101 protein-coding genes (2 of these 101 running past the window's edge) are annotated in these 115,343 nt (G+C 44.6%); 58 read left to right on the forward strand and 43 right to left on the reverse strand.

The features are described 5' to 3' along the window. The 4 genes from putP to CWO13_RS02935 all read right to left on the reverse strand — a co-directional run. Positions 1-158: the 5' portion of a sodium/proline symporter PutP gene (putP, locus tag CWO13_RS02920; protein ID WP_170960787.1), read on the reverse strand. Its footprint begins 1,369 nt before the window's first position; 158 of the gene's 1,527 nt are visible here — the first part of the coding sequence; the start codon lies at positions 156-158; its stop codon lies off the left edge, out of view. A 150-nt stretch (positions 159-308) separates the two neighbouring features. Next, a complete protein-coding gene (locus tag CWO13_RS02925; RefSeq protein ID WP_102480795.1) occupies positions 309-1,013 on the reverse strand; it encodes a 1-pyrroline-5-carboxylate dehydrogenase in 705 nt (234 codons plus the stop codon). 11 nt (positions 1,014-1,024) lie between these two features. Beyond that, a complete protein-coding gene (gene putA / locus CWO13_RS02930; RefSeq protein WP_108082510.1) occupies positions 1,025-4,162 on the reverse strand; it encodes a bifunctional proline dehydrogenase/L-glutamate gamma-semialdehyde dehydrogenase PutA in 3,138 nt (1,045 codons plus the stop codon). 182 nt (positions 4,163-4,344) lie between these two features. Next, the gene (locus tag CWO13_RS02935) at positions 4,345-5,169 is read right to left on the reverse strand and encodes an AraC family transcriptional regulator (protein ID WP_048660513.1); all 825 of its coding nucleotides are present in this window, start codon (positions 5,167-5,169) and stop codon (positions 4,345-4,347) included. A 478-nt stretch (positions 5,170-5,647) separates the two neighbouring features. Between CWO13_RS02935 and CWO13_RS02940 the strand changes: the two genes are divergently transcribed. The 3 genes from CWO13_RS02940 (at position 5,648) to CWO13_RS02950 (ending at position 9,962) form a co-directional block, all read left to right on the forward strand. Further along, positions 5,648-6,751, forward strand: a complete 1,104-nt coding sequence (locus CWO13_RS02940; protein WP_055319250.1) for a PEGA domain-containing protein — start codon at positions 5,648-5,650, stop codon at positions 6,749-6,751. A 223-nt stretch (positions 6,752-6,974) separates the two neighbouring features. Further along, the gene (locus CWO13_RS02945) at positions 6,975-8,804 is read left to right on the forward strand and encodes a formylglycine-generating enzyme family protein (protein ID WP_108082511.1); all 1,830 of its coding nucleotides are present in this window, start codon (positions 6,975-6,977) and stop codon (positions 8,802-8,804) included. A gap of 423 nt (positions 8,805-9,227) precedes the next feature. Next, entirely contained in the window at positions 9,228-9,962 is a 735-nt protein-coding gene (locus CWO13_RS02950; RefSeq protein WP_048664436.1) for a helix-turn-helix transcriptional regulator, read from the forward strand. Positions 9,963-10,058: 96 nt separating this feature from the next. On the opposite strand, the gene pdxH is transcribed toward CWO13_RS02950, so the two are convergent. Next, positions 10,059-10,694, reverse strand: coding sequence for a pyridoxamine 5'-phosphate oxidase (gene pdxH / locus CWO13_RS02955; protein WP_017061203.1), 636 nt, complete (start codon positions 10,692-10,694; stop codon positions 10,059-10,061). Between the two features lie 167 nt (positions 10,695-10,861). Here pdxH and CWO13_RS02960 point away from each other — a divergent pair, with 167 nt between their 5' ends. The 6 genes from CWO13_RS02960 (at position 10,862) to CWO13_RS02985 (ending at position 20,445) form a co-directional block, all read left to right on the forward strand. Continuing rightward, complete coding sequence (locus tag CWO13_RS02960) at positions 10,862-12,784, forward strand: sensor histidine kinase (RefSeq protein ID WP_108082512.1); 1,923 nt, start codon at positions 10,862-10,864, stop codon at positions 12,782-12,784. A gap of 84 nt (positions 12,785-12,868) precedes the next feature. Continuing rightward, positions 12,869-14,164 carry a sigma-54-dependent transcriptional regulator gene (locus CWO13_RS02965; protein WP_108082513.1) on the forward strand — a complete coding sequence of 432 codons (1,296 nt, stop codon included), beginning with the start codon at positions 12,869-12,871 and terminating at the stop codon, positions 14,162-14,164. Positions 14,165-14,276: 112 nt separating this feature from the next. Beyond that, positions 14,277-15,668 (forward strand): HlyD family type I secretion periplasmic adaptor subunit, encoded by a 1,392-nt coding sequence (locus tag CWO13_RS02970; RefSeq protein ID WP_048660519.1) that lies wholly within the window; start codon positions 14,277-14,279, stop codon positions 15,666-15,668. Positions 15,669-15,727: 59 nt separating this feature from the next. Beyond that, positions 15,728-16,396 (forward strand): transglutaminase-like cysteine peptidase, encoded by a 669-nt coding sequence (locus CWO13_RS02975; RefSeq protein WP_108082514.1) that lies wholly within the window; start codon positions 15,728-15,730, stop codon positions 16,394-16,396. A 5-nt stretch (positions 16,397-16,401) separates the two neighbouring features. Beyond that, positions 16,402-18,312, forward strand: a complete 1,911-nt coding sequence (locus CWO13_RS02980; protein ID WP_048664433.1) for a bifunctional diguanylate cyclase/phosphodiesterase — start codon at positions 16,402-16,404, stop codon at positions 18,310-18,312. Between the two features lie 18 nt (positions 18,313-18,330). Next, a complete protein-coding gene (locus CWO13_RS02985) occupies positions 18,331-20,445 on the forward strand; it encodes a type I secretion system permease/ATPase (RefSeq protein ID WP_102431368.1) in 2,115 nt (704 codons plus the stop codon). 150 nt (positions 20,446-20,595) lie between these two features. On the opposite strand, the gene CWO13_RS02990 is transcribed toward CWO13_RS02985, so the two are convergent. The 4 genes from CWO13_RS02990 to CWO13_RS03005 all read right to left on the reverse strand — a co-directional run bounded on the left by CWO13_RS02990 (position 20,596) and on the right by CWO13_RS03005 (position 27,069). Beyond that, the gene (locus CWO13_RS02990) at positions 20,596-22,266 is read right to left on the reverse strand and encodes a DUF342 domain-containing protein (protein WP_108082515.1); all 1,671 of its coding nucleotides are present in this window, start codon (positions 22,264-22,266) and stop codon (positions 20,596-20,598) included. A 418-nt stretch (positions 22,267-22,684) separates the two neighbouring features. Beyond that, positions 22,685-24,778, reverse strand: coding sequence for a GNAT family N-acetyltransferase (locus CWO13_RS02995; RefSeq protein WP_108082516.1), 2,094 nt, complete (start codon positions 24,776-24,778; stop codon positions 22,685-22,687). Positions 24,779-24,871: 93 nt separating this feature from the next. After that, entirely contained in the window at positions 24,872-25,846 is a 975-nt protein-coding gene (locus CWO13_RS03000; RefSeq protein WP_108082517.1) for a ParB/RepB/Spo0J family partition protein, read from the reverse strand. Between the two features lie 5 nt (positions 25,847-25,851). Further along, positions 25,852-27,069, reverse strand: a complete 1,218-nt coding sequence (locus CWO13_RS03005; RefSeq protein WP_048660527.1) for a ParA family protein — start codon at positions 27,067-27,069, stop codon at positions 25,852-25,854. A 1,261-nt stretch (positions 27,070-28,330) separates the two neighbouring features. Between CWO13_RS03005 and CWO13_RS03010 the strand changes: the two genes are divergently transcribed. Next, positions 28,331-30,310 carry a replication initiator protein RctB domain-containing protein gene (locus tag CWO13_RS03010; protein WP_048660528.1) on the forward strand — a complete coding sequence of 660 codons (1,980 nt, stop codon included), beginning with the start codon at positions 28,331-28,333 and terminating at the stop codon, positions 30,308-30,310. A gap of 381 nt (positions 30,311-30,691) precedes the next feature. On the opposite strand, the gene CWO13_RS03015 is transcribed toward CWO13_RS03010, so the two are convergent. Genes CWO13_RS03015 through CWO13_RS03025 form a run of 3 tightly spaced genes read right to left on the reverse strand, consistent with a single transcriptional unit; the run spans position 30,692 to position 32,973 of the window. Continuing rightward, positions 30,692-31,210 carry a transcriptional regulator gene (locus tag CWO13_RS03015; RefSeq protein ID WP_108082518.1) on the reverse strand — a complete coding sequence of 173 codons (519 nt, stop codon included), beginning with the start codon at positions 31,208-31,210 and terminating at the stop codon, positions 30,692-30,694. Next, entirely contained in the window at positions 31,207-32,139 is a 933-nt protein-coding gene (locus CWO13_RS03020; protein WP_048663996.1) for an ATP-binding cassette domain-containing protein, read from the reverse strand. Before CWO13_RS03020 ends, CWO13_RS03015 begins: the two co-directional genes overlap by 4 nt. A 9-nt stretch (positions 32,140-32,148) precedes the next feature. Next, positions 32,149-32,973 carry an ABC transporter ATP-binding protein gene (locus tag CWO13_RS03025; RefSeq protein ID WP_102433015.1) on the reverse strand — a complete coding sequence of 275 codons (825 nt, stop codon included), beginning with the start codon at positions 32,971-32,973 and terminating at the stop codon, positions 32,149-32,151. Positions 32,974-33,335: 362 nt separating this feature from the next. On the opposite strand from CWO13_RS03025, the gene CWO13_RS03030 reads away from it, so the two are divergent. Together CWO13_RS03030 and CWO13_RS03035 are read left to right on the forward strand one after the other, a co-directional pair. Continuing rightward, positions 33,336-33,530, forward strand: a complete 195-nt coding sequence (locus tag CWO13_RS03030; RefSeq protein WP_048660531.1) for a PA3496 family putative envelope integrity protein — start codon at positions 33,336-33,338, stop codon at positions 33,528-33,530. A gap of 190 nt (positions 33,531-33,720) precedes the next feature. Next, entirely contained in the window at positions 33,721-34,251 is a 531-nt protein-coding gene (locus CWO13_RS03035; protein ID WP_102433014.1) for an NADAR family protein, read from the forward strand. A gap of 139 nt (positions 34,252-34,390) precedes the next feature. Here the strand turns inward: CWO13_RS03035 and CWO13_RS03040 are convergent, their stop codons facing one another. Beyond that, a complete protein-coding gene (locus tag CWO13_RS03040; RefSeq protein ID WP_102433013.1) occupies positions 34,391-35,149 on the reverse strand; it encodes a substrate-binding periplasmic protein in 759 nt (252 codons plus the stop codon). An 88-nt stretch (positions 35,150-35,237) separates the two neighbouring features. On the opposite strand from CWO13_RS03040, the gene CWO13_RS03045 reads away from it, so the two are divergent. The 6 genes from CWO13_RS03045 to maiA all read left to right on the forward strand — a co-directional run bounded on the left by CWO13_RS03045 (position 35,238) and on the right by maiA (position 42,957). Beyond that, positions 35,238-37,622 carry a response regulator gene (locus CWO13_RS03045; RefSeq protein ID WP_108082519.1) on the forward strand — a complete coding sequence of 795 codons (2,385 nt, stop codon included), beginning with the start codon at positions 35,238-35,240 and terminating at the stop codon, positions 37,620-37,622. 327 nt (positions 37,623-37,949) lie between these two features. Then, entirely contained in the window at positions 37,950-38,609 is a 660-nt protein-coding gene (locus CWO13_RS03050; RefSeq protein ID WP_102433011.1) for an HAD family hydrolase, read from the forward strand. 375 nt (positions 38,610-38,984) lie between these two features. Further along, on the forward strand, positions 38,985-40,058 hold the full coding sequence (gene hppD / locus CWO13_RS03055) for a 4-hydroxyphenylpyruvate dioxygenase (RefSeq protein ID WP_108082520.1): 1,074 nt from the start codon (positions 38,985-38,987) through the stop codon (positions 40,056-40,058). Next, entirely contained in the window at positions 40,051-41,181 is a 1,131-nt protein-coding gene (locus CWO13_RS03060) for a homogentisate 1,2-dioxygenase (protein WP_102433009.1), read from the forward strand. The genes hppD and CWO13_RS03060 overlap by 8 nt, the downstream gene beginning before the upstream one ends. A gap of 12 nt (positions 41,182-41,193) precedes the next feature. Continuing rightward, entirely contained in the window at positions 41,194-42,231 is a 1,038-nt protein-coding gene (locus CWO13_RS03065; protein ID WP_107898574.1) for a fumarylacetoacetate hydrolase family protein, read from the forward strand. A gap of 21 nt (positions 42,232-42,252) precedes the next feature. Further along, positions 42,253-42,957 carry a maleylacetoacetate isomerase gene (gene maiA, locus CWO13_RS03070; RefSeq protein ID WP_108082521.1) on the forward strand — a complete coding sequence of 235 codons (705 nt, stop codon included), beginning with the start codon at positions 42,253-42,255 and terminating at the stop codon, positions 42,955-42,957. Between the two features lie 211 nt (positions 42,958-43,168). On the opposite strand, the gene CWO13_RS03075 is transcribed toward maiA, so the two are convergent. From CWO13_RS03075 to CWO13_RS03090, 4 genes are all read right to left on the reverse strand, one after another. Next, positions 43,169-44,098 (reverse strand): carbamate kinase, encoded by a 930-nt coding sequence (locus CWO13_RS03075; RefSeq protein WP_102431585.1) that lies wholly within the window; start codon positions 44,096-44,098, stop codon positions 43,169-43,171. Positions 44,099-44,862: 764 nt separating this feature from the next. After that, complete coding sequence (locus CWO13_RS03080) at positions 44,863-45,612, reverse strand: metallophosphoesterase family protein (protein ID WP_102431584.1); 750 nt, start codon at positions 45,610-45,612, stop codon at positions 44,863-44,865. A gap of 427 nt (positions 45,613-46,039) precedes the next feature. After that, on the reverse strand, positions 46,040-46,882 hold the full coding sequence (locus CWO13_RS03085; protein WP_102431583.1) for an AraC family transcriptional regulator: 843 nt from the start codon (positions 46,880-46,882) through the stop codon (positions 46,040-46,042). A gap of 378 nt (positions 46,883-47,260) precedes the next feature. Further along, entirely contained in the window at positions 47,261-49,246 is a 1,986-nt protein-coding gene (locus CWO13_RS03090) for an acetoacetate--CoA ligase (RefSeq protein ID WP_108082522.1), read from the reverse strand. A gap of 199 nt (positions 49,247-49,445) precedes the next feature. On the opposite strand from CWO13_RS03090, the gene phhA reads away from it, so the two are divergent. From phhA to CWO13_RS03110, 4 genes are all read left to right on the forward strand, one after another. Further along, positions 49,446-50,240 carry a phenylalanine 4-monooxygenase gene (gene phhA / locus CWO13_RS03095; RefSeq protein WP_108082523.1) on the forward strand — a complete coding sequence of 265 codons (795 nt, stop codon included), beginning with the start codon at positions 49,446-49,448 and terminating at the stop codon, positions 50,238-50,240. Beyond that, the gene (locus CWO13_RS03100; RefSeq protein ID WP_108082524.1) at positions 50,230-50,568 is read left to right on the forward strand and encodes a 4a-hydroxytetrahydrobiopterin dehydratase; all 339 of its coding nucleotides are present in this window, start codon (positions 50,230-50,232) and stop codon (positions 50,566-50,568) included. Before phhA ends, CWO13_RS03100 begins: the two co-directional genes overlap by 11 nt. Positions 50,569-50,817: 249 nt before the next feature. Next, complete coding sequence (locus CWO13_RS03105; RefSeq protein WP_102431580.1) at positions 50,818-51,027, forward strand: DUF3283 family protein; 210 nt, start codon at positions 50,818-50,820, stop codon at positions 51,025-51,027. Between the two features lie 96 nt (positions 51,028-51,123). After that, a complete protein-coding gene (locus CWO13_RS03110) occupies positions 51,124-51,840 on the forward strand; it encodes a YebC/PmpR family DNA-binding transcriptional regulator (protein ID WP_017057670.1) in 717 nt (238 codons plus the stop codon). 165 nt (positions 51,841-52,005) lie between these two features. On the opposite strand, the gene CWO13_RS03115 is transcribed toward CWO13_RS03110, so the two are convergent. After that, on the reverse strand, positions 52,006-52,257 hold the full coding sequence (locus CWO13_RS03115) for a DUF2798 domain-containing protein (RefSeq protein ID WP_057622702.1): 252 nt from the start codon (positions 52,255-52,257) through the stop codon (positions 52,006-52,008). A gap of 85 nt (positions 52,258-52,342) precedes the next feature. Here CWO13_RS03115 and CWO13_RS03120 point away from each other — a divergent pair, with 85 nt between their 5' ends. Both CWO13_RS03120 and CWO13_RS03125 read left to right on the forward strand, forming a co-directional pair. Further along, on the forward strand, positions 52,343-53,245 hold the full coding sequence (locus CWO13_RS03120) for a LysR family transcriptional regulator (RefSeq protein WP_108082525.1): 903 nt from the start codon (positions 52,343-52,345) through the stop codon (positions 53,243-53,245). 12 nt (positions 53,246-53,257) lie between these two features. Continuing rightward, positions 53,258-54,133 (forward strand): NAD(P)-dependent oxidoreductase, encoded by an 876-nt coding sequence (locus CWO13_RS03125; protein ID WP_102431578.1) that lies wholly within the window; start codon positions 53,258-53,260, stop codon positions 54,131-54,133. A gap of 72 nt (positions 54,134-54,205) precedes the next feature. On the opposite strand, the gene CWO13_RS03130 is transcribed toward CWO13_RS03125, so the two are convergent. Continuing rightward, on the reverse strand, positions 54,206-55,435 hold the full coding sequence (locus tag CWO13_RS03130; RefSeq protein WP_107898579.1) for an ROK family transcriptional regulator: 1,230 nt from the start codon (positions 55,433-55,435) through the stop codon (positions 54,206-54,208). 223 nt (positions 55,436-55,658) lie between these two features. Here CWO13_RS03130 and CWO13_RS03135 point away from each other — a divergent pair, with 223 nt between their 5' ends. From CWO13_RS03135 to rlmJ, 24 genes are all read left to right on the forward strand, one after another. Continuing rightward, on the forward strand, positions 55,659-57,182 hold the full coding sequence (locus CWO13_RS03135) for a glycoside hydrolase family 32 protein (protein WP_057622708.1): 1,524 nt from the start codon (positions 55,659-55,661) through the stop codon (positions 57,180-57,182). A 225-nt stretch (positions 57,183-57,407) separates the two neighbouring features. Beyond that, the gene (gene fba, locus CWO13_RS03140) at positions 57,408-58,460 is read left to right on the forward strand and encodes a class II fructose-bisphosphate aldolase (protein WP_048660554.1); all 1,053 of its coding nucleotides are present in this window, start codon (positions 57,408-57,410) and stop codon (positions 58,458-58,460) included. Positions 58,461-58,478: 18 nt separating this feature from the next. Continuing rightward, on the forward strand, positions 58,479-59,333 hold the full coding sequence (locus CWO13_RS03145; protein ID WP_107898580.1) for a PfkB family carbohydrate kinase: 855 nt from the start codon (positions 58,479-58,481) through the stop codon (positions 59,331-59,333). Beyond that, a complete protein-coding gene (locus tag CWO13_RS03150; RefSeq protein ID WP_102432310.1) occupies positions 59,312-59,968 on the forward strand; it encodes a hypothetical protein in 657 nt (218 codons plus the stop codon). The genes CWO13_RS03145 and CWO13_RS03150 overlap by 22 nt, the downstream gene beginning before the upstream one ends. 42 nt (positions 59,969-60,010) lie before the next feature. Continuing rightward, positions 60,011-61,456: a sugar porter family MFS transporter gene (locus CWO13_RS03155; RefSeq protein ID WP_048660558.1), complete on the forward strand. Its 1,446-nt coding sequence runs from the start codon at positions 60,011-60,013 to the stop codon at positions 61,454-61,456. A 384-nt stretch (positions 61,457-61,840) separates the two neighbouring features. Further along, on the forward strand, positions 61,841-63,361 hold the full coding sequence (locus CWO13_RS03160) for a catalase (RefSeq protein ID WP_170960789.1): 1,521 nt from the start codon (positions 61,841-61,843) through the stop codon (positions 63,359-63,361). A 113-nt stretch (positions 63,362-63,474) separates the two neighbouring features. Next, a complete protein-coding gene (locus CWO13_RS03165; protein ID WP_107898582.1) occupies positions 63,475-63,936 on the forward strand; it encodes an ankyrin repeat domain-containing protein in 462 nt (153 codons plus the stop codon). A gap of 41 nt (positions 63,937-63,977) precedes the next feature. After that, the gene (sodC, locus tag CWO13_RS03170; RefSeq protein WP_107898583.1) at positions 63,978-64,490 is read left to right on the forward strand and encodes a superoxide dismutase family protein; all 513 of its coding nucleotides are present in this window, start codon (positions 63,978-63,980) and stop codon (positions 64,488-64,490) included. Positions 64,491-64,783: 293 nt separating this feature from the next. Next, the gene (locus CWO13_RS03175; protein WP_107898584.1) at positions 64,784-65,356 is read left to right on the forward strand and encodes a TetR/AcrR family transcriptional regulator; all 573 of its coding nucleotides are present in this window, start codon (positions 64,784-64,786) and stop codon (positions 65,354-65,356) included. A 449-nt stretch (positions 65,357-65,805) separates the two neighbouring features. Further along, a complete protein-coding gene (locus tag CWO13_RS03180) occupies positions 65,806-66,576 on the forward strand; it encodes an SDR family NAD(P)-dependent oxidoreductase (RefSeq protein WP_102285520.1) in 771 nt (256 codons plus the stop codon). A 108-nt stretch (positions 66,577-66,684) separates the two neighbouring features. Next, on the forward strand, positions 66,685-67,230 hold the full coding sequence (locus CWO13_RS03185) for an OsmC family protein (RefSeq protein ID WP_017106464.1): 546 nt from the start codon (positions 66,685-66,687) through the stop codon (positions 67,228-67,230). Between the two features lie 278 nt (positions 67,231-67,508). Further along, positions 67,509-68,978 carry a S41 family peptidase gene (locus CWO13_RS03190; protein WP_017106465.1) on the forward strand — a complete coding sequence of 490 codons (1,470 nt, stop codon included), beginning with the start codon at positions 67,509-67,511 and terminating at the stop codon, positions 68,976-68,978. 321 nt (positions 68,979-69,299) lie between these two features. Beyond that, positions 69,300-69,980, forward strand: coding sequence for a hypothetical protein (locus tag CWO13_RS03195; protein ID WP_107898585.1), 681 nt, complete (start codon positions 69,300-69,302; stop codon positions 69,978-69,980). 45 nt (positions 69,981-70,025) lie between these two features. After that, the gene (locus CWO13_RS03200) at positions 70,026-70,724 is read left to right on the forward strand and encodes an ABC transporter ATP-binding protein (protein ID WP_108082526.1); all 699 of its coding nucleotides are present in this window, start codon (positions 70,026-70,028) and stop codon (positions 70,722-70,724) included. After that, the gene (locus CWO13_RS03205) at positions 70,712-72,010 is read left to right on the forward strand and encodes an ABC transporter permease (RefSeq protein WP_102441055.1); all 1,299 of its coding nucleotides are present in this window, start codon (positions 70,712-70,714) and stop codon (positions 72,008-72,010) included. Before CWO13_RS03200 ends, CWO13_RS03205 begins: the two co-directional genes overlap by 13 nt. Continuing rightward, entirely contained in the window at positions 72,003-72,803 is an 801-nt protein-coding gene (locus CWO13_RS03210; RefSeq protein WP_107898587.1) for an outer membrane lipoprotein-sorting protein, read from the forward strand. Before CWO13_RS03205 ends, CWO13_RS03210 begins: the two co-directional genes overlap by 8 nt. Before the next feature lie 9 nt (positions 72,804-72,812). Then, on the forward strand, positions 72,813-74,105 hold the full coding sequence (locus CWO13_RS03215; protein WP_107898588.1) for a hypothetical protein: 1,293 nt from the start codon (positions 72,813-72,815) through the stop codon (positions 74,103-74,105). Continuing rightward, positions 74,105-75,139, forward strand: coding sequence for a sensor histidine kinase (locus tag CWO13_RS03220; RefSeq protein WP_107898589.1), 1,035 nt, complete (start codon positions 74,105-74,107; stop codon positions 75,137-75,139). Before CWO13_RS03215 ends, CWO13_RS03220 begins: the two co-directional genes overlap by 1 nt. Positions 75,140-75,211: 72 nt before the next feature. Then, positions 75,212-76,033, forward strand: a complete 822-nt coding sequence (locus CWO13_RS03225; RefSeq protein WP_102432138.1) for a LytR/AlgR family response regulator transcription factor — start codon at positions 75,212-75,214, stop codon at positions 76,031-76,033. Positions 76,034-76,248: 215 nt separating this feature from the next. Beyond that, positions 76,249-79,023, forward strand: a complete 2,775-nt coding sequence (locus CWO13_RS03230; protein ID WP_102432137.1) for an insulinase family protein — start codon at positions 76,249-76,251, stop codon at positions 79,021-79,023. A gap of 286 nt (positions 79,024-79,309) precedes the next feature. After that, complete coding sequence (locus tag CWO13_RS03235) at positions 79,310-79,774, forward strand: hypothetical protein (RefSeq protein ID WP_048610107.1); 465 nt, start codon at positions 79,310-79,312, stop codon at positions 79,772-79,774. 275 nt (positions 79,775-80,049) lie between these two features. Further along, positions 80,050-81,849 (forward strand): protein translocase subunit SecD, encoded by a 1,800-nt coding sequence (gene secD, locus CWO13_RS03240; RefSeq protein WP_102432136.1) that lies wholly within the window; start codon positions 80,050-80,052, stop codon positions 81,847-81,849. Positions 81,850-81,851: 2 nt separating this feature from the next. Further along, positions 81,852-82,793, forward strand: a complete 942-nt coding sequence (gene secF / locus CWO13_RS03245) for a protein translocase subunit SecF (RefSeq protein WP_102432135.1) — start codon at positions 81,852-81,854, stop codon at positions 82,791-82,793. Between the two features lie 200 nt (positions 82,794-82,993). Then, positions 82,994-83,860, forward strand: a complete 867-nt coding sequence (rlmJ, locus tag CWO13_RS03250; protein ID WP_048660574.1) for a 23S rRNA (adenine(2030)-N(6))-methyltransferase RlmJ — start codon at positions 82,994-82,996, stop codon at positions 83,858-83,860. A 286-nt stretch (positions 83,861-84,146) separates the two neighbouring features. Here the strand turns inward: rlmJ and CWO13_RS03255 are convergent, their stop codons facing one another. The 3 genes from CWO13_RS03255 to CWO13_RS03265 form a co-directional block, all read right to left on the reverse strand. After that, positions 84,147-85,235 carry an alkene reductase gene (locus tag CWO13_RS03255; RefSeq protein WP_107898590.1) on the reverse strand — a complete coding sequence of 363 codons (1,089 nt, stop codon included), beginning with the start codon at positions 85,233-85,235 and terminating at the stop codon, positions 84,147-84,149. Positions 85,236-85,287: 52 nt separating this feature from the next. Further along, positions 85,288-86,496, reverse strand: coding sequence for an MFS transporter (locus CWO13_RS03260; RefSeq protein ID WP_102432133.1), 1,209 nt, complete (start codon positions 86,494-86,496; stop codon positions 85,288-85,290). A gap of 107 nt (positions 86,497-86,603) precedes the next feature. Beyond that, on the reverse strand, positions 86,604-87,287 hold the full coding sequence (locus CWO13_RS03265; protein WP_108020134.1) for an SDR family oxidoreductase: 684 nt from the start codon (positions 87,285-87,287) through the stop codon (positions 86,604-86,606). Between the two features lie 116 nt (positions 87,288-87,403). Between CWO13_RS03265 and CWO13_RS03270 the strand changes: the two genes are divergently transcribed. The 4 genes from CWO13_RS03270 (at position 87,404) to CWO13_RS03285 (ending at position 89,796) form a co-directional block, all read left to right on the forward strand. Then, positions 87,404-88,339 (forward strand): LysR family transcriptional regulator, encoded by a 936-nt coding sequence (locus CWO13_RS03270; RefSeq protein WP_102432131.1) that lies wholly within the window; start codon positions 87,404-87,406, stop codon positions 88,337-88,339. 108 nt (positions 88,340-88,447) lie between these two features. After that, positions 88,448-88,840, forward strand: coding sequence for a GFA family protein (locus CWO13_RS03275; protein WP_017070209.1), 393 nt, complete (start codon positions 88,448-88,450; stop codon positions 88,838-88,840). A 29-nt stretch (positions 88,841-88,869) separates the two neighbouring features. Then, positions 88,870-89,355 (forward strand): OsmC family protein, encoded by a 486-nt coding sequence (locus CWO13_RS03280; protein ID WP_061015870.1) that lies wholly within the window; start codon positions 88,870-88,872, stop codon positions 89,353-89,355. 96 nt (positions 89,356-89,451) lie between these two features. Beyond that, positions 89,452-89,796, forward strand: coding sequence for a ribosome recycling factor family protein (locus CWO13_RS03285; protein WP_061015868.1), 345 nt, complete (start codon positions 89,452-89,454; stop codon positions 89,794-89,796). 135 nt (positions 89,797-89,931) lie between these two features. On the opposite strand, the gene CWO13_RS03290 is transcribed toward CWO13_RS03285, so the two are convergent. The 15 genes from CWO13_RS03290 to CWO13_RS03360 form a co-directional block, all read right to left on the reverse strand. Continuing rightward, positions 89,932-90,171: an RNA recognition motif domain-containing protein gene (locus CWO13_RS03290; RefSeq protein WP_017057644.1), complete on the reverse strand. Its 240-nt coding sequence runs from the start codon at positions 90,169-90,171 to the stop codon at positions 89,932-89,934. 131 nt (positions 90,172-90,302) lie between these two features. After that, a complete protein-coding gene (locus CWO13_RS03295) occupies positions 90,303-90,566 on the reverse strand; it encodes a hypothetical protein (protein ID WP_017061275.1) in 264 nt (87 codons plus the stop codon). 226 nt (positions 90,567-90,792) lie between these two features. Next, positions 90,793-91,335 carry a DUF3833 domain-containing protein gene (locus CWO13_RS03300; RefSeq protein WP_102432130.1) on the reverse strand — a complete coding sequence of 181 codons (543 nt, stop codon included), beginning with the start codon at positions 91,333-91,335 and terminating at the stop codon, positions 90,793-90,795. Next, positions 91,332-91,907, reverse strand: a complete 576-nt coding sequence (locus CWO13_RS03305; protein WP_108082527.1) for a chalcone isomerase family protein — start codon at positions 91,905-91,907, stop codon at positions 91,332-91,334. Before CWO13_RS03305 ends, CWO13_RS03300 begins: the two co-directional genes overlap by 4 nt. Before the next feature lie 3 nt (positions 91,908-91,910). After that, on the reverse strand, positions 91,911-92,432 hold the full coding sequence (locus CWO13_RS03310; RefSeq protein ID WP_048663953.1) for a DUF2878 domain-containing protein: 522 nt from the start codon (positions 92,430-92,432) through the stop codon (positions 91,911-91,913). Beyond that, on the reverse strand, positions 92,410-93,690 hold the full coding sequence (locus CWO13_RS03315; RefSeq protein WP_061015859.1) for an SAM-dependent methyltransferase: 1,281 nt from the start codon (positions 93,688-93,690) through the stop codon (positions 92,410-92,412). Before CWO13_RS03315 ends, CWO13_RS03310 begins: the two co-directional genes overlap by 23 nt. Positions 93,691-93,795: 105 nt before the next feature. Beyond that, positions 93,796-94,602 carry a DUF1365 domain-containing protein gene (locus CWO13_RS03320; protein WP_102432128.1) on the reverse strand — a complete coding sequence of 269 codons (807 nt, stop codon included), beginning with the start codon at positions 94,600-94,602 and terminating at the stop codon, positions 93,796-93,798. Beyond that, on the reverse strand, positions 94,599-95,870 hold the full coding sequence (locus CWO13_RS03325) for an NAD(P)/FAD-dependent oxidoreductase (RefSeq protein ID WP_102480348.1): 1,272 nt from the start codon (positions 95,868-95,870) through the stop codon (positions 94,599-94,601). The genes CWO13_RS03320 and CWO13_RS03325 overlap by 4 nt, the downstream gene beginning before the upstream one ends. Before the next feature lie 2 nt (positions 95,871-95,872). Continuing rightward, positions 95,873-96,604, reverse strand: coding sequence for an SDR family NAD(P)-dependent oxidoreductase (locus CWO13_RS03330; protein WP_107898598.1), 732 nt, complete (start codon positions 96,602-96,604; stop codon positions 95,873-95,875). Then, the gene (locus CWO13_RS03335; RefSeq protein WP_048660595.1) at positions 96,604-97,035 is read right to left on the reverse strand and encodes a nuclear transport factor 2 family protein; all 432 of its coding nucleotides are present in this window, start codon (positions 97,033-97,035) and stop codon (positions 96,604-96,606) included. The genes CWO13_RS03330 and CWO13_RS03335 overlap by 1 nt, the downstream gene beginning before the upstream one ends. Before the next feature lie 14 nt (positions 97,036-97,049). Continuing rightward, entirely contained in the window at positions 97,050-98,510 is a 1,461-nt protein-coding gene (gene phrB, locus CWO13_RS03340; protein ID WP_108082528.1) for a deoxyribodipyrimidine photo-lyase, read from the reverse strand. Beyond that, positions 98,507-99,454, reverse strand: a complete 948-nt coding sequence (locus tag CWO13_RS03345; RefSeq protein ID WP_048663947.1) for a YbgA family protein — start codon at positions 99,452-99,454, stop codon at positions 98,507-98,509. The genes phrB and CWO13_RS03345 overlap by 4 nt, the downstream gene beginning before the upstream one ends. Before the next feature lie 144 nt (positions 99,455-99,598). Continuing rightward, the gene (locus CWO13_RS03350) at positions 99,599-100,279 is read right to left on the reverse strand and encodes a ChrR family anti-sigma-E factor (protein WP_108082529.1); all 681 of its coding nucleotides are present in this window, start codon (positions 100,277-100,279) and stop codon (positions 99,599-99,601) included. After that, positions 100,272-100,919, reverse strand: coding sequence for a sigma-70 family RNA polymerase sigma factor (locus CWO13_RS03355; RefSeq protein WP_108082530.1), 648 nt, complete (start codon positions 100,917-100,919; stop codon positions 100,272-100,274). The genes CWO13_RS03350 and CWO13_RS03355 overlap by 8 nt, the downstream gene beginning before the upstream one ends. 110 nt (positions 100,920-101,029) lie before the next feature. Continuing rightward, positions 101,030-101,650 (reverse strand): LON peptidase substrate-binding domain-containing protein, encoded by a 621-nt coding sequence (locus CWO13_RS03360; RefSeq protein WP_108082531.1) that lies wholly within the window; start codon positions 101,648-101,650, stop codon positions 101,030-101,032. Positions 101,651-101,902: 252 nt separating this feature from the next. On the opposite strand from CWO13_RS03360, the gene CWO13_RS03365 reads away from it, so the two are divergent. Continuing rightward, positions 101,903-102,289 (forward strand): tautomerase family protein, encoded by a 387-nt coding sequence (locus CWO13_RS03365; protein ID WP_017070218.1) that lies wholly within the window; start codon positions 101,903-101,905, stop codon positions 102,287-102,289. Between the two features lie 104 nt (positions 102,290-102,393). Here the strand turns inward: CWO13_RS03365 and CWO13_RS03370 are convergent, their stop codons facing one another. Continuing rightward, positions 102,394-103,191 (reverse strand): DUF4344 domain-containing metallopeptidase, encoded by a 798-nt coding sequence (locus tag CWO13_RS03370; RefSeq protein WP_108082532.1) that lies wholly within the window; start codon positions 103,189-103,191, stop codon positions 102,394-102,396. 326 nt (positions 103,192-103,517) lie between these two features. On the opposite strand from CWO13_RS03370, the gene CWO13_RS03375 reads away from it, so the two are divergent. Together CWO13_RS03375 and gltS are read left to right on the forward strand one after the other, a co-directional pair. Beyond that, positions 103,518-103,874, forward strand: coding sequence for a YibL family ribosome-associated protein (locus tag CWO13_RS03375; RefSeq protein ID WP_017060971.1), 357 nt, complete (start codon positions 103,518-103,520; stop codon positions 103,872-103,874). Positions 103,875-104,189: 315 nt separating this feature from the next. Further along, positions 104,190-105,416 carry a sodium/glutamate symporter gene (gltS, locus tag CWO13_RS03380; protein WP_108082533.1) on the forward strand — a complete coding sequence of 409 codons (1,227 nt, stop codon included), beginning with the start codon at positions 104,190-104,192 and terminating at the stop codon, positions 105,414-105,416. A 201-nt stretch (positions 105,417-105,617) separates the two neighbouring features. On the opposite strand, the gene norW is transcribed toward gltS, so the two are convergent. The 4 genes from norW to CWO13_RS03400 all read right to left on the reverse strand — a co-directional run bounded on the left by norW (position 105,618) and on the right by CWO13_RS03400 (position 110,435). Continuing rightward, positions 105,618-106,787 (reverse strand): NADH:flavorubredoxin reductase NorW, encoded by a 1,170-nt coding sequence (gene norW, locus CWO13_RS03385; protein WP_108082534.1) that lies wholly within the window; start codon positions 106,785-106,787, stop codon positions 105,618-105,620. Position 106,788: 1 nt separating this feature from the next. Further along, a complete protein-coding gene (gene norV, locus CWO13_RS03390) occupies positions 106,789-108,294 on the reverse strand; it encodes an anaerobic nitric oxide reductase flavorubredoxin (protein WP_108082535.1) in 1,506 nt (501 codons plus the stop codon). 293 nt (positions 108,295-108,587) lie between these two features. Further along, positions 108,588-109,244, reverse strand: a complete 657-nt coding sequence (locus CWO13_RS03395; RefSeq protein ID WP_048663939.1) for an NAD(P)H-dependent oxidoreductase — start codon at positions 109,242-109,244, stop codon at positions 108,588-108,590. Positions 109,245-109,568: 324 nt separating this feature from the next. Beyond that, a complete protein-coding gene (locus CWO13_RS03400; RefSeq protein ID WP_108082536.1) occupies positions 109,569-110,435 on the reverse strand; it encodes a glycerol kinase in 867 nt (288 codons plus the stop codon). 576 nt (positions 110,436-111,011) lie between these two features. On the opposite strand from CWO13_RS03400, the gene CWO13_RS03405 reads away from it, so the two are divergent. From CWO13_RS03405 to CWO13_RS03415, 3 genes are all read left to right on the forward strand, one after another. Further along, the gene (locus CWO13_RS03405) at positions 111,012-112,904 is read left to right on the forward strand and encodes a PTS mannitol transporter subunit IICBA (protein WP_102432117.1); all 1,893 of its coding nucleotides are present in this window, start codon (positions 111,012-111,014) and stop codon (positions 112,902-112,904) included. Positions 112,905-113,088: 184 nt separating this feature from the next. Further along, positions 113,089-114,237, forward strand: a complete 1,149-nt coding sequence (locus CWO13_RS03410; protein ID WP_102432116.1) for a mannitol-1-phosphate 5-dehydrogenase — start codon at positions 113,089-113,091, stop codon at positions 114,235-114,237. Positions 114,238-114,287: 50 nt separating this feature from the next. After that, a complete protein-coding gene (locus tag CWO13_RS03415; RefSeq protein WP_196303849.1) occupies positions 114,288-114,824 on the forward strand; it encodes an MltR family transcriptional regulator in 537 nt (178 codons plus the stop codon). Between the two features lie 298 nt (positions 114,825-115,122). Here CWO13_RS03415 and nagB read toward each other — a convergent pair whose 3' ends face one another. Further along, on the reverse strand, positions 115,123-115,343 hold the final stretch of the coding sequence (gene nagB, locus CWO13_RS03420) for a glucosamine-6-phosphate deaminase (protein WP_008216780.1). Its footprint extends 580 nt past the window's final position; 221 of the gene's 801 nt are visible here — the last part of the coding sequence; its start codon lies off the right edge, out of view — the gene reads right to left on this strand; the stop codon is at positions 115,123-115,125.

The following is a 115,343-nucleotide window of genomic DNA, read 5'->3' on the forward strand; positions in this document are numbered from 1 at the left end:
GAACGACCACCTAGGAAGTAGTCAGTTGAGTTAGATGTACGTTTGTAAGCAATAACACCGATCGCTAGCATCATAATTAGATACGCAATGAACGTCGTCGTTATTGCAAAACTGTTTTCTATCATTTGATAGTCCTCATTTTGTAGAAAGCCTTCCATGCCTAATTCAATGCAAGGCACTCACCGTAAAGGCAAGCAAGTGCATTGAGTTAGGTATTCAGGCTCCAAAGCACTATCAGTTAAACCCAAAGATGGTGAAAACCAAAGTTGGAAAGAACCAAAAGTGCTTAGAGCCAATTTTACTGAAGGTTAGTGAGCTTCGCTTCCAAGTTCGAGCAAGGTCGCGTTACCGCCCACGGCTGTTATATTTATAGTTCGCGTACGCTCGGTAATGAAGCGCAGCGATAGGTGTGGATCATTGGCAACATTCATTGTCGCCAGATCCGTTTCAGCTACTAAACCGACGATTGCACCGTCACGCTTAGCAAGCTGTAAATTGATAGCTTGTGCCGTTTGCGAGTTACCTACGTAACCCACGCTACGTACATCGCAAGACAACAACTGTTGAGCAGCGTCATACGAGGCAACTTGCACCAAGTTAGTTGGCAAATTCGACGACTTAGCTGCGTCTGCAACTAAGGTATTGAACTGCACATCATCACTGCACAATTGAACGCTGTTACCTGCCAATAGCGCAGCAGTAATCAAAGCCATTGCAGTTTGCAGCGCTGGCACTTTCTCTTGGCAATCATCAACAATCACCAAAGCCACACCGCGACCAGCGGCATACAACTCATTGGTTTCGCCCGTAGGACCTGCCATTAGGTGATGTTCAGAAAGCAGCGCAGACGCTTGCTCTAGATGATAAGTCGCCACCGTCGCCAAAGGCGCAGATTGGCTTTCGATCTCTGATTTCAGCGCAAGTACCTGAGCACTCTTGTAATCAAAGTCTGTAAGATTCCATTGTTCCCACGCTAGCAAAGCATCAGAAAAACCTGTCACTTGATGAACCATGATAATGCTCCTTATGCCTTGTCTTGTGATTGAGAGAAATGAACATCAGTAAAGCGGTATAGGTAGTGAGGACCACCCGCTTTAGGGCCAGTACCTGATAAGCCTTGACCACCAAATGGTTGAACACCAACAACGGCGCCCACTTGGTCACGGTTGATGTAGCAGTTACCCACACGAACGTGTTTTTCGATCCAACGGTAAGTTGTCTCGTTACGGCTGTGGATACCCATAGTTAAGCCAAAGCCCGTTTGGTTGATTTGGTCTACCACTTGCGCTAGCTCACTCGCTTTGAAGCGAACAATGTGTAGCACTGGGCCAAACTGTTCTTCTTTCAAGCAGCTGATGTCATCAATTTCAAAAGCACTTGGTGGAACAAAGTCACCATGTTCACAATCCGTACCTAGAGAAAGTTGAGCCACCTTCTTCTGGGTATTGGTCATGTTTTCTAAGTGCGCCATTAGCTTCTGTTTCGCGTTTTGGTCGATAACAGGGCCAACATCGGTTTTATGAAGGTGTGGAATGCCAACACTCAGCTCGTCCATTGCTCCGTGAATCAATCCAACCACGCGGTCTGCAATGTCTTCTTGGATGTAAAGCACACGTAGTGCAGAACAACGCTGACCTGCTGAAGCGAATGCTGAACGAATCACATCACGAACTACCTGTTCAGGCAGTGCAGTACTGTCGACGATCATCGCGTTCTGACCGCCTGTTTCCGCAATAAACGGAACTGGCTTAGCGTTACGAGTGGCTAATGACACATTGATACGCTGTGCCGTTGGCGTAGAACCAGTAAAGGCAACGCCCGCAATCGTATCATGGCTTGTTAGTGCACTGCCGATCTCAGCACCGCGACCTGGTAGTAACTGAATCGTGCCAGCAGGGAAGCCCGCTTCATTCATCAGTTCAACCGCGCGAGCTGCAATCAAGCTTGTTTGCTCGGCAGGCTTCGCCACAACCGTGTTACCCGCCACTAGTGCTGCAGTAATTTGGCCAAGGAAGATAGCTAGAGGGAAGTTCCAAGGGCTGATACAGACGAACACACCACGACCTTGTCGAGAAGCGATTCGTGTTTGGCCATCAAAACCTTTTAGTTCGAAACCTTGTAGGTTGTCCGCTTGTTTTGCGTAGTAACGACAGAAGTCGACTGCTTCACGTACTTCATCAACGCTGTCGTGAATCGTCTTACCCGCTTCTTGATGACAAATCGCCACCAGCTCAGCGAGGTTGTCTTCCATCAGGTCAGCCAACTTATCAAGCGCAGCCGCTTTGGTTTCAACCGAAGTTGTGTTCCAATCAGCGAATGCTGCGTCTGCGCCAGTGATCGCTGCGGAAACATGATCAAGGTTAGCGAAAGCCACCTGACCCACATTAATACGACGATCATAAGGTGCCGTCACTTGCTCAACGTTCTGATCAGCCTTGATCATGCTTTCGGCAAGAGATTCACCGTTGATCACAGGGCCCGCAGTCCATTGATTGTTTAAGAAGCCTTTTACTTGCTCTTCAAACTGATGCGCTTCGCTTTCAATATCAATGTTCACACCGTAAGAGTTCTTACGCTCAGGGAAAACCGCTGGAGGCAGAGGAATCTTAGTGTTGTGCAATGTATCGAACGCCAGAAGCATATCGACAGGATGTTGAGTCAGCTCTGCCACTGGGCAACGCGCATCAACTAGACGGTGGACAAACGAGCTGTTTGCACCGTTTTCTAGCAAGCGACGTACTAGGTATGGCAGTAGATCTTTATGGCTGCCAACCGGTGCGTAGATACGTACCGACTGTTGGTAAGCTTCCATCGCATGGTTGTACAGAGAATCACCCATGCCGTGTAAGCGTTGGAATTCAAAGTCTTTATGGTCGGTCATTACGGCAATAGCAGAAACCGTATGAGCATTGTGGCTCGCAAACTGCGGGAAGATATTACCACGAACGCTTGGGCTCAATAGGTAACGCGCACATGCAAGGTAAGCTACGTCTGTCGCTTCTTTACGTGTGTAAACTGGGTAATCAGTAAAGCCAGCTTGTTGCGACCATTTGATTTCGCTATCCCAGTAAGCACCTTTAACTAAGCGAAGCGGGATCAAATCACCCTGCTCTTTCGCTAGGCGGTTTAGCCATACTAGAACCGGAAGTGCGCGCTTTGAGTAAGCTTGAATAACCAGACCAAATTTACCCCAACCTTTTACAAGGTCAGTGCGGTACAGTTTTTCGAATAATTTAAGAGAAAGCTCTAGGCGATCCGCTTCTTCCGCATCAATCGTAATTGCAACATCGAGCTCTACTGCGCGGCGCAATAGTTGCTCTAGCGTGTCGCAAAGTTCAGTCAGTACGCGGTCTTCGTTCGCCACTTCATAACGTGGGTGAAGCGCAGAAAGCTTGATAGATACCGATGGCGCAGGGCTCGATTTTGAAGAGACATACGTGTCTCGACCTACGGCTTCAATCGCCATTAGGTAATCTTTGAAGTATTTGTTTGCGTCAGCAGTGGTCAGTGCCGCTTCACCTAGCATGTCGTATGAGTAGGTAAAACCTTTGTCACGCATAGACTTACCGTTCTTCTGCGCTTCAGCAATGCTACGGCCAAGAACGAATTGGTGACCCATCACCTTCATTGCTTGGTGCATCGCTTTACGAATCACCGGCTCAGAAAGCTTGTTCACTAAACGGTTAACCGCTTGACCAGCACTCTGCTCTTTAGATGAAAGTCCAACCACCTTACCCGTTAGCATTAAGCCCCAAGTGGATGCGTTAACAAACACCGAATCAGAATTCTTAAGGTGAGACTTCCAATCCGCAACGCTTAGCTTGTCGCGAATCAGCGCATCAGCCGTTGCTGAATCAGGAATACGCATCAAGGCTTCCGCCAGACACATCAGCAAGATGCCCTCTTGAGTATCTAAGCTGTATTCAAGCAGCAGTGCATCGATCATCTGGATAGAAGTCTTATCCGCACGGATAGCCTCGATCAATGATGTCGTTTTCTCTGTGATTTGCTGCTTTTCAGACTCAGAAGGGGTAGCTAGTGGCAGAAGTTGCTCTAGCCATTGGGTTTCATCCACCATATATAATGGTGAGATAAGCGACCATAGATCAGCAAGCGGCTGCTCGTTGAATTCTGGCTTTAACACATCAGTAGCTGTAAACATGCGTTTTCCTTAATCTCACACCCGGAATTAGCCCGGGGATCTCTACAATGGCTGCAGTGTATTTAGAGTATATAAGGATTACTTGTCAAAAACTCCGAGTTTTTTGCTAAAAACTCGCTTTATTAACAAAACAAACACAACGTCACATATGAAACTTTAAAATAATATGCCGTTTTGTTTCACTATTTAACAGAAATTTTCTTTTTGTATTGGGATGGTGACATGCCTTGAAGGCGTGAAAAGGTGTGAGTAAAGGAAGATTGACCGGAGAAACCAGCCAATTCTGCAACCTGACCAAGACTCAGATTACCTTGTTCGATCAAGCGGCGAGAGCGGTCGATACGCTTACCTAATACATACTGGTGAGGAGTAATGCCCATTTGCTCTTTGAATAGCATGTGGAATTGGCTTTCGCCCAAAAACACGCTGCCTGCAAGCTGCGCGACTGAGATCTTATTCGCGAGGTGTTGCTCGATGTAACGATCCAGAGCTTCAAGGTCGAAACGCGAATCTTTGATTGAGGTTTCAAACGCCGAGATGTGTCTTTGCATCAATGCGATCACCGTATCATTACAGGCACGGCTTAATAGCAGATCATCAGGGCTTGCCTGCATCTCTTGTACCAACATATGGATAAGTTTTTGAATTTGCGCGTCTAATTGGAAGTAGACGTTTGATGACTCTAGCTGGTTAATCTTCTCTAGCATCAGAGGGTCGTCGTCACTCGGCACAGGCATGTTAAGTACCAGAATATCCGACTGACCGACCACGCCACCGAAAGCATGATCAGAGCTTGCTGTCACCACACATCCTTGCCCGGGGCCTACAAGATTACCCTTACCGCTGACTTCAAATTCCGCCTGACCTTTTAGACCAATCACCACCTGAGAATAATGGTGATCATGACAATCCATATGCGAAGGCAAGGTAATGATCTCTGCGGGACGAGGGCCAGTAAGGCCTAGCGGAGACAAATCTAGGTTTGGAAAGGGTAAAGGTTTTGGCATGACAGCAAAGTACTCAGGTCAACATAGTAAGAATAATACTCTGAAATCTGCACAAGATGAATTTGTAAATGATCATGAGAGTCATTTCCTGACCTCAAACAAAAGATCATCACCGCGATCGTCTTGATCATGCCTCCGGAAAGATGATCAAGAGTGTATAAACTACGGCCATTGTAAAACCAATCGTTCCGGCAAGTTTAGGGGCTTCACAAGCATGCAAGCACGAAAAACCATGTCATCAATAAATGCTTCACCGCTCTAACATAATGAATAAATTTTCTTATATAGCTCAAATAATTGGCTATAAACCTGTAAAAAGTGTATCCGAAGTACCGAAACTTGGCTTTTGAGTAGATTGGATAGCAATAAAACGGTATAAAGACGGGTACTGTGTTAATTGCTAATAACTAGTGACTCACAACTAGGAAGTAGACACTTTATTAACGAGCCAATTTCAATCTACAAGTTGCAGGGACCTATGACTAACTTTCGAATTTCAGCGCTTTTACTTGCGCTATCCCCTCTTTGGGTATCTGCATCGGTATCAGCTGAAGAACTGAATCAAGTCGATCCCGTTTCAGCTATCGATGCAAAGCTAACAGAGAAAAACTCAGATATTGAGCGTATTTCAGCAACCAAAGTATCGGCGACTGAAAACCTAAAACAACTTCAAAACAAGAACAGCAAGTTGTTACGCGAAGGTGAGGAACTTAAGGCAAAACGCAACAGAGCCAAGTCTGTACTCGACAAACAGTACAGTCGCTTGCTTGAAGATCCAGAAACGGATTTGGTCTCTTTCCAGAAAAGTTACCAAGACGCTTGGGCTGCGGTTAAAGAGAATCAATCGGCTCAGCTCGATAACGAACAAGCGATGAACGAGAGCGAAATTCACCTTTCTCAAATCAAGCAAAAGCAAGCTCGCCTGAATAATGAGCTAGCAAACTTGAGAGAGTCAAAAGTTGAAGCTCGTGTAAAACGTATCGCGACAGAATTGCGTGAAAGTGCGGTTCTTGAAACCAGTTACACCACCACATGTTCATCAACAATGACACTGGGTGAGTGTACTGCACAGGGTAAACACCTGACCAATCAGAAAGCCGTGCAAACGTTCAAGAGCCAATTACTTGAGCAGCTCACAGAAAGCACACTAGCGAAGCAAAACTTGCAAGGTGTTCAACTGAACATCCATGTTCAAGACAGCCAAGCAATCAAGAGTGGTTTCTCTGGTAACAACTCTTACTTCATGCAGATGCAAGCTCAGCTTCAAGCAAAACCTGAAGCAGTTGCAGCATGTAACCTATTGAATGTTTCGACTCGCTACTGCTTAACAGGCAGTGACGCTGCGGTCGTTAAGAAGAGTGACAAACAGTGGGCTAACGTGACGGTACGTTCTGATCAGTACAACGACTCAGTAACCATCAACGGCATTAAGTACGGCAGCACGCCTCTTGAGGTTGCGCTACCAAGCGGTCGTCACCAAGTAACCATTTCAAAACAAGGTTACGAGTCTTACAACCGCACAGTTACCATCAACGGCAGCGACACTATTTGGGTTAAGCTTCTTCCTAGCAAAGAAAGCTAAACACCCTTTCTACATAGAGCTAAGCCGATATAAACGCTTAGCTCTATATCAGATAGCCGTGCCTATTTCACAAAGCTGAATGAACACTCGCCATTTTGTTGATAGTTATAAACTGTATGATCGTTATAACCTTGTATAGTCGTTATAAACAGTAGCTGCAGACGAAATGGCGTTCTCGTTTAGAATATTCGATTAACCTAAATTACGATTGAAGTAGCCCATCATGCGCCAAGGTCTTCCTACTCTACTATTTGCACTTGCTCCCTGCCTAATGACTCCTGCTGTTTTCGCAGAAGCAACAACACCAGCGATCGCACCTTCTGTCACCGATATTGAAAGCTCACTATTCGAAAAGCATACCGACTTAACGGCTGTTGAGAAGAAACTGGCTGACAAACAAAATGAAGTCGACAACCAAGCGCAACAAACGGCACGTCTAACCAAGTTATCAGCTCAAGCTGAGCAAACACTCGCAAAAGCGAAAGCCAGCCTAGAGCAAGATTATACGCGCATGATTGATGAGCCCGATTTCGACATCTCGCCAGCTCAAAGCCTATTCCAAGACGCGTGGAAAACAGTAAAAGAAGGCAAGCTTGCGATTTCAGACTCTGAGCAGAAACAGCAAGGCTTGATGATGGAACTTGAGGCTATTCAAGCCGAGAAAGCGACGGCAGAAGCTTCAATCGCAACCCTAAATCAAGACAAGCTAAGAGCAAGAGCAGAACGACTAAGAAACGAGATCACTCAGACGGAAGAGCAAACCGTGAGCTTTACTAACCGTTGCAGCAGCGATATGACACTGGCGCAATGTTCAGACCAAACGGTGACCTTGGCACTTCAAAAAGCGGTAAAACAGTTCCAACATAGTCTGGTAGATAACGCGACTGAATCGAACACAGTGAAAGAGCACCTTGCGTCTGCTTCGCTGAATATTCACGTTCTGCAACACAAAGTGAAATCCTCTGGCTTCTCTGAAGATAACCGTTACCGAGCGGTGATTGCGGCGAACCTAGAAACACGCCCAGATAAGAACACACCTTGTCGTCTGCTTGGTATTCAATCATCAAACTGTTTCACGCAAAGCGAGCAACAAGCCAACGACCAGCAAAAAGAAGTCGCTTGGGTTAACTTGGTGGTGCGTTCCAATCAATACAACGACAATGTTTCTATCAACGGCGTGAACTATGGCAGCACACCGGTTGAAGTGATGTTGCCAACGGGCCAGCACATGGTCACGATCGAAAAAGAAGGCTACCTTTCTTTCCATCAAGAGCTAAAAATAGCCCGCGATCACAACCTAAGAGCCGTATTACAAGCCAAACAGAATTCATTGAATGTCGGCACCAAATTTGCCGACCCTATGGGTAACGACATTCAGAGCCCAGAAATGATTGTGGTTGGATCTGGTCGCTACCTACTGGGTGAAAACAATGCCAAGCAAGTGACCATCAAACAGCCTTTTGCATTAGCCGCTACGCCTACTCGTGTTCAAGACTTTAAAGCATTCGTTGAAAGCACAGGCTACCAGACAGACGCAGAACTGATGAACACCTGCGATACGTTCGTCAATGCAGAGATCACAACCGTTTCAGACAATGACTGGCAGAATCCTGGCTTTAAGCAAGCAGATAACTCGCCGGTCGTTTGTGTTAGCCAAAATGATGCCAAAGCTTATACTCGTTGGTTATCTAAAAACACAGGCTTCACTTACCGTTTGCCAACGCCACAAGAGTGGGAAGCTGCAGCAAGAGCAGGCCAAGACACCAACTTCTGGTGGGGCAACGAATTCCGCTCTGGCAAAGCCAATACAGGCTGGGCGGGTACACCTTGGTCAAACGTTAGCACATCTCCAGTTAAGTCATTCCTGCCAACGCCAACAGGCTTCTACGACATGGTGGGGAACGTATGGGAATGGACAACCGCTCAGAAAGGCTTAGCGAAAGGTGGCGCGTGGAGCTTCTCTCCTGAAGAAGCGAAAGTGTATAACGAACTGTACGTACCACCTTCAACCGCAGCTAACTATCTAGGATTCCGAGTAGTAAGAGATCTATAGGCTCCCAATCACAGGAGCAAAATCTTAAATATTTACTCTAGGTTCTCAATTATCACATTGAACAGCATTTATAGGGGAATTCCCCCCTTATGCATAAGCACTCCTAGGAGTAGATTCATCGATAGAGTAGTAAGTCACTCTGGGTATCAAATTGATGCCTCAGTTTAATTTACCTGACCCTCGTAAATTAAACTGAAAATCTTCTACATGTCGACAAGGCATATCTTGTCTTTGGCCAGCCCCTCTTCAGGCTGGCTTTTTTTTGCCTGTTTATTACCCTTTATGCCCATCGATTCTCCGAGATTGACACAGTTAGTCAGCAGTCCGTTCAACTGATATTCACCCTTTACTTCTCGTGTAGAGTTCAAACTCAAATGGCCATTGCAGCACTATAAGAAACTGATATCATTGTGATACCTCTGATTGCGAGATAAAACATTGCCAGATCCACTCAACTCCATACATCGTTCTTTATTCGAGCAACTTCCAGGCTGCTGGGGCTGCAAAGATACTGACTCGGTCTTCGTGTACGCCAACCTTGCTTACAACCAATTGATCGGCTTAAAACAGGGCGAGACTTGTACTGGCTTGACTGACTTCGACATGCCCAGTCAAACCACTGAGTGCGCACAAGATTTCAGAGCTCAAGACAAACATGTGATGGATACACGCAGTACCCTTAAGATCCTCGATATTCACCCTTATCCAGACGGACGCTGGCACGCCCATATCTTTACTAAAACCCCTTGGCTTGATGACGACGACAACGTCCAAGGCACCATCTTCTATGGCCAAGAGCTTACCGATACCGCGATCTTAGAGGTCGGTCATTGGGTTTGTCAGGCAACAGGAACAAAAGGCAACCAGGCATCGCTTGCGGGGTCAGAGCCGCGCGTGTCTAAACTGCAAAAGCGGCTGACTTCGAGAGAATCAGAAGTGCTGTTCTTACTGCTTTTCGGCAAGAAACCACAGTACATCGCGTCGACGTTAAACATTTCAATCAAAACGGTCGAAGGTCATGTCGCTAGATTGAAACAGAAGTTTGATGCACGTAGTAAAAGCCAGTTAATAGAGTATGCATTGGACTCAGGATTAGGCTCAGTGATCCCAGAAACTCTGCTCAAAAAACAGATCTCCGTTGTTCTGCACAGTGACTGATTTACTGTTCAACTGAAAATGCAGACAAAAAAATGCCGTTGATAAGTCTCATCAACGGCATTTTTGGATCTGTTAACAGCTAAGCGATCAAGCAACCTAAGGCGCTAGGCGATCAATATCCCAGCTGTTGTCTTGGCGAGAGAACAAGAAACGGTCGTGCAAGCGGTGTTCACCACCTTGCCAGAACTCAATGCTATCGACACGAACTCGGAAGCCACCCCAGAAAGAAGGCACTGGGATCTCTCCTTTAGCAAACTTCTGTTTAAGCTCTAGATACTTACCTTCTAAAATCCCACGAGCTGAGATGCGGCTACTCTGCTTACTTGCAATCGCGGCCAATTGGCTCTCTTTTGGACGTGACGAGAAGTACTTCATATTTTCCATAGCCGTCAGCTTTTCAGCCGTGCCCGTAATATGAACCTGTCGCTCAAGTGGATGCCAAGGGAAGTGCAAACTGATTTTGCTGTTGTGCTCAAGCTGGTGCGCTTTACGGCTACCCAAGTTGGTGTAAAAAACGAACCCGTCTTTATCAACATTCTTCAGCAGAACAATTCGTTGGAATGGCTGACCATTTTCATCAACCGTAGCAACTGTCATGGCAGTAGGGTCCGTCAACTTCGCTTCAATGGCTTGCTCTAGCCATAGATTGAATTGCTCAATCGGGTCTGCGGCCAAGTCTTTACGTCTCAATCCACCCTTAGCGTATTCGCGACGAATATCTGTCAGTTCCATTTGGTTGCTCCTTTCAATTTTTTTGTGATTTTGCGCTGTAATCCTTTGAAACACAAGTCTCAGCCATGGTTTTGTCTCACAGAAGCTGTTCGGTGTTAACAAGATCTCGGTACTCTATCCATCATATTGATAATCTTTATACAAACCGATGACAAGCAGAGATCCAAGTGACCAAAATACTGCCTAACCTAATGACTCCCTTTGTTTTATTCTCATTGTTATTGGGAGCTGCTGGGCTGACTGCAACCCACTTTATGGCAGTACAGTTCCAAGAAAAAATCGTCACTCAGCAACTCAATGAAGCGGCCAATAAAGCCAACCTACAAATTGATTCTGAATTGGACAAATTCAAACAGATCCCGAACTTACTCAGTCATGACCCGCGCTTGCTTTCTTATTTTGACTCATCACCGCAAACAGACAAGATTTCCGCTGCTCAGCTCAATCAATTGCTGTTTGAATGGTCAAATCAAAGCCAGGCCGACACTATATATATCCATGACCCAAGTGGTACTGTGGTCGCTTCCAGTAATTATCAAAAGCCTCGCACCTTTGTGGGTGAGAACTTCTCGTTTCGCCCCTACTTTGCTTCTGCCATTCAAGGTAACAACACACACTACGTCGCACTGGGTGCCCGCTCGAATGTACGCGGTTACTTTCTATCTTCACCGCTGTATGTTGAGAATGACATTGTTGGTGTTATCACCGTAAAAGTGAGCTTAGAGAACCTCGAAAACATCCTAACCAGCGACGAATTTGAGATTGTGGTACTCGACTCTAACCAAGTGGTATTTCTATCAAGCCAAACTCCGTGGCTTTACCATTCATTGTTGCCACTAACGCAGCAACAACAAACGGATATCTCACTTCAACGCCAATACGGTCAAAGCGAAATTTCGATCATCGAAGTATTTCGCTCTTCAAGCTCTCAACCAGAAGCTAACGCTAATCGATCTAACAACCTTCAATCCAACCAAATCCAAAAAGAGCTCACGGCCAACCAGTTATTCAAGCTTGGTACTTTTAATCTTTACCCAGCTGCCGTCAGTAACAATCAGTACCAAGTGGTCGCACTAAAAGAGACCCGGGCTGAGCTTATAAAAGTACTGCAGATCGATGTCATCTTCGTCGTGATTTACAGCTTGGTGATGCTTATTGCTTGGTCATGGCGCCAAACCTACGTAGCGAAAGTGGCGTTGACCCGACTCAACCAAAACTTAGAGCAAACCGTTGATAAACGGACTCACTACTTGAAGCAATCCAATCAACAGCTGCAACAAACCATCTTTCAATACCAAGAGTCGCAATCGAAGTTGAAGCAGACAGAACAAGAGCTAACCCAAACCGCCAAATTAGCCGTTCTGGGTGAGCTGTCAGCCAGCATTAATCATGAAATCAACCAACCACTTGCAGCACTCAGAACCTACAGCGAGAACAGCTTAAAACTGCTTGAAATGGAACGAACCGATTTGGTGAAAAGTAATCTTGAGAAAATGATTGTCCTAAACAACACCATTACCGACATCATCGCGCGACTCAAAGTCTTTACTCGCAAGGTCACCAAAAAAGAGCATCATGTAGCCAACCTGCATCAAGCGGTCAACAACGCCACCAGTATTCTCAGCGCACTGATGATCAAGCAAGGCATCACGCTCAGGTTAAGCACGGTACCAGATGACATTAATATCGCGATTCATCCGACCGAGCTCGAACAAGTGCTGGTGAATCTGATTCACAACGCGACTCAAGCTCTTCAGCAGCAAGCCATAGATCAACAAACCTTGCTCCAACAAACAACAGTTCAACAAACAGCAGACCAACAGGCTATTCCACAGATAGGCGTTGAATGGCAACTGCATGAAGACATGTGTCAGGTGATCATTTGGGATAACGGAATTGGTATGCCTGCCGACAAGCTTGAACAACTTTTTGACCCGTTTTTCACCACTAAGCCTGAAGGTTTAGGGCTTGGACTCTCTATATCTAAACGGATTATTGAAGCGTATCACGGCTCGATCAGTGCAGCCCAGTTGGAGCCGTCAGGCATGGTATTCTCGCTTAATATCCCGTTATACAAAGTTAACAACTGACGCAGAATTGGTATTGTTAACGAGAAAACGAATTTCACATTATTGCTAATCTCACATACAACTAAGGACTCGGCTTTGCACTCTATGCCCAAACTCTATTTTGTCGACGATGAACCCGCTATCCGAGACTCCGTAGAACAAGCCATGCTGATTGAAGGCATCGATATCGTCTGCTTTCCTAATGCTATTGAGGCTCTAAAGAAGATAAATACCACGCAAGCCGGGATTGTCATTACCGATATTCACATGCCGGTGATGGATGGCATTCAATTAACGCAAAAATTACTGAGCCAAAATCCTCATTTTCAGGTCATTGTACTTACCGGGCATGGTGACGTGCAAACCGCGGTATCTGCGATGAAAGCCGGGGCTTATGATTTTCTGGAAAAGCCGTTTGTGGTCGATGCCCTCCTCACAGCAGTAAGAAAAGCCGCAGATAAGCTCGCACTGGTTGAAGAAAACAACCTATTGCGTAAAGAGTTGGCGATGCAAAATCAGGTGGGCCCAAAACTGATTGGTCAATCGCCATCAATGCAGGCATTACGCCGAGAACTGATCACCTTAGACACCAAAACCAACCCACTTCTATTGTTTGTTGGTGATTTAGGGACGGGGAAAAGGGTCACAGCACAATACACTCATGATTTACACAGTCATCAAACTGCGGAACTTTGCCCTGTTGCTGCGTTTAATTTGCCACGCAGTGACGAAGCGACATTTCATCAGTTTGTTTTGCAACTGTTCTTGAAGTATCAAGGTGGAACGATCTATATCCATGAGACAGAAGCATTAACTCAGGATCAATGGCTGTGGTTAGCGAATCTAAAACCCACTCTACTTCGTGAAAACTCATGCAAGACCAATGCAACTTGTATCATTATCGCAACCACAATAGTTCCGACTACAATTACAGGTGAACTGCGCCAATTTAATTTACTACCCTTGGCGCAAAGAACGGAAGATATTGGGTCTTTGTTCAAACACTTTGCTCGCGGTGCAGCAAGTCGCTATCAGTTGCCGCCGCCCGTTATTACAGAAAAAGAGATTCAACGACTCATTGCAACGCATTGGGTGGAGAACATTCGCCAGCTTCGCCAGCATGCCGAACTCAGAGTCTTGACTCAAATTAAGCAGCCGTCGCTCGACAGCGATATTAGTGAGAAAAATGACGATAACGAGCTCGACGTCAGCATTGAGGAACAACAACAGTCGTTAAACCAACGTACCGATAGCTTTGAACAAATTATCTTGATTGAGGCACTACATCGCCATCAAGGTCGTTTAAAAGAAGTACAGCAAGAGCTTCAGGTGTCGCGAAAAACACTGTATGACAAACTAAGAAAGCATCAGCTCGATAAAACCGATTTCAAGAACCGATAAGTCTTAAAAAATATATAAATTCAAAGATTTAAAGGAACAAAATCTTAACATTTATAAGAAGTAAGAATACACTCAATAGGCTTGCACTTTTATTTAGCGAACAAGGACTGTTATGAGTCAGAAAAATTTCAGCAAATTGAACGAGACCGAGCTTGAGTATGTCGACGATAAAACAGCGGCACTACTCCTCAATACGCCCACCAGTGCGCGTATTATGTTGTGGGTGATCGTTCTGTTTTTTATTGCTGCTATTGGGTGGTCTGCTTGGGCAGAGATCGACAAAGTTACCGTTGGCCAAGGCAAAGTGATCCCTTCCTCTCAAATCCAAGTGGTGCAAAACCTTGAAGGTGGCTTAGTTAAAGAGATCTTAGTTAAAGAAGGTCAACGTGTTCAGAAAGGTCAGCAGCTACTGTTGATCGATGACACTCGATTCCGTTCGGACTTCCGCGAACGTGAACAACAAGTGGCGAACTTAACCGCCAACGTGTTGATGCTATCCGCTTCATTAACCAGTGTCGTCATTAACGAAGAGTTCTCTGTTGAAGAGTGGAAAAAAAGCGTGTTGCTTGATTACGGTAAACTCGCCTTTCCACCCAAGTTCTACGAGCTTCAGCCTAAACTGGTTAATCGCCAAAAAGCCGAATATCGTCAAGATCTGAATAACCTAAAAAACCAACTTTCTGTTTTTGATCAACAAGTTGAACAGAAACAGCAAGACCTAGTTGAGATTAAGGCGCGGGTTCGCAACCTAAAACAGAGTTACCAGTTTGCTCGCCAAGAACTGGATATCACCAAACCTCTCGCCGATGAAGGTGTGGTACCACGAATTGAATTACTTAAACTGCAAAGACAAGTGAACGACACTCGCCGAGAAATGACCTCAAGCGAGCTAAAAATCCCTCTGCTACGCTCAGCAATCAAAGAATCCATGCTCAGCCGTATTGATGCTGCCCTGAACTTCCGCTCCGAACAACAAGAAAAGCTCAATCAAGCGCAAGATAAGCTCTCTGCAATGACCGAATCGGCTGTTGGTCTTGAAGACCGAGTAAACCGTACTGTGGTGGTTTCTCCTGTAACTGGCACCGTTAAAACATTGGGCATTAATACTGTCGGTGGTGTTATCCAACCGGGTATGGACATCGTTGAGATTGTACCGACAGAAGACTCTCTCTTGGTTGAAGCGAAAATCGCCCCACAAGATATCGCTTTCCTACGCCCAGAATTGACTGCCATCGTTAAGTTCAGTGCCTATGACTTCACTAAATACGGCGGTCTAGAAGGCGTGTTAGAGCACATCAGTGCCGATACCACTCAAGATGAAGAAGGCAACAGCTTCTACATCGTGCGTGTGCGCACCGAAAAACACAATTTTGGACAGAACGAAGAGTTGCCAATCATTCCGGGCATGACTGCCTCAGTCGATATCATCACAGGCAAAAGAACCGTGCTTGAGTACATGTTGAAGCCACTATTAAGTGCTCAAAACAATGCACTAAAAGAGTAAGGACGTTGGATGTTTGATAACGCCTTTCAGTACGCAGTAAATAGACAAGAGCAGAGGCTATGAAGTCTCGGATTTCGCTATTGCTGCTAGTTCTTACCTCTTTTACCTCTGTGGCGCTCAACAAGAGCGACCAAAGGTGGATAGATGCGGTGACCAAAACCTACGGCGATAGAGCCGGAAAGCGAGTGGCAACGTGGCGTTCAAACATGACGTCATACGACGGATTAAGTGAAAAAGAGAAGCTCAGGTCAGTGAACCAATTCTTCAACCAGATGTACTTTGTCGATGACAACTTACTGTGGGGAAAAAACGACTATTGGGCAACACCACTGGAGTTTTTAGGCAGCAATGCTGGTGACTGTGAAGATTTCACTATCGCAAAATACTTCTCTTTGCTTGAACTGGGCGTCCCAGATAAGAAATTGCGATTAGTGTACGTAAAAGCACTGGAGTTAAACCAATTCCATATGGTGTTGGCGTACTACTCAACACCGAGTGCAGAGCCACTAATTTTGGACAACTTAAACCCTGAAATTAAACGCGGTTCCAAACGCCCAGATCTACGACCGATTTACAGTTTCAACGGTAAAAATCTTTGGCTGATAAAATCGGCAGCGGGCAGCGGTAAATTAGCAGGGAAAGCTTCAAGATTGAGCTTATGGAACGACTTACGTTCTCGTGAGCGCTCTCTAAAATTAAACAAACCCATTATCAATTACGATGAGTAGGTACAATGACTTTATATAAACAGCTTGTGGTCGGGATGGTTGCAGTGTTCATACTGCTGATGACGTCAGTTTTTATGATCGAATTCAATACCACCCGAGGATACTTAGAGGAGCAGCAACGCTCTGAGGTAAGTAATACCATTAATACTGTTGGACTGGCTCTCGCCCCTTACCTAGAAGAAAAAGACAAGGTGGCAGTGGAGTCTGTAATCAACGCCCTGTTTGATGGCAGTTCTTATTCCGTCGTTCGATTGATCTTTCTCGACAGCGGTGATGACATTCTCCGCTCATACCCTGTAAAGCCAACTGGCGTACCGGAGTGGTTTACCAACCTAAACCTGTTCGAGCCTGTTCATGACCGCCGCGTGATCACCAGTGGCTGGATGCAACTGGCAGAAGTAGAGATCGTAAGTCATCCAGGCCCTGCCTACGATCAACTTTGGCAAGCATTCATCCGCTTATTAAGCATCTTTGGCACGATCTTCTTGCTCGGTTTAGTGTCTATCTCTTGGATCCTTAAACGCGCTTTACGCCCGCTCTCGTTGATCATTACTAAGATGGATCAGATCGCCAAGAACCAATTTGGCGAACCTCTAGCTCGTCCAAAGACAAAAGATCTAACCTTGGTTGTCGACGGCATCAACCACATGTCGACTCAAGTTGAACTGGCATTTAAAAACCAAGCGAAAGAAGCTCAAAAGCTGCGTGAAAGAGCGTATATCGACCCTGTATCTCAGTTAGGTAACCGTGCTTACTACATGTCTCAGTTAACCCAGTGGTTAGAAGAGTCTAGCTTAGGTGGTTTAGCGGTACTAAAAGCCGAATTTATTAGTGAAGAGTACGACGAAAAAGGCTACCAAGAGGGTGATGCCTTGGTTCATCAACTGGCTGAACAGCTACAGGCTTCAATTTCATCACCAGATATCACCATCGCCCGTATTTCTAGTGACGAGTTTGGCTTCATTATGCCGAACATTGACGAAAGCGAACTTAAACTTGTCGCGGGCAGCATCGTAAATTGCATTCAAAACCTAGGTTCAGACCCTACAGGTACGGCGAATCCACACATCGCATTAGGTGTGACATACAGCAACACCCGAAAAAACAGTACCGAAATCATGTCGTTGGTTGATAACGCACTCTCAAGTGCCAAGGCGAACCGAGAGCTTGCTTACGGTTACGTAACCGCAGACGATCACGGCGCTGTGATGGGTAAACAACAATGGCGTATGTTGGTTGAAGAAGCGATCATCAACGACCTCATTACCTTCCGTCTTCAGGCTGCAAATAATGCCTTTGGTAAAACGTATCACCAAGAAGTATTCTCTGCGATTGAAAAAGATGGCGTGCGTTACGGTGCTAACCAGTACTTGTACGCACTAGAACAGCTTGAAATGAGCCACATTCTCGACCAATACGTTATCGAGAAGATGATTGAAAAACTGAATGCGAAAGAAGTAACAAGCCCTGTTGCTATCAATATTTCGCCAAGCAGTATTTCTCAACCAAGCTTCATCCGCTGGATCGGTAAGACGCTTGAACAAAATACTTCAATCGCTCACCTGTTGCACTTTGAGATTCCAGAAAACTGCTTCATCAACGTTCCGCACTACACGGCACTATTGTGTAACACCATTCGCAACGCTGAAGCGGTGTTTGGTGTCGATAACTACGGACGTAACTTCCAATCTCTGGATTACATCAACGAATACCGTCCAAGCTATGTGAAGCTAGATTACCTGTTCACACATAACCTGGATGACGAAAAACAAAAGTTCACCTTAACGTCGATCTCTAGAACCGCTCACAACCTAGGCGTCACCACCATCGCGTCTCGAATAGAAACTCAGACTCAGCTAGATATCTTGTCTGATAACTACGTAGAAGTGTTCCAAGGCTTCATTGTTGATAAATAGTTGTAAGGGTTATATCACATGCAAGATCCACTATTGAACTCACTGATCTACGTTAGCCGATATTACGGGTTAGCTAACTCGCCTGAAGCGTTGATCAATGGGCTACCATTATCAGACGGAAAGCTAACCCCTTTCCTATTCCCTCGTTCTGCAGAGCGAGCAGGATTGGTGGCGAAAGAAAACCGTTCCGACTTGGAAAAGATACCTCACCTGATTCTGCCTGCGGTTTTACTACTTAAACAAGGTGAGGCGTGCGTTCTCAACAGCGTTGATTTAGAAAAGCAAGAAGCGGAAATCATTACAGCGGAAAGCGGAATGGTGCCAATCATCATTCCTGTCGAAGAACTGAAAGAACAATTCATCGGCCGCTACTTCTTGGTAAAGAAACAGTTTCGCTATGATGAACGTTCACCAGAGGTTCTAAAAACACGTAAAGGGCATTGGTTTTGGAGTACCATTTGGGAATCAAAAAACATCTACCGAGATGTGTTGATAGCCTCCATTCTGATCAATATCTTCGCGATAGCCGCGCCAATGTTCACACGCTTGGTGTATGACAAAGTAGTTCCCAACCTTGCCTTTGAAACTTTGTGGGTGCTAGCGAGTGGTATCTTTGTCGTGTTCCTATTCGATTTGCTGCTCAAATTGATGCGAAGCTACTTCATTGACGTTGCCGGTAAGAAATCCGACATCCTCATTTCTTCCAAGCTGTTTAGTAAGGTACTAGGGATTCGTATGGAAGCAAAGCCTGCTTCTGTCGGTGCTTTTGCCAAAAACTTGCAAGAGTTCGAATCAATCCGTGAGTTCTTTACCTCAGCAACCATCGGCTCGTTAATCGACTTACCATTCGCGCTGATGTTCTTGGCGTTGATTTGGTTAATGGCCGGAAACCTTGTATTTGTTCCTGTTGTCGGCGTGGTTATTCTGATCATCTATGCACTGTTAATCCAAGGTCCACTGCGTCGTACTATTGAAGAGGGCTCTCGTCTTGCTTCTCAGAAGTACGCGAACTTGATTGAAAGTTTGGCTGGGTTAGAGACGGTTAAGCTGTTCAGCGCGCAGAGTCAGTTCCAATTCCGTTGGGAAGAAGCGGTTGCGCACATGGCAAATTGGAATATCAAAAGCCGACGCATCACAGACAGCATCCAAAACACCGCCGGCTTTGTTCAGCAAAGTACTAACGTAGGTATGATCATTTTTGGTGTGTATCTCATTGCTGAAGGTGAACTGACTATGGGTGGCTTGATTGCTGCGACCATGCTGAGTGGCCGTGCGATTGGTCCTCTTGTTCAACTGTCTTTGCTTTCTACACGTTATAACCAAGCGAAGTCGTCGATGACTCTGATTGAGCAAGTCATGTCGATGCCTGATGAACAAGAAGAAGGCAAACGCTACATTCATCGCCCGATTATCCAAGGTCATATCGCGTTAGACAAAGTGACGTTCCACTACCCTGACTCGCCAGTCGCTTCTATCAGAGACTTAACACTGCATATTAAACCTGGTGAAAAGGTGGCGATCATTGGCCGAATTGGTTCAGGTAAAACGACTCTAGAGCGCCTGATTATGGGCCTGTATAAGCCCACAGAAGGCCATGTTCGCATTGATGACACCGACATGGAGCAACTACATCATGTCGACGTACGACGCAATATAGGCTGTGTACCGCAAGACAGTAACCTATTCTATGGCTCAGTAAGAGACAACATTACCTTAGGTCGTCCATTGGTCGATGACCGTGATGTAATGGATGCTGCGAACCGTGCAGGTGTTACCGCTTTTACTCAGCAAGATCCAGCAGGCTTAGAACGCCAAGTGGGCGAAGGCGGTGGTTTGCTGTCTGGTGGTCAACGTCAGTCAATTGCCATTGCTAGAGCCTTCCTAGGCCGTCCTCCAGTGCTATTGATGGACGAACCGACCAGTGCGATGGATAACCGTTCAGAAATGCACATCAAGCACCAGCTTAACCAATTGCTACCAAGCGAGACGTTAATTCTGATTACACACAAAACATCGATGTTGGACATTGTCGACAGAGTGATCGTAATGGAGAAAGGCTGCATTATTGCTGACGGGCCAAAAGCGCAAGTTCTGTCAGACTTGAAGCAAGGTAAGGTAAGAGCTGCAAGTTAAAGCGCTCATGTGACTTAAAGAATCTAACTAAATCAATATCAGTGACAAGCAAAGGGGGGAGCATCAGCTCCCCCCCTTTTTTTTATTCGAATATATAGAAAACGGTTCGAACCGATCTAGTCAGAATCATTCAGACTGAGAGTCTTTCAATCACAATGAGATATCTTCTTGTTCCATCTTAAATGAACATTGAATCTCGTATTGATTGAACGAGAATACACTGCCACCATGCGTTCGCTTAGTAGTGACCGTCTCATCACCAAACTGGATCGTCACTCGGGTATACACTTTTTCATGAGCCTCTATGGTGCATTCGGCAAGGTTGGTTTCAAATTCCGCTTCGAGGGTATCCAACTGCGACTTAGTATTTTCAATGGCGAGGTTGTTCTTCTCACGTTGCTGCTCAATTTCTAGGGCTTGCTCTTCGCTTCTCTCAGCTTTCGGGCGCTTCTTAAATTCTAACTCTTGGCGGATCACACCCATGGTTTGCTCTTGAGTGTGTTTATAAGTTTCCTTCAGCTCGGCTATCTTTTGTCGGTAGCCATCGTAGCGTGCAAAACCATGTACCTTGGTTGCGGTGTCTCCCTCAACACCTAAGAACACACATTCTATCTTTCCACCGACTTTGGCTTCGCCACCACTGAGCGTGCCATGCTTTTTCAAACTGTCCATCACGATAAGATTGTTACCACAGCGAATGTCATTACTCATACTGTGCACACCAAGTCGAAGGTCACCGGCGGTTTGTAGCTCGGCATTCTGTGCGTAGCTTGCAGTAATGGAACCTTTACTGAATACCTTACAACTTTTTGGCTCACCCTCTTTGGTGGTGTGGCCGATAATACCTTTCGCGACTTTGATATCTCCCTGAGCTTGAACTTCGGCTGATTCAATAAAACCACCCACAGTGACACTTCCGGTCGCCTTGACGATCATCCCCGGCTCGATGTTGCCAGAGACAAAGACATTGCCTTTGAATTTAACGTGCCCAGTTGAGACATCGACGTTGCTGACACATAAGGCGTCATCCACTTCGATGGTTCGATCTTTAATGATGGGCAATCCAGGGTGTGAGGCGAGTAGTAGATTGGGATCTTCAGGGGAGATGTAGGTACCTTTTCCAGGCTTGATTAAACTGTCTTGTCCAGGAAGCGGTGGGATAACTCGACCTTGGACGGTAAAGCCTGCAATGCCTTTGGTTGCGGGGGTACGTTTCATTAAGTGATCATTTTGACCAACGGTAATGGTTTGTCCCAAATCTCGCATGTCGATCTTGCCTTCGTCTTTATTGCGAGGCTTCAAAACTTGGCGAGTAATATCTTCAACCAAAGCGGAAAATTTTGCGTCTTTACCCTTTACGGGTTGTGTCCCCTTGGCGACTGGCTGAGTAAACTTTTCGCCCGGCTTAAGCTTGTTACTCATCATTAATGCTTTTCTGAGCGCTAACTTATTAATTCCTTTTGTTATGTGGGCTTGAGCTAAACAATGAATAATGTCGCTACCACGCAGCGCATGTCCATTATATGGCCCCGTTACCACAAGACTTGCGAGCATCTCATCATCAGATAATTCGACCGTAACATTGGCATTTCGAACTTCTGCAATCAAGATTCCTTCATAAGCTTCCCCCTTACCTTCTTTAGCAAGAGTGACAAAACGCAAAACCTCTTCTTCGAAAATAAAATAGTTTGATGCGTTCAAAGCTTCCAAGGTTGCTGGCAGCGTCTTATTATCAAAGCTTGCGTCGACCACAAACCCAGTTGGCAGACACGCCATCACTTGTTGCTTATCTTCCGACAATGTAACGATGTTATCCCACATTCGAATTGAGTATCCCTAATGACTCAGTTGTTATTCAGTCTATATAATTCGTTCTGCGCTTAGAATCACATTATTAGAATAATCAGCGTCACATCACTTACTTTCGATTCTGCAAACATGACTCATAAATAAGACTGACACATTTTATGATCGGCTTCACCTTTACAAATACATTAGTGAATTTTCCAAGATATTTCGTGCGATTGAATGTTGATACGAGGTTGGGCCAAATAGTAAAGACCAGTAGGTATAAAAGATTAGAGGCTGTAATGGAGAGATAAAACAGAAAGGCTAAAACAGGAAATCCAGGTAAAACCTGATTTCGTTATTGTGTTCCAGTTTACAGTGTAAATCCAAGATTCTAATTTACACTGTAAATCTAATTCGTAGCGGTAAGTCTATTAAAATGATGACCTGTCTATTTACACTGTAAATTTGCTAGCAAAGCATCGACATCTTTACGAAACTGAATCTCTGCTTGTTTACGACCCACAAGATTAAACTGCTCGACACAAATCCCCCACTCTTTCTGTTGAACGACCTTTGCGATAAGTAAGTCAGAAACACTGGCTTCTCGATCGTTACTGAACAAAATCAAATTCAATACGCTGAAGCTAATCGCATCATAACTATTGCCACCGTTTACGTAATTTCTAACTAATTGAGTTTCAAACTCACTAACGGTTTGTACACTCTTTGGCAGCAGTGCGCGCACCATATTGGTTTCAAGTGAAACTAAAGAACCAGAAACAAGAAAACAGTAGCCACGCTCGAAGTGATTTTGAACTTGGTTAATCCAGCTTTGAGAGTTTGAATTAAGTGCCTTAACCATCAAAACCGAATGACAGCCACTTGCCTGATCTCGCTGGTGGCCGAAGTGCACAGCTTCGAACTCACTACCACGCCAAAAAGAAATCAATTCGCTGGTCGCACCAAAACTTGTCGCCAGATAATCTGCTTGGCTGATTTGCTGTGATAGCAGCTTCAGCATCCAACGCCCAATTCCCGAACCTTGATGGTGAGTTGAAACTGCGATGCGCATAACTCGAAGGCAACGACTAGTCGCAGCCTGAGTACAACCAAGTTGGTTTGCGAGTAAAACAGGAGCCAGGTGACCTTGAGGCCTGCGCTTTCCAAGTTGAATCTGAGTGGTCAACTCTTTATCTAAACCGCCCTCCTCCGTCACCAACATACAACCAAGACATTCATCTTTCTGCCAAGCAGCATATAAATGGATAGCTGGATTATTTAAGAACTGCATTAAGTCGTTCGGCGATGTCTGATAATGCGCATCAACGAGAAGAGAAAAACATTGCTGTAGCTGCTCAGGGTTAGCCAAGCATTCTGCTTTTGACAACTCGACCAAGTTTAATTGGTTGCTTTCTTCAGCAGAAAAGCTATCTAACTCATGAACTGCGGAGTCACTTAGCGATACGTCGTTACCAAGCAGGAAGCAATCAAACAACCAAGCTTCTAGTGGATCGTTGTTATTCCAACGAATCGGTTGTTCGAGCTTAAAGCCTTTCCACCCCGGACGATGCTCAGAAAGCCAAGATTCGAACTTGATACCAAACCCTCGTCCACTGCCCTCGTAACCGTGTACCGTGGTTGAAAAAACCATACGGTGATAGATATCGACCATGGATTTAAGCATTGGGATTGGAATTGCAGCCGCTTCGTCAACCAATAACAGATCGCAATCAGGCTTAGATTTAAGTAATTCATCTGGTGCGACAAACCTTAAACTTCCACCTTGATAACCAATGTGAGTCGCGTTAATGACTTCACACGTATCGAGTCGCTGTAACGCATGAGAAAATACCGGCTCAATCGCTTTCACAGACGGAGCGGTAACAATAATATTTAAACCCTGTCGCTCTGCCAAAAGTCCGGCAGCAGCAATACCCAAAGTTGAGCTTTTACCTCGTCCTCGGTCTGCAGTTAAAATAAGTGGGCGTTTTCGATGCCCTGTGACGACTTTCTTAACTAACTCGACGGCCATTTTTTGCTGTTCGAATTTGTCCAAACCATTTTTAAGGCTTTGCTTCTTAGGAAGAGCGCTAGTCGCTTGAGTAACCCCCTCTGCTTCATTCTGTTGTGAAACAGAGATCAGTTTGTCGAAATGGAGTTTTAACCAACGTTGACCAAAGCTCTCGCTATCTTCAGAGCCATCAATTTTTGGCGGCAACACCAACAACAGTCCACCACCGACTAACGAACCGAGCGCGGCACTAAAACCATTCGCATCAAACTGTTCTCTAAAATCACAAACAAGAACTTGGCACTCACGACCAAGCAGTTGTTGGCCTTTTTTTACTGGAACATGAATTACACCTTCAAATGGCGTACCGCCAATCTGGAAGATGCTCGGAGTGCATGAGTCTTGAAGGAAGGTAAAAACAGCAGAGTTTTGCCAATCAAAATCACCTTCAAAGACCACACCGTAACGGTGATCGTTATGTTGAGCAATATTAGAAAGTGTATGCAGAAAAGAGTTGGTTGGGTTTGTCATAGTTAGCGTCCAGATTCATCTAAACACAGTTTATCACAGCCAAATAAAAAGCCGCATAAAGCGGCTTTAGAGTAGGAATGAAAAGTCGTCGACTTAGTCGAGCTTCGATTGTACGAAAGCAAGGATCTCTTCCATTGTCGCATCATCAACTTTCTTAAGGTTCAACGTTAAGTTTGAACCTTTGCGGCTGTATGAAGCACGGCCTTTAATGAGCTCAACTTTTGGAGAGGCTTTCTTTGCTGGCGCTGGTGCCAACTCAAGAATCCAACCTTCCAAAGTTTCTGTCACGTCTTTGGTTAGACGAGTTACGCCTTGAGCTTCACTACGCTGCCAAACAAAACCTTCAGAAGCATCACACTTAGTCAGCAATGTTTGCTGTTGTTCACTCGTCAATCCACCAAACTGCTTGTGCAGTTTAACAATAGTTGGACGACCAAGGTCGCTCACATTTGGGTAAGCTTGTAGCAATTCAAGTGGTAAAGCGGCCGCTTTCAATGCACCACTCACCAAAGCTTCACTACACTGGAACATTTTCGCCAGTGCTTTTTGGTCTTCAGCTTCGCCTTTATCCAGCTTCGCTTGCATCTCTTTACCCTTCTCGTAAAGAGAAAGCGGTTTATGAGCGTTTGCAACATCAGATAAGAACTTAGCATGGTCGCCGTTAATGTTTTCAGCAACATAGATTAGGAACTCTTTGTCAGCCAAAATACATGACATACGACGACGGCTACCATCAAGAACTTCAATCTTACCGTCTTTGTTCTTACGACCAACCGCTGGGTATTGCTGACCACGTTCTTTTAATGTAGTAAGAACATCAGAAAGCGCGTGCTCGTTTAAGAAAGATTGCTCACGAGCATTCTCTTCAAAAACAACCGTTCGAGTTGCGACATCGGCTGCCGGAATACGAACCAATTCAAATGAAACCAACTCTTCGCCCGCAACTGAAAGTTCAATCACTTGAGCCTGTTCTTTGGCAGCAGTTTGCGCTTCTTGAGGCGTTGCTACGCGACGTTTGTTTGCTTTACCAAATAGCTTTGCATTTAAGTCAGATGTTTTAATTGCCATTGTTGTTATCCCTGATTAAGTGAAGGCCAGTTGCTATGTAATACGCGCTCTAATTCTAGAGCACTTTTTTGTACTGCGTCTTGAGCAACAGCTAGAGTTTTCTTACCGCCCTCAAAGTCGCTCACCGTTAGATCGAAAACCGTGCTGTAAGTGTCGGCACAGGTCTCAAAAGCACGGCTTCTTGGAATGGTTGCCATCATGACTTGGTCATTCAACAAGTAGTTCATTTCAGTCAGAACTGACACCTGTTTCTTGTTGTCGTCTTCAAACATGGTTGGCATTAGACGAACAAATTCTAGCCCTTTCCAATCATCCGGGAACATTTCGTAAACCGTTGGTAAGTGCTGGAAGAAGTTAACCGTTGAAGCCCAGTCCAAACGCTTCGCTGCACATGGAATCAGAAGTGCGTTCGACGCGTACATTGCGTTCCACACTAGAGGGTCAACGTGCGGGCCGGTATCAATCATAATCACATCAAAATCATCGGCAATTTTATCGATAAGCTTCTCTTTCAACAGACGAACAATATCAAGAGATTGATCTTGTGAAAGGCTTTGCCACGCTTCAGCGTTAAACATCGCATCTTCTGGGAATGCAGAAATTGTCTTCAGGTTTGGATACTGAGTTGGCAATAGTACGTTCTTACGAAGAAATTCTAGGTCTACGTCTTGGCCTTCAGGCACGTTATCCAACATGATATCGACGGCAGAATAGATACTGTCGTGCTCTGCCCCACTAATTTGTGGATTTAGGAACAGACGCAAAGAGCCCTGTGGATCCAAGTCAATTAGACAGATACGGTAGCGCTTATCTAAATTCAAAGATAAACAAGCAGCTAAGTGAACCGCTGTCATTGATTTACCCGTACCACCCTTCTGGTTTTGTACGTTGATAATCCATGGCTTATTGTCAGCGTGCTGCTTACGTTGGTGGAACTTTGGCACTTCTGCCGCGTCCATCAACATGTGAGCTTCTGTCAATGAAATCGAGTAATGATTGGCGTTGTTCTTTGTAAACTGATGGCCATCAGCTTCAAGCTTAGTGATCGCTTCATCGAGTTTGCGACGCGTTAAACCAGAACGAGTCTCCATCATAGCTTTAGACATTGGAGGGAAATGTTCATCACTTCGCTCTTCCAAAATAATCTCAATTCGGTCAGCCTGAACTTGTTGAGTTTGTTCGGCTAGCTGATAGAGCTTATCAATCGTTTGTTCTCTTTTCATTGCCAGTTTCCGTAATGATTAACTAAGTACAAATTGTACAGCGATTAACAACAAACACAACAAAAACATGAACATACATTTATGAGTGAAATCACATAAAATAGACTGTATTTTTACAGTTTGATGAAACAGCGGCTAAGACAAACACAAAAAATGACCATTTTTATCATGTATAACCATGCTATTTCTGACATACATTTAAAGTGTTACAGCATCACTTATTTACAATGTAAATGGAATTTCAGCAAAAAATCTTCGGAACGATTGAAATACAATCATAGATTACGGTTGGTGTGATTTGCATTCTAATTTATAGATTTTCGAGCCAATAAAAATTTAAAAACGCAGAATGGACAAAAGATTCAAAATAGAAGAGAAGCTTGAATGCCAGAAAACAAGATAAGATTAGAGCGTAACCGGAAGAATGATCATGGAATACGTAACGCGTAAGATAATTAATAACGCCAAATTATGAAGCATGATCAAGGCACAAACTTAGCGATATTGATCCAAGTAACTGCACATTAGAAATGATCAACTTCCGGAAAAATGATCAAGTAAATATCGTTCCGGAAGCATATAATTTAGGAGCTAAGTTACGGACAAATGCTTTTGCAATGGGGATTCAACGCCTATAAGGGCTCAACCATTGAAAATTCAATCTACACAGACCAAGAATACACAAACATGACAATTTCATGATCATGCTTCCTAGTTAAGACGCACCTGTGCTCAATCCATCAAAGCAATTCATTATCAGCGAATACAGACTAAATTTTGTGCTCAATAGGGTGGGAACGATAAAAAAGTACACTCTCTTGATCATTGTTCCGCTAGATTGGGCGTCAGAAGTGTCCACGGAGACAAGTTAAAAGCGAGTTAGAAACCTATGCTGAATTCCGATCTGTGGATAAGCTGTATAAGTATAATGATCATGCTTTCGAACCAATAATGATCATGCTTACAATGACTTAATGATCATCGTTCTGATGTTCTGTGATCATGCTTTCTTAAGTATAATGATCATAGTTTCGAGTCCTTTATGATCATGCTTTCCAAGCTGATTTATTTTAACACTTTAAATTCAGCAACTTAAAAGCAAACTTACGTCCAGATCATTAGATCACTTAATCATTTAAGATCATATTAATCAAAAAGATCAGTTATTTAAAAGCCAATAAATTCTCTTTATTTATGATCATTCTTTCTTTATCATTCAGGAACTATAGTGAAATTACGGTTAGTGTGATACGGATCAAAAATGAAACCAGAAGAGAAATTGTTAATTAAGGCACGAAGCCACAAAGATGGTCATTTATTTGAGGTATCTGAAACAGCCGTTGAATGGATAGAACAATATCAACACTTCAAAGGTGTCACTAAAAGCATAGTTGAGCTTCTTAATCTAATTTCACTTCGTGGGTTTAGCAGCAAAGACGGGTACGTTTCCACCACTGAGATTATTGAATCAACCGATGGTCAAGTCACTCGCGCAGCCTTACAACAAAGGCTAAGAGCGGCAGTAAATATTGGGTTGTTCAAACAAATCCCCGTTCGCTTTGAAGAAGGCCTTGCTGGTAAAACTATGTTGCATCGCTTTGTGAACCCAAACCAATTGATATCGGTACTGGGTGCCACCAGTTTAGTGACAGAAAGCGTGAAGCAAAATGAAAAGCAAAAACGCTCTAAAGCTCTAGCTCAAACCAAAGTAAACAAGCGCTTACTGAACGAGCATGGACTGAATACCCCACCGACAATGAAAGATGAAGCGGATCAATTCATTGTTTCGCCAACCAATTGGGCGGGGATTATTGATCAAGCGTTAGCGCCTCCTAGAACTCGTAAGAGCTACCAGAAATCTATGGTTTCGATCTCCGGTACTCGAGCTGTGATCGAGACACGATCTTCTAAAAATATCATGACAGTTGATGATCTGATGACGCTGTTCGCGTTATTCACGCTTACCGTTCAATATCATGATCATCACCAAGATGATTACCATCTAGACGCTAAACACACGCCGAACAAAACACCACTCTACATCACTGACATTTTGTCTTTACGTGGTAAGAAAGATAGTGGCCCGGCACGTGATTCGATCCGCGACAGTATTGATCGTATCGAATTTACGGATTTCCAACTGCATGAGCTTACAGGCCGCTGGCTTAGTGAGAACATGCCAGAAGGCTTTAAGAGTGATCGTTTCCGATTCTTAGCGAGAACCATTACTGCATCAGAAGAAGCGCCTACAGAGGGCTCTGACGGCGAAATTCGCATTAAACCCAACCTATACATCCTAGTTTGGGAACCTTCGTTCTACGAAGAGCTGCTGACGCGTGACTATTTCTTCCTATTTCCGCCAGAAATCCTGAAGCAACATACCTTGGTTTTCCAAATGTATTCGTACTTCAGAAGCCGTATGGCACGTCGCCATTCTGATTGCATGTTGTTGAGCGAACTGAATCAGAAATTAGCCCGTAACATCGATTGGCGTCGGTTCTCGATGGATCTGATCCGTGAACTGAGAAAACTGGGCGAAGTCGGGGATCAAGAAGATACCTTCCTGGTTAATCTTTGGGGTTATCACTTGACGATCACGGCGTTGATCGAAAAAGGCAAAACGACGGATTATCAAGTAGATATCAAATGTAATGTGGAAGAAGTATTACGATATTCAAGAGCGCGCACTACCAACGCCGGTAAGCGTAATATGGCGCCAACGCTTCCGAACCCACTTCGTAACGAGATGGTGTCTAAGCAGAAGCTGGAAGAGTTGTCTGAGATTATCGATGGTGAGTTTGAGCCAATTCAGCGTAAAGCACCGTCGCCAAGAGGCAAATTGGGACGTCGAGTTAAGCAACGTAAACACTCTGTTGAGATCAACGCTGACGAGATCATGATTACTCTCTCTAAATATACCTCTGCAGAGGCTCTAGAACGCAGTATAACGGCTTTATCCGCTATGACAGGGCACTCACATGCCTCAATCAAAGAAGAGTGCTCAGAGCTCATTGAGAAGCTTGATTGGTTGAGAGTAGGGGAAGAGGTTATTCCATACGAAACACTGAGTCGTTTGATTGAGCTGTACAACGATCGTGATAGCACCAGCAATCGACACTTGTCCATTGAACGTTTGATCTCTGGTTTAGCTGTGCGTCGTAAAGTGTGTAAACAGGTTCACGAAGGTCACCTTGACGAAAACGTGTTCCTTGCGCTCGATGAAATGGCGATTGGCCACTAGTCATTATCCTGTAGCGATAAGCCTGTATTTAGCGCTGATGAATGGATAGTTTTGAACACATTAGGTGCTGATTAAAATCGCACCTAACGCTGACAAAGTGATGACAAAGTAACGCATCCAGTTGATTAATATTTATCCCGAATAGACAACCTTTGTCCTTTCTTATGATTAATAGATTGGCTCATATTTTGTTACATCATACTGAATAGATTTTTGCGAGTTCCTAAGGGACTCGCTTTTTTTTGCCTGAAATTCAGCTAACTATTAAAATTCAATAGCTTACAGAATTAAACGCTGAAGCATGATCAAGGCTAGATCATGCTTTCTACGGATCTAACTTTGATGAGGTCCTGATTTGATGTTTGATCGAGAAGGGCTTGATCAGTGGAGGTGGCGTTGAAGACTACTTTGATCATCGTTTCGGGGATGGGCTGCCATAAAGCGTACATGCGATTCGATCAATCTCTCTGATTCTGCTTTCCAACGTGGTTCTTGCTGTTGGTTCGTAAATTCCAAAGCCAATACACACAAATGTTGTAACCGCTGTGTGCACCACTCTTGTAAGTCCGGTTCTGATTTTGAATCACAGGATACGGCTTGGAGCTTGCTATAGGCAAACATCAGGTATTGGTAGGCCTTTTCTTGATGAGTTGAGTTGCTGGCTTCCTGCGAAGCCAACTTCGGATTCAGTGAGTCCGCGTGGTGGCGATAGAAATTAAAGATTCTAAGGCATCCGTCTAGCCAACATGCGATGCCTTTGCTTTGCTCATCCGTGATCAAGGGCCCCCAGAGAGCATCTGGAGGCGTTAAGATCAAAGGTTCTAACCGGTCCACTTGATCATGCTTTCGGTCTTTGTACCAATCTCCGATCCGATCTAACCAAGTGTCTAGTTCATTCATGCAACGTTATCCCACTGTTTTACAAAGTGATTATCAGCAACTTGTTTGATTTTATGCTGTATTTCACTGCTCTGTTCTCGAATACGATCAGCGTCTATTGAATAGTTTGGCTCATTTTTGACGAGTTCGCCAAACGGCAGATCAGGATCAGGGACGGCAGAGATCAACAGTTTAGTGTATGGGTGTTGAGGATTAGTAAGGATCGACTGGGTTGAGCCCCATTCGACGATCTGCCCTTTGTACATCACCGCCGTCTCTTCTGCGATGTAATGTGCCGTGGCAAGATCGTGGGTTATGTACAAAAAACCGATCCCTAACTCTTTCTTCATTTTCTGCATTAGATTGAGCACGCCAAGTCGAATCGAAACATCCAGCATCGAGGTTGGTTCATCAGCAAGAATAACTTCAGCGCCAACCGCAAGCGCTCTAGCTAGGTTAACCCGCTGTCTTTGGCCGCCACTGAGCTCGTGAGGGTATTTGGCGAGAGTTTCTATGGGTAACTCCACCAGCGTTAATAACTCTTTGAGGCGCTCTGTGAGAGCTTGTTTAGTGGCTACCTGTTTATGGATCTTAAGTGGGCGCGTTAAATGGTGCTCAATGGTGTGAGTTGGATTGAGTGAACCAAAGGGGTCTTGAAAAACCATTTGTACACGGCTGCGATAATCTAAGATATCTTTACGGCTTTTGAGCGTAGAGATGTCTCTGCCTTTGAACAGTATCTCTCCCTCGGTCGCAGGGTAAACCTTGGTCATCAATCGTGCACAGGTGCTTTTCCCGCAGCCAGATTCGCCAACCAGTGCCAGTGTTTTGCCTGCATGTAAGTCAAAACTCACACCATGCAATGCTCTAAAGATCTCTTCTTTGCCAAATCCCCCACCAACAGTGAATTCTTTGACGAGGTTTTTTACTTGAAAAATAGGTTGTGACATAGAGCTCTCCTAGCAAGCTGTCGCGTGAGCATGTTCGTGAATATTAGGGAAAGAACTCCATAGCTTTTGGGTGTAGGAGTGCTGCGGGTTGTTGCGAATCTCGTAGGCTTGATTGACTTCAACGATTTGACCATGGCGCATGATGGCAATGCGGTCACACAGTTGGCTCATTAATGCTAAGTCATGAGTGATAAAGAGGATTGAGAAGCCAAACTCCTCTCTGAGTTGGTGTATCTGCTGCAGAATCTCACGCTGTACGACCACATCCAAAGCCGTGGTCGGCTCATCCATGATGATCAGTTTGGGATTGAGCGCGAGAGCAATCGCAATCACTAATCGTTGACGCATACCGCCACTAAATTGATGAGGGTATTCCGTGAGTCGGTTGCGCGGAATATTGACTAGGTCGAGTAACTTCTCTGCGCGATCTTTGGCTTGTTCGTAGGTCATGCCTTTGTGGTGACGCAGCACATCAGCAAACTGCTCTTCGATGGTTAATACTGGGTTGAGTGAATTCATGGCGCTTTGGAACACCATGGCGATCTCACTCCAACGTAAAGTATTCAAATGGCTGTCCGATAAGCTCAGTAGATCTTGCCCACCAAACAGTATCTGACCCTCAGAGATGAAAGCCGGCGGCTTATGCAGACGGTTAATGGCAAATGCGATGGTGCTTTTGCCACAACCGGATTCTCCGGCTAAGCCGAAAATCTCGCCTTGGCCTATGCTAAAGCTTACGGACTTAACTGCATTGAAATCACCGTCATCGGTGATGTAGTCGACACATAGATTCTTCACTTCGAGAAGTGGTTTATCTGAATTTCCCACAGACATGATAAATACTCAGTTATGATATTGATAACTATTATCATTAGCATGTGTTGGATTTAGTGGAAGCAACGAGCACGAAAAGGATGAAGTGCCTCGAAATTTATCTTGGGTTATTTCACGAATTTTCAGCAGAAAAGAAGCATTGAAAGAGGGGGAAATGAGAGTTGGATCAAACCACATTTATTATGGGGAATCTTTTAAATGTAATTGCAGAAAATGGCTTTGGCAAAGTTTAAATGAGGCATTTATTAATTAGCTTTATGAAGCGTCGTAATCATCACACTTCAGTACAGAATTTCTTAACAAGCGAAAAAGCATTTGCTACAGATTACCTGTCCATTACATGGTGCTTTTCGGAGGAAAACATGTCCATTAATTCTATCAACCATGATGAAATGACAAATATTGCAAACAAGTGGGATGCTGAAGAAGAAGTAGCTTTCAAACCAGAAAAGAAAATGAAGTCTGCTGAAGCTCGTCGTCGTATCGAGGCTCTAAGAGAAATTAGAGAAAGCGGTTTGAGTCTGGAAGAAGCGAGGGAGTTAGGTCTTATTCACTAATAATCCCCATTGCATTTAGAAGGGTGGTACCATGCCACCCTTTGATTTATAAGTGTTTCTTTCATAAATCTTATCTAGATTAAATCAATATTTTAGTTATTGACCTCACTGTTCCGCTAAGCTGCTCCCTTTTGACATTACGCTTTTCAGATGAAAAGCACACACATGACATACTCTTGAACTAAGTTGTTTGACAGTAATATGCAACGCCACTAATTTTAAAGTTAAAGCAAAAATATGCGATGTCGTTGGTAGGGAGAAGGCTATGTCGAACTCTGTGGCTCAAGCTGAAGAAGTGTTGTTTTATGAACCAGAAGATCCGAACGGATACCTGTCAAATTTCGCCGCTTGCCCGATCAAGGTGGATGGGCAAGTGTGGGCAACCAGTGAGCACTATTATCAGGCGATGAAGTTTTCTTCACCATCGCTGAGAAACATGATTCTTGAAGCCTGCACACCTGCTGAAGCATTCTCATTAAGCCGACAATACGAAGAGCAGGTTCGAGAGGACTGGTACGATATTCGTGTTGAGGTGATGCGATTCATCGTGACCGAGAAATTCACACAAAACCCGCAGTTTGCTTTGTTTTTAACGAGCACGGGTGATTCGGTGATCAAAGAACACTCTCATAAAGACCACTTTTGGGGGGACGGGGGAGACGGAACCGGTGCAAATCACTTAGGAAAAATCTTGATGGCAGTGCGCCAACAACTTCGTTGATCACATCACATTAAGTACACATTAAAAAGGCCGCTCTAGTTAGCTTGTACGCTAAAAACAGAGCGGCCTTTTGTATTTCTGTAGTTCCGGTATCCGAAGTCGCTAGAGGGCGCTAACGAGCCATAGAGTGACGCTAGAACTATAAGTAACTTTGGACGATGTCATCAAGCTGTCCATCGTCTTTCATTTGGTCTAAACGTTGGTTAATAAAAGTCTCGAGCTTAGGATCCATCTCAGGGTCAAACGCTAAATGGATGGGGTAGTTATTGATTACTGAACCAAACTCTTGCATCTGGTAGTCGTCGATACTGAGCTTCTGCTCGTTTAAGTTGTATTTGATTCGTGATTCCATTTCTACAAATACGGTATCACCAGGTGCACGGTTAATAACGCGGAATGCAGCCGTATAATCTTTTACTCGGATCTCATTGAGCTTACCTTGTTGTATGTAAGGCTCTAAGTTTGGATATTCAAATCCCACCAGCAATACCACTGCTTTACCATCTAAATCGTCAATCGTATTGAACTCGAACGGCTTTTTACCGCTGCTGAGTAATACGTGTTTTACATTGTAAATCGGGTCTTTAGACAGGTTAACTGATTGGATATTTCCCCAACTAGGGCTGCCATAGGTTACCCAGTTTGGATTCTCTCTAGCATCGAGCTTATCGATCATTCGATTAAATGGGTAGGTGTGGTAGTTGATCTCATACTGGCTGTCATCAAACACGGCTTCAACGATATCCGAAACCATTCCTCTGTGAGATGACCCGTCAGTTTCGATCTGAAAAGGTTGCGCTTGGCTGGCAATAATGTAGTAGTGAAGAGGTTCGCTTGCAAAAGTATAACTGCTTGAAAACAAACTGACTATGGATGCAACGATAAGATGTTTTTTCATAACCTTCCCTAGTTATTTGATGAATGACTACTACTATACTAGTTGAGTAATTGTAGTTTACTAAGATAACAACATTGGTAATTTTTATATGGTGAAAAAAGGAAAACGCTATATTGGACTCTCTCGACAGTTGATCGGGGCCATCATTGCCATCAGTACCTTATTCACAGTTATAGTGACAGGTCTGGGGCTGTATGTGGAGTACCAAAATCGAGTTTCTTTTATCAGTTCTCAGATCGAGCAGGTTAAAGCTGGCTACCTTTCTGGTTTAACGTCAAGCCTATGGGTTGAAGATCGTGCTCAGTTGTTTGTGCAAGCAGAGGGCATCTCACGCCTCCCTTCGGTTAGTTATCTCCTCATTGAAAACCCTGATGAAAAAATCTTAGAGCTTGGCAGCCCTACTGCTGGGCAATCGTATTCTCAGTCATGGGAAATGGTGTATCAGATGGGGGGAAAAGACTTCCCACTTGCAACCCTCACGGTGCAATCCGATTTAAGTATGATCCTCAATGACTTCGAAGAGCGAGTGCTGTTGCTACTCGCTTTTGAAGCCGTGAAAATCTTTTTGTTGTCATTGGTTTCTTTGGCCATTGTTTATCGCTTGGTAGTCAAACGCTTAATGACCATGTCTTCTCAGATAAACGAGCAGCAAGTTGAAGACAATAAACCACGTTTTTTAACGCCAACCGACTCTACTTATAAAGATGAAATATCGACGTTGGAAAACAGCTACAACCAATCAATTGAACGCATTCGTCAACAGTATCAAGAGTTGATTAAAGCCAAAGAGACGGCTGAAGTTGCTAACCGTAACAAGAGTGAATTTTTGGCTAACATGAGCCACGAAATCCGCACTCCAATGAATGGAATTATCGGACTTTCGTCTCTGCTTTCAGAAATGGATATGCCGAAAGAGCAAAAAGAGTACGTCAACATGCTTAATACCTCTTCGTTGACTCTTCTCGACCTTATCAACGACATTTTGGATTATTCGAAAATTGAAGCGGGTCGTTTAGAACTTCAGCAAGAACCGATGAAAATGATGGGCATTGCTGCTGATGTAGAGTCGACCTTCAGAGTCAAAGCCGAACAGAAAGGGCTCAGATTCCAACTGACGATTGATCCTAAGATCCCAACCATGGTGATTGGCGATCGAACCCAGTTAAGACAAGTCCTGAATAACCTAGTCGGCAACGCAATCAAATTTACTGAGCATGGTCATGTCACGCTCTCACTTCGCTTGGAAGAAGTCATCGAACCAGAACAAAAGCTCAGAGTGAAATTTGAGGTGACCGACAGTGGTATCGGTATTGCAGAAGACAAGCAACAATCGGTGTTTGATAAGTTTCAACAAGCAGATGGCAGCACTACGCGTATTTACGGAGGCACCGGGCTTGGTCTAACGATATGCGATAAGATCGTAACCCTAATGGGCAGTAAGCTTGAGCTAACCAGTGTCGAAGGTAAGGGAAGTACATTCTACTTTACTGCTGACTTTGACCCGTGTTTGGACGTCGACGAGAGCAACATTGATTTTAATAAAGTCTCTGTACTACTGGTTGATGATAGCCAGCTGAACATGCGTATTACCTCTACACAGCTTCAGTCATTTGGCGTGACCTCCAAGTGCTGTGAAACCGCTACTCAAGCGTTAGATCTGGTTTCAGAGTCTGTTGCGAAGTCGTCACCTTATGATCTGGTGTTGATTGATAAAGTCATGCCTTCCATCGATGGGTTCCAGCTAGCAAGAAGGTTAATGGAGCGATTTGGTAAAGATTGTCCTAAATTGGTAATGATCTCTGCCGACCCAAGAAAACAAGATGAAGTACGCGCTAAGCAAGTGGGGTTTGTTGCCTACATTGCTCGTCCTTATCAAGATAACCAACTTAAATGGACCGTCAGTGAGGTACTCGCAAGATCGGCGGATACTTCAACCTTCACCTATCCAAACCGAGGTGAAGTCGCGTTTAAGGATAATGAGCCTGCACCAACAACTAAACCAGCGGTGGTGGCGAAAGAGAGCGTCAAGGCTGAAGAGTCTAAGCCTGAAACCGCGTTATTTAGCGGAAAAGTGTTGGTGGTAGAAGACTCAAGAGTGAACCAACAAGTCGCCAAAATGATGCTCAAGAAGTTGGGTTTTGAAGTTGACATCGCAGACAACGGTAAAGTTGGAGTCGAGAAATTCAAATACAATGAGTATGTGATGATTTTTATGGATTGTCAGATGCCGGTTCTTGATGGCTTCGAAGCGACTAAACAGATTCGAGCGCTGGAGGAGGGGACTTCTAAACATATTCCTATCGTTGCGCTCACTGCCAACGTTGTACAGCGAGACAAGCACTTGTGCTTCGATGTGGGGATGGATGAGTTTTTACCTAAGCCTGTTAATCAAGGCAAGCTGAGAGAGATTGCCGCGAGTTTTATGTCGGATAAAAGCGATCTCGCGGGCGAAAGTGAGCAGAAGATTGTTTAGGTTCAACTAGCTGATGTCTCGCTAAAGCATACTCAATCAAATAAAACTCCGACTGAATCCGTCGGAGTTTTTTTAGCTAATTAGTACTTGGTTAGCTAACACATATCGAGTTAATCAAAACATTTAGATAGCCAATGCACCGCTTATCAATACAGATTGAATTCATAAGTTGTTGTACTTAAGACGTAAGCAAGGAGGAACGGTTGTCATATGGGTGAAATGCAACTGCCACGAAAATACGCTTAATTTGTCACAATTTCGTAATAGCATACTGCCAACTTGAACTCCTGTTTAACCTTAACGAAATTCAACCTGTGAGAGCCTAAGATGTTCAAACCTTTGTATGTATTTGATATGGATGAAACGCTGATCAATGCCGATGCAGCGATGCTATGGAATGAATTCTTGGTTGAAAAGGGCATTGCCACAGCCCCCAACTTTATCGAAGAAGATAAGCGCTTAATGGGCCTGTATTCAGAAGGTAAGCTGAACATGGAAGATTACCTAAGATTTTCCATGCAGCCACTGGCCGACATGCCAACAGAGCAAGTCACCGCATTGGTTGAAGAGTGTGTCGAACAGCATATTTTGCCTAAGCAATTCAAGCAGTCGAAACCTTTGATTGAACAGCTAGAAAATGACGACATCGATATGCTGATCATTTCTGCCAGCGTAACTTTCTTAGTGGAAGCCGTGGGCCGTAAGATGGGTATCGAAAACGCACTTGGTATCGATTTGATTGAAAAACAAGGCCGTTTTACGTCTCAAATATCAGGTGTACCAAGTTACCGAGAAGGTAAAGTCACCCGTTTAAAAGAGTGGTTAGACAACCAAGAAACCAACTACTCAGACATTCACTTTTATACGGATTCAATCAACGACTTACCTTTGTGTGAACACGCTGATTTTGCTTATTTGGTGAACCCATGCCCGCGTTTAAAAGCGTTAGCCGATCAACCGAATTGGTCGATTCTCGACTGGGATTAACGCGATTCTTATATTCGAATTAGCTTCGTTCTAGAACTCATCAAGCCGCTGACACAGCGGCTTTTTTGCATCATCAGTCTAATGTTCGATTTATTACCTCAGCTGACAAAAGTACGTATGTAACAATTCAATAACATCCATTCCTCAGTTGTAAATCAAACCACCACCTTTCAATCCCTTGATAGCACTCACTTTCCTGCCTTAGCTGTCTGTGTGTAACAAATATTTTACAAATTGACAGGGTTTCATCGAAATTGCCCATTTTCCTCCACCCATTCCATTATCTCGGCTTGTGGGCCAAATTTAATTAAGGACAAAAAACAATCATTTCACAAAAAACGTAACACAAAACCAATAGGTACAAGGAGAAAGTTCATGGTGGATACATACAACCCGCTTGGCACGGATGGATTCGAGTTTGTTGAATACACGGCCGTTGACCACAAGGGAATTGAGCAACTTAAAGCGCTGTTTGTGTCACTTGGTTTTGCTGAGATCGCTAAGCACCGTTCAAAAGAGGCTTGGCTGTATCGACAAGGTGACATCAACTTTATCGTCAATGAACAGCCACACAGCCAAGCTGAAGTGTTTGCTAAGGTACATGGGCCATCGGTCTGCGGCATGGCTTTTCGTGTGAACGAAGCAACGACGGCCATGGAGCAAGCGTTCAAGGGCGGTGGTGAAGAGTACAAAACAGAAATAGGGCCGATGGAGCTGAGCATTCCTGCCATTTACGGTATCGGTGAAAGTTTGCTTTATTTCGTAGACCGTTACGGCAAGCAGAGCATCTATGATGTTGATTTCCGATTCTATGATGATGCGGAAGAGCGTATGGCGAAAGCTGATGTAGGCCTTTACGAGATCGATCACCTCACGCACAACGTGAAACAAGGCAACATGGACCTGTGGTCTGGTTTTTATGAGCGTATCGGCAACTTCCGTGAGATTAGATACTTCGATATTGAGGGTAAGCTAACAGGCCTTGTGAGCCGCGCCATGACCTCACCATGTGGCAAAATCCGTATCCCTATCAATGAGTCTTCAGACGATAAATCACAAATTGAAGAGTTTATTCGCGAATACAACGGTGAAGGCATTCAACACATCGCACTTGCTACAGATGACATCTACAAAACAGTGAAAACCCTGCGTGATCGCGGCATGGACTTTATGCCAACCCCAGATACTTACTATGAGAAAGTTGATGAGCGCGTTAAAGGCCATGGGGAAGACACCGATCTGTTGCGTGACCTGCGCGTTCTGATTGATGGTGCGCCGACCAAAGACGGCATCTTGCTGCAAATTTTCACGCAGACAGTAATCGGGCCTGTGTTCTTTGAAATCATCCAGCGTAAAGGCAACGAAGGCTTTGGCGAAGGCAACTTCAAGGCGCTGTTTGAATCGATTGAAGAGGACCAGATTCGTCGAGGAGTATTAGACGATGCATAAATGGATCTCATTTCCTCATCGGGAGGGGGTATGCTCGAAACAAGCGCATGCCGACTTCCCTGAAGAGGCAATCTATGAGCGAGAGGCGGGCCGAAGTGGTTTCTTCGGCCCTGCCGCTCACTTTCATCACCAACATGCGCCAACAGGTTGGTCGGAGTGGGAGGGCGATTTACGTCCTCGCGCTTTTGATTTTACGCTGGTGGAGAAAGCTAGCCAGATAACCCCTTGGGCGGTGCCTCATCTTTTGCACAACGCAGACTGCAAAATCCGCGTATGGCGCATGGATGAGAAGATGGATTTCTTGGTGCGTAACTCTGACGGTGATGAGCTGCTGTTCATTCATCAAGGCAGCGCCGATCTCTATTGTGACTATGGTCATCTAGAGGTGAGTGAAGGGGATTACGTGATGATCCCGCGCTCGACCAACTGGCGTTTAGAGCCAAGCGAGCCGATGTTTATCTTGATGATTGAGAACACAGACGCGGCTTACTCGTTGCCAGAGAAAGGCATGGTCGGTAATCACGCGGTGTTTGATCCGGCGGTTCTTGAAACCCCGTCGATCAACGATCAATTCCGCGCTCAGTATTCTGAAAACCAGACTCAGGTTCAGGTGAAGCGCCACGACAAAGTCAGCGTGATCACCTATCCGTTCAATCCATTGGATGCAATTGGCTGGCATGGCGACTTAGCTGTGGTGAAAGTGAATTGGCGCGATATCAGACCGCTGATGTCGCATCGCTACCACTTGCCACCTTCTGCACACACTACCTTTGTTGGCGCAGGCTTTGTGGTGTGTACCTTTGTGCCGCGCCCGATTGAGAGCGATCCTGGTGCATTGAAAGTGCCGTTCTACCACAACAATGATGACTACGACGAAGTGCTGTTCTATCACGCTGGTGACTTTTTCAGTCGCGACAATATTGAAGCGGGCATGGTGACTTTCCATCCAGCTGGCTTCACGCATGGGCCTCATCCAAAGGCTTTCAAGGCGGGGCAGGCGCATAAGAAGAAGTTTACCGACGAAGTGGCGGTGATGATCGATACTCGCCATGCACTGCAGTTCTCTGAGGAACTCGATAGCGTTGAAAACAAAGAATATGTCTACAGTTGGCAAGAGAAGTAAGGGGCAACAAGGATGAAATTAGCAACCAAGAAAAATGGTACTCGCGATGGCCTATTGATGGTCGTGAGTAAAGATCTCAAACAGTGCGTGCCAGCGACGGAGATTTTCCACGCAATGCATCTTGCACCCACCATGCAGGTAGCCTTAGATAACTGGGACAGCGTTGCTCCTCAGTTAGAAGAGTTATACACCTCGCTCAATAACGGGCATGTGACGGGAAGTGAAGTGTTTGCCACTCAGTATTGTGAATCACCATTGCCACGCGCTTATCAATGGGCTGATGGCAGCGCTTATGTAAACCACGTTGAACTGGTGCGTAAGGCTCGTGGTGCTGAAATGCCAGAAAGCTTCTGGGTCGATCCATTAATGTATCAAGGCGGCTCAGATGCCTTTATTGGTCCACGTGACAATATTGAATTTGCTAGCGACGAGTGGGGTATCGATTTTGAGGGCGAAGTCGCGATTGTGACCGGTGACGTGCCAATGGGTGCAAGTGCTAAACAGGCGCACGAGTCGATTCGATTACTGATGTTGGTGAACGATGTGTCGCTGCGCGGCTTGATTCCGGCTGAGCTCGCGAAAGGCTTTGGTTTCTTCCAGTCTAAACCGTCTTCGGCGTTCTCTCCGGTTGCGGTAACACCTGATGAGCTTGGCGAGCAATGGAAAGGCAGCAAGGTACATCTACCGTTGATATCGACCTACAACGACCAGCCTTTTGGTTGTCCTAATGCAGGTGTGGACATGACCTTCAATTTCGCTGAACTAGTAGTCCATGCTGCGAAAACTCGCCCACTATCGGCCGGTGCAATCATTGGCTCGGGCACGGTTTCTAATAAGCAAGGCACTGACCACGGCACCTCAATTGCCGAGGGCGGTGTGGGTTATTCATGTATTGCCGAAGTGCGAATGATTGAGACGATTCGTGATGGTAAGCCTTCGACTCAATTCATGTCGTTTGGCGATTCGATCAAGCTTGAGATGTTCGATGCAGCGGGTGACTCCATTTTTGGTGCGATTGACCAAAAAGTGAGCCAGTATCGAGCGCTATAATCCACGTAATAGGATTTCTGTATGAGTGAGAGCATCGTGAACAAGAACATTATACTTTACGGTTACTGGCGCTCGTCCGCAGCCTATCGAGTGCGTATTGGATTAAACCTGAAGCAACTCAACTACGAGTCTAAATCGGTGCACTTGGTGCGTAATGGCGGTGAGCAGCATGCCCCACAATATCATGAGCTCAACGCCAGCCAATTAGTGCCCGTGCTGGTGGATGGTGAAGTTCAACTCAATCAGTCACTGGCTATTCTTCAATATCTCGATGAACACTATTTGTGTGAGAGCAGCCCTGACTCCTCGCTCATTCCAGAGCAAACATCATTGCGCTATCAAGCACTGGCGATGGCTCAGGACATTGCGATGGAAATTCACCCTCTGAATAATCTACGTGTGTTGCAGTATTTGGAGCGAGAGTTGTCGTGCGAGCAAGAGGCAAAAATGGACTGGCTTCACTATTGGATGAGCCAAGGTTTCTGTGCTCTAGAAGAGAAGTTGGCAAAGCACAGAAAAGCACACGGTGACTCTGTGTATAGCCTCACGGATTCACCATGCATTGTCGATATCTGCTTGGTGCCGCAGGTGTATAACGCGCTGCGCTTTGGCGTTGATATGTCGCCTTATCCGCTGATTAACTCGATTGTCGAAGCGTGTAACCAGTTACCTGCGTTCATTGATGCGATGCCAGAAAATCAGGCGGATGCGAATGAGTCCATGTAGATTCATTGATGTAAACGCAAATACTCTTCCCTTGCGCTACCAAACCGTTTATTGAAAGAAGCTGTTTCCAAAAATAAAAATATTAAATGCAGTGAGTGAATGAATATTTACCCCATTTGGCACTCATATGGCCTTAATAAAAAAGCCTCGTTATTAAATAAGAGGCTTTAACCCAAGGTTTTATATTAGTGGTGATTATCATTCGATAATGCTAATAATAAATAACACCTTCGCCTTTCGTAATTAGAGTACCAGCTTCATTGGTAATTATTTTATCTAAATCAAATAGTGAACCAATCGCCGCATTACCCAATCCAGCTTCAACGAATTTACAAACGGCATCAATTTTTGGCCCCATAGAACCAGCAGGGAATGAAAATTCTGCTAAACCAGCAGGCGTTGCTTGCTTCATTTCTGCTTGGTCTTCTTTACCATAGTTACGGAAAATCGAACCATCGGTTAAGATAATAAATAAGTCAGCATGGATTTTTTCAGCCAGTAATTCAGCCGTAAGATCTTTGTCAATTACGCACTCTACGCCAGTACTCTTACCTTGCTCGATACTCACGGGAACACCGCCGCCGCCACAAGCGATAACAAGATTTTCTGTATCTAGAAGAGTTTCAATTTGCTGAATTTCAACAATGTTTTTGGGCAGAGGAGAAGGCACAACGCGACGGTAGTACTCGCCATCAGCTTTAAATTGCATTGTGCTCTGAGCCATTAACTCTTTAGCTCGTTGCTCTGTATATACAGGGCCAACAAATTTAGTCGGGTTAGCAAACGCAGGGTCTTTTTTGCATACTTCAGTTTGCGTGACTAGCGTCGCTACGTCTAATTCAGGATCAATGTTTCTTAGCTCTTGTTGTAACATGTAGCCCACCATGCCACAGGTTTGAGAGCCGAGCACATCCATTGGGTACGAGGTCGTCTCTGGTGAATATTCGCTATAAGCTGCGTTTTGTTCCATCAACAAACCTACTTGTGGGCCATTACCATGAACGATAACAATCTCATGCTCGCGAGCGATCGCGGCAATACTCGCCGCGGATTTGATTATATTTTCACGTTGGTTCTCAGCCGTTAATGCTTGGCCTCTTGCTAAAAGAGCGTTACCGCCTAAAGCTAATACTATGCGCATGATAATGTCTCCGATCATTTTATAATGATTTTATTTTACGTAGGAATTAACCGCTTGTTATTTCTAGTTGGGTTCAAGCTTATTAATAACAATGACTAGGTTGTTAATTACTCTTAAGTAATTAACATGCCGAGATAGTATGGGAAAATAACCGTTCTAAATGTGATAGCTATCAAATTATCATTTGACTAGAAATGGAGCTGTGGAAACGGCAATTATTTAAATTCGATTAAATATCCATAAGCTTGGATACAATCTAGCGGTGGAGTCTTTTTTGGTATAAATGATTCGTCTTTAGTGAATATTATCTCAGGCTATAAAATGACTATTTTTCTATTTTTGTTTTAAATATGATGAGCAGATCGCATTAAGAACTTTAGAAAAGGCACGAGGCCATACTGAGGTGAGGATTCACGAGCTTAGTAGTTTAGAATCGGTTTTTATCGGCCAACCAAGGGCTGCTTAAAGTGTTTAGTGTTTAATGCTTCTCCCGTTACTTGCTTCATTCAGTCATCGGTTTTCAATCGGCTGCCTTTACTCCAGATGTTGTCTGATAGCTAAATGCTCCATATATCTTGCACACAACCGTTTGTCGGTAAAAGCCGTTTTACGGGGCACTAATCGAAAAGGGAGAGCTTTTGAACCAGGAAATGCCAAGGGTTAAAAATCATATTGTGACAATTTTGGACAAAAATGATTTAGAACTATAGCTCTAAATCATCTATACAAGATTAGAAAAAGTATCTTGAAACCTTAAATGCTTGTTATAAGCACCTGCCTGTGGATAGAAAATGAACCCAGTCATTTCTGCCTCTCTTTTGAGCTTCACTTACTGCACTTTCTACATCATACGTTACCTTATGGAAAACAACGTCCCACTTACCATCGGTGTTTCGCTGTAATGTCGCGTATGATGCTCTTGAAGAAAAGTTTTGCATTGAGTGAACACTTGGTTCGTCATCCGTATATGCCTGCAAACCAACACTACCAGGGTTTATGACTAATTGCCCCGTAGATAGCTCAACACACCTTGGTGTATGTGTATGACCACAAATGATAACCGGAGAGGTAATACCATTTAGTCTTTCAAGTATTTCGTGATCAGTTCGAACTATTGGTTTTCCAGTACTAATATCCTCTAGTAAATACACAAGGTCATCCGTTGGTGTCCCATGACATGCATAAATGTCATTTGTGATTTGTAAGTCGAATGGTAGTTGCTTCATCCAACTGAGTGGCTCTTGGTCCAACTCACATAGAATAAATTGCATTGTAGGATTTGATTCTATTTCAGCTTCCGTTGCCTCGTATATCTGTCGGTCTTGATTACCCGATATAGTTATAGCACCCAATGATTTCAAATAATCATATGTCTGCCTCGGAGCTATCGGACCATATAAAATATCACCTAAATTAATGAAAGCCGTAAAACCTTTCGCTCTAGCATCCTTAACCACTGCCTCAAGCGCAAAAATGTTACTATGAATATCTGATAATATTGCAAACTTTTCCACAATGCACTCCTTGTGCTTATAACATTTTAATATCGTGCCAGCACGAATTGATGTATACAGCATATATCAAGAGCTTTACCTAACCAACTGAAAATTATAAATATAATCAAGTTTGATTCTAATTTTCAGTTGAAAACCGTGCAAGCACATATTGCTTCCGATTCAAGGCACGTTATCAATCAAAAATTTTCTTTTAGTTCTCTATTATTCAATGGCTTAAAAATAGTTGAACAACATATTCGTGCGTAAGTATGATTAAAGGTTAGTCTGTTGTGGATTAAAACATTTAGCTACATTGTTGGAACTCTAGGCATGAGAAAAGTAAGGCAAGTTGCAGGGTTTGAAACTGAGTTCAATCCCTCTCTGGCTCACTTTGGGGCAAAAGTGAGTCAGCCGTGATTGACTGACTCAAGGGAAGCTCTCTTAGCTATTTGATCGGAATATAGATTTCGGTTTTTAAATTCTCAGGTTTAGTTCGTCTTGGGTCTCGATTCAGGTACACCTCAAAGCATGGTTGATCTCGCAGTTCAAACCCACTCTCTGGTAGCCATTTCAAGAGTAAATAGCTATAAGCTTCAGAGAGTTTCTCGTAAGTACCTTTGTGTAAGGCCTTGGCATATTTGCCACCCAAGATTGTCTTGCGCTCGATACCTTCAGGTAATTCCATCTCAGTAACGATCGTTGCACATGCATCGTAGCGTATATTATCTACAAGGGTTATATTCGGGTCGTCATGGCTTATTCCTATCGTTATTGTCTCGGGTTGAATTAAGCGATTAGAATAAACAAACGGCATCAGTTGACCCCATGCGGTTGCAGCAGCATCATTGTATTTGCCACTACCTCTGGAATACAGGACTTCCGTAGACTTGCGATCGACAACGTTTATATTCATCTTTATGTCCTCAAAACTAGTGAGTTGTTGCCCTTTTAAGGCAGGAACTGTTTTTTGATGACGAATATACGATGGTGTACAAGAGAACTGCTTTCGCATCGCCTTATTAAAAGAAGCTTGGTTTTCATAGCCACAAGAAAAAGCAATCTCAGTCATGCTCTCATCTCCATAAGCAATACTTCGTGCCGCCCTCTCTAAAAGCAGGCGCTTACGCATCGCATATACACCCTCGCCATAATAGGCTCGGAACAAGTGATGAAAATGGTATTTTGAGAAGTGAAATTTTGATAATAGCTCTTCTATTACCATCGGTTGATCAAGGTGAGATTCTAAATACCTCACTACCTTCTCCAACCTCACATAGTTGTTCTGCATTACTTATACATCCATCCTATTTCGACATAGGTAGTGTCCTATACCGCGAGACTAAGTGATTTTCCATTATTGCTAATTTGTCTGAAAGTTTAGATTCAAGACCGTTTTCAAACCTGACATCAATCTAAAAAATACAAGCAACATAAGAAAAAGTAACTAAAGAACATTGCCAATTTGGCTACTGAATAAAACACTACGGGGCCGAAATGAGTTCGAGCAGTCTGTTGGAACGGCTTAAAGCTAGAGTTAAAAAGTGACAGACATATCCTGACTACTCTACCTAAAAACATCGAATACTAAGATCAAAAAAACCTCCACAGCGTCACTTCATTATCCGTGGAGGGGCGCTTCTCACTCACGCTCTTCTAGGTCTTAACACTAAAGCGAAACTACACGCTTTATCTCTTCCAAAACCTCGGCGTTAGCGATAGCCCCGAGGTTTTCTACATCCTTGCCATTCACGACCTGCTTCACCGCCAGTTCTACCAGTTTTCCTGAGCGTGTTTTTGGCACGTCACTGATCGCAAAAACCTGGCTCGGCACATGCCTTGGCGAGCAAGATGATTTGAGCTTGTGCTTAATGGCGGCCAATAGCGTTTCATTTAGAGCTACACCTTGCTGCAGTTGAACGAACAACCAAATTTGCTCATTGCGGTCGACATCTTTACCGACGGCGATGGAATCTATGATGCCCTCAATGGTGTTCACTTGTTGGTAGATCTCAGCAGTACCAATACGCACACCACCAGGGTTGAGTGTGGTGTCGCCTCGCCCATAGAACAGATAGCCGCCATGCAGACTCTGCGCGACCTCGTCACCGTGATGCCACACATTATCGAACCTGTCCCAATAAGTGCTGTGATAGCGCTCTCCGGTGTCATTCCAGAAGCCAACTGGGAAATTGGGGAGGGAATTGGTACACACCAGTTCACCACGTTCGTGCTCGACTTTATGGCCCGTTGAATTGAATACCTTGATGTCGACGCCAAGCCCTGCCTGTTGGCACTCACCGCGATACACTGGCGAGATAGGGTTACCCAACACAAAACAGCCACAAATATCCGTGCCGCCAGAAATGGATGCTAAATGCAGGTCTTGTTTGATGTGTTTGTAAACGTAATCAAATTGCTCTGGGTAAAGCACAGAACCTGTTGAGCACAGTGTTCTTAAATGAGGCAGAGAGTGGTTTTCTAATGGCGAGAGCTCTGCCTTCTCGATCGCTTCTAGATACTTAGCTGAGGTGCCAAATGTCGATACGTCAGCTCGCTGCGCCAAATCCCATAGAACATTGGGTTGCGGGTAAACCGGACTACCATCAAAGATCACTAAACAAGCGCCGCTGGCAAGCGCAGAGACGTGCCAGTTCCACATCATCCAACCACAAGTGGTGTAGTAGAACACGCGGTCGTTTGGCTTAACATCGCAATGAAGCTGATGCTCTTTTAGGTGGTTGATGGTGGTGCCACCAACCGAGTGAACAATACACTTTGGCTTGCCTGTTGTGCCGGAAGAGTAGAGTACAAACAATGGTTCATTGAAGCTGACACGCACAAATCGTACAGGTTGTGGCTGATAATGATTGATCATGTTGTGCCAGCTTCGAATCGACACATCATTTTCAAAGTCATTCCTTCCCAAGTAACCGATCTGACACACCTGTTTTAGCTCGGTTAAGTGCTCGATGATTTCACGGTTCTTGTCCGTCATATCGAACGTTTTGCCATTGAAGGTATAGCCATCACAGGTGAACAGCACCTTGGGTTTCACTTGGCCAAATCGTTCAATCACACTCTCGACACCAAAATCAGGCGAGGTCGATGTCCAAATCGCGCCCAAGCTGGTGGTTGCCAGCATCGCTATTACGGTTTGTGGCAGATAGGGCGTATACGCGGCAACCACATCACCTTGCTTCACTCCGCTATCGACAAGCCATTGCTGAACGCTAGAGACCGCTTCACACAGGGTTTTCCATGTATAACTCTGTTGTTCGCCACGTTCATTCTCAAACCAAATCGCAAGCTCATGAGGCATGGTGTGTGCCAAACGCAGCAAGTTCTCAGCGTAGTTTACTTGTGCATTCGGAAACCAAATTGCATCACGATTCGATTTAGGCTGCTGCCAGCGGATCTCACCTTGCGTTTTGATGTCATCCCCTTGCGAGCCAACCACGCCACAAAACTGCCACACGTTTTGCCAAAACGACTCCGGCTGATCCACCGACCATTGATGGAGATCTGCGTAGCTTTGTATGTCTCTATCTCGGTTTAAGTCAGACAGATTAAGGTTGTTGATAAATCGGGTTAAGTTGGCATCGGCGATACGCTGCTCGCTTGGCTGCCAAATTGGCTTATTGCTTTCGTGCATTCCTTTACCTTTAACAAAAAGTTAACGATTTCAGTCTGGTATTTAGGTTTTACAAAGTCAAAAGATCAGCAAAATAAGGGGGGGGCGGAATTGTGTAAATAAAATGTTACACGATCGCCTGTTTCGAAAAGTCGTGTAAATTGGCGGATATAAGGAGTGGAGATAGGCTTAAAGTGAGACATTCGAAAGGAGGTGTGTAATGACTCAATATCATTCTAAGCCCGTGAGCCAAGAGGGATGGGTTGAGTGGAGCCTCGAAGAAGATGCCATTTGGCACGACTTGGTGAAAAGGCAACTGGACGTCATTAGTGACCGCGCTTGTGATGCCTATTTGCACGGTTTGACCCTGCTGGATCTGCCATTAGACAGAGTTCCCCAGCTTCCAGAGATAAACAAAGTGCTAAAGGAAACAACAGGTTGGCAGGTTCAGCCTGTGCCTGCGTTAATCGATTTCGACCGTTTCTTTGATTTGCTCGCGAATAAGAAATTCCCCGTCGCGACATTTTTGAGAACGCGAGACGAGTTCGATTACTTACAAGAACCTGATTTCTTTCATGAAATTTTTGGTCACTGTGCCATGCTCACTAATGCTGATTTCGCAGCATTCACTGAGCATTATGGAAAACTAGGCCAAGCCGCGACATCCAAACAGCGCGCTTACCTTGCCCGTTTGTATTGGTTTACGGTCGAGTTCGGTTTAGTAAAAGAAGGCCAACAATTGAAAATCTATGGCGGTGGCATTCTTTCGTCTCCGGCGGAAACCATGTATGCGTTGGGAGGGGATTTGGCCGTTCGCGAGCGGTTCGATCTGCAAACGGTTTTAAGAACGCCTTATCGCATCGACATCATGCAGCCGAAATATTACGTGATCGACGAGCTATCTGAGCTCTTCAAAATCAGTCAGGAAAACCTATTACAGCAAGCTGATCTCGCGATTGAGGCGGGGTTACTACCACCACTTTTTGAACCCAAGGAACCGACACATGTTGAATGAATTAAAATGCGAAGCCTGCAGTATCGACGCGATTGCCTTAAGTAAAGATGAGCAACAATCTTTACTATTGGAGTTGTCAGATTGGCAGATCATGGAAAGAGACGGCATCCCACAGCTTGAGAAGGTGTTTAAGTTTAAGAATTACAAGCAAGCATGGGCATTCAGCAACAAAGTGTCAGAGTTGGCAGAAGAAGAGTTCCACCATCCTTCGATCTTATTGGAGTGGGGCAAAGTCACCGTCACTTGGTGGAGCCACTCAATTAAAGGCCTACATAAAAATGATTTCATCTGCGCCTCACGCTGCGATGTATTCGCGGTGAGTGAGTAGTTTCATAGATTAGAAATCACTCTTTCGCCTTTGTGATGTGATTAACTCATTATTCGGCTCATTAGGTGAGTCGAATAAGCAATACTTTCGCATCATGGGGCGTCACTTCTCTCAAACTAGCTTGACCTGCATCAGCGACTTGCTTGGTTTCGGGTCTCATAAACCCTTTCTGTTACTCATAGTATTGGTTTTATGAGGCTGCTCTATGATATATTTCTCGGCCAAGTGTATTACAGACGAAGGCTAGCAATGTCTATCAACCTTTCACTCCTTCCACCCAGCGAGAAAAATAGAATCGAACTGGATAAGCAAGCATCGTTTCTTGTATGGAAACTGAAGCAAGCGAAATGTGGCCCTGAAGCCATTGTTGAAGAAGCAATGAAGCTAGGTGACCCAGATGAAAAGGTGTGGTTTGAACAGTCTGTAGAAAAATACAAACGGGTAATGGGTGTCGCATAAACGCAGACAAACCTTGCCCAGCAGTGCTGTAGAATTGAAATGACACAGTAATTTGCTAGAATTTGCACCGTTAATTGAATCAGAGAGAAGATCCCGATGGGAAGAAGTTTTGAAGTGCGCAAGGCCTCAATGGCGAAAACTGCAGGCGCAAAAATTAAAGTTTATTCTAAATACGGTAAAGAGATTTACGTACTGGCTAAGAACGGCAGCTCTGACCCAGACATGAACCTACCTCTTAAGCACCTGATTGCTAAAGCGAAGAAAGACCAAGTACCCGCTCACGTTATCGACAAAGCGATCGATAAAGCGAACGGCGGCGGCGGTGAAGACTTCCAACCAGCTCGTTACGAAGGTTTTGGCCCAGGTGGCACAAGCGTAATCGTTGACTGTCTAACTGACAACGGCAACCGTACTTTCCAAGACGTTCGCCAATGTTTCGTTAAGACTGGCGCGAAAATCGGTGTTGAAGGTACTGTTTCTCACATGTTCGCTCACCAAGCTGTATTCCAGTTCAAAGGCGAAGATGACGAGATCATCCTAGAAACGCTAATGATGGAAGACGTAGACGTGACTGACGTTGAGCTAGAAGACGGTGTTATCACTGTATTCGCTCCAACTACTGAGTTCTTCAAAACGAAGACAGCACTAAACACTGCGTTCCCAGAGCTAACTCTAGACGTTGAGGAAATCACTTTTGTTCCTCAAACGACTACGCCAGTAGCTGAAGAAGATTCTGAGAAGTTCCAGAAGTTCTTAGACATGCTTGACGACTGTGATGATGTTCAGCAGGTTTACCACAACGCTGAGCTGTAATCTTTACAGTAACAACAGTTATTAAAAAACCGAGCCTAGTGCTCGGTTTTTTTATGGGCGTAATTCAGGCGTTTATCCATGAACAGCGTTTTTTGAACGCATCTCTTTGGTCGCAGCCTCTTAATGATATTGTCTAGAACATAGCTCCTGAACATTAACCCTTGATCATCGTTCCGTGATCTCAGGTTCGCAAAGCGTTCTCGGGCGACAAATCCATGCAGAGAGTTTTCTGATCAAAGGGAGCACGGTGAGGTTGAGCACGATGGCACACGGCCAAGCAATGAAAAAGCTTTGCATCCAGATTGGCGGCCATTCGTGGCTGAACCCCATTTTGTAGCCAGAAATTAACCCAGACATGATGGTCGCCATGGTCAGGGAGGATAAAATCGCGGTTACCCAAAATTGTTTGTTGTTCATATTATGTTTCTCCCGTGATTTTCTGTTGTTGATGAGATAAGGTTACTCCTATCCATTAATGAGAAAAATAGGCACATATAGAAGTATGAATTCCATATTTGGAAACATTGATGATCTGTTCTTATTCTGTGCAGTGGTTGAAGAGGGCTCTTTGCTATCGGCTTCGAAACGGCTGCAACTGCCAGTGTCGACTATGTCGCGTCGATTAACTGCATTGGAAGAGCGCCTCAATATCCGACTTTTAGAAAAAAAAGGTCGTGAGCTGGTGGCCACCAAAGATGGTGAAGCGGCCTTTGCTGCACTGAGCAGTGGCATGGAATCTATCCATCAAGGCTTTAATAGCTTGTTGGAAGAGCGTGATGCTATCCAAGGTAAGATTAAGCTCGCAGTGCCTCACAACTTCTATAGTGGCTTTCTAGGGTCGACAGTAGAGCAATTCCTCACTCAATATCCAAACGTTCATCTCGACCTAACTCTGAGCCAGCAGCAGCTTATTCCGCAGACCGATCGTGACTTACTGATCACGTTTAAGATCTCGGACATGGAAGGCATGATTGCTCGACCGCTTTTCAAGGCCAAACACGGATTTTTCGCGAGCCAAGAATATTTGGATTCGCGTGAAACAATAGAAAAGCCGGACGATTTGGAGCTGCAAGATTGGATTAATGTCGATGATGTGTTTGATATGCCGCTCTACAAATCCGACCGCTTAGAGCAGATGATCACGATTAAACCCAAGTTAATCGTCAACGATATTCATGCGGTGGCGGCCGCGGCGCAAAAAGGCTTGGGGCTTGCTTCATTGCCTTTTCGTCATGTATCCCGAGAGATCAATCTGATTCAAGTGCTCCCTGAGTATCATCGGGGTGATCGCCAAGCGTATTTAGTGTACAAAGAAAGAAAATATCAGCCAAAGGCTTTGACCTTGCTTATTGATGCACTGATTGAGAGTGTTCGATCTTTTCATAGCGATGACTTGGTCAAATAAAAGGAGAAAGAAATGAAAGTAAGTTTTATCGGGCTAGGCGTTATGGGCTTCCCAATGGCAGGTCACCTAGTCAAAGCTGGTTTCGAAGTAACGGTATTTAACCGCACTCACAGCAAAGCGCTAGACTGGGCTGATAAACACCAAGGTAAAGCGGCAGAATCTGTGGCTGAGTGTGTCGCAGAAGCCGACGTGGTATTGGTTTGTGTGGGTAACGATGACGACGTGCGCAGCATGACAACCAGCGAAACAGGCGCACTGGCTGCAATGAAGCCAAACGCGATTCTTGTCGACCACACAACAACGTCTGCAATCCTGTCTGAAGAGCTTGAAGTGGCTGCGAAGCAATCAGGTGTTCGCTTTATGGATGCACCAGTATCTGGTGGCCAAGCAGGCGCAGAAAACGGCGTGCTAACTATCATGTGTGGTGGTGAGCAAGAGCTATTCAACGACCTTCAACCTGTATTCGAAGCTTACGGTAAATCGTCAGTTCTGATGGGTAAAGTCGGCCAAGGCCAACGCGCAAAAATGGTTAACCAGATCTGCATCGCGGGTGTATTGAACGGCTTATCTGAAGGCTTGGTACTTGCTGAAAAATCAGGTTTGGATATCCCAACTCTGGTTGATTGCCTTAAAAACGGCGCAGCAGGTTCATGGCAGATGGAAAACCGTGCTACCACAATGGCGCAAGACAAGTTCGATTTCGGCTTCGCAATTGATTGGATGATCAAAGATTTAGGTTTCTGCCTAGATGAAGCAGAACGTCAAGGCATCCAACTTCCGTTGACTGAAAAGACTAACAACGCTTACAAGGCATTGTCTGCTGAAGGACAAGGCCGCATGGATACATCAGTATTGATGAAAGCCGTGGTTGAAGAAACAAAGAAGTAATAGAAGCTTCGTTTAGATAACTAAAAATAGCCGCTGATTAGCGGCTATTTTTTTGGTTTGTGTTAGCTAACTTTATTTAGAACTTTCAGGTGTGTTGGTGGCTTTAATCCCTAGATGTGCTAAAGGCAAAAGTAGCTCATTTGACATCACGTTGTGATAATTTCCTTTATGAACCAAATCTTCATCACTTTCATCAAGAACCAGTTCGATATTGCTTGCCAGATCCGGAAGTAATAAACGAAATGTGTATTCCTTTACACGATTTAAGAAATCAGCCCCTAATTGCGTCAGTTCATCACCAATTACCACTAAATCAGGGTTTAATTGGTTAATATTGTTTACTAATCCATGTGCTAAGCACTTAGCTAAGTAATCAACCGCGTTTATCGCAGCAGATTCTCTGTCATGAAATGCATTTACTACCATTTCAAAGTCCGCGGATGCTAATGAGGCCTCTTCCTTGTAACGTTCAACCAAGGCCGTTGTTGAGCTATACAGCTCAAGGCAACCTAGATTGCCACACTTACATTGCGGCCCTTGAAAATTGATTGATGTGTGACCAATCTCTCCAGCCGTCCCTAAACTACCGTGATAAACCTGCCCTTCAATCACGAGGCCTGAACCTACACCCTGCCCAAGAGATACATACAGTAAAACGCTTGCTTCATAAGTGCTTTGTAGCTGGCGCCAAACCGCGAGTGCAGCCAATTTTGCATCATGGCCTGCATAGATTGGATAGTCTGGAAATTGCTCTCGCATGTGGGAAATAAAATCAACATCTTGCCAATTTTTTGCGTCGGTCATCAGTATAATTTTATTATCTTGCTCTAAGAATGGGCCGGGCATCGCAACCGAGATCCCTAAAATATCACCTTCCTGCTCATTCAGAACATCGCTCACTTGCTTGGTCAAATACTCGATCAGCTCTTCTGGGCTATTATCAGTATTAATTGGTTTGACTATGCTGGTTAGCGAAACACCATTGAGATCGTAGGTATCAATTGAGAAGTTAGTACGCTGTATTCGAACGGACACAATTCGTAGATGTTGGGTATTGAACCCCAAATAAATAGAGCTTCGACCACGTGCCGCTTTTCGCACACCAGTTTCAACAATAAGTCCTTGTTCTATTAGAGGTTTTATCGCTCTAGTTACCGTCGCTTGGTCAAGTCCAACCAATTGGCTGATCTCTTTTCTGGAGCAACTACCACTATTGTGAAGTGCATTAAGAATGACGCGCTTATTATGATTTTGTACATCATCTAACGAAACGCCCAGTCCGCTTCTCATAGGCTTATTCATAGTTCTCCTGACCAATTTGATCTGCAATAACGTTCCAATGGATCTACACAATATATAGAAAAAGTTAAGTTTCAATAAAATCATATAGTTAGAAATTGAGTCTACTTTACTTATGTGAGCGCAATCTCAAGTTCATCATACTATATTTGTTAGCTGCAATTAAATGAAATATATTTGATTGCAGGTTGCAATTAAATATATTTCGATAACATTGGAGGTCCTTGTGGTATTCGATAAGAAGAAGCATCAGGCAATTATTGATCAAGTTGAAGAATACATCGCTGAGCATAAAGATACGGTTAAGCAGCACCATTGGCGTGAACATTACCATTACCAAGCACCGGTAGGCTGGATTAATGACCCGCATGGACTGATTCAATATCAGGGTAAATACCACCTTTTCTATCAACATCATCCTTTTACTGGCAAGTGGGGAACCATGCACTGGGGACATGCAGTCAGCGAAGATCTCATTCACTGGGAAACACTGCCAGAAGCTTTAGCACCAAGCGAAGAATATGACGGCTGGGATGGCGGAGGTATCTTCACGGGTAGTGCTGTGAATAACGATGGTGTGATGACTCTTTTCTATACGGGATGTGCACAAGCTCGCCAAGTTCAATGTATGGCAACGTCGACTGATGGAGTTAACTTTGACAAATATGACGGGAACCCAATCTTATCTGATCCACCAGAGGGAATTAACCTACATGACTTCCGCGATCCAAAGGTTTGGAAGCATGAAGGCTCATGGTACATGGTGACTGGTGTAACAGATGGCGTGAGCGATCTAATTAACCCATCAAACTACGAGACCAATGGATTCGGTAAAGTCTGCCTTCACAAATCAGACAATTTAACCGATTGGGAATTCGTAGGTTATTGTGTAGAGAGTATGGGCGAACTCGGGACAATGCTTGAGTGCCCAAATATCTTCAAATTGGGTGACAAACACGTCCTTATGTATTCACCTATGGGTATGCAACAGCGTCAAGTAGTTTACCTTGTTGGTGACCTTGATTACCGAACTGGTAAGTTCCATTGGTCTACGATGGGTTCTCTAGATTGGGGCTTTGACTACTACGCACCACAAGTGTTCGATGATGAAAATGGGCGCACTCTCATTCAAGCTTGGATCGGTTCATGGCCATTCATGCCATGGTGTGATGGCACTTACGATACCAGTGAACTGGGTTGGTACGGTAGTATCACTTTGGCCCGAGAAGTCTCTTTATGTCACGATGGGAAACTGAAGTTCACGCCTGTGCAAGAAGTTGAAAAATTGCGCCATTCTCCAAAAAGACATACAGAGCTCCAGTTAAACGATGGTGAAAAATTCGCATTTGAAGCTGGTGATAATGTTCACTGTGAAATCATTGCGGACATTGACCTAGCTGCTAGCGATTGTGACAGCGTTGTATTTGAAATTCGCAGTAAAGGTGAGCAGAAAACACTGATTGAGTTGGATTTAAAGAAAGGCGAACTGGCTTTTGATCGTACTCAATCGGGCAGTCGTTCAGCCTTACGTAGAACATGTCCACTAGAGTGTGCGAGTAAAGATCGAGCAAACATCCGTATCTTTATGGACAGTATTTCTGTTGAAATCTTTACCGATGGCGGCCGTACTGTGATGACCAATAACATCTTCTCTGATGAAGATAGTGTAGGTCTCTATGTATACGCTAAGAACGGTAATGCAAGAATTGAGACACTAAAAACATTTGGTATGAAAAGTGTTGCTGAGTAACTGATTCAGCTTTCTCCTTCTTCTTTTTAGCCCAGCTTATTGCTGGGCTTTTTTGTCCCTCAAAAAATATTCCCTTAAAAAAAGTCCTTTTTATCCCACTCAAATAACGATCCTCAAAACAAAAACACGATCCTTTTCACATTCTAAATTCTATTTAATTGTTTCTTGCAATTAAATTAAGTAAGTTTAATTGCAAGAAACAATTAAATCACTTTGGAGAAGAAAATGGCTATCGTTACACTAAGACAATTACTGGATCACGCAGCAGAAAATGGTTACGCAGTTCCAGCATTCAACATCAGCAACATGGAGCAAGGACTTGCTATTGTTCGCGCTGCAGCAAAATGTAATTCAGGTGTCATTCTGCAGGCGAGCATCAATGCTCGTAAAAGCTACGCTGGTGACGTGATGCTTTATAAGATGGTTTGTGCTCTCGCTGAAATGTTCCCGAAAACACCAATCGTTCTTCACCAAGATCATGGCAATAGCGAAGAAACATGCTTGTCAGCAATTCGCCACGGTTTTACATCGGTAATGATGGATGGCTCATTGGAGCGTGATGCTTCAACACCAAGCAGCTACGATTACAATGTAGATATTACTTCTCGTATCGCTCAATCTGCGCACTGGGTAGGTGCTTCAGTTGAAGGTGAGTTGGGTTGTATTGGCTCTTTAGAAACTGGTGAAGCTGAAGCTGAAGATGGCGTTGGTGCTGTTGGTATCCTTGAAAAGAGCCAGCTGCTAACAGACCCAGATCAAGCCGTTGATTTTGTGAAAAGAACAAAGGTTGACGCACTAGCTATCGCTTGTGGTACAAGTCATGGTGCTTACAAGTTCACTCGCAAACCGGATGGCGATATCTTAGCGATGAACGTTATCGAAGAAATTCACTCGAAGCTCCCAACGACTCACCTAGTTATGCATGGTGCCTCATCGGTTCCTCAATACCTTCAAGATATGATCAATGAGAATGGCGGTGAAATGCCTCAAACATATGGTGTGCCAATCGAAGAAATTGAGCGCGGTATCAAACATGGTGTTCGTAAGGTAAATATCGATACTGATTGTCGTATGGCGATGTCTGGTCGCTTCCGAGAACTAGCGATGAAAAACCCACAAGAGTTTGACCCTCGTAAGTTCCTATTAGCAGGAATGGATGAGCTAACGGCACTTTGTTTAAACCGATTTGAACGATTTGGTTGTGCTGGTCACGGTGACAAGATTACACCAATTTCTATGGATGATATGGCTGCACGCTACGCTAGCGGTGAGCTGTAATTCAAAGGAGTTCTACGTATGGGAAATTGTGTATTTATAGGCAGAAGCACGATTGATTTGATGAGCTTTGTTGAAGTGATGCCTGATCCTGATAAAAAGGTGAATGCAATTGCTGATTTTATTGGTGGTGGTGGGTCTGCACTCAATGCTGCCATTGCATGCAACGCATTAGGCTCTGATGTACACCTTTGGACATGTTTAGGTAAAGAGCACCTCTATAAATCGATAGTGACAGCAGAGCTTAATGAACACGAAATTTCGGTTGTGGATTTAAGTTTAGACGATGAATACCAGCTACCACTATCGAACATTATCTCTGCAAAGCAAACGGCATCTAGGCTCATCGTCAACGCCAGTCAGCCCGATTGCGAAAAGGTGATGAGTTTAGACCCGAAGTGGCTAGATAATGCAAAGCTCGTATTACTTGATCAATATGAGCATCCGTTTGTTAGCGCAAACGTACAAGCTTTGGCTGAGTTTACTGGGGATATTGTGTTAGACGCTGGTACTTGGAAATCGCACAGCGAACAGTTTTTATCTCTCTGTACTATTCCTATTGTTTCAGAGGAATTCACCAATGGTGACAAAGACAAAATGCAGGTACTTTGCGACCAACACGGGATCAAAAAGTGGGCAATGACGCTGGGCGACAAAGGTGTTTTTTATAGTGATGAGTCCGGTAGCGGGTTAATCCCTGCACCTAAAGTGGATGCTATCGATACGCTAGGTGCTGGAGATATATTCCATGGGGCTTTTTGCCATTACTACTCAGAGAGTCAAGATTTCCGTGACTCTCTGAAGAAAGCTAGTCACATAGCGGCATTATCATGTACCGAATTAGGAACCAGATCATGGCTAAAACACATTCGTTAACGGTTGATGACATTGCAAGCGTTCCTCAACTGGTCGCCAACACCTACCAAGAGTCTGGGAAACAAATTCTTGTCATCGGTATCTCTGGTGCTCCAGCGACGGGTAAATCAACATTGTCTGAATCCCTGCTGTCTGGACTGTCACAGTTAGGATTTAAAGCCCAACTTTGTCCAATGGACGGCTTTCACTACCCCAATTCGGTACTGAAAGAGAAAGGACTGACGTCAGTCAAAGGTAGCATCGAAACATTTGATGTAACCTCATTAGCACATTTGCTTTCCAAAGCGGTGACGCCAAACACTGACGCATTCTTTTGGCCGAAATACTGTCGTGAGTTACACGATCCCATTGCAGAAGGTTTTTTAATTGAGCCAGACACTCAAATTATTTTACTCGAGGGCAATTACATCTACTCAATCGACGAAGACTGGCGACCAGTCAGCGATTTAATTGACTTGAAGATCTTTCTCACAGCGAGTGAAGAAGTACTCAGAGAGCGATTAATATCAAGACACCTAGCTGGTGGAAAGTCGAAAAAAGAGGCGCTCGATAAAACCGAGCGCGTGGATCTAGTCAATGCGTTAAAAATAAAACAATACGAATCAAACGCAGACTACGTAATCCAGACGCACTAGAACAGCGTCCCATGTACCCTACAATTCTCATGGAGAGATCAAATGATTCTTAGCGAAAACAATAAGAAGATGTTCTTTTTAACATTCATTTGCGCTGCGGCAACGATTGGTGGGTTCCTATTTGGAATGGACACCATTGTTATTGGCGGCACGATCACGCAAATCACACAACAGTTCGAATTATCGACCTTACAACAAGGCTGGTATGTATCATCAGCGCTTGTGGGGTGCTTATTTGGTAGCATAATCGCAGGTCCTATTGCTGACTATGCTGGGCGTAAAAAACCTCTGATGCTAGGTGCTTTACTAGCTATCGTATCGGTTCTTGGCTGCATGTACGCAGACTCATTCAACTTACTGATCTGGGCACGTATCATTGGTGGCTTTGGCATCGGTATCGCGACCGTGGTTTGCCCGATGTACATTGCAGAAGTAGCTCCAGCAAGGCATAGAGGAAAACTCAGTAATCTATTTCAAGTGGCAATTGTGATCGGTTTAACTTGCTCAGTGATCACCAACACATTGATTGTTAACTACAGCCAGGCTGCCGTTGTTACGGGTCATTACCTTGACCATTTCTTTATTACTGAAAACTGGCGTGGCATGTTCTCTGTTGAATTTTTGCCTGCAGTTATTTTCCTTGGTTTGGTAGCATTTTTTCCGGAATCACCTCGTTGGTTGATATCTAAAGCTAGAGAAAAAGAAGCGGCTAACATTCTGAGAAAGTTCTTAACCAAGGGTGAAGCAGAAGAAGCGATTATTGAATGTCGTCAGGTAATTCGCTCAGAGAAAGCAGGATCATATAAACAATTAGTCAAAAATCCGGTGATGCGTTTCGGCTTGATGACGGGTGTATTACTAGCAATATGGTCAGAGTGGTCTGGCGTAACTGTTGTGATGTACTACGGCCCTGTAATGCTAGAAGAGATAATGGGCAACCAAGGTTCTGCACTGGGAGGTTTTGGTTGGATCTGCTTAGTAAGCGTTATATTTACCTCTTTATCAATGGTATTCATCGATAAAGTGGGTCGCAGAAAAATGCTAATAACCTCTGCACTTGGTTGTTTCACTTGCCTGATTGGTTTGGCAATATTCTTCGACAGACCTGATACTCCACCTATGTTGATAGTTGGCTTAATGGCGTTCTTTGTTGCCTTCACAGCACTCGGTTTAGGCCCTCTGAAGTTCACGATTTCAGCTGAGATTTTACCAACTTCAGTCCGTGGCCGCGCGGTCTCAATAACAACGGCAGCAATCTGGATTCAAGGTGTTATCTTGAACTCATTTACACCAGCTTTTAGAGAATCATTTGGAACATCGGCACTGTTCATCATGTTCGCGATTATCCTGCTTGGCCAAGTTTGGTTTGCCATCAAAATCCTTCCAGAGACAGCAAACCGCAGTTTAGAAAGCATCGAGAAAGAGTTAAAGCAACGATTTGATATAAAAGAGGTCGAAGGTAAAGAACTTCAACCAAAGCAAGTATAGCGATTAGTTGTTGTTAATATAGATAGAGCCTCCAGTATGTGGAGGCTTTTTTACTTTCACGTATATTCCCACTCATACCCTCTCTAAACCATTCACTCCTTATTATTATCATTCGTCTCATTGATAAAACGGCGTGACAGTTTGTGGCTAACCTTTCAACGTCAACCTTTGAAAGGGATTAGAAATCGCGAGTATTTGGGCTGTTATTTTTCTCTATTCGAACCAACTTAATCACTCCATCGTTTTCACCTATTGAATCTATCGTTATTTCCCATTAAACAAATGTAAACATTGAAGTTATATTCTTGGTGGGCAGAAAAGAGCTTTTGAATATCCATTAACCACTCGACTGGTTTAATGGTTAGCACGCATTGGAGAGCAACCATGCAGATGTCAAAAAGCTTTTTATTAATTACAGTTGGCTTAGCCAGCACATCTCTACAGGCTCAAACCCTGACAAGAGACAACGGTGCACCAGTAGGTGATAACCAAAACTCCATAACAGCAGGTGAGAATGGCAGTGTATTACTGCAAGACGTCCATCTGATCCAAAAATTGCAGCGTTTTGCCAGAGAACGTATTCCTGAGCGTGTTGTTCATGCTCGTGGTACGGGCGCACATGGTGAATTCGTCGCTTCTGGTAATTTTAGTGATTTAACGGTTTCCGACCCTTTTACTAATAAAGGTAAGGTGACTCCTGTTTTCGTTCGTTTTTCGACCGTTATTCACTCTAAAGGATCACCAGAAACACTTCGCGACCCGCGTGGTTTCGCCACCAAATTTTATACTGAACAGGGTAACTGGGATCTGGTAGGGAATAATCTGCCTGTGTTCTTTATTCGTGATTCGATTAAGTTTCCGGATATGGTGCACTCTCTAAAACCGTCTCCAGTCACCAACGTTCAGGATCCAAACCGATTCTTCGACTTCTTTAGCAGTGAGCCGGGTGCGACCAACATGCTGACTTGGGTGTACAGCAATTTAGGTACGCCAGCGAGTTATCGGACCATGGATGGCTTCGGGGTTCATGCATATAAGTGGATCAATAAGCAAGGCGATGTGAACTATGTGAAGTTCCAATGGAAGAGCCAGCAAGGCATCAAAAGCCTTCGTCCTGATCAAGTCACTGAGATGCAAGGTAAAGATTTTAACCATCTTACCAATGACCTTTACGCCGAAATTGGCCGACGTAATTACCCTAAGTGGGATCTTTACGTGAAGGTCTTGTCTCCGGAGGCGTTGAGCAAGCTTGACTACAACGGGCTGGATGCAACCAAAGTATGGCTGAATGTGAAAGATCAAAAAGTCGGCACTATGACGTTGAACCGTCTACCTGAAAACTTCTTTCTAGACACTGAACAGTCGGCATTTTCGCCTTCGAATCTGATTCCTGGTATCGAGCCGTCTGAAGACCGTTTACTGCAAGGCCGTTTGTTTGCGTACGCCGATACACAGCTTTACCGCTTAGGAGCAAACTTATTCCAACTGCCCGTTAACCGACCGTTAGTGTCGGTGAGCAACCATAACCAAAATGGGTTGAGCAACAATGCATCGCTAACTAATGGTGCCGTGAACTATGAGCCAAGCCGAAAAATAGAGTTAGCAGAAGATGTTCAATTCAAAGCCGTAGAAACCAAGCTTGTTGGTACGGTTCAACAAAAAGCGATCAGCAATCCACGAAATTTCTATCAAGCGGGTGTGCAGTACCGCAGCATGAATGAACAAGACAAAAATGATTTGATTGCTAACCTCGCTGGTGACTTGAATAAGGTGACGGATAAAGGCATCAAAACGACGATGGTGAGCTACTTCTATCGTGCAGACAAACAATATGGAACGCGTTTGGCTAAAGCCACTGGCACCAGTATGTCACGAGTGGAAAAACTCTCACAAGCGAACAATTAAGCAATAATCTAAGACGTAAAGTTTTGGCCTGCGGGAGATTTATCTGCTCTTTTCTGCCCGAAAATCAGGGCTCCTGTAGGCCATTCTCTAATCAAGTTAGTTAGGGGGAATAAATGAAAATCGTATTTTTACTCAGCTCCGTTTTTTTCTCTTTGATCTTCTCGCTCAGCTTATTGGCTGCTGACGACAAACTGGAAGAGGAATACCAATCTCTGGTTGGGTTGTTCTTTGATGCCGCTCGTATTGGTAACAATGAAGTGGTCGATGCATTTGTTTCTCAAGGCTTCCCCGTTGATCAACGCAATAACCAAAGTTACACCGCACTCATGGTGGCCGCTTATCAAGGAAACAGAGAAACCGTGGGGCTTTTACTCGATTCGGGTGCCAATGCATGCCTGCAAGACAAACGTGGAAACACCGCTTTGATGGGAGCATTGATTAAACGCGAAATCAGTATTGCGAAAGATTTGTACCAAGCGGAGTGCTCCCCAGAATTGCGTAATAAAGCAGGACTTAATTTGAAAGAATTTGCCGAGATCTATGGTCAATCCAATGTGCTGAAATCCCTTCAGTAATCAACAAAGTGTGCGAATAACAATAAAAAGGACGTAATAATATGAACAAAACAACATGGCTTGCTGCACTCGCCCTTATCTCTTCTCCTGTTTTTGCTGAAGCAGTGAATGTTGAAATGATCGATCTTGGCTCGGGTCAGTCAACCGGAACTGTAATGATAAGCTCAAGTGAATACGGAGCTGTTTTTACGCCGGAATTGAAAGGTTTACCTGCTGGTACACATGGCTTCCATGTACACGCCAATGGTTCATGCGACAGCCTCACCAAAGATGGAAAAATCATACTCGGTGGAGCGGCTGGCGGACATTATGACCCTGAGAAAACGGGCAAGCATGGTTTCCCTTGGACGGATGATAATCACCTTGGCGATTTACCACCGCTTTACGTCAATGCTCATGGTGTAGCTGACCAGCCAGTAATGGCGCCAAGAGTGACGTTAGATGACGTGAAAGGTAGAGCGTTGATGATCCACGCTGGCGGTGACAACCATTCAGACCATCCAGCTAAACTTGGCGGCGGTGGTGCACGCATTGTCTGTGGCGTGATTAAGTAATCTCTTCTTTAAGAGTTACAAAAAGCGCTCCAACTTATTTGGGGCGCTTTTTGTATTTAGGGATGACACTTATCTCTAACGCAGAACTCTCATTAATCACTTAGGCTTTTGTTGGCTAAAACAGAGCGTTAAGGCATTTACTTCCACTGACTGAAAAGGCCAGTAACGCTGACTAGCGGCTATTTTTTGTCTGCACATTCGACCTGTACAATCCCTTGATACCCATACCTACTGATAGATAGGCGAGATCTGTGAACTATGCTATATTCCCCTAAAATATAGGTGGAATTAATATGAAAGAACTTAATCCAACGGCAGAAAAGATCGTCGACTTAGCTGAAAGTTATATGCAAAGCCGAGGTTTTAATGGTTTCAGTTTTCGCGACATTCAAAACGAGCTTGGAATAAAGACTGCTAGCATCCATTATCATTTCAAAACCAAACAAGATTTAGCGAAAGTGGTGTTTGAGCGTTACCTTGTGAACTACGAAGCGGCGTTAAAGCGTATCGAGAGTCAAGACATCTCTGCTGAAGGTAAAATTGAAGCATTAGCCGACATTTTTGTTGATGTACGCGAGAACAACAAACTGTGCCTATGTGGTATGTATGCTTCTGATTTCTATTTTTTAGCGGATGGTTTGGAAAGCCTATTGTCTAAATTTGTTCAAATCAATGAAGATTTTATCCGTAAAAGCATAGAGCAGGGGATTGCGAGCGGACACTTTCGTTCTGGATTAGAAGCAATTCAAGCGGCGAGGCTAATTTTTGTCGCCTTGGAAGGGGGGATTTTACTGTCTCAATTCAAGGACACTGATTATATCCGTTCGGTGAAAGCCAGCTGTTTAAACATTCTGAAGGCGTCATAGTTTATCGATTAGATTGATATGGCGCGGCAATATCAATGGGTTTTACAAGAGGCATTGTCGTTGCGCGATAGATAGGTACGACGTAGCGTAACCCAAAAGAGATTGTTGTTGTGAAAGCGAGGCTGAGCCCTCGCTTTTTTATGTCTGAAAACTGAGCATAGGACAAAATCAGTAATGAAATTGACTCGCTAAGTGGCGCTGTCGACACTTGCCATGAAACGAATACTCATTTTTAATAAAAATATTTAGTCAATTATGCTTCTGATAAATATAGGTTTTTTGAGAAACAACTTTATCTACCTACCGGTAGGTAGATAAAGTTGTTGACGTGAAACCGATCCGATCTTAAAGTACACCCACTGACGAGGAGATGGTCTCTACTACTCCTCCATTTTTTTGAATAACCTACCTATCTACTGATAGGTAGGTTTTAAATTAAGGATTTCATTATGTTTAACACATCTTCTATTGCACTAATTGTTGGCGGTTCTTCTGGTATGGGTAAAGCAACTGCAGAGCGACTGCTTAAGTCTGGTGTGCCTGTAATGATTCTTTCTCATGACAAACAGAATCTTGCTGAAGCAAAATTGGATCTGGAATCAACCACGAATGGTCATGTTGAAACTGCTCAGGTTGATTTATACGACCCTTCTGCTGTTCAAAGCTTTATTGAACAGTTAAATGCAGAAAAACGTCACATTGGCTACTTGGTGAATGCAGCTGGTTTCTTCAAACCTGTCGATTTCCTTGAGCATTCTGAGCAAGATTACGACCTTCAGTTAGATATGAACCGTGCTTTCTTCTTCATTACACAAGCCGTTGCGAAAAATATGAAACAACACGGCGGTGGCGCAATTGTAAATATCGGTTCTATGTGGGCACATCAAGCAATCAAAGCAACGCCTTCTTCAGCTTACTCTATGCAGAAAGCGGCACTGCATTCGCTGACAAAAAATTTGGCCATTGAACTAGGCGACCACGGTGTGCGTGTAAACGCTGTGGCTCCTGCAGTCGTGATGTCGACAATTTATAAGTCATTCATTGCTGAAGATGAGATTGAATCTGCACTACAAGGCTTTAACGATTTCCACCCAATTGGTCGCATTGGTTCTACAGACGATGTTGCTGATGCGATTGAATATCTACTATCGAATAAGTCATCTTGGGTAACGGGTACGATTCTAAATGTCGATGGCGGCGTTATGGCGGGTCGAAACTAAATTATTTATAGCCTCTCACGTTATGTGGGAGGCACAACATGAACATGAACATGAACATGAACATTAATCATTAAAAATAAGAAATAAGAAATAATATAAGGATTCAACATGAGTAACGCACCATTAAATGGCCTTAACTTAGAAGACCTATCAGCGTACACAAAAGTTATTACTGATGATGCAACACAAGCGGTATCTGAATACGGCATTGTTGCTGAATGGAAAGGCGGTGTTCATAGCGAAATTCGTACGCTGAACCAAAAGGTCGGTGGAACAGAAATCGTTAAAGATTTTACTTTCGATGTGGGTGAACCAGAAGAGCTTCTTGGCAATAACGCATACCCTACGCCACAAGATTACCTGTTGGGCGGCATGGCTGGCTGTATGATGGTTGGATTTGTTGCAGGCGCTAGCGGCCGCGGTATTCGTTTAGAGTCCGTAAAGTTGACCATCAAAGGGGCTTTGGATCTTCGTGGGTTCTTGAATGTAGCTGAAGAAGCTCCGGTTGGTTTCGAAGAGATCCAATTTCAGTTTGAAGTTGAAGGTGATGGTACTCAAGCTGATTACGATGAAGTTATTGCCGGAGTTCAACAATTTTCTCCGAACTACCGAACAATCAGTGATGCCGTTAAAGTGTCAGCGATTGTTGCTTAATTAAACGATTTTATTTAATTAGCTAAAAATATAGAAACCCTTTTTTAATTTATGCATTGCCACTGCTTTGAGCCTATATTCACATATAGGCTCTTTTTTATTTTCAATTATCTAAATTAGATATATTTAAATTAGGTTTGGTTAAATTTGATGATGTTAATTTATTTTATTCTAATGAATAATGTAATAAAAACAATTACATAAAACATACATATATCTACACTGTTTATCATTAACTTAATTTATCATTTTTAACTTCAGTATAGTGGAGTAATAAAATGAAAGCTCTTAAATATGCGATGACACTTGCTTTAATTCAAGGCTCCTTTGCATGTCATAGCGAACAAGTTAAAAAAGACCAGACCCATGATATTAATGGGGTTTGGTTTAGCCAACGAGACGGCGAAATTAAAGTTATCGAAAATGAGACTACAAGAACGATACAAGTGGTTAATAACACTTGTTATGAAGTGTCTAACTCTCTGAGTTATGGTACTGAGTTGAGTTATGAAGCGATAAAACAGCACGCCACTCGTCAAGGTAATCAATTGATCCTAAATATTCTTCGACCTAGACCTTTCACTTACACTTTAGTAAGTAATATCAATGATGTATGTCCTCAAGGCCTTAGCCCCTCCATGACTCGTGATGGTCATTTTGATTCTGATGCCCAATCGATGTTCGATATATATTGGCAAGATATGAAGAACCACTATGCCTTTTTTGATGAACGCAATATTGACTGGGACGAGGTTTATGATAAATATTATGATGATTTATATGGTGCTGACTATGAACAATTAATTCACGTGTTTGATGAAATACTTAGTCAATTGAAGGATGATCATAGTTCTATTTATATTCCTTCAAAAGAGCAGCAGATATGGTATAGCAATAAAACCATCTTGGAACAACAATTGGAGTTGGAAGCTGACCAGTTAGATATTCCTGAATCAGAGCAAGAAAGCTACATAGCCAGTCAGAAGAATAAAATAACACTCAATATCATGAAGTACTTGTTTGAAAATGAACAAGAAGGTTTTAAAAACCGTGCTTCTCGTGAAAGCAAGGAACATCGTCTTAACTGGGGCATCATTGATAATAAAGGCATACCGACTGGATACTTAAGAATTGGCGATTTCATGAGCTATATCGATGAAGGTTTAATCACAGGAACGCCTAAACGAAATACAGATAAAGCTCATCGTCAGTTTGAAGAATTAGTGACAAAAATTTTAACGCAGCTAAATGATACCCAGTCGCTGATTATCGATATTCGTGAAAATGAGGGTGGGCTTGATATGCAGGGCTTGTGGTTATTGCAGCACTTGATTGAAGAGCAGCAGTTAGCTTGGCATGTTAGTTCTTACTTCAAAGATGAATTCAGCCATGATGTTGATGTCATGATGACTCCAAGCAATGGTATTTCATATACAAAACCGATTGTACTTTTGACCTCTTTCGGTACGGTCAGTGCAGCAGAAACATTCGCATCGGCGATGAAAACGCTCCCTCACGTGACTATCGTAGGTGAATCAACATCAGGCGCCACCTCAGATGCGTTTGGAAGAATGCTGCCCAATGGCTGGGAGTATTCATTAAGTAATTTATATTATAAGAATCGCGACCTGGAAAACCATGAAGTCACAGGGGTGCAGCCAGATTACGTGGTTGGAAACTTTGTGTTAGAAGATCGTCATCAAGGCCGAGATGCTGCGCTCGAAAAAGCACTGTTTCTACTTTATTAAGGCTAACGAGTGCCTAATTAGACAGTCATTTGGATAGATAAAAATAGCCGCTCATTAGCGGCTATTTTTGTATGGCTTGTATAAACCCAGACAAGCCTATCGGTGGCTATGTATACTCGAGTCGTGAGTATCGTTAGCGATCTTAATCCAGATTTATTCCATTATAGAAACAAGTATTAGTTCCGTTTCTACACGTTATATTCCACTCACACCCTCTCCAAGCCATTCACTCCTTACTATTACCATTCGTCGCATTGATAAAACTACGCGACAAATTCTCGTTAACCTTTCAACGTCAACATTTGAAAGGGATTAGAAATCATGACTACTTCACACTCATTTAATTCAGGCTTTACCACTTCTCTGCTTAAGCGTTCATTACTGATTGCACTTGTTTCATTCGCACCCACTTTGGCGCAGGCCAACCCAAGTTCAGACGTGCTTGATATCTACAACCAAGCAGCGCAAGGCAATGAAGATTTGGTTGAGGTGGCTTACGAACGCCTGAACGACACGCTGCAACAAGACGGCGCAACACCACTGACCTTGGTTTACCTCGGAAGCACAGAGACCTTAATGGGGCGTGATGCGTTCTTGCCTTGGAACAAGATGAAGTATGTGGAGAAAGGCTTATCAACCATTGATAAATCACTGGTGCTGCTTAAAGACGAAGACCAACCGATTCATGAACAACCTCGTGTTCAAGGATTACCAGATTCTTACCTAGCTCGTGCCATGGCTGCGGTGACTTACACCTCTCTACCAGACATGTTTAACCATTTCGATCGTGGTTATGACCTGTTCCTCTCGTTACTCGCGGAAGATGATTTCCAGCAACAGCATTTCGCTGCGACCTCGTGGATTTACCGTTACGCCATTACCGCATCGATTCGTGCTGAAGACTTCGAGCAAGCACAGGTGTGGCTTGAAAAAATGGAAAACACCGATGCCGGAAACATCGAAACTATGACTGCGAAGGCCCTAATAGCGAAAGCCAAATAACAGCTGCGAACGCTTAAGAATGATGGGTAATCAGAGGACAACGAAATGATTGAATTTAAAGGTATCGGCAAAGCATATCTCACGGGCGGTCAACGTGTTGATGCATTAAACGGGGTCGATGGACACATCCAGCGCGGCGAAATGGTGGCTTTGTGCGGCCCGTCGGGTTCAGGAAAAAGCACACTTTTGAATATTTTGGGTTTGTTGGATATGAGCTATCAAGGCGAGATAAACATTGATGGCAAAGCGTATCCAACAGAGCAAATCGCTGCTGCGCGCTTTCGTCGTCAGTCGTTGGGTTTTGTGTTTCAACGCTTCAATCTGGTTCCTGTGATGACCGCGCTTGAGAACGTCGCTTACCCATTGATGTTGAACCAATGCACGAAACAAGAACAGCAAAGCAGAGCGCAAGACATGTTAGAGCGTGTTGGGCTAGGTGAATATGTACATCATCGCCCAGACAATCTTTCAGGCGGCCAGCAACAACGCGTCGCGATAGCCAGAGCGTTGATTCACAACCCAAGCTTAGTGATAGCCGATGAGCCGACCGCGAGCCTAGACAGTCACACTGCCAACCTTGTGATCGACATTATGAAAGAGCTCGGCCACGAAATGGGCACGACTTTTATTGTCGCAACCCACGACCCAAGAATGGCGCAGCGCTGCGATCGAGTGATTGAACTTATCGACGGGCTACTGGCTCCACAAGCCGCAACTACGGAGGCTATCTCATGGGCAAGTTAACACAAAGAATGAGCACGTTTTTACTTCCAACTTCGGTGTGCTTGGCTTGGCTTAACTTATTAAGAAATGGTCGCCGCAGTCTGCTTTCGGTATTGATCATCGCGATTGCGGTTTTCGCACTCGCCAGTGCCGGTGGTTATGGGCTTTACACCTACGAATCTTTGAGAGAATCGACCGCTCGAGATACTGGTCATCTTACTTTGAGTACGCCGGGTTACTTTGAACAAGACGAAGACATGCCGTTGAGCAATGGTCTCGATAATGTTCAAGCGCTAACCAAGAGCATCATTGGTGACAGTGATGTGCGTGGTGTGCAACCGCGAGTTTACTTCAGCGGCTTGGTGTCTAACGGCAGCAAATCGACCATTTTTATGGGAACGGGCGTCAATGAGCGTGAGTTCGACATGAAAGGGCCTTTCTTAGATGTGCGCAGCGGACAAACCCTATCGGATGTGAAGTCACCAAGATACGACAGCCAAGAGCCACAAGTGATGCTGGGAACAGACCTTGCTCGTAACCTCAAAGTTGCGGTTGGCGATTGGGTAACACTGCTCGCCACCACCAGTGACGGTGCTTTGAATGCTTTTGATTTTAAGGTGCAAGGGATTTACTCGACGGGCGTGCCTGAGCTGGATAAGCGTCAGCTGTATGTTCATATTACGACCGCGCAAGAGCTTTTGGCCTCAGAAAAAGTCAGCACTTTATCGGTGTTCCTATTTGAAACAAGCAAGACTTCGACCGTACAACAGCGTATCCAAACTGCTTTAGATCGAAATAGCGCGAGCCAAAGCGAACAAGGCACAAAGATAGAGATCACCCCATGGCAAGATCGCGCGTTTTTCTACACCAAGGTTAAAGATCTTTACGACCGTATCTTCGGCATCATGGGCGCAGTGATGGCGTTGGTAGTGTTTGTGTCGTTGTTTAACACCATGACCATGTCAGTCACAGAGCGCACTCGTGAAATTGGTACCTTGTCGGCACTCGGCAGTTACCCTTCTGAAATCGTCGCAGGCTTCTTAAAAGAGGCGGGGTTACTGGCACTGATTGGCAGTGCGATTGGCGCAATCGTGAGTGGCTTAGTGTCGGTGTTATTGCTGGTGGTTGATGTGCAAATGCCACCACCTCCGGGTCGAACCGAGGGCTACCCACTCAACATTTACTTCTCTTTTGAATTGGTTGGTTATGCCACCTTAGGTGTGCTGACCATATGTTTGCTGGCTGCTTATTTTTCTGCTCGTAAAGGCGTGAATAAGCCAATCACGGAGGCACTGGTTTATGTGTAAATTGACTCGTTCATTCAATACCTTGGGTTTGGCTTTCGTGTTGGGCTCTGTGTTGGTTTTGCTTCTAGCATCGACACCAAGCTGGGCAGTCGATTCACAACAAGTCACGGAGATGATCGCCAAAGCGGATAGCTATCGTTTGAACAGTGCACAAGCCTCTAAGGTGGTTTCTCTGGTGGCGCTATATCAAGACGAGCAACTGGACAAAACCCGTAAATACAACGTCTACACAAGACCAAATCGAGAGTCATTAGTGGTCTTTAAATCAGCCGTTGAGGCAGGTCAAAAGATGCTAATGATAGAAGATAACTATTGGTTGTTGATGCCTAAATCGCGCCGTCCAATTCGTATTACACCGATGCAAAAGCTATTGGGTGAAGCCTCGGTCGGGGACATCTCGACGCTCACTTGGAGCGAAGATTACCAAGGTGAGTGGGTTGCTGAGCAACGAGTTGAGATGCCGACTGGCGAGACACTCGATACCGATCACCTAAAACTCGCGGCGAAAACCAAGGGTGCGAGTTATCAATCGATTGACCTGTGGTTAACGGCAGATCGTGCATTTCCAGTTAAAGCGGATTTGTACCTGCGTTCAGGAAAACTGGCGAAACAAGCTTGGTTTATCGAAGGCGTGCGTGATGGATTACCCACAGTGGTGTCGATGACCTTGCTCGATAAGATTCAGCCAAGCAAGAAAACCGTGATTGAATATCGCGAGGTGAGCGAACAAAGCTTGGCAGACAAGTATTACAACCCTGCTTACTTATCGCGTAACAGCGTGTCTGGGCTGTAGGTGAGCGTCATGAAAGCTTCCAATCGCCGATTCCACATAAAGTCTTCTATCGCTACTTTGCTTGCTTTGTCTTGTGTGAGTAACACGATTCAAGCGGACGATCTGAGCTTGGCGTGGGATTGGCAACTCAGTGCAGAAGCGGTTGAATCGAGAGAGTCGCCATTCAGCCCTTTAGCGTCTGATAATCGTCAGTCTTTAAATGGCTTGCTGGATCTAGAGGTTGGATATGGTAATTGGCTTGGTCTGTTCGCAGTGAAAGCCAACGATATTCTAAGCAACAATCCTCCACAACAAGACGCGAGCTTTGAGTCTGAATTCACTGTGCGTGAGTTGTTTTGGCAAGGTGGTGTTGAGGTGTCGAATTCAGCGTTCGGTGACCACTATCTTGATATTACGCTTGGCAAGGTTCGTTTGGATTGGGGCGTGGGTTATGGCTATCGACCGTTAGACATCATCAAGCCGTATCGACAAAACCCGGTAGGCATTGTCGCAGAAGAGGGTGCGGGTGTGGCTTCGGCGTCACTGTTCGATATGACGGGCGAATGGACACTGCTTTACAGTGATTCGTCATGGACTTCTCAAGACGTAAATGAATTCGAAAAGCAGAACCAGCAACAAGGATTTGGGGTACGTCGTTACAATCTTGTAGGTGATCACGAGTATCAATGGGTCGCTTATTACGACGATGTACGTCACGGCTTGCTTGGGGCGAGTTTAGTGTCGGTGTTGAACCTCGCGTGGGAGTTTCATGGCTCGGTAGTCTATCAACGACAAAGCCTTGGCTACGGTCAGCCTAACTCACTGCTTAAACCGGTTTATCTTGAAGAGCAGGGCGAGGCTTATCAAGCGTTAGTAGGATTAACATGGGCCAATGACACTGGCCACAATGTGGTGTTGGAATACTGGTTTGATAGCCGAGCGTGGAGTGATTCTGAGTGGCAAAGTGCCATAGAAAGTGCCGAGTCTTTGTCGGTTAATCCGATGACAGCATCACTGGCTGGTTCTTACGCTCAAGGTTATCAACACGCCAATTTGGTTCAACACAACATCATGTTTCACTGGTCTTTGGATTCGACACATGGCTGGCTCGAAGATATCACCCCGACATTCGACGTCATGTTGTCTCCTCAAGACGGCGGCTTTATTGCTACCCAGTGGCTCAACTATCAGGCTTTAGATAATGGCAATTCATCGTTGGATTTGGAACTTGCTGCACGCTTTCTAGGCGGTAAAAGTGATTCTGCTTACGCCAACTTACCCGATAGTCATATGATTCTTATAAATATCAAAGGACGATTTTAATGAACATTTCTTCAAACAGTCAGTTTCCATGGATTAAAAGTTTCACGCTGACCACTCTGTTTTGTTTCGTCATTGCCATCACCACTCAAACGATTTGGGGCGGCGGATTAACGGTTAACCTGGCAATCAGTTTTGGCTTTGGTTACAGCGCCGTAGGTTCTTCTTTCATCTTGGTGAAGTTGTTTAAGAGAACATCCAGAAGGCTTGAAGTGGCGATCTCAATGGTGGTCGCGATGACCTTTGGTACCTTGAACGCGCACTATTGGTTGAACGGGTATTTCGGATCCAATATCTCGGACCTTAAATCAGTGGTGCTGTTGGGCGTTATCTTTTGCTCGGTTTGCTATTACTACTTCTACTCAAGAGAGAAGCAGCTGCGTGCCGACAATGAATTAGAAGTGGCCAAGCGTCGTCAGGCCGATCAAGAAAAGGTGGTGGTGCTCAGTCAGCTTAAGCAACTGCAAAGCCAAATTGAACCGCACTTCCTATTCAACACTCTTGCGACCATCAATGTGTTGATTGAGAGTGATAGCGCGAAAGCCAAGTTGATGCTCGAAAAACTGACTGACTTGTTGCGTGTGACTTTGAAAAACAGCCGCACCGAGCAATCGACCATCGCACAAGAGGTCGACTTGTTAGACGCTTATCTTAATATTCAGAAGATACGTTTGGGTGAGCGCTTAGCGTTTTCGATTGAAACACACGAGATTAGCGATTTGCAGGTGATTCCACCGTTCCTGATTCAACCCTTGGTCGAGAATGCACTCACGCACGGCATCGAGCCCAAAGCGGCGGGTGGCCAAGTGAGTATCCACATAGCTCAACAAGCACAGCAGCTAAAAATAGAAGTGGCTGATAATGGCGCTGGGCTGAAAACGCCTTCTGCGAATACGGGTCACGGTGTTGGATTAAGCAATATTCGTCAAAGAATCGAAACTCTTTTTGGTGATAAGGCGAGCCTAACGATTACTGAACACGCTGAAGGTGGGGTCGTGTCAACGATCTTGTTACCGCTGACTGACGCAGCTGCCTAGAATTTCAGACCAGAAAGCACAGAACAGTGACGAAATATAGACGATTTACAGTGTGAATTTAAAGGAATAATCATGAATAACCCAGCATCAAAGCCAAGTGTCACGGCGATAATCGCAGACGATGAAGCTCTGTTAAGGCACCATCTCGACAAGAGTTTGGCTGAGGTTTGGCCGGAGCTAGAGATCGTCGCTAAGGCACAAAATGGGCTAGAGGCGATGCTGAGTATTCAGCAGCTCGAGCCTGATGTGGTCTTTCTTGATATTCGAATGCCAGAGCTGGATGGTATCTCGCTCGCGAAACAATTGAACAAGCTAGATTCGCCGCCATTGGTGGTTTTCATTACCGCTTACGACGAATACGCAGTCAGAGCTTTTGAGCACAATGCGATGGATTACCTGCTTAAACCCATGAATGAAGAACGCTTACTGGCCACATGTCAAAAGGTTCAAGCGCGTCTGTCGATCAACCAAACGCAATCAGGTATTACGCCAGAACAACCGGATATCACGGCGTTAATGGCTCAGCTTCAACAATTATCCCAACCAACTCAGCAGCAAACGTATCTAACGTGGCTCAAAGCCAGTGTCGGAGAAGACATTCACCTAATCGCCGTCGATGATGTGGCTTACTTCAAAGCAGAAGACAAGTACGTCTCGATATTCAAAAAAGGCCAAGGCGGCTCTCTAGAGGAGTTTATTCTTCGCGTATCACTAAAAGAGCTGATCGCCCAACTCAATCCTGATGAGTTTTGGCAGATCCATCGCTCGGTGGTGGTTAAAGTGTCGGCCATTGATAAGGTGAAGAAAGGGCTCTCAGGTCAGATGTCGGCTTATGTGTCAGGAGAGAAGTTACCGATCAGCCGCGCCTCGCAAGCGCTATTTAAAGGTATGTAGCGAACAAGCTTAAAGGTATGTAGAGAACGAGTTTAAAGGGATGCATTAGGCGCTTATTAAAACGTCACTTTTAATGAACACAGCCGATCTTACAAAGCGTATGATGATTTATAAAATGAAGATCTAGATCACAAAGGTATTCATCGGGTTAAATATTAAATAATAATCATTAACTCAATCTGTATATTGTCGATGAATGACATTAAGAGGTTGTTATGAAAACATATTATTTAGCGGCGGCAGTATGCCTCACCTTAGTTGGCTGTAGTTCAACATCAAATATCACCGAAACCTTAATCCTGCCGGATCCGGCATGGACATCAGGCCAGCTGGAAAATGGCCTTACCTACCATGTTTATCCAGATCATGAAGAATCCGTATCTGTTCGTTTAGTCGTGCACGCGGGCTCAATTCAAGAGACTTCTCAACAAGAAGGCTATGCGCACTTCTTGGAACACATGGCATTCAATGGCAGTAAAAATTTCTCTGAAAATGATGTGATTCGCTTATTTGAAGATGCAGGCGCTAGCTTTGGCGCTGATATTAATGCTTACACCTCTTATGAAGAGACGGTATACCAGTTAGATTTGCCAGATAACGTCCAATTGCAGTCTGCCCTGACGTGGATGCGTGACATTGGTGACGGTTTGGATCTATCAAGTTCAGAAGTTGAAAAAGAGAAAGGCGTGGTTCTTGGCGAGTTTCGTATGGCTCGCCTCGATGATAAGTCGTTCCCCGAGAAATATGTTGATTACCTATTCGAAGGCAGCCCTTATGAATCGCAAGATGCGCTAGGAACTAAAGCTTCGGTTATGGCTGCCACGTCGGAAGGGCTTACCGACTTTTACCAAACTTGGTATCAACCTCAAATCGTTGAGCTAGTGGTTTCTGGTGATGTGGACCTTAAAACAGTGATCCCAATGATTGAAGAGAAATTTTCGAGCTGGGAGCGCGGTAAAACGTCAAAGCCACAAAAGCAGAATACGACTTCGTTCAATGAAGGTGACTACATTGAATATGCTGGCAGAGAAGCTCCGAGTATTTCTTTGACGTTTAACCGAGGTTTAAACACTGTTGAAACCCACGCTCAACAACATCAGCGTTGGTTGGATGAAACCACTCAGATTCTTATTCAGCAGCGTTTAGAGGCAGACTTTAATGATGCAGCGCTACCGACGCAATGGATAACGTCAGATAACATCAGGTTGGATGCTCTGCTTTATTCATCGACAAGTGTTGGCTTCCCAGCAGGCAGCCGTGATGCGGTTCAGAAAGCGTTGGTTTCTACTTTAACGTCGTTACGTGATTACGGTGTTTCTGAAGGAGAAATTGCGAGTGAGCTCCATTATTATCAAGACTCACTGGATGATATTGAGCACGACTGGGATAAAAGGGACAGTGTGGATCACGTGAACGATAAAGTGAACGCATCACTGTCTGGCGATATTGTCCAATCTCAAAAAGACTATCAGGCCAGCATGGAAGCCTTTCTTGCTAATTTAAGCCTTGAAGCGATTAATAAAAATATCAAAGAAGTCCTTTCGAGTGATTACTTTTTGATTGTCGGCATGGATGACAATGAGGATCGCACAGCGGTTCTGGCTTCTCTAGATGGATTAAAAGCTTCTTATAGTCAGCAGGGTACACAGACATTCGTAACGGCAACAGCCAGTGCATTTGCTTCGCCTGCCGTACCCGGCGAGGTTGTATTGGTAGAGCAAATGTACGCCGATCCAAATATTCAAAAGTGGACTTTAAGCAATGGTATCGACATGTGGTACCTACGTGATTCATACGCGAAAGACGATGTTGGGATAATGTACGTGAGTCTTGGCGGTAAAGCGGCGTTGGATCCGGATTTATACGCAGCTGCAAATGTGACATTACCTGTTATTGCTCGAAGTGGTGCTGGTGACTTTACGGGATCTGAGCTGAAAGCCTACTTTGATCGTGAAGGGATTTTAGTCGATTCTTTTATTTCTTCGACGCGACATGGCATTGAGTTTAATATCGAAAAAGATGGGATGAGTGACGCGTTTGCTGCGCTATATACCTTCATGGTGTCTCCTAAAGTGAATTCTGATCAGCTTGAAGCTGTGAAGCAAGAGCTAGTGCAAGATAAAGAGTCCTTCCTAAGTACGCCTATTGGTCAATTTGAACAAGCGATCAATCAAAATATTTATCGCTCGGGAAGCCGCCATCTATTCGTAAATAAAGAGCGTGTTAAAGCGGTTTCTGTTGAAGATGTCCGTGCTGTTCATCAACAATTATTTGGTCAACTAAGACACAACCAGTTGGTGGTCGTTGGTGATATCGACCCAAGTGAGTTGAAACCTCTAGTTCGTAAGTACTTAGCTTCAATTCCATTGCAAGCGGGGACGGTGCCAGACTTCAAAGTGGAGTACAAGCAACCAGCGAAACCACGTATTGATGTCGCGATCAACAACGTAAATAGTGCGGAATATATCTTACGAGTGATTCCAGAGCCGACGACGATAGAAAGTGGAGGCTGGACTGCAAAAGATGTCTTCATGGAAGACTTATTGCAACGTTTAGTCGCATCTCGTTTAGACTCTTATGTTCGTGAAGAGTTGAGTTTAGATTATTCACCTTATGCTTATGCGGCTTCGAATGATGGTGAACCGACTCATGAGTGGGTAATCGGCGCAATGATCGCGCCGGAGAACGTAGATACTGTTGAAATGGCGATTGATAGAGTGATCTCAGACCTCCTACAAGGTATTTCTGAAGACGAACTGCATTCGATAGTGAAACAGTTTGAAGCTGACTTCGTGCCACTAGAGGCAAGCTCTATCGATCAGGCGTGGTTTGTGTCTCGTTATTTATTGTATGGGTATGGATTGGAAGCCTTGGCTGATGTTGACCGAGTCGTTAAATCAATATCGGTTGAAGACATGAATGCTCTGCTCCATCACCTATTTGGCGAGAATAGCCGTAAGGTTAAGAACATCATGCGTCCTAAAGCCTAAAGCCTAAAGCTTGAAACCAGCAGAAAGAGACAACTTAAAGCCAAGCGAGTATCGCTTGGCTTTCTTGTTTTTCCACCATTCATAACGTCTATGCATCACCTGTTGTTAAGCCGTTTTAGATCTATGTAAATCTAAATTTCGAGAACGCTTAATCGGTTGCATCGAATCATTTTCTAAAAAAATGATTTTAAATCAAGACAGCGTTTCATTTGTATTGTAGATTGACGATCTACGAGAATGTTGTTTGGATATTAGATTGCTTAAACTGGGTACCCGATTAGTCTTAATGTTGTTTTTACTGAGCTTTGGCTTAGTGAATTCTAACGGCTATTCGTTTCCTTCTAAGCCATTTCAAATATACTCGGCTCAAGAGCAATCTTCACAAAACGATCTTTGTAAACAAGCCGCTACGGATAATCCGTCAAGCTACTTAGAGTGCGATAAGGCTCAGTTTGGCACTGTGCCTTCTGGTGACAGTTCTAACTATCACGACACTGAATCAAGCCTTCAAGCAGCAAACTTCAGACGTATGCTCAGTAACGAGCAAGAAAGCGTGGCCGATCTTGAACCTGCTTATCATCTACTGATCGACTTCTCTCCCCCTTCATTACTGGCTTCTCTGCTTTTCAACACACCGTTGTTGGATTCCAAGCAGCACTGGACCAGCATTGTGAGTTCTCCGTCCTCCCGGCTTGCTGGGTGGAAAGAGGGCAACATTCAATACTCGCATTTCCGAGAACTTCTTAGCTAATCGTTTGACCCTAAATTGGTTGTATCGATGGTCACTTGTGCCCGTTGAGCTCGCCAGTTAACCAAAACAAACATAGCGACATCAGTTTTAGCATCACTATCTTTCAATCAGCTTGTTCTGGTTGTGATTAGCCATCGCTCGTGTTCGCAAAATATTAGCCATACCAATCGTAGTAAATAACTGGTCATCCTAGCTGGTTAAAATGCACGATCACTGCTTTTTTCTGGTGCTATTTTTGAGCACGTATTTACGGTGATTGGTAGAAATAAGAGATCTTGACTGTGAAAAAACGCATTCCAAGAAAACAAATTAACCACTACTCAAAGTGGAAATACGTGGTACTTATCGCCACTATCATCATCATGGTTCTGAGTGCTTTACCTTCTTGGTATGGCGAGAATGCATCGGTACAAATTAACAATCGTTCTGAACAGAGTATCGACGCGAGTCAAATTACCCAATACCTTGCAAGCGAAGGCATCCAAGCCAAATCTGCATTTCAAAAAGACAACCGTTTGGTCGTGATCTTGGAAGATGCAGAACAACAGGCGAAAGCCAAAGAGGTGCTGAATGAGCGCCTATTGGATAACGCGACTGTTGCGCTAGCGATGGAGCCAGCAGCACCAAAATGGTTGACTGACATGGGCTTCGCGCCGATTCAGCTAGGCCTTGATTTACGTGGTGGTGTGCAGTTCCTGCTAGAAGTGGACATGGAACCGGTTTACCACGCACAAGCGCAATCTGTGGTCGATGAGATCACCAGCCAAGTACGTTATGCACGCGGTAAAGTGGTGAACAACCAAGTTGAATTTAACTTCCGTACTGATGCAGATTTCGAGAAAGCACAAAAACTGATTCGTGAAGAGTTCCCACAATGGCAGCGTGACCGTTCAGATAAATCGCTAACGTTAACTCAGTCTGAAGAAGAGCAAAGAACGCTACGTAACCTAACGGTTCAGCAAAACCTGCAAATCATGCGCAGCCGTATTGAAGAGCTCGGCATCACTGAGGCATCGATTCAACGCCAAGGTGAAAGCCGTATCCGTATCGAACTTCCGGGTGTCCAAGACCCTGCAGCCGCGAAAGACGTGATTGGTGCTACGGCTTCGCTTGCGTTCTACTCTGTGTACGACAACGCAACGCGCAATACTCAAACTCTGAAAGATTCAGATGGTAATCGTGTAGTGGTTGCTCGCAAAGCGGTATTAAGCGGCGAACATATTATCGATGCGCGCAGTGGCATTGGTGAGATGGGCAGTGCAGAAGTAAACATCACGTTGGATTCTTCTGGTGGTAAGAAAATGTCTGAGTTTTCTCGCCATAACATCGGTAAGCCAATGGCGACCGTTTACAGCGAATACAGCCGTGACAGAGCGGGTAACAGCGAAAAAACCAGTGAAGTGATCAGTGTGGCGAACATCCAATCTCAACTGGGTAGCCGCTTCAGAATCACAGGTGCAGGCAGCATGGCAGAAGCACAAGAGCTTGCTCTACTGCTACGCGCAGGTTCATTAACAGCGCCTGTTACCATCATTGAAGAGCGTACTATTGGCCCGTCTCTGGGTGCAGAAAACGTAACTAACGGCTTTGCTGCTTTGGCGCTTGGCCTTGGTCTTACTCTAACGTTTATGGCGCTATGGTATCGTCGCCTTGGTTGGGTTGCGAACGCTGCATTGGTCGTCAACATGACCACACTATTCGGTTTGATTGCGATGCTCCCGGGTGCGGTATTAACTCTGCCGGGTATTGCGGGCTTGGTACTGACCGTCGGTATGGCGGTAGACACTAACGTGCTTATCTTCGAGCGTATTCGAGACAAAATGAAAGAAGGGCGCAGCTTTGCGAGTGCCATCGACCGTGGCTTTGATAGCGCGTTCTCTTCAATTTTCGATGCCAACGTCACTACCATGATTGTTGCCGTGGCTCTGTACACCATTGGTAATGGACCGATTCAAGGGTTCGCATTGACCCTAGGTTTGGGTCTTCTAACCAGTATGTTTACAGGTATTTTTGCGTCACGCGCGATCATCAATTTGGCTTGGGGGCGTGACCAACGCCACGATGTAAGGATTTAAGCATGAGAACTTCAACAAAAGTGACTAATTCAGAACGCTATATTTCAGACAGCAATATGACTCGCCTTCGTAAGGTGATGTCTGTGATTTCTATCGTGCTGTTCATGAGCTCTGTGATGCTGGTGGCAGTAAAAGGTTTTAACTGGGGCTTAGACTTTACTGGCGGTGTGGTTGCCGAAGTTCAGCTTTCTGACCAAGTAACCAAAGATGGTTTAAAAACAAAACTTGATGCGGCTTTCCAACAAGACGTGCAAGTTGTTGGCATGGCAGAACAAGATCGCTGGACCCTGCGTTACAGCCAATTGACGGATGCACCACAGCCTAACTTAGTGGATGCTTTGTCATCGGTGAGCGACCAAGTACAAGTGCTTAACAGCAGCGTGGTTGGGCCTCAAGTCGGTCAAGACATGGTTGACCAAGGCGGCTTGGCGGTATTGGTGTGCTTCCTAATGATCATGCTGTACCTAAGTGTACGTTTTGAATGGCGCTTGGCACTGGGTGCGCTTGCCGCGATCATCTATGACGTGACGCTTATCTTGGGCCTGTTCGCTTTTACTCAGTTTGAGTTCAACCTGACTGTATTGGCTGCCGTGTTGGCGATTTTGGGTTACTCATTGAATGACTCGATCATCATTGCCGACCGTGTTCGTGAAATGCTGCGTGGTAATCCAAACGGTGACACTGATAACCTACTTAACGAATCGGTTAAAGCGACCTTCTCACGCACCATGGTGACTTCAGGTACAACGCTAATCACCGTATCAGCGCTTTGGCTACTTGGTGGTGCGGCGCTGCAAGGTTTTGCGATTGCCTTAGTCGTAGGTATTGTCAGCGGTACGTGGTCTTCAGTGTCTGTCGGTATCACACTGCCTAAGCTACTTGGCCTACAGCCTTGTCACTACAAAGTGAAAGCGCCAGTAGAAGTTGAGGGCGAGTACCCTTAGGTTATCTATTGGTTAACAGTACGACTTAGTCAGTAACGTCAATAAGCCCTTCGTTTATAACAAAACGAGGGGCTTTATTTTTTATAAGAGTCAAACAGTTACAGAAAAGAGAGCCTATTTCAAAAAACGATGGATTGAGCAGGCAAGCCCTCATGATATGAAGTATGTTTAGATGACGTTCGTAGAAATGAGGCAAGGGAATGGAATATCGACATCAATGTCATGTAGGCGACCATGGTGATGCACTGAAGCATCCAGTCTTGAGTGCACTGGTTCAGTCATTAATGCAGCAGCATTCACGCCTCAATGTTATCGACACCCACTCTGGTACAGGGTGTTATGACCTCACCACCGCACCCAGTAATCATGCCGGTGAGTTTGCTGAAGGGGTCGGGTACTTGTGGCGAAACAAGGCTTATCTTCCTCCGGCATTTGCTTCATTTATGTCGGTTCTGGAATACTACAATCCGAATCAACATATCTCTCTTTATCCGGGTTCTGCGGCCATCACCTATCAACAAGGCCGCAGCCAAGATAGCTTCTATTTTTCAGACATTCAGCAAGACGAAGCTGACCTATTACAAACTAACATTGAGAAGTTGCAACGCGATCTCGATGTCTCAAGTAAGCTCACCATTACCGCTGGCGATGGGCTCAAAGCGCTGCCTGATGATGTAGCTAAACACGATAATCATCACTTAATTGTTATCGACCCGCCCTATGAAACCGATTCTGAATACCTTGAAGTAATTGATGCCTTAGTTAAGGCGTATCAGCAGTCTGATAAGGTATCGGCCCTGATTTGGTATCCGCTTTACACGGATGATAAGAGTTCACTGATTCTGAACCACTGCGTGACAGCGGTGAAAGATGGCTTGCTACCAAGTCCGATTAAGTCGGAGCTTCGTCTTCGAGATCCCAAGGGTGATGATCGCCTGATCGGCAGTGGTTTGCTGTTGTTCAACCCACCACAAGGCATTGCGGGAACGGTCGCAGATACGCTCGATTATTTACACAGCCAACTCGCGACTAATGGTGAAGGCTATTGGCAAATGAGAAGCTTATAGATCTGATTTTTATGGGTTTTATGATGATTTTCTAGACGTCACTCACTAAATCACTGTTATCTATGTGGTTTAAATTGACCAAACGCTAACTTTTATCGATTGATTAATTGCAGTGAATCATTTAAAAATAGAATATCAATGCGCACAAGTGCATAATGGCTCATAAGTTAAATAATTAAACTAGATTGTGGTTTACCCCCTAAACTGCATTAGGCTCGCACTAGTCATGCGAGCCTTTCTTTTGCCTGTTGGAAAACTCAAGGCATCACTATCACTTCAAGATTCACTATAAAGCTGGATAATCGATATAGCCTTTTTCGTTGCCGCCGAACAGAGTGGCGCCATCGAGTTGTGATAGTTCGCTGCCGTTTTGTAGGCGTGAAACTAGGTCTGGGTTTGCTACGAATGGGCGACCAAATGCGACGAGGTCGGCGTAGCCTTTGCTTAATACTTCCTCAGCGCGTTGTGGTGTGTAGCTGCCAGCGACGATGATGGTGTTAGAAAATAACTCTCTTAGCTCTATTCGGAAGCTTTCCGGTATCACAGGCGCGTCATCCCAATCGGCTTCTGATAGGTGTAGATAAGCGATATTACGAGCTTGCAGTTCCTTTGACGCTTCTAGAATCGTTGGCACGATGTCTGGGCAGTTCATGTCTTTGAAGGTGATGAACGGAGCCAAACGTACGCCCACTTTGTCCGCGCCAATCGCTTCAATGACTGCATCCACGACTTCAATCAAAAAGCGAAGTCGGTTCTCGCGGCTGCCGCCATAGTTGTCGGTGCGCTTGTTTGAGTTGGTTCTTAGGAACTGGTCAATCAGGTAACCATTGCCACCGTGGATTTCTACTCCGTTGAACCCTGCCTCGACCGCTTTTTTTGCTGATTCCGCAAAATCTTGAACCACACGATCAATATCGGCTTTGGTCATCTCTCTTGGTTGGATGCAATCCACCATGTTGCCGTTACCATTCTCATCAGAGATCCAAACCTGCGTTTCTATAGGTGCCAGTGCTGAAGGTGCAATCGGCAACTCGCCTTTTTGAAAGGTAGGGTGTGATACTCGGCCTACGTGCCATAGTTGGCAGAATATCGCGGCACCTTGCTCTTTTGCTGCTGTTGTTACTGATTTCCAACCTTCGATTTGCGCATCGGTATAGACGCCGGGTGTGAATGAGTAACCTTGAGAGTCATCTGAAATTTGTGTGGCTTCAGTGATGATAAGCCCTGCACTTGCTCGTTGTTGGTAATAAGTCGCCATCATGTCGTTTGGCACGTTTCCAGGTTGGCTAGTGCGAGCGCGTGTCATGGGTGCCATAACCACACGGTTTTGCAGCTCTAGGCCTTTCAGTTCTGATGTTTCGAATAACTTGTTCATGGTATTTACCTTGTGTCGGTCATGTGTTGATTGATTTAGCGTGCGGTGGTCACTATTTCGATTCCGCAGGGCTGAAGATAGAGTCGTTTTGTGGCTTTTCAGCTCGGTTGGCTTTTGCAATAAGCAACAAACCAATCACAGGGACAACAACGGCTGCGAATGGAATCATTCCTGCGCCTAGTTGGCTGTCGAGTACCATGCCGCCTAGGAAGCCACCGAAGGCATTAGCCAAGTTAAAGGCTGAGATATTCGCGGTTGCTGCTAGCTCTTGCCCTTCGCCACCGTGGTTCATTACTCGAAGCTGCATAGCAGGAACGTTGGCAAATGATGCAATACCAAAGACAAATGAAGCTGCAACGAATAGGATTTTGTTGTCGACAACAAGGCCAACCACTACTAATGAAACGATCATCGCGATAGCCCAAAACATCGATGCTTTGCCTAAATCTTTGTCAGAAGAGCGTCCGCCCAAGGTGTTACCGATGATTAAGCCGACACCAACAATCACTAAGATCCAAGTGACTGATTCTTGACCGTAACCTGTGATGTGCATGGCGATAGGCGCAAGGTAGCCGTAAAGCGTCATGAAGCCAGACCAAGCAAAAGCGGTGATCGCCAAGCTGATGAGAAGCATTGGATTTTTGAATGCCAACAGCTGAGTTTTGATGTCTTTCGCTTCGCTGTGACCTGAAGATTTTATTGACGTTAAGATTGAAATCATGGCGATGGTGCCAAGTGCAGCCACGGTAAAGAAAGTGGTGTGCCAACCGAATTGCAAGCTTACCCAAGTACCTGCGGGAACCCCAAGAACGTTAGCGAGCGTTAAGCCAGCGAACATCTGACCAACAGCACGACCAGCCATTTTCTCAGACACTAAATTGGTCGCGACAACTGCACCTATGCCATAGAAAGGACCTTGCACTAAGCCTGCAATAACGCGGCTTGCAAGTAGAAGTGGGTAGCTAGGAGCTAAGGCTGACAAGATATTGCCGATGATGAACAAAGCCATTAAGCCAATCAGTACCATCTTCTTGTTAAAACGTGCGAGGTAGATGGTTAAGATCGGGCCACCAATAACGATAGCCAATGCGTAAGCACTGATTAGGTATCCGGCTTGACCTTCGGTGATCGAAAGGGATGTGGCAATTTGTGGAAGGATGCCTGCAATAACAAACTCAGCGGTGCCGATGGCAAAAGCTGCGAGTGTCAGTATCCAAACTTGGAATGGGATCTTTTCTTTATGGATCGCTTCTGATTTCATAGTGAAGTACCTGTGTTAATTCTTGTTTGTTAGGACGTTTACATACACGCCCTAACGATTGTTCTTTGCTTCTTTGCTTCTTTGCTTCTTTGCTTCTTTGCGAAGTGTTAGCCGAGTAGAGCACCGCCATCGATGTCGATGACTGACCCCGTTACGTATGGGTTGTTGATCGCGAATAGATAGCCCATTGCGATATCTTTAGCCTCTCCGACTTTGCCTGCTGGTAGGTTGTTTTTCGCGTTGTCGTACATGGTTGAGCGAGCTGAATCGTCCATGTTTTTGTAAGCCTCGGTCATGGTAAGGCCGGGGCTGACTGCGTTGACTCGAATCGGTGATAGTTCTTTGGCAAGCACCTTAGTTACGCTCTCTAGCGCGGCATTAATCGCGGTTTTTACGTAAGTACCAGCAACCACTTTGCGTGACAGCATGCCCGTGGTTAGTGTGATTGAGCCGTTTGGAGTCATGTAACGTGCGGCGTGCTTGGCTACGTTTAAGCTTCCCCAAAACTTGGTATCAAATGCTGCTTTTGCGTCTGCGATAGCAACGTCTGTCACTTTTCCTGCGGGAGCGTATGACCCCGCGGTTATCACCAAGTGATCAAAGGCACCAATCGATTCGAAGTATTCACAAACCGATTTCTCATTGCTGATATCAACGCCGGTGTGTCGGCTGGCAATGTGTACTGTGTTGTCTTCGTTTCTCAATTGCATTGCTAATGCTTTGCCGATACCTGATGTTCCACCAATGATGACGAATGTGTGCTTTTCTTGGTTTGTAAGTTCGTTGTTCATGTTCTGAATTCCTGCGTGTTCTGCTGATGGTTGTCATTATATTTATTCGACTAAATTTGATAATTGGTTAAAATATGAAATCATTATTCGGATTAACTGAATAGCAGGAGAGGTGAATGGACAAGTTTTCAGATATGGCGATGTTCGTGAGCATTGTTAAGCATCGCGGGTTAGCTGCGGCGGGGCGAGAGTTAGGGCTTTCTCCTGCGACCATGACAGCAAGGCTTCAGGCGTTGGAAGAGCGATATGGTGTGAAACTGCTGAACCGAAGCACAAGACATGTGTCTTTAACTGACTCTGGGGAGCTGTATCACAAGGCGTGTCTGGAGATATTGGATAATGTCAGCGAGGCTGAAAACCTGATTCAAAATGGCGTCAAAGAAGTTAAAGGCCCACTAAAGATTGCGGCACCTAAAGACATCGGAAAGCAGTACATCCTTCCTATTTTGTCGGAATTTTGTCAGCAGTATCCAGACGTTATTCCCTACCTGTATTTGAACGATAACCTATCGAATATCGCCGAATCAGGCATGGACATCGTGATCCGCTACGGTGAATTGGTTGATAGTAGTTTGATCTCTAGACGCTTATCACCAAGCCGACGAGTGCTATGTGCGTCCCCAGAATATCTCGCCAAACACGGCACGCCGATCAAGCCACAAGATTTGGTTGAACATGACTGTTTGGCTATGCTGCGCAGCAATGAAGAACTTAAAACATGGCACTTTCAAGATCATGATATGAAGAAGGCTGTGACGGTTGTACCGAAGCGATTTTCAGACGATGGTGAAGTGATTCGATACTGGGCATTGCAAGGAGAAGGGATTGCGTTGAAGTCGGTACTCGATGTGCAAGATGACATCAATAACCAACGCCTTGTTACCCTGCTTAATGGCTACATGAAGAACTTTAACACCTCGACCTCTGTATCAAGCGCAGACTTGAATGTGGTGTACATCAGCAAGAAATATCAGCCGAAACGTATCCGACTCTTCTTAGATTATCTTCTTGAGAACTTTAGTGGTTTGGTCGAGAGATCAGACAAAGAGTAGACGCTTACCTACGTATGACGGATCTCTCGAACTCAGCGCCCGCTTACGGACAGAGATCATCGATCTGGTTATGATATCTGCAACATAAGGACGTGATTGGAGAGAGAAATGAAAGTCGTCGGTAACACGGTTATCCAACCTTTTCACAAAGCCACCTGCCACTGTGGTGCAGTTGAACTAGAACTCAGCCTACCCAACGGAATAGAAAAGCCGCGTCGATGTGATTGTTCTATCTGTCGTCGTAGAGGCGCGATTGTTGGCTCTGTTGCGCTTGATGGCATCAAGATCCTCAAAGGTGCAGAGCATCTCAAGCTTTATCAATTCAATACCAACACCGCGAAGCATTACTTCTGCTCAAACTGCGGTATCTATACCCATCATCAACGTCGCTCTAGCCCAAATGAATATGGGTTCAATATTGGTTGTTTAGAAGGGGTGAACCCTTTTGATATTGGAGATGTGGTGACCAATGATGGTGTCAATCATCCTGCTGATCGTTAATTTATTGAGCATTAAAAAGGGAAAGGATTATGTCTGAATATGGAGCGATCATTCGCTGGCAAAAATCAGAAGATGAAGCCTTTAGCGACAATCAATATAGCCGGGGCCATACATGGGAGTTTGATGGTGGCGTTATTGTACCTGCGTCGTCATCGCCTCATGTTGTGCCATTGCCACTCTCTGTTGAAGAGAATGTTGATCCAGAAGAAGCGTTTATTGCAGCACTTTCTAGCTGCCATATGCTGACTTTTTTGGGCATTGCTGCTAAACAAAAGTACGTAATTGAGTCTTACGTTGATGATGCGATAGGTGTACTTGAGGAAGATGAATCAGGCCGCTCATCGGTAACTAAGGTGACTCTGCGACCTGACATTGTGTTCTCAGGCACTAAGGTGCCAACCGCCAAACAACTCGACAAACTGCATCATTTTGCGCACAAAAACTGTTTTATCGCGAACTCGGTCAAGACAGAAATTGTGATAAGAACTGAGATCGTGCCAGAAATCATAGGGTAATCTTTCGTTACGCTTTGTTGTATAAGCTAGGGTGAACAATTATTTGCTGCGGTTGGTATAATACTGAGCCCAAGTGTCGAGTTTCTTATATAGGTTATGTTTAGCGTCCCTTTAAATAGTTTTGTTCATCGTGTGAGTGATAAAGGCCAAGTCATGGCTAATGCAGCTGAATGTGGATGTCAGTTGAAACGAGTTCGCCGTTCACGTAATTGGTTGCTGGTCGCTCAAGAAGATCAACTCGTTGAATTTAAAACGATGTTAACCCACGAAAAAGATGGTTGGATCGTCATTGCGATAGACAAAGTATTGCCTAAACCTGTGGTGTGTTTGGCTTCGCTGCTAGCGGCAACACCCTCGATGACGGTCGCTCAGCTGGTGATGGAGTCTGGATGTTCAATGGCAGAAGCAAGACGTGCCATTGATGAACACGAAGGACTCTAGGCGTATTCGAATAGTGTGAAAAGAGAATTGCAAGCAGCAAAAAGCCCGTAACGATATTGCGCTGGAAAACGTAATATCGTTACGGGCTTTATCATCTGTGCTGCTAAGCTATGCGGCTTATAAAGCGTGACTCGATTAAGAGTTAGCCACTTTTACACGAATCGTGTTTTTGCCAAGCTTAGTCATGTTCAGCTTGTTTAGTGCCGCTTTCGCTTCTTCGTGCTCTGGCATTTCAACAAAAGCAAAGCCTTTTGAGTCGCCAGTTTCTTGGTCTAAAACTAGGCTGCACTCTTTTACTGAACCGAACTCAGAAAATAGCACACGGATGTCTTGCTCAGAAGTAGAGCGCGATAGGTTACGAACTAGAAGTTTCATAATAAACCTTGAATATGAATTTACGCTGGGCATTGTCGCACATTTTTGTGCTCACCCTGACATAATAATTTAAGATCACGCTTGCTTGGTTTTACTACGCAGAGCCAGCGCTTTTGAGTAATCAAACGTGATTATTCGTCGTCGAACTGTTTGATCGTGAACGCGTCTTCGATTCGGTTAAGCTCTTCTTGTTCTTTTACTCGCTTCTCTTCTTGAAGAGTCGCTCTCGTTTCGTTGAAACGTTTTTTCTCGGACTTAGTCAGGAATTTTACAGCTTTTTTGTTGGTCAGTGCGTAAGCAACTACGTCTTCACCTTTTTCTCTGCGGTCGTTTACGCGTTGTGAGAAACGTTCATTGTCGCGAGCTTTACGCTCCGCTGAGGTCAACTTGCTCATGCTTTAAAGCCTTTTCAATTATTCATGGTAGGGAATCTACGCTTAGCGAAACAAATGGGGACTGCTTAGTGTGAGTCTAGCCCATTTGCGTGCTGGTGGCGCATCTTAGCACAGAGGCTTGAGCTTGCAGGTATGCAATTCGCGGGAACAAACAAAACAGCCCACAATTTTCATTGTGGGCTGCGTGCAGAAGTGGCGAAGGCCAGAATCCGAAATGACAATTATATCAAATCTTCTCTATGTATAAGATGACCTCTCCGACTTTAAAGCCGAACTTGGACATCTCAGTTTTGTTGAACAAGCGTTTGTCGTCCATCAAGAACATCCAGTCATCTAGCACCACTTCATAGGTGCTGCCGTCTACTTCAATCTCTAAGTCGTATTTCCAATATAGAGCAGAACCTTGAGTCTCCCCATAAGCGGTTCCAACGACATCGTTGGCAGTCCCAGAGTAGGTGTTTTCGCCAGTTTTCATCAGGTTCCAAACGCGGGTTGATCGCTCGCCATCAGCAAAAGAGAACCACTCTTTTATCTCTCCGTTGTCACCGTCCCAAGTCGCGACCAGTTTGGCATCGAAGCGTCGCAGTAGGTTACCAGAGCGGTCGAGCACCATGCCGTAGGCCATTAGCTTGCCATTAAAAAAGGTTTCAAGCTTTAGCTCTGGCGTAGTGTCGACATGGTCCTCTAAACTTGCAGAACCACAACCTGCCAGCCAAGTGAGTGAAAAAAGTGCCAGAGCGAATTTTATTATTGTTGTTTTTGGATTCATTTGTTTAAACCTAAAAGTTGTTTACGTAGGCCGGGTTCGGATGTGTTCTCAGATAACCAAATCGCCAGAAATGCTTCGCCAAATTGTTTGTCTTGGATTACTCCGATAGGTTGCTCATCAAAGTAGAAGCGGCTGACATTATCTTCAGCGACACGTATGGTGAGAGTGCTTCCTGCTTCTACGTTCGGCCACATCGCGTATAACGGCTTCAACCAACGCTGAATACTGTTATTTGAGTAACCAAGCTTGTTCCATTGATCTTCGGTTGCATCGACTAAGTCTTTGCTGTCGATAGCGCGGTAATACTCGAGTTTCAGTGCGCGTTCTGAGTTGGTTGGTGTGGCATAAAATTCAGCAGAGTAGAGTGTCCAAAATAGGTAACTCATTTCGCCTTGGCCACGTTTATTTAAGTCATCGACCGCAGAGGCTTTAGTGTTTCCGGAAAATAACAGCGCAGCAAAAATTAACGAGAGAGTGATAAAGCTTAGAAGTGTGTTTTTTTCTTGCTGATGAGCGCGAACAATATCGCTCTCAGGTTTGAACGTTTGTGTCGGTTTGCGTGGATAAGCCATAAGTCACCTCGATATTGCCATTTTAGGTTGTACTAAGTTGGAGTAGGCGGCCACCAGTAAGGGCAACAAAATCCCCCAACTTATTGCAAGGGCAGCAACTACCGATGCATCTGGCCAAGTAGTCAGGAGGGCGCCTGCTTTGATGCCTCCCCAATAACTACTAGTACCTGCTACGAACCCTATGACAAACAAGATCACTTTTGAGCATTTTAAAAGCCAATTTAGGCTGTGGTTAAAACTGATTAAGAACATGATCCATAGGCAAACAAGCCACACTGGAAACCACGATTGATTAGCAATTGCAGAGTCGACGGCAAACACGCCGAAGTGAAAGAAGAGGCTATCAAGTAATAGCCCTAATGGTAATAAGATGAGTATCTTAAGATCGCTACTGCGAGTCGGTGATAGGAGGAAATGAACCACTACAATCAGTGGTGTGACGAACGGGGCTTGCGCGGTAAAGAAGGCACTGCAAACCCAGGTCGCTTGAAACAGTACGAGATTAATAATCCAAAACCGTTTCATCTTTTGCTCCAAAGTAACGAGGTTTTCTTGCGACTAAATGGTGAGTACTGATCACTCGCTCTTTGAATGCACCTTCACAGTAACAGAAGTAGAAGATCCATAAGCGCTTAAACTCTTCTGAATAGCCGAGAGACTCTAGTTCTTCCCAACTATTTTCAAAGGCGATGTTCCAGTCGTTAAGCGTTCGAGCATAGTGCAGACCAATGTCGTCAATTTCTTGAACCACAAGATCTGTACTAGTCGCAAGGTGTTGGGTCATCACTGAAACCGAAGGTAAACAGCCGCCGGGGAATATGTACTTCTGAATAAAGTCAACGCCCTTACGGTATTTATCGTAACGGCTGTCAGCAATCGTAATTGCTTGAATCAGCATCTTGCCTGAGGGCTTAAGTAGCGACGAACATTTTTCAAAGAAGGTTTGTAGATATTCATGGCCGACCGCTTCTATCATCTCGATAGAGACCAACTTGTCATACTCTCCTGTAAGGTTGCGATAATCCTCTTTAAGCAGGGTGATTTTGTCGGTTAAACCAAGTGCTTTGACTCTCTGTTCTGCAAGTGCGTGTTGGGCATCTGAGATTGTGGTGGTAGTGACATGACAACCGTAGTGTTGCGCCATGAAGATGGCTAAGCCACCCCAGCCAGTGCCTATCTCAACCACGCTATCCTTCTCAGACAACTCTAATCGCTCACAAATGGTTTTCATTTTGTTCTGTTGAGCTTTGGATAGGGTTTGTGCATCTTCGCTGTAGATAGCGGCAGAGTACTGCATCGAGCTATCTAAGAAGCGCTCATACAGCTCGTTGCCAATATCGTAGTGGGCGAGAATGTTGCGCTTGGAGCCTTGTTCGGTGTTGGCATTCTTACGACGCAGCAAGAGGTTTTTGATGCGAGAAATCCACTGTGTCTTGTCATCAAGTTCATCCAATTGGGCTTGGTTACGAGCCATGATTTGAATCACACGCGTCAGATTTGGACTGGTCCATTTGCCATCGATATAGGCTTCAGATGCCCCAATGCTGCCGTTGATAACGACATCTCTAAAAAAGGTCGCATCATGAATCACGATTCGACCTTTCAGTTCGGCTTCTCGATCACCAAATACTGAATGCTGGTCGCGCTCAATGATCTCAAGCGTCGCGAATTGTAGGCTTTCTAAAACCTTGAAAATTAAAGCTCGATATTTACAGTTGCTTGAAACAGCAACGGCTTTAGCTTGTTGTTCAATATTGTTGTTTTGTTTGGCAAGCTGTTCCATGTAAACCTCGCTGATAACTCATTCTAATATTTTGTGCCAACTAAGCTGAGTTTTGCTCCTTGATTGGAGCGAACCTAAGCTAGAATTGATTTCTGTTTTAAGCGCTTAAGATGTTGAGTCTGGATGCGCCACAAACGGTACTTTTTTCAGGAATAATTTGAGAGCCTGATAATAAATTCCCATCACGACTTTTATGGTCATAGCCGGAATCTTGAATACCGTTCGTCTAATGTTTGTCTTGGTTACTGACTGTTTGGTCAGGGCCAGTGTCGCATCGAAAAGCTTGTTGTCTCGGCGGCTTTCGATGTGAACTAACGTGCGTTTCGCTGGTGGCTTAATCTTCCAAAAATAAGTCATGTTCAAATCCATGAACGGCGAAACGTGAAACTCTTTTTTTACCTTCAACTCTTGGTGCATGTCGATCAGATAGTAGTGTCTTTCTCGCCAAGGCGTGTTACTCACTTCTGCCAACATGTATTTACAATCTCCAGTTTCGTCATAGCAGAAGAAACAGTTGATTGGGCTGAAATAGATGCCTAAACAACGGCACTGAGCCAGCATCGTCACACGGTTTGAATCAGACCAAACCCCACCAAGTTGTTGCACTTTGGAAGCTATACGTTGCTTAAGTGATTTTGGTTCATACGTAGTGACATTTTCTTTTTTTTCAGCGAGATAATCCGATTCTACAAAGCGAATCGGGTTATACCATCGAGTGCCGAACAGCGCACTGCGCGATGTGGTTTGGGGCAGTTCGTCAAGATCGAGCCCCATCATATACAGCTGATAGCTGAACTCATGTGTGATGTTGCCAAAGCGACGATGTCTGACGTTACCCCAATAGATACCGCTAAGTTCTTCACTTTTTTCGGATGCGATCCCCATCTCGGGTGTCAAGGTTTGGCTGCTCATTGCGCTGAACTCGTACTCAAATCCAAACCGAAGCGTTTGGTCACATCGAGTGCACTGTGGACACCGTCTTCATGGAACCCGTTATACCAATAAGCACCAGCAAAGTGAGTCTGGTTTTTGCCACAAATCTGCTCTCGTTTGTGCTGAGCTTCGACCGTGTTCGAATTAAGTACCGGGTGATGATAAACAAAGCTGCGAATGATTTTCTCTGGGTTGATGCTTTCGCTTTGATTCAAGGTGACACAGAAGGTGTCTTGGCTTTCGATGCCTTGCAGGATGTTCATGTTGTAAGTCACACAGGCTGGTCGTTTACTGTCGCCATCTAACATGTAGTTCCAACTTGCCCAAGCCAGCTTTCTGTCTGGTAATAAGCGTGTATCGGTGTGCAGAACCACTTCATTGCGGCTGTAAGGGATCTCGCCCAGTACCTGTTGCTCTTGTTCTGTCGCATCACCAAGCAGACGTAAGGCTTGGTCTGAGTGACAGGCAAAGATTACTTCGTCGAAGTTTTGCGTGCTGCCATCTTCAAATTCAACAGTGACGCCCGGTTCTTGGCGAGTGACTTGTTTAATCGATGTATTCAGTGCAACAGGCTTACTCAAGCGTGAAAGGATAATTTCAACGTAAGAGCGTGAACCTTTTGGAATCACATACCACTGAGGGCGGTTCGCGATATCGAGCAATCCGTGGTTGTAGAAAAACTGAATAAAGAATTTCAGCTCAAACTCTTCCATTTCCTCTAAGCTTGTCGACCAAATAGCCGCGCCCATCGGCAGAATGTAGTGCTGACTGAAAAAATCTGAAAATTGATTATCGCGTAGGAAACTGCCAAGGGTAACGTCTGGTGTGAATTCATTACTTTCAAACTGAGCCTTACACAGTTTGTTGAACTTGAGAATGTCAGACACTAAAGACCAGAACTGAGGTTTGAAGATGTTACTCCTTTGTGCGAATAACGAATTAATGCTATGGCCGTTGTACTCAAACTTAGTAGTGGTGTTGTGGACGCTGAAGCTCATCTCTGTAGGTTGCCTTTCGACACCGAGTTGTTCCAGGAGCTGATTGAAATTTGGGTAGGTTCGATCGTTGAATACGATGAAACCTGTATCTATCGAAAACGCCGAGCCTTGATGTTCAATATCAACGGTCGCGGTGTGGCCCCCAACATAATCATTCTTTTCGAATACCGTTACGTCGTGGTGCTTATCTAATATGTGTGCGCAAGTGAGTCCAGAGATACCTGACCCGATAATGGCGATTTTCTTCATTGTTATACCATCCTTGAAGCGAGTTTTTGCCAAACTGGAGTTGGAAGTATTCTTAGTAGCTTCATCAACATGATGAATCGTCTTGGGAAATCGATTTCACTCTTTCCTTGAGCAATACCATTTACGATTCTTTGAGTTGCGGCCTCACTACTAATAATCATAGGCATAGCGAACGTATTTCGCTCGGTTAATGGCGTTTCAACAAAGCCAGGGTGCACAATTGATACATGAATGTTGTGCGTTGCCAGATCAACCGACAGTGTTCTGCCTAAGTAGGTGAGGGCTGCCTTTGAAGCGCCATAAGCTTCTGCTCTAGGTAAAGGTAAAAAGCTGGCGCTGGAGCTTACCAAAACCAAACGGCCACCGGGCTTGATGTTTTTTAACCAAGCTTTAAGAGCGTAGCCAATTGAAATTAGGTTGATGTTGATGACGCGCTCGAAAAGCTCGGCATCAAAATTCACAGGGTCGTCGATGTATTCACAATCACCCGCATTTAGAATCAGCAGATCGAGCGGCTTGTCTTGGTCGAGTTCTGGGAAGTTGTGGTAATCGGTCAGATCGAAACAGAGCGGTGAAATGGATGAATGTGCGATGTCTGTATCGTGAGAATCAACTAAGGCCTGCAGTTTGTCTGGGTTGCGGCCACAAGCAATCACCTGATGCCCTTGCTGAGCGTAATCTTTAGCGAGGGATTGGCCGATACCTGAGGTCGCGCCTGTAATCATAATACGCATTATCGGCTCGCTCTCTTTTTGATGGATTTAATCGCGCAGCCCAGTACTGGAATGTGTTCATACAACATAGAACCGACGTCGAGGTAGTCTCTGTGGTAAATCACCTGACCGTCGAACATCTTGAGGTGGCTGTGTCCTTGTACTTCGATCGGCTTTTGCCCATTTAGTTGCTTGTGAGCAAATTGCATCGTCCAGTAAACCGAAGCTTCATCGTTCACTTCGAAAGTGTGTTCAATGTGGAAGTAACAGCTCGTCACTTGGGTGTAGAGGTTCTCGAAGTAGTGAGTAAGCGCAGAAATACCGCTGACATGGTGCAGCGGATCTTGGAATTCAATATCAGGGTGATAAACCGTCTTCAGCACGTCGAAATTGTCTGTTCCGAGTTCTCGATACATGTTGAGAAAGTTATCAAGCCATAGAGAGTTATCCATAATATTCACTCTAATTATTTGAAGAAGGCTAAGGCTCTCAATCGTGCTTGTTTGTGCTCAACGATGGGTTGCCAGTATTCGCTGTCTATCCCGTTTTTAGCGATAAAGTCATGTGGAAAATGTACATGCTTATCAGGGATGTTTTGCAGCTCTGGTATGTACTTACGAATAAAAATTCCTTTTGGATCAAACTTTTCACTCTGGGTGATTGGATTGAAAATTCGAAAGTAAGGTTGAGCATCGCAGCCAGTACTTGAAGCCCACTGCCAGCCACCGTTGTTGGCGCTAAAGTCACCGTCGATAAGGTGCGACATAAAGAAACGCTCACCCCAGCGCCAGTCAATAAGCAGGTGCTTGGTTAGGAAGCTTGCCACCACCATTCTTAGCCTGTTGTGCATCCAGCCCGTTTCAACCAGTTGACGCATGGCTGCATCAACCAATGGATATCCGGTTTTTCCTTCGCACCATGCTTTGAAGCTAGGGTGATCTTGATACCAGTCTAATCCATTGTATTTTTGCTGAAAGTTCGCTCCTTTAACCAGTTTAGGATGGTGGAACATCAAATGCTTATAAAAATCACGCCAAATCAATTCATTAAGCCAAGAAAAGGCCGGCAGCTGAGTATCAAACAACAAATCGGGTTGTTGCTGAATCAGCTGAATCGCTAGCCAACGTGGGCTCACAGCGCCAATCGCCAAATAAGGTGATAGACCAGACGTGCCTTTTACCGAGGGAATATCTCTCAGGCGCGTGTAGTCGTTGACTTTATTGGTTAAGAAATTCGGGATCACATTGCCCAATACATCTTGGCTTAATGGCCAGCGGCTTGAATCAACACGCGGAAAGTCAAAATCATAGTCAGCGGAGATTCTTGAAGCTTTTAAGTCGTCAGGAAGTTGTGATTGTGGACGCTGAGTTTGTTGAAGCTGTGTTTGTTGAAGCTGTGTTTGTTGAAGCTTAGCGGGCACGATAGGAGCCGGGCTACAGATGATACCTTTCACCTGAACTTCTTTTAACCAAGCGTTCTTAAATGGCGTAAAGACTTTGAACATCTCGCCTTGTTTGTTAAGAACGCTACCTAATGGCAGCATAACGTCACAAGAGCTGACCTGAAGGTTTACCCCATTTGATATCAGTTGCTGGTCACGGGTTTGTTCATCTACCTCAGGTTCTGAATTTGCGTATACGCACTTAGCATCAAGTTGTTCGTATAATTCGATGAGCTGTCGGGCTTGGTCATCAAAATCGCTGGCTTTGAGATGCAGCAATGAAATCCCAAACTCAGCGAGTTGGGATTCGAGCTGTTTTAGGTGACGATAAATGAAATCGGCTTTGATGGGGGCAAGGTGGTGTTGCTGCCATTGCTGTGGTGTTGAAATAAAAACGGCGATAGACACGCCGTTTTCAACTGCCGCGACGAGCGCTGGGTTATCGTGAATCCGCAGGTCTCGTCGTATCCATAGAATGTTGCTCAATATCCGTATCTCAGTTTAAGTTCTTGTGGGTGAGGGTTTAGGTAAACCTGTGACTCCAAGTACTCGTTTGGGTACTCCATTAGGTAGTGGTTGATCAGTGTCAACGGCACTAGTAACGGAATTACGCCCTCTCTGAATGATGTAATTTGGCTTGAGAGTTCTTGCTTGTGAGCACTGCTCAGCTGCTTCTTGAAATAGCCTTGCAGGTGTTGCAGAGTATTGGCGTGAGTACCACGGTTGGCATGATGTGATAACGCCGTCATCAGGCCTTTAATATATTGGTCTGCAAGCTCATTAATGTCGAGTTTATTGCTCGCTAGCAGATTGCCCAAACTTTTGTAACTCTCTACGTGGTGACACATCACTAGATACTTGTGCGCACTGTGGAACTGGATAAGCTTGTGTTTTGTTACACCCTCATCCACAAGGTCGAGCCACTTTTGATAGGTGAAGACACGAGTCATGAAGTTCTCGCGCAAAATAGGGTCGTTAAGTCGCCCGTTTTCTTCAACAGGAAGTAACGGGTTAGCGTCCATGATCTGCTTAGTAAACATGCCAATACCAGTCGACTCAGAACCACGACCATGGTGGTGGTACACTTTCACTCGCTCCATACCGCAAGTTGGGCTCTTTTGGCAAACAATGAATCCAGCAATGTGCTGATTGTTCTTCGAGTAGTTTTGACCGAACTCGATTAACTCATTGGTCACATCACCAGAACCGTCTGGACGGGAGACGTGAATGATATCGTCTAACATCCGAGTCTGGCGAATAGTTGGGCGAGGCGTTGGCAGACCAACGCCCATCTCTGGACAAACTGGTTCCAACTCAACGTAATCTGCTAAGTCGTCCGTGCAGAAGCGAGAACGTTTATGGCCAGTATCGAACCGAACTTTATGACCGGCGACACATGCACTAATGCCTATTTTTATTTTCTTATCCATTGGTCAAACCCTCACGTTCATTGCTCTTTGTTATTCTTATTTTGTGCGTACTGTTGCTTATTGTGTGTTATTTTAGATCGGTTTATTTCTTTTTCTCTAGCCAACTTCTTAAGTCTTGTGATGAAGTCGGTAAATGTTTTTAAGCTAATAAATGTATTTACCAAGTGGGTTGAACAACTGGCTCACCCCTTTCGTGAAGTACAAGGCATCACTGGAAACGGTCAAGCACACACAACCTTCTTTGGTCGCAGGTTGATGAGTGTGATTGCCATCTAGCCAGATGAAGTCGCCCTTGGTGTAGACCCCCATCTCGTCTTCAAAGCTACCCTCTAAAAGAAGTGTAATTTCGAAACCTTTGTGAGTGTGGCAAGGCACTTGTCCGTTTTTATCGATATGCAGCAAACTTGTGTGATGTGCTTCGTCATCGAAATCGAGTCTTGCGCGTGAAATTTTGCCTAGGTTCATCCAATCTTTTCTCGCCACCGAGTTCAGAGCGCGAGGAATAGTGAATGTGGTATCTGCAACGGTAACTTGCTCTACCTTTGGCTCAACTTCCACTGACTGAGATAAATCAGCAGTAATCTGCTCAATTGCATCAAAGTCGAAATCCATGTCGTCCATTGAAAAGCCGCCTGACTCTTCGTTCGAGAACGCAGGTTCTTTATCAAAGGCATTGTTCGCCGCCTCAGCGGTAAGTTGATTAACCTGCTGTTGGCAATGTTCACAAAGTTCTACGTGACTAGAAACAATCAATGAAACAGAGTCTGCAAGCGTGCCATCGACAAAATCTTTCAAAATTTCAGCATTTGGGTGATGTTTAATCATGGCTTTGTTCCCCCATGTGAACCTTAAGTTTGGCTAAAGCGAGTCTTAGACGTGATTTCACGGTTCCAAGTGGGACGCCAAGTTGTTGAGCAAGCTGTTCTTGAGAGAGCTCTTGAAAGTAGACACCTTTCACAATGGTTTTCTGAGCCAGAGGCAACTTCTCTATTTGTGTCATTACGTGTCGGCTCATCAAATGATCGCCAAACGGTAATTCATCACTTTGAGATTCCGCAACCATCGCGTCAATAGGCCAAATGTCGTCTGCGATTGTCTGTTCCGCTTTGGCTTTCACTTTACGCAACATATCAAACGCAGCATTTCGCATGACGGTGTAGACCCAAGTCGTCGCAGCGCCTTTGTCTTCGTTATAAAGATGGGCTTTCTTCCAAACGTTGGTCATGGTGTCTTGAACTAGCTCGTTTGCAGCAGCTTCATTGCCTAACTTGCTGATTCCGAAACGCTTTATCTTGGGAGCAAAGAACTTGAACAAACAGGTAAATGCCTGCTTGTCTCGGACTGTACCAACTAAGATCAACCAGCTTGAAAGCTCTGTTGGAACCTTGGATTCGGTCGTTGTTTTTTTGTCTGGGATAATGACATGCTCCTTGCCTTTCCCTGAACTTCTACTTTCGACTTGCATAGTAAATAACCATCATGCGAATTTGAGTGGCACTACGTGAAAGTTGAAGGCCGGGATCACTTTAATTTAAATTATTTTCCACTATACAAAATTATAGTGAAGAAAAGTGCTTATTGCCCCGTAATGATTTGATTCAAAAAAGGAACTAAAGAAGGAAAGCTAGCGGGCTCGGTGAACTCTGTTTTCTTTTCCAAAGGGATAGGCATCATTTCGAGTAGTCGCGCGCAAATCCATTGCGGGCTTTCGAAATCAGGAGTGGGGTAAAGGGTTCTTATCGAATCGTGGTCGCGAAACAGCTGAACCAAAAACGCTGTAAACACGTTAGGCACGTCGTAATCGAGAACCGGCCAATGGGGCAGTGGTCTGAATTTGCTTTTGATCAAGCCAGCAGTGTCTCTGTGAGAGGAGTGAAGCTGCACTAGCTGCTGGCCTTCCACATCGATTTCCAATATCTGATCATCAGCCATATTAAAGTCTACGATGGATACTTTTGTTCCCCAAGAGCTAAGGCGATCAGCGTTTACGTTGTCTTGAGTAGCAATGATAAAGCCATCGCCCTGCGCTGCGTGTGCGACCATCGCAAGGTATTTGGGCTCGAAAATGCGTAGCCTTTGACGACCTCTTGGTAACAGGAAGATGGGGAGCGGAAACACAGCGACTTCTAGCGAAGACTCTGCGGGTGTTTCTGGTTCGGCGTCTGTCCGTGTGGCCTTACTAGGTGAATTCGGCACATAGTACTCCTTAATTCAAATGTGATTTCAGAAGATATACGCCGGGATAGCGGTGTTCGATCAATTCGCTTCGACTTATGTTCGCAAAGGGATAAGTATTTTGTTGCACCTGTTCATAAATTCATTGTTTTTACCTTTTCTCACACGTGTCATTAGGTAGTATATGTACAAATAGTAAGCGAATGGGTGGTCGCTAGACGATGCTTCTATCTAACGTTCCTCTATACCTAACATCGCATCAAAGGAATGGTCATGATTGTTATTTATGGTATCAAAGAGTGCTTAAATCCAATTAAGTTGCAACTATCAAACGTGTTGCAGCAGTGTTTAAACAGTGAAATGGGTTTACCTGATGACAAGCGCGCACATCGGTTTGTGCCATTGGAACGGGATGACTTCTTTTACCCGGAAGGAAGAACAGAAGCCTATACCGTCATTGAAATCAATATGATGGAAGGTCGAGCGGTGAACACCAAGAAACGCCTAATCAAGAAGATATTTTCTGAAATAGAAAAGCAGTTGGCTATCTCTCCGATTGATATTGAAATCACCATCAAAGAACAGCCATCGCACTGCTGGGGATTTCGAGGTATGACAGGCGATGAAGCTCAAGATCTTAAATATAAAGTGAAGGTCTAGGGCTTAAACTCTTAACTCTTAACACATAAGACTTAAGCCAACCTATCGAGTGGCGGCTTTGGAGTTTGATGCCAAAGCCGTTTTATCTCGTTCTTGACACACCTTTAAGTATCGTCACTCTCTTTTAAATACTGATGCCAATTTTCATTGATCACATCAAAATGCTCCACACAGAACTCTTTCCGATCTTTCAAATAGTCATTTTCCACTTCATCGAGCAAGTTCTTATAGGCATCAGGGTCGCTGCCATACACCAAGCATAAAGTAGAGAAGTAACGCTGCAGGTCGAAACTGTGCTCGTCGATGTATTCCCCTAAGTCGTAATATTCTGGGCGGTCTTCTGATTCGAAAGCGAACATGTCTGCTGCGCTGATCGCGGCATCGGCGCCATGTTCCACATAGTTAAGTAATAGGATGGTCGCTAGGTTGTCGACCGCATCTTCCTCTTTGCCCAAGATGGCAATCTTTTGGTCTTCAATATAAGCATGCCCTGCTTCGTGCAGCAGAGTGTGCAGTAAGGTATCGATAGCGCCAGTTTGCGCAGATTTCCCATACTCTTTTTCGTATTGGTTCTTCTCAAAGTAGTTAAGTGATTCAGCGTAAAAGCGGTAAGGGATCAGCACTTGATGGGTTTGTGGGTCGTAGAGCGGCCCGTCTTCTCCGCCATATTGAATGGTTAATGGCTTCTCAAACATGAAGAGTTGGTTTGATAGGTCGACCACTGTGTCATTAACGCCACTGATTTGAATCTCGCGTTTGAGTTGCTCTTCTTCGGCATTTTTCGGCGCAGAGTACTCGACGATTAGGTTATTTTGGGGTGTTTGTTCACTAGATGCATAAGTTGCGGCAAACATTGAAATCAGGGCTAGGCTGTAGGTCAATGTTCTTTTCAATAATGTCATCGGTTATCCTTGTGATTACGTTGCGAATCAGAGTCGTTGCAGGGGTGGATACCCCAAGCTGTGTACCCTGAGTTAGTTACTGCGTTAGAGTATAAGTTTAGACGGAATTTTGATGTATCGAGGACTGCAATTTTTGAGGTAGACGCTATCCTATCAATGAATAATCCGCTCAGAGGCTCGCCACAAAGAATAGGTAGCCTGAATGAACGGTATCGATGTGATTCGTTTCTGTTGGTAATTAACAGATAAATTTCGGTTCAAGTGAACCCTTGTGCTATACTCCGCGCCCCAATCCGAATTGGCTTGTTAAATCTTAGGAAATTATTATGAGTGTTAAAAACGAACTTCAACAAATTAACAACCGTCTAGACAAGTGTCGCCACAAGTTAGATGCTGCTAAAACTCGTAATGATCGTCCTGTTGTTCGTCAATTCGAGGAAGAGATTAAGAAGCTAACTAAGAAAATTGCCCAGCTTAAACACAAAGAAAGCTACGATGTGAACCAAGAGCGTAAGTCTTTGGTTGATATGCCATTTAGCCGTGAGATTACAAAAGCTGAGCAAGCGGATATGGGTAAACTTAAAAAGTCTGTTAAAGGACTCGTAATTGTTCACCCAATGACGAAGATCGGTAAAGAACTTCGCATTGAGGTTATGACTGGTTACGCACCGAAAAAATTCTAATTACCAGCGATGGTAATAAAAGAGGAGCTAGCGATAGCTCCTTTTTGCTTTTTTAGGTATTCAGAAAGGGTTAAATCGACGATCGCATCGGCGATAAGATAAACAGATAGGTGTTGATTTGGGTCATAGAATCTCTCATCGCCTACTAAAGTTAACGTGTTACTAACATGACACTTAGCTGACACGCTAATGTGTTCGGTTTCTAATCCAACAATTTCTCATCAATTTGCACAAATATAGGCAGAGCAACACAAATACTTACAGATAAAACTAGACTCATTAAGGAAGATGAGAACGTAAAACAATAGAGGTTATATGAATCAATTAATTTCAATAGGGCCACTAGAATCTTTCTTAATCGCGATCAGCGTTTTGTTTCTAGGTCATTTTGTAAACGCAAAGCTACCGATTCTCAAAAAGTACAATATCCCAGAGCCCATCGTGGGCGGCTTAATTGTTGCTTTTGCGATTACAGGCCTGCATTTTAACGGCCTTGATCTAGAATTCTCCCTACCTTTACAGAACACATTCATGTTGATGTTCTTTGCGACTGTAGGTCTTGCTGCTAATTACACACAGTTAATGAAAGGCGGTGCGAAGGTATTCTTGTTCTTGGGCGTCGCTTCGGTATACATCATCATCCAAAATGGTGTGGGTGTGACGTTAGCTACCGCGCTTGGTCTTGAGCCGCTAATGGGCTTGATTGCAGGTTCTATTACGCTGTCTGGTGGTCACGGTACAGGTGCAGCTTGGTCGCAAACCTTTGCTGATACTTATGGCATTGCCAACACGCTAGAAATCGCGATGGCTTCGGCAACCTTTGGTTTGATCGTTGGCGGTATCATCGGTAGCCCGGTGGCACAAAAGCTGATCGACAAAAACAACCTTGAATCAGAGTACGGCACAGGTACACAAACGCACGAGCGTTTCCCTGAGCTGGTGACGTATAACGAGTATGAAGAAGACAAAGTGACAGCCAAGAAGGTGATTGAAGTATTGTTCATCCTTCTTATCTGTATCACAGGTGCGAAGTACCTAGAGCAGTGGGTGGCGACTTTTGAAATTTCTTGGTTGATGATTCCAGACTTTGTTTACGCGTTGTTTATCGGTGTGTTCATCACTAACGTGTTTGAAGTGACTAAACTGCATAAGACTGACAGCGAAACGGTCGATATTCTTGGTACGGTGTCATTGTCCCTGTTCCTAGCCATGGCGCTAATGAGCCTTAAGCTTTGGAACATCTTTGACCTTGCGATTCCGTTCTTGGCTATCCTTGCGGTTCAGGCGGTGGTGTTAGGTATCTTCTCTTACTTTGTGACGTTCAAAGTAATGGGTTCTAACTACGACGCAGCGGTTATGGCGGGTGGTCACTGTGGTTTTGGTCTAGGTGCGACACCGACAGCCGTAATGAACATGGGGTCTTTGGTGAATAGATTCGGTCCGTCACCCCAAGCCTTCATGGTTGTGCCAATTGTTGGTGCCTTCTTTATCGATATCGTTAACCTGATTATCCTTCAAGGTTACATCTCGTTTATCGGTTAAAGTTCGCCTTTGTTTAAGTGCGCTAAGCTCATCGCACTAAGATGAATACAAGAAAGCCAGTCTGTTGACTGGCTTTTTTATTGCTTGCTTATACTAGAGTTGCTCTAGTATAAGCCTCAAATTTTCCCGAATTTGATGTGCATTTTTGTGTTGAATACAGTCGACCTATATAATGCGTCGACTGCTTTTACAGCTTTGTGCTTATGATGGTGAAATTGTCTGCAACTCCTTTAGTAGGGGAAATGCGGTTTTGATGTGCTCTCCCGTGACAATGAATCCAACCAACTGATTATCTTCATTGAAGCCTTTGGCGACAATACCTTTAGGATCGAATCGAGTTTCCCAGCTCTGAGCTGTGTGAATATCGCGCCCTGCAAGCTGAATAGGATAACTCGGTGTTTTCACCTTGGTGATCATATGAGGCAAGCTGAGCTTTGTTTCGCCTACTTTGCCCTCTCCTTCATCCATAGTCAGCTGCTTCGCCAACACGTTTGCCGACAAGATTGCTGGCTGCAAATAGGCCATCACACGACCTTCAATTTCAGCACAATCACCAATCGCATACACATTGTTGGCACTGGTTTTCAGGGTGTCATTGACCACAATACCTCTGTTGACCTCAATTCCCGCTTGCGTGGCTAAAGCCTTATTTGGCCTTAACCCTGCTGCGGCAATCACGATATCTGCTCGTATTAATCGAGAGGCGGTAGTTTGTAGCCTGACTCCATCATGAAGATAAGTCGCTCGACAAATCGCAGAGTCGGTTTCGACGGTAACCCCTGCTTTTGCCAGCTCCTTTTCCAACTCAAGTGAAACGAAAGGCGGCACTAAGTTATTCAATAGATAACTTGCGGGTTCGATTATCGTGACACTTTTGCCCGCAGTTTGAAGATCGAATGCAAGCTCGACCCCAATCAAGCCTCCTCCAATCACAGTGATTCGCTGTGCATCATCAACCTGCGCTTTGTGTTTTTCGAACTCTTCCAAGCTATTTAACGTAATGGTCGCTCTGCGTTTAAGCCCTTCCGCTGGTGGTATGAAAGGTGTCGCTCCCGTTGCTAATACCAACTTCGAATAGTGGATGATTTGCCCATCAACATGAACACACTGCTGCTTGGTATCGATTTCACTAACTAAAGCCCTGGTTTTGATGACCACGTTGTACTGCTCAGCCAATTGCTGAGCGTTATTAACGGTTAACGCCTGTGGTGTTTGAGCCTGGCTGAATGCGTGTGAGATATTCGGCTTACTGTACTCAACCCCTGCATCTGCCGTGATCATGGTAATCGCGACATCTTGGTCAATTTTACGTACCATCTTTATGGTTTGGAGGGCGGCGAAACCACCACCCACAATCACAATGTTCGACATGTTACTTCTCCACAAACACTTCTTTGCCTAAATGACATTCGGGGCAAAGGAAATCATCTGGCACTTGTGCCCATGGTGTTCCTGGTTCAACGCCTTGGTAGGGTTCACCCAGTTGTGGATCGTACACCCATTCACACACAGTACAGCGCCAGCAAGTGCAGTCTGCGCTATGGTTTGGCTTGTCTTGAGCCTGCTCGGTTTGCTGGTTGTCTGTGTCAGCGAGCGCGACCGGAGTACTCGTTGGTACAGGTGTGGTTTCAAGCGGCTTAACACTGCGTTCAACTTTCTTAGGCTCACTAACCTCGTTCGCATCGGTGCGCCAAACCTCGGCCAGTGTCATCCCGTAATCAATACATTGGCGAAGTGCATCTGTGTCTGGTTTCCAGTGGATGTGTTGTGGTGCGCTGACTTCGAAGTTGGCTTCACGTAGGCGAGCATCGATACGTTTAACTGCGCCACCGGTCCAACCTGAAGAACCGAATGCAGCGGCTCTTTTTTCTGCGAAACGTAGGCCGTGTATCTCTTCAAGTAGCGCAGCGATCTGCGGCATCATCACATTGTTCATGGTCGATGAACCAACAAGCACACCCTTCGAGCGGAAGATATTGGCAAGGATGTCATTCTTGTCGTGCTTAGAGATGTTGAAGACCTTGATTGCTGTTTCTGGGCTGCCTTTGCGGATACCTTTGGCGATCGCGTCAGCCATCATGCGAGTGTTGTTGGACATGGTGTCGTAGACAATCGTGATACGATCTTCTTTGTAGGCTTTCGACCACTCGTAATATTGCTCAACGATTTGAGTCGCATTGTCGCGCCAAATACAACCGTGAGAAGTCGCAATCACATCGATCGGCACACCTAAACTCAACACTTCTTCTATCTTCGCTTTTACTAGAGGTGCAAATGGCGTCAGGATGTTAGAGAAATAACGCAGACATTGATCGTGAAGCTCTACTTGGTCTAGCTGGTCGTTGAATAGGTTTTCGTCGCAGTAGTGTTGGCCGAATGCATCATTACTGAACAGGATTTCATCGCCAGTTAAGTAGGTCGCCATTGAGTCTGGCCAGTGCAACATCTTCATCTCAACAAAGATAAGTTGCTTGCCGTTACCGACATCGAGCGTGTCGCCGGTTTTTACGGTTCTGAAGTTCCAATCTGGTTGATGGTGATGGCCAACAATCGAGTTAACACCAGCTTCTGTGCAGTAAACCGGTGTGTTTGGAATTTTGGCTAATAGTGCAGAAAGGGCTCCGGAGTGGTCTTCTTCAGCGTGCTGGCAAATGATGTAATCGATCTCATTGATATCGATTTCCATCTCTAGGTTTGCAAGGAATTGCTCAGTAAAGCGATGATCGACAGTATCGACAAGCACTGTCTTCTCTTCACGGATCAGGTACGAGTTATAACTCGTACCTTTGTTCATGTGGTATTCCTTACCGTGGAAGTGCTCGGTTTCCCAATCGTGGACGCCGACCCAGTGAACATTTGATTTAACGTGAATAGTCATAATGATAGTACCTTATTGAAATATCTAAGGCTCTCATTGCACTAGTTGTGCCATGTTTCTAAGTTATTGTTTTGGCTGTTTTTGTTTGATTTTTGAGCTCATTTTGTGTCTTTATGACTTGTTAGTTTTTGTAATCATATTGATTTTAACGTGTCTTTATGACTGGTCGGTGGGTAGTGGCTTGGATAAATAACAGATATAAAAAAGGCCAGACGAGCGTCTGGCCAAATAAAGCAGTGCGATTTGTTTGTTTCAGCTATTACAGCGTTGTGCCTATTATAGCGCGGTAACTGTTATAGCGTGGTAACGACTTCATCAAGAGCTAGACGCGCTTTTGGTTTACCGTGGTTGTAGTCTTCGCCGTCTTTGTGGTAGCCGATAGCTAGCGCTACATCAACAACGTGGCCTTCTAGTTCGTCAGCAAATTCTTCGCTGATCATAGCAGCGTCTACACCTTCCATAGGTGTTGAAGCGATACCTAGGCGAGCAAGTGTGTGCAGTGTGTTACCTAGTGCGATGTAAACTTGAGACTTAGTCCAGTTACCGTTGAAACCTGTTTCGTCTGTGTTCATTTCTGCAAATGCGTAAGCACCTAAGAATTGCTCGTACATTTCAGCTGGTAGGTGACCAGAGCTTACTTCTGTATCTGCACGCTTCGCGAATTTCTCTTTAGTGTATTTAGGATCGTGAGCAAACAGGATCGTGTGTGACGCTTCTTTCGCATGTGGTTGGTTAAACTGGAACATGTTTTCGAAAGTATTGTGGAAGCGTTGTTTTGCTGCGTCACTCTCAATGATGATGAATTTCCAAGGCTGAGAGTTGATAGAAGAAGCTGACAAACGAAGTGCTTCTTTGATTACTTCCATGTCTTCCGCAGAGATGCGCTTTTCTGCATCGTATTTTTTAGCTGTGTAGCGAGTGTTTAGATCTGAAATGATTGGATGAGTCATGTTGAATCCTAATATCTATCAATATATATGTTGTAGGGGTTTATGTTCGGTAACGTCAACAATAAACGGATAACGCATTTAGGCTATATCTCGATAGAAGTCGTTTCTAGAACAGTCAGCCTCTAAAAGGCTGAACGCTAAAATGGCTATCGAACATGCCCCAATAAATCGAGTATCTGCGGTAGCTCAAGTCGATGGGTGTAAGATAATAGAAGAGTTACTCGGGAAAAATAGCGAACATATCAAATCACTATGGTTAATAATGTCCATAATGATTCGATAAGTGTGATCTTAGTGGATGTGGGGATGTCTAGATTCAGTAGCTTAGTACGCCTTGATACCATATTGACGCAATAATGGTGGAAGTACGCTGTCTAGGTTGGGGATATCTTCTGGCGTGATTTCGATTAAGCCAAAACCATGCTCTTCATAGATTTTTCTCGTAGTTTCACGTTTATCTTCGGCGATTGGCGCAGAATCGGTTCCCCAGAACTGGATGTACACTTTGCCACTTGGTAGATAAAAATCGCTGATCACTTCTTTTGATATCGGAAGCGGACGCTCGTACGCATGAACCACTCCTGCCATATAAAGCCAGTTATCGATGATCAGTTCTCCCTTTGAACGAACATAATGCCCATCTAAGCTTCGGTGCTTCGCCTCGAATTTCTGACGAAAACTGGAAAATGACACATCGGTCGAGTGGCTTTCAGCATCATGCCCCAAAAACTCTACAACAGATTGCTTTAATCGTTTATTACGGACCAACGAATCGTGCCATACCACGAATAAATTTTGAGTCGCTTTATCTTCTCTTTGTTCACCACCGGCTTTTAAGCCTGTAGAGGTGACATGCCAACCGTCTTCTTCTTTCTTTATCCACCCAAGTTCATTGAGCAATAAGTTGATCTTCTTGGCGCTGAGATCAAAGGCGTGACCTAATTGCGTCGCGGTTAATGTTTTGCCAGAGAATGACTCTAAGTCGATAAGCAGTTTCTCTGGCCACACAATAAAGACACCAAATTTTTTGTGTTCTACATACTCCCCCCCAAAGCTTTCTCCTCGCTCGGTCAGCACCCAGCGGTCTTCTGAACGTACGATATAGCCAGCCGTTTTTAGGTCACTAAATAGAGTTTTAGCTTCTATGCCTTTTTGTTTAGCGAGTGCCGATGTGGAGATCTTGTCTGACATAGTCTTCTCTTAAGTCGTCATTTGACTACTGGATAATGTGGGGTCGGAATTACACAGGAACTGATTACTAGAATAACACATCTACTTTACGCAATTCCGCTTCCTCATTGTTCATGTATTTTGAGCTTTTGGGGGAAGGGTTCTCTAAAAAAGCATCAAGAAAGTCCTTTATTACATTCTGTAATTAAATTACATGATGATGGGTTTAATTCATCTTAGTGCATAGAAAACACACTTGGAATGGCGTTCCTTCATACATGGTTTATAGTTTTTAAGATGCACCTTTCATTAAGTGTGATCTTGATCTCTAATTATTTTTGACTGTCGAGTTAATTAGTGTGATCTATATCTCTCATGAATTAGAATTATTCTCATTAATTTTACTTTGTAATTTAGATTCATGACATTTTTGTGATCTAAAGCGTTGCTGTTAACCCCAAAGTGTTTTTTATGCGTGATGTTTGTCACGAAAGTTGGGCTAGGGTGCATTTTGGAAATGTTGTGATACATTTTAATCAACTTTTGAGCACACACTTTCGGTCATTTGACCAACCAATACACTACGGGGTTCTACCTATGTTATCACCAGAAGCGAAGATCAAGGTTCAAAACTTTGGTCGTTTCTTATCCAATATGGTAATGCCAAACATCGGCGCATTTATTGCGTGGGGTTTCATTACTGCACTATTTATCCCAACAGGTTGGTGGCCTAACGAAACGTTAGCATCAATGGTTGGTCCTATGATTACATACCTACTGCCACTATTGATTGGTTACACCGGTGGTAAAATGGTTGGTGGTGACCGCGGTGCGGTAGTCGGCGCTATCACAACAATGGGTGTTATCGTTGGTACTGATATCCCAATGTTCATGGGTGCAATGATTGTAGGTCCACTAGGTGGTATCGCAATCAAGAAATTCGATGAAGCTGTTCACGGCAAAGTGAAGAGTGGTTTCGAAATGCTAGTGAACAACTTCTCCGCTGGTATCATCGGCATGATCTGCGCGATCATCGCGTTCATCGTGATTGGCCCTGCAGTTAAAGTTCTATCTTCTGGGTTAGCGGCTGGCGTTAACGTAATGGTTGAAGCGGGTGCACTACCTCTAGCATCTATCTTTGTTGAACCGGCGAAAATCCTATTCCTAAATAACGCAATCAATCACGGTATCTTCTCTCCACTAGGTATTCAGCAATCTGAAGAGATCGGCCGTTCAATCTTCTTCCTAATCGAAGCGAACCCAGGTCCAGGTCTAGGTCTACTACTTGCTTACATGGTGTTTGGTAAAGGTAGCGCAAAGCAATCTGCTGCTGGTGCATCTATCATCCACTTCTTAGGTGGTATCCACGAAATTTACTTCCCTTACGTTCTAATGAACCCACGTCTAATCCTTGCGGTAATCGCAGGTGGTATGGCTGGTGTATTCACTAACGTAGTGTTCGACTCTGGTCTTATCTCTCCAGCATCACCAGGTTCTATCTTTGCAATCTTACTGATGACGCCAAAAGGCTCTTACATTGGTGTTGTTCTTTCTGTTATCGCTGCAACAGCAGTATCTTTCGTAGTCGCTTCAATTCTACTTAAGACTTCAGCTCAAGATGACGAAGAAGATTCTCTAGAAAAAGCTTCTGCACAAATGAAAGGCATGAAAGCGTCTTCAAAAGGTGCAGCATCAGAAGCAAACGTAAACCTAGCGGATGTAAAAGCAGTTTATGTAGCGTGTGATGCGGGTATGGGTTCAAGTGCTATGGGTGCGGGTCTACTACGTAAGAAAGTAGCAACGGTTGGTCTAGATATTGAAGTAACCAACTACGCCATCAACAACCTACCGGCTGATTCGCAAATTGTTATTACGCATAAAGACCTAACAGACCGTGCTCGCAAAACCATTCCTGGTGCAATGCACATGTCTCTTAACAACTTCTTAGACGGCGCAGTATACGACAACCTAGTAGCAGAACTGGTTGAAGCACAAAGTGGTGAAGCGAAGGTAGAAGCTCCGGTTCCTGCAGCGGCTCCAGCACAAGACGGCAGCAAGCTTGCACTTACTAACGATAGCATTTTCCTTGGCCTTAAAGCGACTCAAAAAGAAGACGTAATCAAGTTTGCTGGCGACCAATTAGTAAAACTTGGCAATGTATCTCCAGAGTACGTAGATGGCATGTTTGCTCGTGAAGAGCTTGTATCTACTTACCTTGGCGAGTCTATCGCAGTACCACACGGCACAATCGAAGCTAAGCAATACGTACAAAAAACCGGCATCGTATTCTGTCAGTACCCTGAAGGTATTCAGTGGGGCGAAGATGAAGACGATATCGCGAAGATGGTTATCGGTATTGCCGCACAAGGCGATGAGCACAACATGGTGCTGATGGCTATCACCAATTCACTTGATGATGAAGACGCTGTGGAATGCCTACAGAACACAACAAACCCTGCTGATGTTCTACGTATTCTAAACGGAAACTAAAAAGCTCTAGTCAAGCTCCTAAGTGAAGGAGGCCGGTATCCCCCTACTGGCCTCATTTTCGGTCTAAATCTGTCTTAACAAGATTCAGTCTGAATAGCTTACTGCTTAATGCTTAGGGCACATCGTCAAGGCATGTTGTTGAGCAGTTAGCTATCTAGATTCAAATATTTATAAGGTCAAAATTATGAAAGCGTTACATTTTGGTGCAGGTAATATCGGTCGTGGCTTCATCGGTAAACTTCTTTCTGACGCTGGTATGAAGGTTACTTTTGCTGACGTAAATGAAACGGTTGTTAATGCGTTAATTGAACGTCAAGAATACCCAGTGAAGATTGTTGGTGAAGAGTGTGTTGTTGAAATCGTTAAGAACGTGACGGCAGTAAACTCAGCAACAAGCGCTGTGGTAGATAGCCTTGCTGAGTCTGACATTGTGACCACTGCGGTTGGTCCAACGGTTCTTAAAATTATCTCTAAGTCTATTGCTCAAGGCATTGAAAAGCGTGCAGCGGCAAACAACACCGCGCCAATGAACATCATCGCAGCAGAGAACATGGTTCGTGGTACTAGCCAGCTTAAAGCTGCGGTTTTAGAGCACCTTTCTGACGAAATGAAAGCGTTCACTGAAGCGCATATTGGCTTTGTTGATTCAGCGGTTGACCGTATCGTACCACCAGCAGAAGCAGGCGAAACAGACCCACTAGCAGTAACAGTTGAAACGTTCAGCGAGTGGATCGTAGACCAAACACAATTCAAAGGTGATATTCCAAACATCCCTGGTATGGAATGCACTGATAACCTAATGGCTTTCGTTGAGCGTAAACTGTTCACATTAAATACAGGCCACCTAGTAACAGCATACCTGGGTGTACTTGCTGGTCACGAGACAATTAAAGATGCTATTGAAGACCAATCGATCTACTCTGAAGTAAAAGCAACAATGGAAGAGAGTGGTGAAGTTCTGATCAAGCGTTACGGCTTTGATCGAGATGCACATGCCGCTTACATTTTGAAAATTCTTGGCCGTTTTGCAAACCCATTCCTGCGTGATGAAGTAGACCGCGTGGGCCGTCAGCCTATTCGTAAACTGAGCCCACAAGACCGCTTAGTTAAGCCATTGAACGGTACATTAGAGTACGATCTTCCGAACGCTCACCTAGTAAAAGCGATTGCTGCAGCATTCCTTTACAAGAATGAAGACGACCCACAAGCGGTTGAACTTCAAGCAATGTTCGCAGAAAAAGGTTTTGCTGAGACATTAGCGCATTATTCTGAGCTGAATATCGATTCAGAAGTTGTTAAACTAGCGGAACAAGCTTATCTAGCATTGAAATGATAAATCATCAAAGTGCCACCCCGGTGGCACTTTCTTATTGCCGAGCCGTTATGCCAATACAAACTAGCCATGAAACTGAATTACTTGAAGCCCTATCAGAAGCTGAGAGTGCTGGCGCCTGCCTAATGGCTGCTTACGATGCATTGGATGACACGGTAGATGCCGTATTAAAGAATATCTTTAAGAAAGATGACACTGCAATTAAGTTCGTTGTAGAACCTCTTCTTAACAGCGGTGGCCCGTTAGGCGAGATTATGATTCGCGCTAAGCTACTATTAGGGCTTGGTGTCATCAGTAAAGAGCTTTATGACGATTTAGAGGTTTTCGTTACCTTGAAAGAGTGGGCGAAAATACAGGGTGACGACACCAGTTTCACAGAAGTCGACATTATATTTGAGCTTAATAAGGTACACGCGATTCAGCGTATTATGCCAATCGAATATGATGTGGAGATGGTGGAGACCATGTCTGGTCCAATGCTTGAAATGTTTTTGGGGCGACATAATCAAAAAGTGAAGTCGACGATCGTTTTAGCTATCACTGACATTATCACTACCTTGTGCCGAGATAACGCGCTGAGTTCTTAGCTTTAGTTTATAGTCTTGCTTATCTTGTTTTGCATCCTACATATCTTGTAGCTGTTCGTTCGTTTCAATCCAAAATTTAAAATGATGGCGGTTTCTCTAGTTTGAGAAATCGCTTTTTTGTATTCACTCCAGCCCTCCTATTTCTTCCGAGCTAAGCATGACACAAATTGACGATTCTTATGTCGATTACAATCTGCACGTTTTGTTTTAATCGTTGGATAGTCTTGTACCTTGACTGCGAAATTCAGGTACAAAAAAAGCCACATAATGTGGCTTTTTGTCTCAACAAAACCTGAGATTATAGGTCTTGGATGTTTTCAGCTTCTAGCTCTTGGAAGTAGCGTAGAGTCTTAACTTTTAGCTCTTGTTGAGCAGGCTCATCAGCAACGATGATAGCTTTACGGTGCATCTGTAGAGCTGTAACAGTCCACATGTGGTTTACAGAACCTTCGATAGCCATTTGAAGTGCTTGAGCTTTGTTGTGGCCTAGAGAAAGGATCATTACTTCTTCTGAATCTA

Source organism: Vibrio sp. ZF 223 (assembly GCF_003050585.1).
In the GTDB taxonomy this organism is placed as follows: Bacteria; Pseudomonadota; Gammaproteobacteria; order Enterobacterales; family Vibrionaceae; genus Vibrio; species Vibrio crassostreae.

Excerpts from the sequence above, each read along its gene's own strand:
- CWO13_RS02925 (WP_102480795.1), bottom strand. The coding sequence starts at position 1,013 with ATGGTTCATCAAGTGACAGGTTTTTCTGATGCTTTGCTAGCGTGGGAA.
- putA (WP_108082510.1), bottom strand. The coding sequence starts at position 4,162 with ATGTTTACAGCTACTGATGTGTTAAAGCCAGAATTCAACGAGCAGCCG.
- CWO13_RS02935 (WP_048660513.1), bottom strand. The coding sequence starts at position 5,169 with ATGCCAAAACCTTTACCCTTTCCAAACCTAGATTTGTCTCCGCTAGGC.
- CWO13_RS02940 (WP_055319250.1), top strand. The coding sequence starts at position 5,648 with ATGACTAACTTTCGAATTTCAGCGCTTTTACTTGCGCTATCCCCTCTT.
- CWO13_RS02945 (WP_108082511.1), top strand. The coding sequence starts at position 6,975 with ATGCGCCAAGGTCTTCCTACTCTACTATTTGCACTTGCTCCCTGCCTA.
- pdxH (WP_017061203.1), bottom strand. The coding sequence starts at position 10,694 with ATGGAACTGACAGATATTCGTCGCGAATACGCTAAGGGTGGATTGAGA.
- CWO13_RS02965 (WP_108082513.1), top strand. The coding sequence starts at position 12,869 with ATGCCCAAACTCTATTTTGTCGACGATGAACCCGCTATCCGAGACTCC.
- CWO13_RS02970 (WP_048660519.1), top strand. The coding sequence starts at position 14,277 with ATGAGTCAGAAAAATTTCAGCAAATTGAACGAGACCGAGCTTGAGTAT.
- CWO13_RS02975 (WP_108082514.1), top strand. The coding sequence starts at position 15,728 with ATGAAGTCTCGGATTTCGCTATTGCTGCTAGTTCTTACCTCTTTTACC.
- CWO13_RS02980 (WP_048664433.1), top strand. The coding sequence starts at position 16,402 with ATGACTTTATATAAACAGCTTGTGGTCGGGATGGTTGCAGTGTTCATA.
- CWO13_RS02985 (WP_102431368.1), top strand. The coding sequence starts at position 18,331 with ATGCAAGATCCACTATTGAACTCACTGATCTACGTTAGCCGATATTAC.
- CWO13_RS02990 (WP_108082515.1), bottom strand. The coding sequence starts at position 22,266 with ATGTGGGATAACATCGTTACATTGTCGGAAGATAAGCAACAAGTGATG.
- CWO13_RS02995 (WP_108082516.1), bottom strand. The coding sequence starts at position 24,778 with ATGACAAACCCAACCAACTCTTTTCTGCATACACTTTCTAATATTGCT.
- CWO13_RS03000 (WP_108082517.1), bottom strand. The coding sequence starts at position 25,846 with ATGGCAATTAAAACATCTGACTTAAATGCAAAGCTATTTGGTAAAGCA.
- CWO13_RS03005 (WP_048660527.1), bottom strand. The coding sequence starts at position 27,069 with ATGAAAAGAGAACAAACGATTGATAAGCTCTATCAGCTAGCCGAACAA.
- CWO13_RS03010 (WP_048660528.1), top strand. The coding sequence starts at position 28,331 with ATGAAACCAGAAGAGAAATTGTTAATTAAGGCACGAAGCCACAAAGAT.
- CWO13_RS03015 (WP_108082518.1), bottom strand. The coding sequence starts at position 31,210 with ATGAATGAACTAGACACTTGGTTAGATCGGATCGGAGATTGGTACAAA.
- CWO13_RS03020 (WP_048663996.1), bottom strand. The coding sequence starts at position 32,139 with ATGTCACAACCTATTTTTCAAGTAAAAAACCTCGTCAAAGAATTCACT.
- CWO13_RS03025 (WP_102433015.1), bottom strand. The coding sequence starts at position 32,973 with ATGTCTGTGGGAAATTCAGATAAACCACTTCTCGAAGTGAAGAATCTA.
- CWO13_RS03030 (WP_048660531.1), top strand. The coding sequence starts at position 33,336 with ATGTCCATTAATTCTATCAACCATGATGAAATGACAAATATTGCAAAC.
- CWO13_RS03040 (WP_102433013.1), bottom strand. The coding sequence starts at position 35,149 with ATGAAAAAACATCTTATCGTTGCATCCATAGTCAGTTTGTTTTCAAGC.
- CWO13_RS03045 (WP_108082519.1), top strand. The coding sequence starts at position 35,238 with ATGGTGAAAAAAGGAAAACGCTATATTGGACTCTCTCGACAGTTGATC.
- CWO13_RS03050 (WP_102433011.1), top strand. The coding sequence starts at position 37,950 with ATGTTCAAACCTTTGTATGTATTTGATATGGATGAAACGCTGATCAAT.
- hppD (WP_108082520.1), top strand. The coding sequence starts at position 38,985 with ATGGTGGATACATACAACCCGCTTGGCACGGATGGATTCGAGTTTGTT.
- CWO13_RS03060 (WP_102433009.1), top strand. The coding sequence starts at position 40,051 with ATGCATAAATGGATCTCATTTCCTCATCGGGAGGGGGTATGCTCGAAA.
- CWO13_RS03065 (WP_107898574.1), top strand. The coding sequence starts at position 41,194 with ATGAAATTAGCAACCAAGAAAAATGGTACTCGCGATGGCCTATTGATG.
- maiA (WP_108082521.1), top strand. The coding sequence starts at position 42,253 with ATGAGTGAGAGCATCGTGAACAAGAACATTATACTTTACGGTTACTGG.
- CWO13_RS03075 (WP_102431585.1), bottom strand. The coding sequence starts at position 44,098 with ATGCGCATAGTATTAGCTTTAGGCGGTAACGCTCTTTTAGCAAGAGGC.
- CWO13_RS03085 (WP_102431583.1), bottom strand. The coding sequence starts at position 46,882 with ATGCAGAACAACTATGTGAGGTTGGAGAAGGTAGTGAGGTATTTAGAA.
- CWO13_RS03090 (WP_108082522.1), bottom strand. The coding sequence starts at position 49,246 with ATGCACGAAAGCAATAAGCCAATTTGGCAGCCAAGCGAGCAGCGTATC.
- phhA (WP_108082523.1), top strand. The coding sequence starts at position 49,446 with ATGACTCAATATCATTCTAAGCCCGTGAGCCAAGAGGGATGGGTTGAG.
- CWO13_RS03100 (WP_108082524.1), top strand. The coding sequence starts at position 50,230 with ATGTTGAATGAATTAAAATGCGAAGCCTGCAGTATCGACGCGATTGCC.
- CWO13_RS03105 (WP_102431580.1), top strand. The coding sequence starts at position 50,818 with ATGTCTATCAACCTTTCACTCCTTCCACCCAGCGAGAAAAATAGAATC.
- CWO13_RS03110 (WP_017057670.1), top strand. The coding sequence starts at position 51,124 with ATGGGAAGAAGTTTTGAAGTGCGCAAGGCCTCAATGGCGAAAACTGCA.
- CWO13_RS03115 (WP_057622702.1), bottom strand. The coding sequence starts at position 52,257 with ATGAACAACAAACAATTTTGGGTAACCGCGATTTTATCCTCCCTGACC.
- CWO13_RS03120 (WP_108082525.1), top strand. The coding sequence starts at position 52,343 with ATGAATTCCATATTTGGAAACATTGATGATCTGTTCTTATTCTGTGCA.
- CWO13_RS03125 (WP_102431578.1), top strand. The coding sequence starts at position 53,258 with ATGAAAGTAAGTTTTATCGGGCTAGGCGTTATGGGCTTCCCAATGGCA.
- CWO13_RS03130 (WP_107898579.1), bottom strand. The coding sequence starts at position 55,435 with ATGAATAAGCCTATGAGAAGCGGACTGGGCGTTTCGTTAGATGATGTA.
- fba (WP_048660554.1), top strand. The coding sequence starts at position 57,408 with ATGGCTATCGTTACACTAAGACAATTACTGGATCACGCAGCAGAAAAT.
- CWO13_RS03145 (WP_107898580.1), top strand. The coding sequence starts at position 58,479 with ATGGGAAATTGTGTATTTATAGGCAGAAGCACGATTGATTTGATGAGC.
- CWO13_RS03150 (WP_102432310.1), top strand. The coding sequence starts at position 59,312 with ATGGCTAAAACACATTCGTTAACGGTTGATGACATTGCAAGCGTTCCT.
- CWO13_RS03155 (WP_048660558.1), top strand. The coding sequence starts at position 60,011 with ATGATTCTTAGCGAAAACAATAAGAAGATGTTCTTTTTAACATTCATT.
- CWO13_RS03160 (WP_170960789.1), top strand. The coding sequence starts at position 61,841 with ATGCAGATGTCAAAAAGCTTTTTATTAATTACAGTTGGCTTAGCCAGC.
- CWO13_RS03165 (WP_107898582.1), top strand. The coding sequence starts at position 63,475 with ATGAAAATCGTATTTTTACTCAGCTCCGTTTTTTTCTCTTTGATCTTC.
- sodC (WP_107898583.1), top strand. The coding sequence starts at position 63,978 with ATGAACAAAACAACATGGCTTGCTGCACTCGCCCTTATCTCTTCTCCT.
- CWO13_RS03175 (WP_107898584.1), top strand. The coding sequence starts at position 64,784 with ATGAAAGAACTTAATCCAACGGCAGAAAAGATCGTCGACTTAGCTGAA.
- CWO13_RS03180 (WP_102285520.1), top strand. The coding sequence starts at position 65,806 with ATGTTTAACACATCTTCTATTGCACTAATTGTTGGCGGTTCTTCTGGT.
- CWO13_RS03185 (WP_017106464.1), top strand. The coding sequence starts at position 66,685 with ATGAGTAACGCACCATTAAATGGCCTTAACTTAGAAGACCTATCAGCG.
- CWO13_RS03190 (WP_017106465.1), top strand. The coding sequence starts at position 67,509 with ATGAAAGCTCTTAAATATGCGATGACACTTGCTTTAATTCAAGGCTCC.
- CWO13_RS03195 (WP_107898585.1), top strand. The coding sequence starts at position 69,300 with ATGACTACTTCACACTCATTTAATTCAGGCTTTACCACTTCTCTGCTT.
- CWO13_RS03200 (WP_108082526.1), top strand. The coding sequence starts at position 70,026 with ATGATTGAATTTAAAGGTATCGGCAAAGCATATCTCACGGGCGGTCAA.
- CWO13_RS03205 (WP_102441055.1), top strand. The coding sequence starts at position 70,712 with ATGGGCAAGTTAACACAAAGAATGAGCACGTTTTTACTTCCAACTTCG.
- CWO13_RS03210 (WP_107898587.1), top strand. The coding sequence starts at position 72,003 with ATGTGTAAATTGACTCGTTCATTCAATACCTTGGGTTTGGCTTTCGTG.
- CWO13_RS03215 (WP_107898588.1), top strand. The coding sequence starts at position 72,813 with ATGAAAGCTTCCAATCGCCGATTCCACATAAAGTCTTCTATCGCTACT.
- CWO13_RS03220 (WP_107898589.1), top strand. The coding sequence starts at position 74,105 with ATGAACATTTCTTCAAACAGTCAGTTTCCATGGATTAAAAGTTTCACG.
- CWO13_RS03225 (WP_102432138.1), top strand. The coding sequence starts at position 75,212 with ATGAATAACCCAGCATCAAAGCCAAGTGTCACGGCGATAATCGCAGAC.
- CWO13_RS03230 (WP_102432137.1), top strand. The coding sequence starts at position 76,249 with ATGAAAACATATTATTTAGCGGCGGCAGTATGCCTCACCTTAGTTGGC.
- CWO13_RS03235 (WP_048610107.1), top strand. The coding sequence starts at position 79,310 with ATGTTGTTTTTACTGAGCTTTGGCTTAGTGAATTCTAACGGCTATTCG.
- secF (WP_102432135.1), top strand. The coding sequence starts at position 81,852 with ATGAGAACTTCAACAAAAGTGACTAATTCAGAACGCTATATTTCAGAC.
- rlmJ (WP_048660574.1), top strand. The coding sequence starts at position 82,994 with ATGGAATATCGACATCAATGTCATGTAGGCGACCATGGTGATGCACTG.
- CWO13_RS03255 (WP_107898590.1), bottom strand. The coding sequence starts at position 85,235 with ATGAACAAGTTATTCGAAACATCAGAACTGAAAGGCCTAGAGCTGCAA.
- CWO13_RS03260 (WP_102432133.1), bottom strand. The coding sequence starts at position 86,496 with ATGAAATCAGAAGCGATCCATAAAGAAAAGATCCCATTCCAAGTTTGG.
- CWO13_RS03265 (WP_108020134.1), bottom strand. The coding sequence starts at position 87,287 with ATGAACAACGAACTTACAAACCAAGAAAAGCACACATTCGTCATCATT.
- CWO13_RS03270 (WP_102432131.1), top strand. The coding sequence starts at position 87,404 with ATGGACAAGTTTTCAGATATGGCGATGTTCGTGAGCATTGTTAAGCAT.
- CWO13_RS03275 (WP_017070209.1), top strand. The coding sequence starts at position 88,448 with ATGAAAGTCGTCGGTAACACGGTTATCCAACCTTTTCACAAAGCCACC.
- CWO13_RS03280 (WP_061015870.1), top strand. The coding sequence starts at position 88,870 with ATGTCTGAATATGGAGCGATCATTCGCTGGCAAAAATCAGAAGATGAA.
- CWO13_RS03285 (WP_061015868.1), top strand. The coding sequence starts at position 89,452 with ATGTTTAGCGTCCCTTTAAATAGTTTTGTTCATCGTGTGAGTGATAAA.
- CWO13_RS03290 (WP_017057644.1), bottom strand. The coding sequence starts at position 90,171 with ATGAAACTTCTAGTTCGTAACCTATCGCGCTCTACTTCTGAGCAAGAC.
- CWO13_RS03295 (WP_017061275.1), bottom strand. The coding sequence starts at position 90,566 with ATGAGCAAGTTGACCTCAGCGGAGCGTAAAGCTCGCGACAATGAACGT.
- CWO13_RS03300 (WP_102432130.1), bottom strand. The coding sequence starts at position 91,335 with ATGAATCCAAAAACAACAATAATAAAATTCGCTCTGGCACTTTTTTCA.
- CWO13_RS03305 (WP_108082527.1), bottom strand. The coding sequence starts at position 91,907 with ATGGCTTATCCACGCAAACCGACACAAACGTTCAAACCTGAGAGCGAT.
- CWO13_RS03310 (WP_048663953.1), bottom strand. The coding sequence starts at position 92,432 with ATGAAACGGTTTTGGATTATTAATCTCGTACTGTTTCAAGCGACCTGG.
- CWO13_RS03315 (WP_061015859.1), bottom strand. The coding sequence starts at position 93,690 with ATGGAACAGCTTGCCAAACAAAACAACAATATTGAACAACAAGCTAAA.
- CWO13_RS03320 (WP_102432128.1), bottom strand. The coding sequence starts at position 94,602 with ATGAGCAGCCAAACCTTGACACCCGAGATGGGGATCGCATCCGAAAAA.
- CWO13_RS03325 (WP_102480348.1), bottom strand. The coding sequence starts at position 95,870 with ATGAAGAAAATCGCCATTATCGGGTCAGGTATCTCTGGACTCACTTGC.
- CWO13_RS03330 (WP_107898598.1), bottom strand. The coding sequence starts at position 96,604 with ATGCGTATTATGATTACAGGCGCGACCTCAGGTATCGGCCAATCCCTC.
- CWO13_RS03335 (WP_048660595.1), bottom strand. The coding sequence starts at position 97,035 with ATGGATAACTCTCTATGGCTTGATAACTTTCTCAACATGTATCGAGAA.
- CWO13_RS03345 (WP_048663947.1), bottom strand. The coding sequence starts at position 99,454 with ATGGATAAGAAAATAAAAATAGGCATTAGTGCATGTGTCGCCGGTCAT.
- CWO13_RS03350 (WP_108082529.1), bottom strand. The coding sequence starts at position 100,279 with ATGATTAAACATCACCCAAATGCTGAAATTTTGAAAGATTTTGTCGAT.
- CWO13_RS03355 (WP_108082530.1), bottom strand. The coding sequence starts at position 100,919 with ATGCAAGTCGAAAGTAGAAGTTCAGGGAAAGGCAAGGAGCATGTCATT.
- CWO13_RS03365 (WP_017070218.1), top strand. The coding sequence starts at position 101,903 with ATGATTGTTATTTATGGTATCAAAGAGTGCTTAAATCCAATTAAGTTG.
- CWO13_RS03370 (WP_108082532.1), bottom strand. The coding sequence starts at position 103,191 with ATGACATTATTGAAAAGAACATTGACCTACAGCCTAGCCCTGATTTCA.
- CWO13_RS03375 (WP_017060971.1), top strand. The coding sequence starts at position 103,518 with ATGAGTGTTAAAAACGAACTTCAACAAATTAACAACCGTCTAGACAAG.
- gltS (WP_108082533.1), top strand. The coding sequence starts at position 104,190 with ATGAATCAATTAATTTCAATAGGGCCACTAGAATCTTTCTTAATCGCG.
- norW (WP_108082534.1), bottom strand. The coding sequence starts at position 106,787 with ATGTCGAACATTGTGATTGTGGGTGGTGGTTTCGCCGCCCTCCAAACC.
- norV (WP_108082535.1), bottom strand. The coding sequence starts at position 108,294 with ATGACTATTCACGTTAAATCAAATGTTCACTGGGTCGGCGTCCACGAT.
- CWO13_RS03395 (WP_048663939.1), bottom strand. The coding sequence starts at position 109,244 with ATGACTCATCCAATCATTTCAGATCTAAACACTCGCTACACAGCTAAA.
- CWO13_RS03400 (WP_108082536.1), bottom strand. The coding sequence starts at position 110,435 with ATGTCAGACAAGATCTCCACATCGGCACTCGCTAAACAAAAAGGCATA.
- CWO13_RS03405 (WP_102432117.1), top strand. The coding sequence starts at position 111,012 with ATGTTATCACCAGAAGCGAAGATCAAGGTTCAAAACTTTGGTCGTTTC.
- CWO13_RS03410 (WP_102432116.1), top strand. The coding sequence starts at position 113,089 with ATGAAAGCGTTACATTTTGGTGCAGGTAATATCGGTCGTGGCTTCATC.
- CWO13_RS03415 (WP_196303849.1), top strand. The coding sequence starts at position 114,288 with ATGCCAATACAAACTAGCCATGAAACTGAATTACTTGAAGCCCTATCA.